We start from the raw sequence: 111471 nt of genomic DNA, 5'->3' as shown, positions 1-111471 counted from the left end.
GCACATCGGCCAGCAATACCGACAGTCGTTCGTCGGATATCAGTTCGCCCGCCACGCGGATACGTTCGTTGTAGCGCACGAGATGCGGGCTGGTGGTGACATGGACCTTGTAGCCTTCCGCCTCGAGCATCGCGCGCAGGAAGGCACAGGTGGAGCCCTTGCCGTTTGTCCCGGCGACATGGAAGGTGGGCGGCAGCTTGCGGTGCGGGTTGCCGAGCCTGTCGAGCAGGGCGCGAATGGTATCCAGCCCCAACCGCCCGTCGGGCACGCTCAGCTGCGCCAGCCGGTCGAGCTGGGCCTGCACCGCAGCGCTGTCGGAGCGGGCGAAATCCCGCATCTGGGGGGTCAGGCCGCCTCGGCGGGGGCCAGGTAGTCGAGAATCGTGGCCAGCGTGTCGCGCAGATCGTGGCGGTGGACGACCATGTCGACCATGCCGTGCTTGTGCAGGTATTCGGCGCGCTGGAAGCCGTCGGGCAACTGCTCGCGGATGGTGTCCTGGATCACGCGCTGGCCGGCGAAACCGATGAGCGCGCCGGGCTCTGCGATATGGACATCGCCCAGCATGGCATAGCTTGCGGTGACGCCGCCCGTGGTCGGGTCGGTCAGCACGACGATATAGGGCAGGCCCGCCTCTTTCAGGCGGCGCGTCATCACGGTCGCCTTGGGCATCTGCATCAGGCTGAGGATGCCTTCCTGCATGCGCGCACCGCCAGCCGCCGTCACGACGATATAGGGCGCACGCAGCGTCAGCGCACGCTCCGCGCCCTGGCAGAAGGCAGTGCCGACAGCCATGCCCATGCTGCCGCCCATGAAGGAGAAGTCCTGCACGCCGACGACGGCGGGCTTGCCCTCGATCTTCCCTGCACCGACAAGGAAAGCGTCCTTGTGCGGGCTTTTCGCGCGCGCCTGCTTGAGACGGTCGGTGTATTTCTTCGAATCGCGGAACTTGAGCGGGTCTTCCTTCACTTCCGGCACGGGAAGCGTTTCGAACCCTTCGTCGAGTAGCATGGCGAGGCGCTTGTCCGCACCGATCCGGCCATGGTGGTCGCAGCGCGGGCAGACGTCCATGTTCTCGGCATATTCCTGCCCGAAGACCATTTGCTGGCAGCCGGGGCACTTGACCCACAGATCCTTGTCGGTGGTGCGCTTGGGTAGCCAGCTGATATTGTTACGGACGCGTGTAAACCAGTTCATGCGGAGGCCTCTAGCGAAATTGAAACCGGTTGGCGAGAGGCGGCAGCGCGCCCGACGAAGCTGACGAAGTTGACACCCGTGTCACCTACAAACCTGTTTCCGCGAACGGCACAGATGCGGGGCCAGAGCCCACGGTTCCGGTTGGAAAAGGCCCGAAACTGCCCACTTTTCCGAGGCGAAAAACATGCAGGAGTATGGAAGGCCATTGCCCCCGCATATCCGGTGAGCGCGGAGTAGGAAACGTCAGTTTCGCGCTGCGTGCACCGCTCCAGCCAACCCAGCCGTATACTCGCGCAGCTTGGCAGGGGCGTCAGTGCCGTGTTCGCCGACCAGTTCCACCAGCGCCGAGCCTACGACCACGCCGTCCGCAACCTGGGCAATAGCACCCGCCTGCTCGGGCGTGCGGACTCCGAAGCCGACTGCAATGGGCAGGTCGGTGGCGGCTTTCAGCCTGGCCACCGCTTCCTCGATCGAGGTCTGCGCGGCCTGCTGCTTGCCGGTGATCCCGGCGACCGACACGTAATAGAGGAATCCGTCCGAACCTTCGAGCACCTGCGGCAGGCGCCGCGCATCGGTAGTCGGCGTGGCGAGGCGGATGGGCGCTATTCCGGCTGCGCGAAGGTCGGGGCCGAGCGCGTCGTCTTCCTCGGGCGGTATGTCGACGCAGATCACGCCATCGACACCCGCGTCCTTGGCGGCCGAGGCGAACCACTCCGGCCCGCGCCGGATCATCGGGTTGGCATAGCCCATCAACACTAGCGGCACGTTCGGATGCCGCTGGCGGAACTCGGTGGCAATACGCAGCACATCGGCGGTGGTCGTGCCTGCGCCGAGCGAGCGCAGGTTCGCGTTCTGGATCGCGGGGCCGTCGGCCATGGGATCGGTGAAAGGCATCCCCAGCTCGATCACATCCGCGCCGCCCTCGACCAGCGCGTCGAGATTGGCCGAAGTGTCGCCATCGCCTGCGGTTATGAAGCAGACGAGCGCGGGGTGGGGCTTGGAGAAGGCGTTGGAGAGGCGGGTCACATCTCCACTCCCAGCCGTTCGGCCACGGTGAAGATGTCCTTGTCTCCGCGCCCGCATAGGTTCGCGAGGATCACGCTCTCCTTCGGCATGTCCTTCGCGCGCTTCGCGACTGCCGCGATGGCGTGGCTTGGTTCGAGCGCAGGGATGATTCCCTCAGTGCGGCAAAGGAGTTGGAAGGCCTCCAGCGCCTCCTCATCGGTGATGGCGGTGTATTCGACGCGGCCCGTGTCTTTCAGCCAAGCGTGCTCGGGGCCGATGCCCGGATAATCGAGGCCGGCGCTGATCGAGTGGCCTTCGGTGATCTGGCCGTCTTCGTCCTGAAGCAGGTAAGTCTTGTTGCCGTGGAGCACGCCGGGGAAGCCGCCGAGCAGGCTTGCCGCGTGTTCGTCACCATCGAGCCCGTGGCCTGCCGCCTCGACGCCGAGCATCTTCACGTCGGGATCGTCGAGGAAGGGGTGGAACAGGCCGAGCGCGTTCGAGCCGCCGCCGATCGCTGCCACCAGAAGGTCGGGCAAGCGACCGATGCGGTCCTGCATCTGCGCGCGCGCTTCCTTGCCGATGACGCTCTGGAAATCGCGGACGAGTTCGGGATAGGGGTGGGGGCCTGCAGCAGTACCGATGATGTAGAAAGTGTCGTGGACATTCGCGACCCAGTCGCGCAGCCCCTCGTTCATCGCGTCCTTCAGCGTGCCGCGCCCGCTGGTGACCGGCACGACTTCCGCGCCCAAGAGCTTCATGCGGAAGACGTTGGGCGACTGCCGCCGCACGTCCTCTGCGCCCATGTAGATCACGCAAGGCAGGCCGAAACGCGCGCAGACGGTGGCGGTGGCGACCCCGTGCTGCCCCGCGCCGGTTTCCGCGATGATGCGGGTCTTGCCCATGCGGATCGCGAGCAGGATCTGCCCGATGCAATTGTTGATCTTGTGCGCGCCGGTGTGATTGAGCTCGTCGCGCTTGAACCAGACCTGCGCGCCGCCGAGCGCCTCGGTCAGCCGCTCTGCAAAATAGAGCGGGGAAGGGCGGCCCACGTAGTGTTCGAGCAGGTCGTCGAACTGCGCCTGGAATGCAGGATCGGCCTGCGCAGCGCGGTATTCGCGTTCGAGGTCAAGGACCAGCGGCATCAGCGTTTCGGCGACATAGCGCCCGCCGTAATCGCCGAAGTGTCCGCGCTCGTCGGGCTGGTTCTTATAGGTGTTGGGATGGCTGGCCATGTGGCCCTATTGCCGTGGGTCTGCGGACAAGTCGAGTGAGGCTTTGGTTTGTCCTCGACAAGCGCGGTTCAACGCGCCATTCGGCGCGGCCATGAGTGACGGTTTCAAACTGCCCGAAGATTGCGAGACCATGCGCGAAGTGCGCCTTGGCGTGGACACCACCGACCGCGAACTGATGGAATTGCTCGACCGCCGCTTCGGCTACATGCGCGCCGCGGCGCGCATCAAGACCGATCGCAACGTGGTGCGCGACGAAGCGCGCAAGACCGAGGTGATCGAGAATGCGCGGGCGGATGCTGCGAAGCGCGGCATCCCTGCCGAAAGAATCGCGGAGATCTGGGACCTGCTGGTCGAAACTTCGATCACCTATGAACTCGAAGAGTGGGACGCGATCAGGGCTTAGGCTCGCGCTGCAGGCTCGACAAAACACCACGCAGGGTACGCACTTCGAGGTGGTTCCAGGCGGGCTTGGTCAGCACGCCGCGCAAGGTGCGGCGCGTCGCCTCCTCGCGGTCCTCGGGCAGGAAATAGCCTTTCGGACGCAGCATCTCCTCGAGATGGCCGATCAATCCGTCGAGTTCCTTTTGCGGTGCGGGGGGCAGTAGCTCTTCCTGCGTCGGCTGCACCAGTTGCTCGTGCTTCGACCATTCGTAGGCGCAAAGGATCACGGCCTGCGCGAGGTTGAGCGACCCGAATTCGGGATTGATCGGTACCGTCAGGATGGCCCGGGCGAGAGACACATCCTCGGTTTCCAGGCCCGAACGCTCCGGTCCGAACAGGATGGCGCTGCGCCCTTCAGCGCCAGCGATCTCCCGGCTTGCTTCCTCGGGTGTGACGACCGGCTTGGTGACGCCGCGCTTGCGCACGGTAGTGGCGTAGACATGCGCGCAGTCAGCCACCGCGTCGGCTGTGCTCTCGAATACCTGCGCCTGCTCCAGCACGATGTCGGCACCGGCTGCTGCCGGACCCGCGTCGGGATTGGGCCAGCCATCGCGGGGAGTGACCATGCGCAATTCGGTCAGGCCGAAATTGAGCATGGCGCGCGCGGCCTTGCCGATATTCTCGCCCAGCTGCGGCCGGACGAGCACGATTACGGGCTTGCGACTGTCAGCCACGCTCGTTTGCCGCTTCCTGCACCGTGCTGGCGAATTCCTCGAAGTCACGCGCCTCGCTGAAATCGCGATAGACGCTGGCGAAGCGGATATAGGCCACGCTGTCGAGCTGGCGCAGGCCGTCCATCACCAGTTCGCCGATCCGCTGCGAGGGGATTTCCGCCTCGCCAGCGGTTTCGACCTGCCGCTGGATGCCGCTGACGAGCTGGTCGATCTGCTCCTGCGCCACTTCGCGCTTGCGACAGGCAAGGCTGATCGACTGCTCGAGCTTGCCGCGATCAAAAGCCTGGCGACGGTCGCCCGATTTGACGACGGTGACCTCGCGCAATTGCACGCGTTCGAAGGTGGTGAAGCGGGCACCGCACTTGGAACACTGGCGGCGGCGGCGGATCGAGGTGGAATCCTCGGTCGGCCGGGAATCCTTCACCTGGCTGTCGTCATGGGCGCAAAATGGGCAGCGCATTATGTATCCGTAAAATTAGGGGCGCAGGCGCTTGTAAAGCATGAACCCCGCACCGGCGACGCCGCCGATGATGGGACCGACGACCGGGAGAACCCAGCCCGCAAAAGCGCCGACCGCCGCACCGGTCAGGACCGGCTTGGTAGAGGGATGGTCCATGCCTTCCGCAGCCATCGCCTTGATCTCGGCCGTGGCGTCGGGGACGAGGTCGTGGTCCTGGAAGGAATTGCGCCTGCGCTCTCCCTCCTGCCGGGCATCCCGATAATCTTCGCGGGAATGCTCGTCCTTGCGCGCCTTTTTCTGCCAGTCGGAGTTACGGTCGTCGGGGATGTTGGCCATGGGGGTGCTCCTTAGCGTCCGGGATATACCGGATAAGCTTCGCACAGTTCGGCCACGCGGTCACGCACGCTTTGCTCGACCTGTCCGTCACCTTCGGGGCCGTTCTTCGAAAGGCCCTCGACCACTTCGCAGATGAGCTTGCCGATGGTCTCAAACTCCGCTTCGCCGAAGCCGCGCGTGGTGCCCGCAGGCGTGCCGAGGCGGATGCCGCTGGTCACGAAGGGGCTGCGCGTGTCGTAGGGAATGCCGTTCTTGTTGCAGGTGAGCCATGCGCGGTCGAGACCGGCTTCGGCTGCCTTGCCGGTCACGTCCTTGGCCGTGAGGTCGACCAGCATGGAGTGGTTGTCCGTCCCGCCCGAAACCACGCGCAGGCCGTTGGCCTCGATCCCGCGTGCCAGCGCGCGCGCATTGGCGACGACATTGGCGGCATAGGTCTTGAATTCGGGGCGCAGCGCCTCGCGGAAAGCCACCGCCTTGGCGGCGATCACATGCATCAGCGGGCCGCCCTGAAGGCCGGGGAAGACCGCCATGTTGAAGGGTTTGGTCAGTTCCTCGTCGTTCCACAGGATCACGCCCGAACGCGGACCGCGCAGGCTCTTGTGCGTGGTGGTGGTCACGACATGCGCGTGCGGGAAGGGGTTGGGGTGCGCGCCGCCAGCAACGAGGCCGGAAATGTGGCTCATGTCGACCATGAGGTAGGCGCCGACCTCGTCCGCCACCTTGCGGAAGGCTTCCCAGTCCCAGACGCGGCTATAAGCCGTGCCGCCAGCGATGATGAGCTTGGGCTTGTGCTCCTTCGCGATGGCCATGACATCGTCCATGTCGATCAACTCGTCGTCCTTGCGCACGCCGTAGCTGACCGGATTGAACCATTTGCCACTCATGTTGACCGGCGAGCCATGGGTCAGGTGCCCGCCCGAGTTGAGGTCGAGGCCCATGAAGGTATCGCCCGGCTGCAGCAGAGCCAAGAACACCGCCTGGTTCATCTGGCTGCCCGAGTTGGGCTGCACATTCGCAAAGTTGCAGCCGAACAGCTCCTTCGCGCGCTCGATCGCCAGAGTTTCGACCACGTCGGCATAGTCGCAGCCGCCGTAATAGCGCTTGCCCGGATACCCTTCGGCATATTTGTTGGTGAAGACGCTGCCCGTGGCTTCGAGCACTGCGGTCGAGGCGATGTTCTCGCTCGCGATCAGCTCGATCTTGTCCTGCTGGCGCTTCAGCTCGCTGCGGACAGCGGCATAGACCTCCGGGTCGGCCTGTTCGAGCGTGTCGTTCCAGAAACGGTTATCGGTCATGCTTGTCCTGTCAGCAAGGATTGGAGAGCTTGTCGACGCGGCGCTGGTGGCGCCCGCCGGCGAATTCGGTGTCGAGGAAGGCGGTGACGCAGGCCTTGGCCATGTCCACGCCGGTCAGCCGCGCGCCCATGGCGATGCAGTTGGCATCGTTGTGTTCGCGGGCGAGGGCGGCGGAGAGCGGTTCGGAGACCAGCGCGCAGCGAACAGCGGGATTGCGGTTCACGCTGATCGAGATGCCGATGCCGCTGCCGCAAAGCGCAATGCCGCGCTCCGCAGTGCCGTCGGCGACCACGCCCGCCAGCTTGTAGCCGAAGTCGGGATAATCGACGCTGTCGGTGGTCTCCGGCCCGAGGTCGGCGACCTCGTGACCCTGTTCGATAAGCCAGTCGCGCAAGGTAGCCTTGAGCTCGATTGCGGCATGGTCTGAAGCAAGGGCGATACGCATGGCCGCCGACATAGGGACGCAAGGCGATTCTCTCCACCCCGAAGGCGGCGCTCTGCACACGAATTCGCGGAGAATGGCTTTGGTTATGCCAAATAATTAATGAATCCGCCCTATTCGCGGGGCTATGGATATGTCGCAGCATAGAACGCTTGTGCCCGCCGTCGCGTCGAAACTGGCCGCAGAGCCTGTGCAGACGGCTTCGATTGATCGCATCCTGCGTGCGGTCCGCGAGCATCTCGGCACCGAGATCGCCTTCGTCTCGCGCTATGTCGAGAACAACGAGAAGGAACTGACGCATGTCGATTCCGATCTCGACCTGCCGATGGGGCCCGGCTTCCGCGATCCGCGCGAAAACAGCTATTGCTGGCATATCGCCGAAGGGCGGCTGCCCGAACTGATCCAGGATCCGGCGGACCATCCGTTCACCGCGACGATGGCGATTACCGATTTCCTTCCGGTCGGCTGCCACCTGAATACGCCGCTACGCCTGTCCGACGGCACGCTATACGGCAGCTTCTGCTGCCTCAGCCGCAATCCCGACCGCACCATGACCGAGCGCGACGTGGGCGTGTTGCGCGCCTTTGCGGCTCTGGCGGTGGAGCAAATCGAGAGCAATCTCGACCACGACTATCGTTTCCAGCGGATCGACAAGCGAATTACCAAGCTGATCGGCGACCGCGCAATGCAGATCCACCAGCAGCCGATCCATTCGATCAAGACTGGCAAGCCTGTCGGTGTGGAATGCCTCGCGCGCTTTCCTGACGCGATGATGCGCGGGCCCGACAAGTGGTTCGAAGAAGCCGCCGAGATCGGACGCGGGCTGGAGCTGGAATTGCTGGCGGTCGAATGCGCGCTCGATAGCCTGAAGCACGTGCCTTCCGGCTTCTACGTGTCGGTCAATGCCTCGCCCGAAACGATCATCTCCGGCGCGCTGCATCAGGTCCTCGAACGGGCGGGCAAGAAGAACCTCGTAGTCGAAGTGACCGAACACCAGCAGGTGGACGATTATCCCGCGCTCAAGAAAGCGCTCAAGCCGATCTCGAAATATGCGCGGATCGCCATTGACGACGTAGGGTCAGGCTATGCCGGACTGCGCCATCTGGTCGATCTTGCGCCCGATATGCTCAAGCTCGACATGGCCCTGACCCGGGACATCCACCAGGACCTCGCGCGCTGTGCACTGGTCGGCGCGATGGTGCGCTTTGCCGAGGCGATCGGGTCGAAGCTCATCGCCGAGGGCGTGGAGCATGCGGAGGAGGCCGAGGTTTTGAAAAAGCTCGGCGTCGAATACGGGCAGGGGTTCTATTATGCGAAACCCATGCCCGTCGCCGATGCGGTGAAGTACCTCAAGAAGGGATAGCTTCAACCGGACAAGGAAAAGCCCCGGCATCCGAAGATGTCGGGGCTCCTGATGATGACTCCATAAAGAAGCTCATCATAACCAGATGATTTTTACGCCATCTGATATCTTTCCAATGATCGGGCGCCGAATAGGTTCCCGAAAAGCCTACTGATCCAGGAACGAGCGCATCTTGCGGCTGCGGCTCGGGTGCTTGAGCTTCCTCAGCGCCTTTGCTTCGATCTGGCGGATACGTTCGCGGGTCACCGAGAACTGCTGGCCGACTTCTTCCAGCGTGTGATCGGTGTTCATGCCGATGCCGAAGCGCATGCGCAGCACGCGTTCCTCGCGCGGGGTGAGGCTGGCAAGGACGCGGGTGACCGTTTCCTTGAGGTTCGCCTGGATCGCCGCATCGACCGGGATGATCGCGTTCTCGTCCTTGATGAAATCGCCGAGGTGCGAATCCTCCTCGTCGCCGATCGGCGTTTCGAGGCTGATCGGTTCCTTGGCGATCTTCATCACCTTTCGCACCTTTTCGAGCGGCATGGAGAGCTTCTCCGCCATCTCTTCGGGCGTCGGCTCGCGGCCCTGGTCGTGCAGGAACTGGCGGCTGCAGCGCACCAGCTTGTTGATCGTCTCGATCATGTGGACCGGGATACGGATCGTGCGCGCCTGGTCGGCGATCGAGCGGGTGATCGCCTGCCGGATCCACCAGGTGGCGTAGGTGGAGAACTTGTAGCCGCGGCGGTATTCGAATTTGTCGACCGCCTTCATCAGGCCGATGTTGCCTTCCTGGATCAGGTCGAGGAACTGCAGGCCGCGGTTGGTATACTTCTTCGCGATCGAGATAACGAGGCGCAGGTTCGCCTCGACCATTTCCTTCTTCGCGATACGCGCCTCGCGCTCGCCCTTCTGGACCATGTTCACGATGCGGCGGAATTCGGGCAGCGCCATGCCGGTTGCGCTGGCGATGTCGCTGATTTCGGTGCGGATGCGGTCGATCGCATCGGCTTCCTTGTCGGCGAAGGCGGCCCACTTCTTGTCCTTCAGGCGGCCGTCCATCCAGTTGTCGTCAAGCTCGTTGCCGATGTAGGCTTCGAGGAAGTCGACGCGCTTGACCTTGTGGCGTTCGGCAAGGCGCAGCATCTGGCCGCCGAGCGCGGTCAGGCGGCGGTTGAAGGCGTAGAGGTTGTCGACCAGGAATTCGATCTTGGTCGCGTGGAACTGGACGCTTTCGACTTCGGCGGTGAGCTGGTCGGAAAGTTCTTCGTATTTCTTTTCCTTGGCGGGCGGGAAGTTCTCGCCGCGGCCGAGAACTTCCACGCGCTCTGCCTGAAGTTTTTCGAACTTGCCGAAGAGGTCCTTGATGCGCGCGAAACGCTCGATGGCATCGGGCTTGAGCGCCGCTTCCATCTGCGCGAGCGACATGGTGTTGTCCTCGTCGTCGTCATCGTCGGACTTGGACGAACCTTCTTCGCCGTCTTCGTCGTCGGAATCGGAATCGTCGTCGTCATCCTCGTCATCGTCGCGGATGGTCGGGCCGGCGGTTTCTTCCGAGATTTCGCCGTCGTCGTCATCGTCTTCGGCATCGTCGGTCAGCTTGTCTGCCGGCGGTTCCTTCGAAAGCATGGCATCGAGATCGAGGATCTCGCGCAGCTGCATTTCCTCGTTGTTGAGCGCTTCGGACCACTGGATGATGGCGTGGAAGGTGATCGGGCTCTGGCAAAGGCCCATGATCATCATGTCGCGGCCGGCCTCGATACGCTTGGCGATAGCGATTTCGCCTTCGCGGCTGAGCAATTCGACCGCGCCCATTTCGCGCAGGTACATGCGCACCGGGTCGTCGGTGCGCTCGCCCGTGGCGGCCTTCTTGGCAGGAGCCTTCTTGGCGCCGGCAGTTTCCTTGGCCGAAGGGGCGGGTGCGATTTCCTCGACCTCGTCCTCTGCCTCGGCGTCTTCGTCCGTCTCGACGATCTGCACGCCCATTTCGGACAGGGCGGACTGGATATCCTCGATCTGGTCGCTGCTCATCTCGCCTTGCGGCAGCGCGTCGTTGAGCTCGTCATAGGTGACGTAGCCCTTCTTTTTCGCCTTGGTGATGAGCTTCTTGATCGATGCCTCGTTGAGGTCGATCAGGGGTGCGTCGTCGTCCTTGCCGTTGCCGCCGCCGCCTTTTTTACCAGCCATAAATGTCCATCAATCCGTATTGCTGGCCGCGAGCAGGTCTACGATCCCTGCGCGGCATCTGAATTCTTCGTGGCCGCAATCGCGGCCTTTCGGCTTGCCATTTGTCCGAGTCGCGCCTCGAATTCCAGCTTCCGCTTCAACAAACGCTGTTGCTCTGCGAAAGCTCCCTCGGGATCAGTCTCGAAACGCGCAGTCGCTTCCGCGAGCGCGGCTTCGAGTGCCGGCCTTTCGACCAGCAACGACACGGCTTCAGCCAGATCCTCGCGCGCATCAACCGGGTCTGTGCCTTTGTCGAGAAAGGCGAAATGGGTGTTTGCCGGTGGGGCGGGTAGGCCTTCCGGGAGCGATATGGGCGATTCGGCGCGCGAATCAAGCGTAATCATTGGGGTTATGCGGCCATCATGGTCAAAAGTTCTTCCCTGAGCTGCATCGCGTACGCGAGGAGTCGCTGCTGTTCGCCCCAATTACCATCAGTCAAATCTTTTCCAGCCTCAGCGGTCGCTTTCCTCAAGGCGTCGTCAACTAGTGGCATTCGCGTGTACAAAGTCACAGCTTTCCGAAATGATTGGTGCGCCTCCTCATCATCTTGTGGCCACATCGTGAAGGGGAAATTCAGATCATCCCACTCAAAAGTTTCGGGCATCCTGCGGCCTCTCTTGACGAGAACGTCGGCCAAGTACTCTTGAGAGAAATCGCGATCATACTCTGCACTTTCGAGCAAAATATCAATTCGAGGATCGTAGGCTTTCAGTCTTTGTCCTTCAAATTCGCTCCCATAAATTCGAATATACTTGGGGTGTAAAATCATCCCCATAACAATCGCTGCACCTAATCGACGGTAGAGATGGTCGGCACGCGCTTTCCAGTGGACCTCATCAAAAGCTTTCTTTTGCTGAAAACGATCTCCACTTTCTATGACCTTTCCAAAGGAAGCGTTAGATCGATCACGCTTCCCAAAGACGAGCTCGTCAAAACGCTGATTGTATTCTCGTCGGTAAAGTGCGCGAACCAGCGAATCCTCGATTTTTGAAGTGTGTTCAAGCAATCGAGATTTAAGTCCCGCCTTCTCCTCGGGCGTATTTAGCGGTTTGGCCTGCAATTCGAATTCCCAGAGGAAGTCGATGAGTTTGGTTGGTTGCGCGAGCAGAAGTTCAAAGGCCTCGACGCCCTGATTCTTTATCAAGTCGTCAGGGTCGAGTCCCTTGGGCATTTGAACGATGGCAAAGCTTCGATTCTGACCGAGCAGTGGTAGTGCTCGAGTAATCGCTCGCATGGCTGCACGCCGCCCCGCGTTGTCGCCATCGAAACAAAGCAACGGACATTCCACTTGCCGCCAGAGCAGCTCGATCTGGTTCTCGGTCAGCGCCGTTCCGAGCGGGGCAACCGCCTCGGCAATCCCAGCATTGGCGAGTGCGATCGCGTCCATGTAACCTTCGACCACCACGATCCGCCCGCTCTGGCGCGCGGCAGGCGCGGCGCGGTGGAGATTGTAGAGCGTGCGCCCCTTGTCGAAGAGCGGCGTATCGGGACTGTTGAGATATTTCGGGCCGTGTGCATCGGCATCGAGGATGCGGCCGCCGAAAGCGATCACCCGCCCGCGCGTGTCCTGGATCGGAAGCATCAAGCGGTTACGGAACCGGTCGTAGGGGTCCTTGCCCTCGACCTCGATCCGCATGCCGGATTCGACCAGCATGGATTCTTCGAAGGGGAGGGCGGCTGCCAGTGCCTGCCTCTCCGCAGGAGCGAAGCCGAAGCCGAACTCGCGCACTACCGCATCGGAAAACCCGCGACGCTTGAGATAGCTACGCGCCTCGGCCCCTTCGGACGAAGCCAGCTTGTCGACGAACCATTGCTGCGCCGCTGCGGTCACATCGTGCAGGCTGGCTCGCTTTTCAGCCCGTTCTGCGGCGCGCGGATCGGGGGCAGGGACTTCCATCCCGGCCTCGGCAGCCAATTCCTTCACCGCATCCATGAAGGGCATGCCGCGCTGGTCGGTCAGCCAGCGGATCGCATCGCCATGCGCCTCGCAGCCGAAGCAATGGTAAAAACCCTTCTCGTCATTGACGTAGAAGCTGGGCGTCTTCTCGTTATGGAAAGGGCAGCACGCCTTGAACTCGCGCCCGGCCTTGGTCAGGCGGACCGTACGCGAGATGACTGCAGACAGAGTAGTCCGCATCCTCAATTCGTCCAACCATTGCGGTGTCAAGGCCATCGGCCTTATCTACATCGAATTAGCAAAAACGCTAGTCGCCCTGGGCGGCGTTTCGACCGTCTTCTTCTGCAGGAAACGGCCCCTTGGCCAAAGCCTGATTGCCATCGACCTCCAGCAGGTATGCATCCGCCGGTCCGGCAGGAGGAAGGGTCGATTGCCACCAGAAGGTCAGCGTCGTGCCCGGCTTCCAGCCGTCACCCTCGACCACGCGCCAGATCAGGCGGCCGTCGTCGCTGGTGATCGAGATCGCATCCTCGCCGCCCAGTGCTTCCAGCGCCTGCGCAACGGAATAGCCGACCGCGGCGTTGAAGCCGTGGGCCTTCTGCGTCATGCGGAAGAGCGTGGGAGGGCTTTCTACGACTTCGGGACCTTCGCTCGGTTCCGCTTCGGGCTCGTCCTGTTCGGCCAGCGTCACCTGGTGGACATAGGTATAAATCGTGCCTTCAGGCATCTCGCCGGGTTTGCACTCCAGCGTTTCCGCCGGACAAGCGACAAAGCTGACCATCTTGCCGATTTCACGATTTCCCGCACTCAGTACGGTCTCGACCTCGGGACCCTGCGGCCCAACGATCTTCGCGCCTAGCGATTCCAGATCGAGATTCGCCGCCGCCAGCGTGCGTGGCTGGGCAACAGTAGGCGTGGGCGTCGGCTTGGGCTCGGGCTCGCTTTGCGAACAGGCGGCGAGCGCCAGCGGAGCGATCAGCAGGAGCCGCTTCACGAAAGCGACTCCTTCACCCATCCGCTTGCCTTGCTCATGTCTAGCGTGGCGCCGTGGCGGGCTTTTAGCTCGCCCATTACCTTGCCCATGTCCTTCATGCCCTCAGCGTCGGTATCGGCCTTGATCTGTTCGATCGCCGCTCGGGTCTCTTCCTCGCTCATTTGGCGAGGCAGGAATTCCTCGATCACCGCGAGTTCCGATTTTTCCTTGTCTGCAAGTTCCTGACGGCCGCCGTCCTCGTACATCTGGATCGATTCGCGGCGCTGCTTGGCCATCTTCATCAGCACGTCGGTGACCAGTTCATCGTCTTCGGGCTTCTTGTCCGAAGTGCGCAGCTCGATATCGCGGTCCTTGATCTTGGCCCCGATCAGGCGGAGCGCGGCAGTGCGCTCCTTGTCCTTGGCCTTCATGGCGGTGACGGTTTCGGACTGGATTTTTTCGCGGAGCATTATGTCTCTTCTTGTCTAAGCTGTGGAAGTTTCACCGGTCATGTAATGGAAGGGCGCAGAAAGCCAAGGGTTCCGCCGCAAGCCGGGTTGACGGGAATCGCTGCGGTCCCTAGCGGCTGGGACTTAGCACACATCGCTGGAAACCCTTTACCCGGAGCGCCCATGGCCCTGTCCGCATTCTCGCACGCGCAACCCAAGGGAGCCACCGGAGTCATCGTCTTCGCAGATGGCACCTGCATCTGGGGCAAGGGCTTCGGCGCAAGTGGCTCGGCAGTCGGCGAAGTCTGCTTCAATACCGCGATGACCGGCTACCAGGAGGTGATGACCGATCCTTCCTACGACAGCCAGATCGTCACCTTCACCTTCCCGCATATCGGCAATGTCGGCGCGAACGAGGAAGACGTGGAGAGCCGCGGTCTTGGCGCGGTCGGTCTGGTGGTGCGGCAGGACGTTACCCGCCATTCGAATTTCCGCGCGCGAGACGAATTCGTCGAATGGTGCGTGAAGAATGGCAAGATCGGGCTTTCGGGCGTCGACACCCGCGCGCTGACGCGCCGGATCCGTGTGCAGGGCGCGCCCAATGCGGTGATCGCGCATAGCCCGCGCGGCCAGTTCGACCTGAAAGCGCTGAAGAAGCAGGCGGCCGAGTTCGGCGGGCTTGAAGGGCTCGACCTCGTCCCCGGCGTGACGCGCGATGGCCATGAGGACTGGAAGGGCGGTTTCTGGCAGCTCGGCACCGGCTATGCCGAGGTCGACAATGCCAAGCCGCACGTTGTCGCGATCGATTACGGCGCGAAGGACAACATCTTCCGCAATCTCGTGAAGGCCGGCGCGAAGGTGACGGTGGTCCCGGCGCGCACCAGCCTCGAGGACATCATGGCGCTGCAGCCCGACGGCGTGTTCCTTTCCAACGGCCCGGGCGATCCTGCGGCGACTGGCGAATACGCCGTGCCGGTAATCCAGGGCCTGCTCGATCGCGACATACCGCTGTTCGGGATCTGCCTCGGTCACCAGATGCTTGGCCTTGCGGCAGGGGCAAAGACCGCCAAGATGTTCCAGGGCCACCGCGGCGCAAACCACCCGGTCCAGCGAGTGGGCGAGGATTGGGGTGAGAGCGCCGGCCTTGTCGAGATCACCAGCATGAACCACGGTTTTGCGGTCGATGCCGACACTTTGCCCGATAATGTCGAGCAAACCCACGTCTCTTTGTTCGACGGGACCAATTGCGGCATCTCGATCAAGGGCAAGAAGGCCTTCGGCGTGCAATACCACCCCGAGGCTAGCCCCGGGCCGCAGGACAGCTTTTACCTGTTCGAGAAATTCGTGGGGATGTTGGGGTGAAGAAAGGCAGCAATTCGATGCATCGCTCGATCGCTGGAATCTGGGTTTGCCTGTCGGCTGCTGTGCTGACCAGTGCATGTGGCAGTGATGATGCTGCCGATGGCCAGCAACCGGGTGCGCGCGAAACAGTCGCCGCCAATGTTCCCCAGAAGGACACCGGATGGGAGCGCAGCACGAAGGGCGATGGATCGTTCCGCATCTCCCGACAGCTGAACCAGCTCACTGTCTTCTATGAACTGTCACCCACGGCCAGTTCCCCGGTGACCTTGGGAGCCGATGTTTTCCCGTGCCTGCGGGGCAAGGGTAACCACTCGTCGCGCGAAACTTTCACGCCGGGCGGGTCAACTGACGGAGACCAGCTCGCCTCTATCCGCAGGCGGTTTGCGACCGTGCTCAACAAGGCGAACGACCGCTGCGATATTCCCGCGGATGTTGCCGATAACATTATGAGCGGCTTCGACGGCCAGTTTTTCCAGACCAGCGGCAAACGCCGCTCGGTGCGCCCCAACTAGACGAAAGCGAACATGCCCAAACGCACCGACATCTCCTCGATCCTCGTAATCGGCGCCGGCCCGATCATCATCGGCCAGGCCTGCGAGTTCGACTATTCCGGCACCCAGGCGATCAAGGCGCTCAAGGAAGAGGGATACCGGGTGATCCTGGTCAATTCCAATCCCGCTACGATCATGACCGATCCGGAGATGGTGAAGGGCGAGAACGGAGGCCCGGACGGGGCGACCTATATCGAGCCGATCACGCCCGAAGTCGTCGCCAAGATCATCGAGAAGGAGCGCCCCGACGCAATCCTGCCGACCATGGGCGGGCAAACCGCGCTCAACTGCGCGCTGAAGCTCGACGAGATGGGCGTGCTGGAAAAGTACGGGGTCGAGATGATCGGTGCCAAGGCCGATGCCATCGACAAGGCCGAGAACCGCCAGCGGTTCCGCGAGGCGATGGACAAGATCGGACTCGAAAGCGCGCGCAGCGGCATTGCCAATACGGTCGAGGAAGCGCATGCAGTGCTCGAACGCACGGGCCTTCCCGCGATCATCCGCCCCAGCTTCACGCTTGGCGGAACGGGAGGTGGCATCGCCTACAACAAGGCCGAATTCGACAAGATCGTCCGCGAAGGGCTCGACGCTTCGCCCACCACCGAAGTCCTGATCGAGGAATCGCTCCTCGGCTGGAAGGAATTCGAGATGGAGGTGGTACGCGACCGCAAGGACAACTGCATCATCATCTGTTCGATCGAAAATGTCGATCCGATGGGCGTGCATACGGGCGATAGCATTACCGTTGCGCCAGCCCTGACGCTGACCGACAAGGAATACCAGATCATGCGCACTGCCTCGATCGAGGTCTTGCGCGAAATCGGCGTCGAAACAGGTGGTTCGAACGTACAGTTCGCAGTCAATCCGAAGGATGGCCGACTGATCGTGATCGAAATGAACCCGCGCGTTTCGCGCTCGTCCGCGCTGGCATCCAAGGCCACTGGCTTTCCGATTGCACGCGTCGCGGCGAAGCTGGCGGTGGGCTACACGCTTGATGAAATCCAGAACGAGATTACCGGCGCCACACCGGCGAGTTTCGAGCCGACCATCGACTATGTCGTCACGAAGATCCCGCGCTTCGCCTTCGAGAAGTTCAAGGGATCCAAGAACGAGCTTTCGACCGCGATGAAATCGGTCGGCGAGGTGATGGCTATCGGTCGCTGCTTCGCGGAATCGATGCAGAAGGCACTGCGCGGGCTCGAAACCGGGCTCGACGGGTTCAACCGCATGCCCGAATTCGAGAACGTCTCGAAAGAAAAGATTACCGCCTCGCTGAGCCAGCGCACGCCCGACCGCATCCTCAAGATCGCCCAGGCCTTCCGTGAGGACTTCACGGTCGAGGAGATAAACCAGATCACCGGCTTCGACCCGTGGTTCCTGCGCCAGATCGAGGCGATCATCTACGAAGAGAAGATGCTCGGCCACAACGGCCTGCCGCGCGATGCGGCGGAAATGCGCCGGCTGAAGGCCATGGGCTTCTCCGACAAGCGTCTCGCCACGCTGGCGGTGCGCTCGGTGGGTGTCGCGGGCGGTCTGGCCGAAACGCAGGCGCGCCGCTCCGGCCTGCTCCACGATGCCCTGCGCGCCATGGCAGGGGCAACCAGCGAGCGCGAAGTGCGCGCGCTGCGCCACAAGCTCGGTGTCTATCCGGTCTACAAGCGCATCGACAGCTGCGCCGCCGAATTCGAGGCGATCACGCCTTACATGTATTCGACTTACGAAGCGCCCAGCTTCGGCGAGAGCGAGGACGAGGCCGATCCCAGCGACCGCAAGAAAATCGTCATCCTCGGCGGCGGCCCGAACCGCATCGGGCAGGGCATCGAGTTCGACTATTGTTGCGTCCATGCCTGTTTCGCGCTGGCCGAAGCCGGGTTCGAGACCATCATGGTCAACTGCAACCCTGAAACCGTCTCGACCGATTACGACACCTCGGACCGGCTCTATTTCGAACCGTTGACCGAGGAAGATGTCCTCGAGATCATGCGCGTCGAGATGTCGAAGGGCGAAGTGGTGGGCGTGATCGTCCAGTTCGGCGGGCAGACCCCGCTGAAGCTTGCTGCGGCGCTCGAGCGCGAAGGCATCCCGATCCTCGGCACAGCGCCCGATGCGATCGACCTTGCCGAAGATCGCGAACGCTTTGCCAAGCTGGTCAACAAGCTCAAGCTCAAGCAGCCTGCCAACGGCATCGCGCGCAACCGCGACGAAGCTGCCGCTTGGGCCCAGCGCATCGGTTACCCCGTCCTCCTGCGCCCCAGCTACGTGCTCGGCGGCCGCGCGATGGAAATAGTCGATAGCGAGGCGCAACTCGACGACTACATCAACACCGCCGTGAATGTGTCTGGAGACAGTCCCGTGCTGGTCGACCAGTATCTGCGCGATGCGGTGGAATGCGATGTCGACGTGGTTTCGGACGGCACCGAGGTCCGCATTGCCGGCGTCATGCAGCATATCGAGGAAGCCGGTGTCCATTCGGGCGATAGTGCCTGCACGCTTCCCCCTTACAGCCTGCCCGCCGACATTATCGAGGAGATGGAACGGCAGGCCAAGGCTCTTGCCGAGGCGCTCGACGTGCGCGGACTGATGAATGTCCAGTTCGCGGTCAAGGAGGGCGAGGTCTACCTCATCGAGGTCAACCCGCGCGCCAGCCGCACCGTGCCTTTCGTCGCCAAGGCCATCGGCCAGCCGGTTGCCAAGGTCGCGGCGCGGGTAATGGCGGGCGAGCCGCTTTCCAGCTTCGAGCCTTTCGACCTCAAGCCCGACCACATGGCGGTGAAGGAAGCCGTCTTCCCCTTCGCCCGATTCCCCGGTTCGGACCCCGTGCTCTCGCCCGAAATGAAGTCGACCGGCGAAGTGATGGGCATCGATCGCAGCTTCCCGGCGGCCTTTTACAAGTCTCAGCTGGGAGCGGGCATGACGCTTCCGACCGGGGGCACGGTGTTTGTTTCGGTCAAGGACAGCGACAAGGAGGTCATTCTTCCTGCAGTGAAGACGATCCTCGACCAGGGCTTCAAGGTCATCGCCACCGGTGGCACGCAGCGCTTCCTTGCGGAGCAGGGCCTCGAGGTCCAGCGGGTCAACAAGGTCGCCGAAGGGCGGCCGCATATTGTCGATGCAATCATCGATGGCGAAGTGGCACTGATCTTCAATTCGACCGAAGGCTGGCAGTCGCTTCTCGACAGCCAGTCGATCCGCGAAGCGGCGCTCGAAAAGAAGCTTCCCTATTACACAACTGCCGCCGGAAGCCTCGCTGCCGCGCGTGCGATTGCGGAGGTTTCTACCGAGCAGCTTGAAGTGCGTTCATTGCAAGACTATTATAGCTGACAAGAACAGACTTACCCTTCCTCACATTCGCGAGCCCTGGGGCCCCGCAAATCCGCGGGCCGGGGTCGAATTGTCCGGGGAAGGGCGCTTTGACAGGAAGGACAAAGGGGTCCCATGGAAAAGGTGCCGATGCTGGCAGAGGGCTATGAAAAGCTCACCGCCGACCTGAAGGTTCTGCGTGCCGAACGCCCGAAGATCGTCGATGCGATCGAGGAAGCGCGCGCGCATGGCGATCTTTCGGAAAACGCCGAATATCACGCGGCCAAGGAACGCCAGGGCCAGGTAGAAGCCATGATCGGCGACCTGGAAGACAAGATCAGCCGCGCGCAGATCATCGATCCGACCACGCTCTCGGGCGACAAGGTGATCTTCGGCGCGACCGTGACGCTGCTCGACGAAGACGACAAACCGGTGAAGTACCAGATCGTCGGTCAGACCGAAGCCGACGCTTCGAAGGGTCGGATTAGCTACACCTCGCCGATTGCGCGCGCGCTGATCGGCAAGCAGGTCGAGGACGAGGTCGAGGTCACCGTGCCGAGCGGCGACAAGTTCTACCTCGTCGACAAGATCGAGTTCATCTGATGTGAGGAGCGGGGTGCCACGCACATCCCGCCATCGGAAAGGCTGCGCTGCAGCCCTCAGACGTTCGAAAGACGTCCGCTCTTCTTCGCGACAGGCTTGGCGAGCTCGATCTCGCGTACCATCGCCCAATTGGTGATCTCGACACCGTCGATTTCGAAGGTGCGCTTTTTCATCGCTGTATAGCCGGCACTTTCGAATGCCGGCTTCGCGACCTCGCTCGCTTCGGTGAAGAGGTGGGTGATCCCGTGATATTTCGCGTAAAGTGCTGCCGTCTCCAGCAGGCTGGAGGCGATGCCTTCGCGCGTGTGGTCGGGATGGCAATAGAGGTGGTCGAGGTGACCCGTCTGCTCCAGCATGGCGTAAGCGACGGGCACGTCATCATCGTCGGTCGCGATGAATATCTGCGTGCCGGCATCGGCCTGCGCCTGGTAGACTTCGGGCCCGGCGAAATTGTTCAGCCAGGCCTCGACCTGTTCCTCGCTATAGGCATCCGGCCCGATGGCCCCGATTGCCGCACGGCCGAGTTCGGCGAGCGCTTCGGCATCACCTTCCTCGAATGAGCGGATCGAATAGGCCATACTCGGGCAGTCCTTATGCTTCGGGATCGAGCAGCTTGTGCAGGTGCACGATCACATATTTCATTTCGGCATCGTCGACCGTGCGCTGGGCATTTCCGCGCCATGCGCTTTCGGCATCTTCGTAGCTGGAGAATACGCCGGCCACGTGGATGCTCTCCGGGTCGGAGAAGGTGACGCTGCGCGGATCGGTCACGCGGCCGCCCATCACCAGGTAAAGGGTCTGCTTGCTCTCTTTTTCTTCCATCGGGATAATCTCATGCTTGGGGAGGAATTCGGCCACGCCCATAAAGGAAGCGGCGCGACAGGCAAGCCCGTCACGCCGCTAAGCCGTTTTGGTTTAGATTCGGTTTAGTTCGAGATCTTGGCCCGCAGGCCGCGGTATGCGCGCGACGACTTGCGGCTGGCGCGGCGGCTGGACGAGCGAAGGCTGTCGCTCATTGAATCGAGCCTGTACCCCGCATCGCGCTTCATGCGGCGGGCCTGAGTTCCTGCAGCGTCGCTGAAGTCCTCGAACTTGTCGCCCGCGCCTTCGATCATCGAAAGACCGTAGGCAAGCGCGGCATCGGCGGCATAGCTTGCCAGCGATCCGCCGCGTCGACCAAGTTCGCGGCCACGGCGCGTCATTGCGCCGATGGCGAGGCCGATTGTGATGGCGCCCGCGACAGTGGCAACCGGGTGTTTCTTGGCGAATTCGATGGCACTGTCGGCCACGTCCTTTGCCTGGTCGAGATAGCTGCGCTCTTCGTTGCGACGTTCACCCGCCTCGATCCGGGCGCGGAGTTGGTCGCGCTTTTCCTGGTCGGTCAGCTTGCTGTCGGCGCTGATGGGGGTGACGTTGCTGGAGGCGTTGTCTGCCATGGTATCCTCGTGTGTCTGGTGTTCAGTGAGTCAACGGTTGGGAACCCCACACCGTTCCGTCACTTAATCGCGCTCGTCCCACTCGTCGTCGTCTGTGGGCTCACCGAAACCGAAAGCGGCAAGGATCGGGTTGCGGGCGAACCAGACGACGATGGCCGCGACCAGCGCAGCGAGCGCACCCTTGTTGTCCTCCGCCACATCGATGGCCTCTTCGTAGAGATCCATGGCGCCATGGGTGACGCGGTCGATCGCTCGCTCGCCAAGTCCCTTGGCGGCAAAATCGGCCTTGATGTGTTCGATATCGGCATCGACCAGCGCTCTTGCGGAATCGCGCAGGTACTTGTCCTCGAGCATGCGGGCCTTGCGATCAGACATCGTCACCATCCGAAAAAGCGTCGCGAATGTCGTCGATCTTGCCCTTGAGCAGGTTCAGCAGGACCACACCTGCTACGATAAGCGCCAGCGTGACGATTGCGGTGGCCGCCCAAGGGCCCACCAGCGGGACGAGGGCGATCACGACGCCCACGGTCAACGCAATTAAGGCAAGGTGAAACACGCCAAAGGCGCCAAGCCCGAAGGCAATGGCGCCCTTTAGGCGATTTGCGGTGTAGGCAGCACGGCTCTTCTGGAAAGCGACCTCGGCCTCGGCATAGGTCTTTCCATCCTCGAACAGCGCGGCGAGATCATCGGTCAGCGATGGACCATACTCCTCGCCATCCTCGTGCGGTTCATAATCGTCCGGCAAATCGAGCGGGCCTTCGTAGCCCGCCCGTTCGCTCGTTTCTTCGTCCCTCATGCTGCCCCCGTAGCCGCTAATGCTCAGCGACGGAACAGGCGCGAGAGCAGGAAGCCGGCAACGGCGGCGATGCCGATTGCGGTACCCGGGCTCTTGCGGACGAATTCGCGGCCGTCTTCGACAAGGTCATCGACCGACTTCTCGTCGAGCTTGCGGGCATAATCGTCGAGCGAGGTGGCTGCGCTACGGGCATATTCGCCGTATTTCGCGCCGAGCTTTTCGTCGACCTGGTAGGCGTTGTCACTGATCGTGCGGCTCAGCGTGCGCAGGCCTTCGCTGGTCTTCACCTTGCCTTCGGTGGCAAGTTCCCTGCTCTTGACCTTGGCGTCGGCGCCATAGGTCTTGGCTTCGGCGATCCAGTCTTCGCCCTTGCCCTTGGCCTGGCCGCGATACGCAGCAGCGCGTTCCTTGCCTTCGGCCTTGAGCGCGGCGGCGCCCGCCTTGGCTTCTTCGAGCGCGGCATTGAAGCGGCTTTTCGCCTCGGTGCGGTGCGGATTGGTGGTGGTTTCGGTTTCGATGGTGGTTGCGGTGTTGGTCACGGGGACTGTCTCCTTGGCTGCACCCTTCTTCGCCACGGTCTTGCGCGGCTTCTTCGCGGTGCTGGTTTTCTTTGCGGCTGTTTTTTTCTTCGGCGTTTCGCCTGCGGTCATCTCGGCCATGTTTCTCGTCCTTGCCCTCGGTTTCGTATTCATTATCCGGGCGCGGCGGCGACCCGGCCTTCCAATATGCAACGCGGCTTGCGCGGGTGTGTTCCGGCGCATAGAGCGCTTTGCATATACCCCATTTGGGGGTGTCCTATAGTATTACAACACCTGACGCCGGAGAGTGTTCCGAAATGACCGCAATCATCGACATCCATGCCCGCGAAATCCTCGATAGCCGGGGCAACCCGACCGTGGAGGTCGATGTCCTGCTCGAAGACGGCAGTTTCGGGCGTGCCGCGGTGCCTTCCGGAGCTTCGACCGGTGCCCACGAAGCGGTCGAGTTGCGCGACGGCGACAAGGGGCGCTATCTCGGCAAGGGCGTGACCAAGGCGGTCGACGCGGTGAATACCGAGATTCGCGACCTGCTGGTCGGCAATTTCGATGCCGAGGACCAGCGCGACATCGACCATTCGATGATCGCGCTCGACGATACGCCCAACAAGGGCCGCCTCGGCGCGAATGGCATCCTCGGCGTCAGCATGGCGGCGGCCAAGGCAGCGGCCAATGCACGCGGCCTGCCGCTCTACAGCTACATCGGCGGCGTTTCGGCACACGTCCTGCCCGTTCCCATGATGAACATCATCAACGGCGGCGAACATGCCGACAACCCGATCGACATCCAGGAATTCATGGTCATGCCAGTGGGCGCGGACAGCCTTGCAGAGGCGGTACGCTGGGGTGCGGAGATTTTCCACACGCTCAAGAAGAAGCTGAGCGAGAAGGGCCTTGCCACCGCAGTGGGCGACGAGGGCGGCTTTGCTCCCAATCTCGCCAGCACGCGCGACGCGCTCGATTTCATCATGGCTTCGGTCGAACAGGCCGGGTTCAAGCCGGGCGACGACGTGGTGCTCGCGCTCGATTGCGCCTCGACCGAGTTCTATCGCGACGGCAAGTACGAAATCTCCGGCGAGAACCTCTCGCTCGATGGCGAGGGCATGGCCGAATATCTGGATAAGCTGTGCCGCGACTATCCGATCCGTTCGATCGAAGACGGCATGGCCGAAGACGATTTCGCAGGCTGGGAAGCGCTGACGAACCGCATCGGGAAGTCCATCCAGCTGGTCGGTGACGATCTTTTCGTAACCAATCCGCAGCGCCTGCGCGAAGGGATCGACCAGGGCTTGGCCAATTCGCTGCTGGTGAAGGTCAACCAGATCGGCACGCTGTCTGAAACGCTCGATGCGGTCAGCATCGCCAATCGCGCGAGCTACACTGCAGTAATGTCGCACCGTTCTGGCGAAACCGAGGATGCGACCATTGCCGATCTCGCGGTTGCCACCAATTGCGGTCAGATCAAGACCGGCAGCCTTGCGCGCAGCGACCGGCTTGCGAAGTACAACCAGTTGATCCGTATCGAGGAAGAACTGGGCGACAGCGCGATCTACGCCGGACGCGACTGCTTCGGCGTGAAAATCTGCTGAGTTGTCAGTCGTCCGCCCGGTTTTTCGGGTGGAACCAGTATTGCCATACACCCCAGGCGTTGATGAGCAGCAGGAGGCCGTTCATCGCGGCGAGCGGCATCGCGCCTTTCGTCAGGCCGATATAGATCCACAGGATCGAGACGAGGCAGAACAGCACGAAGCCCCATGCGGTAGCGCGCCTGCCGAGATCGAAAGCGATCATGGAGGCGGCGATCACCGCCCCGATCGAGGCGATCCATTCGACTGGCCCATTCATGGCGTAAGCTTTCCCATGATTGCCACGACGTTTGCCGCGCGTTAGCGTTCCGCCAATCGCTCTTTGCGGGAGAGGGACTTGGCGGATTTTCCTGTTCATCCTGATGAGGTTACGCCCTCATGGTTGTCCGAGGTGCTCGGCGCGAGCGTCGCTGCCCTCCGCTGGGAGTCCATCGGAACGGGACAGGTTGGCGACAGTGTGCGCTTCCAGCTCGAGGGCGAGAATGTGCCGGCGACGCTGGCAGGAAAATTCCCCGCTGCGGACGAAACCAGCCGCGCGACGGCGGCGATGTTCGGTCTCTATCGCAAGGAGGTGGAATTCTATCGGCAAGCCGCGCCATTGCTGAAGGTGCGCGCACCAAAGACCTACTTTGCGCAAGGCAGCGATGACGGCACACAGTTCTGCCTGATTTTCGAGGACCTGGGGCCGGCACGGCAAGGCGACCAGATTGCCGGATGCACTATCGAGGATGCCAGGGCCGCCATGAAGCAGGCTGCCGCAATCCATGCGCCGAGCTGGGGCAGGGCGGACATTATCGAGGCTCCATGGCTTCAGCCCGCGGCGAACCAGGGAGATACGGTCGCTGCCATGTACCCAAAGGCGCAGGTCGTGTTCCGCGAGCGTTACGGGGAATTGCTCGAGCCGGAATACATGTCCGTATGCGAAGCGCTTGCCGAACTGGCCGCGCCCTATTTCCGGCGCGACCCCGAGCTGCAGTGCCTCGTCCATGGCGATTTCCGGCTGGACAACATGCTGTTCGACATTCGCGGTGGCGCAGAGCCCATCGCTGTGCTCGATTGGCAGACGGCGGCGGTAGGCAAGCCCAGCCACGACATCGCCTATTTCATCGGAACGGGGATCGGTCAGCTCGGGCTCGATCATGAGGATGAGCTGCTGGAACTCTATCTCGCCGAAATGGGCAGGTTGGGAGTGGGGCTGACGCGCGAGGGAATTCGGGAGAGTTACCGCCTCGGCATCCTCCACGGAGTTTCGACCGCTGTGTTCAGCGCTGCCTTCGTCGAGCGGACCGAGCGCGGGGACGCGAATTTCCTGTCTATGGCACGCGGTGGTTGTGCATTGGCGCTGCGGCATGACAGTATCGGTGCGCTGAGGGAGAAGGACTGATGGCGCTTTCGAAGGGTGACGAGTATCCCATCCACCAGACGCCCGAGCCGGTCGCCTATGCCGGGACCGATCGCAACTTCTACGACCGCTATTTCTTCAACGGCTATGCGCCCGACGGCAGCGGCTTCTTCGCGCTGGCCTTCGGCGTCTACCCGCATCTCGACGTGGCAGACGCGCATTTCAGTTTCATCCGCGGCGGCACGCAATATTGCCTTCACGCCAGTGCCGAGATGTCGATGGAGCGGATGGCCATGCGCGTCGGCCCTATCCAAATCGAGGTGGTCGAGCCGCTCCATGCGCTGAAGGTCACGATCGACGAGACCGACGGGATTGCCGGCGAGTTCACCTTCACTGGCCGCGCCTTCCCGATCGAGGAGCCGCGTTTCACCCACCGCATCGGTCCCCGCGCCTTCATGGACTACACGCGGATGACCCAGAACGGGCATTACACGGGCTGGATTTCGCTCGATGGCGAACGGCAGGACATGACCGAGGGCACGGCGGGGACCCGCGACCGTAGCTGGGGCGTGAGGCCCATCGGTGCGCGCGATTCGCAGCCCATGCCGGGCGCTTCGGTGCCGAGCTTCTTCTGGCAATGGACGCCGATCAATTTCCCGGGCGGCAGCCTGTTCTTCCACGTCAACAATGACGCGCATGGCGAGCCGTGGAACACGAGGGCAGCTTGGGCACCCGATGGTGCCGACGCCCGCGACATCGCGGAGGGACATGGCAGTATGCGTACACGGCTCCAGCCCGAAACCCGCTGGCCATCGGGCGGCACGCTATCGCTGGCCGTTCACGGCGCGCCCGAGCAGGTCACCTTCGAACCGCTCGGCCGCTTCCAGATGCGCGGGCTGGGATACACCCATCCCGAATGGGGCCACGGGATGCACCACGGGCCGCTGCGGGTGGAGCGCGAAGACATCGACCTGAATGGCCTTGATCCGCTCGCGCCCGAGAACCTGCACGTCCAGAGCCTCGTGCGCGTCACTGGGAGCGACGGACGCGACGGGTTGGGCGTGTTCGAGCAGCTGATTCTCGGGCCCTTCGCCCCGCTGGGCCTGACCGGAATGTTCGACGGCGCGGCCTAGCCGGCGTAGCGCTGCTGCAGGTCGAAGAGGGCCAGCGCTGCCTTGGCAGCCTCGCCGCCCTTGTCCTTCTTGGACGGATCGGCACGGACCAGTGCCTGTTCCTCGTTTTCGGTCGTGATGATACCGTTGCCGATAGCGATGCCGTCCATCGTCAGCGCCATGATCCCGCGCGCGCTTTCGCCTGCGACGATTTCGAAGTGATAGGTTTCGCCGCGAATGACAACGCCAATGGCGACGAAGCCGTCATAGCGCCCGCTCTCGGCGGCCATGGCGATGGCGCCCGGTACTTCGAGTGCGCCAGGAACTGTCAGCACTTCTACAGAATGCCCCTCGGCCTCAAGCGCAGCCTTGGCGCCGGCCACCAGCATGTCGTTGAGGTGGTCGTAGAAACGCGCTTCGACGATCAGGAAATTGGCCATGGTGTCACTCCGGGATGGGCATGTGGTCGACGATGTTGAGGCCATAGCCTTCGATCGCGACGACATTGGGTTGCGAATTGCTGAGCAGGATCATGTCTTCCACGCCCATATCGGCAAGGATTTGCGAACCGATACCCACGTTGCGCTGCTCGGCGCTCTCGCCATAGCCGCTTGCGGGACGACCGGTGATGATGACGATCACGCCCGAGCCATGCTTGCCCATCACCTCCATCGAACGCTGCAAGGTGCGCTTTCGCGGTCCGGGCTTGCCGAGCACGTCGTCGAAGATCGAGATCGGGTGCACGCGGGTGAGGGTGGGTTCGCCGGGTTTCACTTCGCCCTTCTGCAGGACGTAGCTCTCGCTGCCGTCGACGGTATTGCGATAGGTGAGCATCTGCCACTTGCCGCCATAGTCGGAATCGAAACTGTCTTCCGCGATACGCTCGACGAGGTGGTCGTGGCGCATGCGGTATTCGATGAGGTCGCGGATCGTCCCGATCTTGAGATCGTGCTTGCGGGCAAAGCCGACCAGATCGTCGAGCCGCGCCATCGTGCCGTCGTCCTTCATGATCTCGCAGATCACGCCCGAAGGGTTGAGGCCGGCAAGGCGCGAGATATCGACTGCGGCTTCGGTATGGCCCGCTCGCACCAGCACGCCGCCATCGCGCGCGGTGAGGGGGAAGACATGGCCGGGAGTGACGATATCGTCGGGGCCCTTGGTGGGATCGATTGCGACTGAAACGGTGCGCGAGCGGTCGGCGGCGCTGATGCCGGTGGTGACGCCCGTCTTCGCTTCGATCGAGGTGGTGAAGGCGGTCTGCATGCTCTCGCGATTGTCGCGGCTCATCGGTTCGAGGCCGAGCGCCTTCACCCGCTTGCTGTCGAGGGTGAGGCAGATCAGCCCGCGGCCATGCGTAGCCATGAAATTGATCGCGTTGGGGGTGGCCATCTGGGCCGGGATCACGAGGTCGCCCTCGTTCTCGCGGTCCTCGTCGTCGACCAGGATGAACATGCGGCCATTGCGGGCTTCGTCGATGATTTCCTCGGCGCCGACGATTACCGGGGTCTCGTCGTTTTCCTCGAGGAAAGAGGCCAGCTTGTTCAGAGTCTCGGTCGTCGGGTTCCAGCTATCCTCCGTGCAATCGCGCAGGGTATTGGCGTGGAGGCCGGCGGCACGGGCGAGGCCGGCGCGGGTCATGAGGCCGTTGCCGATCAGGGTCCGGACTTTGTCGATCGTATTCATGGCGCGGCGGCTATCACATCGAAATGTGATACGCAACGCAATATCACATTAGCGGTAAGTTGCCTGCGCAGCCATTGCGGGCACGCCGTCGCAGCGAATGGCCTCGAACGCGTGTTCTGACGTGCCTTTCAGAACGATCGGCTGGCCGACGAACAGTGGAGCCATCGCGCGGAACGAGAAGCTGGCCAAGCTTCCCTTCGCCATCGCGAGGCCTGCGAGTTTGGCGGCGATGAAGGGACCGTGGACGATTAGCGCGGGATAGCCTTCGACTTCGGTGGCGTAGGGTTGGTCGTAATGGATTCGATGCCCGTTCGCGGTCGCCGCAGAAAAGCGGAACAGGTTTACCTCGTCGGGCTCCCACACCACGCCCTCGGGTAGCTCCGGTGCTGGCTGCGGCATGGCAATCGGGGCGCCCTCGTCGCGGTAGACATAGGTCTGCACCTCGCGCACCCGCAGGGTACCCTCCTGCTCGAGGTGCTTCTCGACCTTGGCGAAGACGAGATCGCCGCTTTTGCCAGCCTTGTGCGTGAGCTCTGCGACGCGGCTCGTTTGCGTCGCAGGCGCGCCAATTTCGAGATCGCCCGGAACCTCGATCGAAGAACCGGCAAACATCCTCCGCGGGAGCGAGACATCGGGAAGGAAATCGCCCCGACGCGGATGCCCGTCGGGACCGATCTCGCTATCGAGCGGGGAGGGCAGGAAATAGGCCCAATGCGCCAGCGGGACACCGGCAGACTCGTCCGCCAGCCCCAGGGCCTGCGCAAACCGGCGAAGGGGGCGCGGATCGAGAACGTCTTCCTCGACTTTCTCGCGCCCGACGGCCTCCTGCCATTCCTCCACCTGCGCTTGCGTGACCGCGGCCATGGTTCAGGCCCCCGTGAATTCCGCCTTGCGCTTCTGCAGGAAGGCGAGGGCGCCCTCGACCGCATCCTTGGTGTCGCCCGCCTGCTTTTGCGCCAGCGCCTCGGACGCGAGCGTCGAACCGAGGTCCGCCTGCAAGCCGTCGCGGAGGGTTTTCTTCATCAGGCCGAGTGCCGTGGTCGGTCCATCTGCGAGCCGCTGGACAAGTGCGGTGGCTTCTGCCTCCAGCGTATCGTCCTCGACGCATTTGTAGATAAGCCCGATCCGCTCGGCCTCCTCGCCGTGGATCTTCTCGCCCAGCATCATCATCCGCGTCGCCTGCGCGGTACCGACAAGGCGCGGGAGCATCCAGCTCGATCCGCCATCGGGCACGAGGCCGATATTGACGAAGGCCTGCAGGAAATACCCGCTCTTGCCGGCAAGCACGAAGTCGGCGGCGAGAGCCATCGAACACCCTATGCCGGCGGCAGGCCCCTGGACCATCGAGACGACCGGCACCGGCACGCTCGCCAGCGCCTGGATCATCGGGTTGTAGCTCTTGCTGAGTGACGAGAACGCGCGGTCGCCGCCGGAGATACGCATCTCAGCATTGCCAGCGAGGTCCGCGCCCGAGCAGAACGCGCGCCCTTCGCCCTTGAGCAGGATGGCGCGGGCATCGCCGCGATCGCGCAGGGCCGTGAAGATTTCGTCTGCCATCTGCGGCGGGCAGGCGTTCAGGCGCTCGGGGCGATTTAGGGTTATGGTCAGGACCGAACCGTCGGTCTCGGTCAGGATGGTCTCGAAATCGCTCACGCGTATTCTCCCGCAAAACTTGTCTGCCAATTCCTTGTGCGGACGAGTGCGCAATTGCAACCTTTCGCAGGCGGCAGACCGTCTGTTGCGGGTCACGGCGAATTCTTCCATCACGATCCGAAGGGACGAATCGCGACCCAAAGCCGCTTAATGCACGTCCGGGGGAGGGACGATGACAGTCAGGACCCTCGAACGAATTGCCGGCGAACTGGACCGCACAGTCGCTGTGTTGGCGGCTCGATGCACGGTCGATGGGCGTCTCGATAGCGCGATCGCCGACGAGCATCAGCTCGCTTGCTATGAAATTGCGGTCACTCACGCCGATTTGCTCGCAGCTCAAGCTTGCCGGGACGCCCTGAGCGGCATGTCCGCGCTAGACCACGACCTGGCGATGGCATTTCTGGCAGAGAGCTGCGTAGCCGCCCTGGGGCGTCTCGAAGCAGTGCAGCTTGGTCTCGATATGGATGATACGGGCCTCGCCGCGATCCGCGCGAGCGAGGATGTTGCCGACCTGCGAAAGCGCTGGGCATCACCAGGCTTTCTTGGCGAACTCGGCGCGCGCGTGGTGGCTCACGATGGAACGTTCGGGCAAGTCGAACTCGATGAGGCCAGCGAGATGGCTGCGGAAGCCTTCGGGAGGTTCGCCAGCGATGTAGTTGCGCCGCTGGCCGAAGAGATCCACCGCAAGGACCTGACCGTTCCCGAAACGCTCCTCCAGCCGATGCGCGAAATGGGCGTATTCGGCCTGTCCATTCCCGAAGAATATGGCGGCAGCGCGGGCGAGCGGGAAAACACCCCGATGATGATCGCAGTGACCGAGGCGCTGTCCGAGGCCTCGCTTGCCGCGGCGGGCAGCCTGATCACGCGCCCGGAAATCCTCGCCCGGGCCTTGCTGGCCGGAGGAACTGAGGCTCAGAAGCGGCATTGGCTGCCCCGTATCGCCGCAGGCGATCCGCTCTGCGCGATCTCGATTACCGAGCCGGACTATGGCTCCGACGTTGCCTCGCTTTCACTTAAAGGCACCAAGGTGGAAGGCGGGTGGTTGCTCAATGGCGCCAAGACCTGGTGCACCTTTGCCGGGAAAGCGGGTGTGTTGATGGTCGTCACGCGCACCGACCCTGACCGGAGCAAGGGACACCGTGGGCTCAGCGTGCTGCTGGTCGAAAAGCCCGCTTTCGAGGGCCACGAGTTCGTCGTCGATCAGGACGCGGGCGGAAACCTGAAGGGCAAGGCGATCCCGACCATCGGCTATCGCGGTATGCACAGTTTCGACCTCGCATTCGAGGAATTCTTCGTGCCCGATGCCAATGTGATTGGGGAAGAGGAGGGTCTCGGCAAAGGCTTCTACCTCACCATGGCAGGCATGACTGGCGGACGCATCCAGACAGCGGGCCGGGCATTGGGTCTCATGCGCGCCAGCCTCAACTCGGCAATCGTCTATGCCCGCGAACGAAAGGTGTTCGGCCAGCCCCTGGCGCAATACCAGCTCACACAGGTCAAGCTGGCCCAAATGGCGGCACGTTATGTAGCCTGCCGAAACCTGGCTTTCTCGGTTGGCAGGCGGCTCGATGAAGGCGGTGGCAGCGGTGAGGCCAGCGTCGCCAAGCTGATTGCCTGTCGTTCGGCCGAGACGATTTCGCGCGAGGCGCTGCAGATCCACGGCGGGATGGGCTACGCCGAGGAGATGCCCGTCAGCCGATACTGGATCGATGCGCGCGTGCTTTCGATTTTCGAAGGGGCAGAGGAAACGCTCGCGCTGAAAGTCATCGCCCGCGGCCTGATGGAGGCGCGGCTTCGAAAGCGATGATGGAAGGAAATGGTGGACGCACTAGGGCTCGAACCTAGGACCCGCTGATTAAGAGTCAGCTGCTCTACCAACTGAGCTATGCGTCCACTCTCACGGCTTTGCTTTCCGTGTCCGGCCCGGTGGTGCGGGCGGCCCCCGACTCGGGGGAGGCGCTCATATAGCGGCTGTTTCGCCGAAGAAAAGCGCTAATCTCAAAAATCAGGCCGCAGCGCGGCGGCGCAGGTTCTCGAGACCTCCTTCGCGCAGGCGAATGGTCGCACCGAAGGGATCGCTCGGGTTGTCGACGATGTCGACAATCTTGCCGTATTCCAGGGTGCGCAGGGCGGCGAAAGCTTCGTGAAGCGCCAGGCCGGTCTGGCGATGGATGTCCCAGACGGTCGATTCTATTCCGTTGCGCTGGCGTTCACAGAGGCCGAGAAGGACCTCGCGGCAGGCGCCGTCTCCTGCATATTTCGCCAGTTCCTTACACTCCAGGAGTGTTTCGGCATCACCTTTTGCGCCCGGTGAGAGGCGTGTCGGCTCGACCACTTTTGCGTCCCTTTAGTCATCACAAGCGCCTCTCAATTCGTCTTGTGTGCTTTTTTGCAGGCTTCCCCTTAGCGCAAGATCGTGGTTAAGATAGTCACGCGGCTGGGGGACAGCCGGAGTGGGTCTGAAAAAATGCAAAGTTTTTCGGCGCATATCGAGCGTATGGAGGATTGTGAGGCGATCCTTGAATACGTATACGAAGCCTGTCGCGAAGAAGCCGCCTTGTGGTTCAGTTACCATTTTACGCCGATCTTCGAATCGCCGACATCCAAAAACACTTTTATCTGGGCTCGAGACTATCCGTTCGAACTACAGAAAAAATACTTCGCGGAAGGCTATCGCGAGCTTGATCCGGTGCCCCAGCTTACGCTCGATCACGGGTATGTCCTGACCTGGCGCCGGGCCATGGAACTGGGCGCTTCAGATTCCGATGCCCGCAAGTATTTCGAAGTTTTCCGCGAGTACGAGATCGAGAACTGGGCGGGCTTCGCTCTTTATGGTCCGCGAAATCGCGATGCGTTTGCGGGGCTTACCTTTCGCGATGATCCGGAATGCTTCGACGAGGGACGACTGACGCATCTTCACACGATGCTTCAGACCGCGCATCTGCGCATTTGCCAGATTATCGAAGGCGCACAGCCCGACGTGTCGCTGTCCGAAAGAGAACGACAGGTGCTTGTCTGGATGGGACGAGGAAAGTCGGCGGGCGAAATCGGGAAAATCCTCGATATTTCGTCCGAAACGGTAAAGACCTATACGAAGCGTTTGTACGACAAGCTGGACACCAATGACCGCGTCACGGCCACAGTGCGCGCCCTGAAGCTGGGTCTGGTCGAACTCTGAGATTTAGTTGACAATTAGACCGGTGCGCGGAGCTTTCATATTCCAACGATTGACCATCATCAGCACGCCGATGCAGATCATGTTGGTCATCATTGAACTGCCGCCGTGGCTGATGAAAGGCAGGGGAATGCCAACCACGGGCGCAAAGCCCATGACCATCAGCAGATTGATCGCGATGTAGAAAAAGATGGTGGCGGTCATCCCGGCGGCGAGCAGCTTGGAGAATCTGTCGGGCGCAGCTTTCGCCACGCGCAGCCCCCAATATAGGATCAGGCCAAAACAGCCGATGATGAACACGCCGCCGGCAAAGCCCCATTCTTCGGCCATGGTGGCGAAAACGAAATCGGTGTGCGGTTCGGGCAGGTAATTGAGGTGGCTCTGCGAGCCTTCGTTGAAGCCCTTGCCGAACAGGCCGCCCGACCCGATCGCGATCTTCGACTGGGTGATCTGGTATCCATCGCCGAGCGGATCGTTTTCGGGATCGAGGAAAGTGAGCACGCGCTTCTGCTGGTAATCCTGTAGCCCGACGAAGAACGCCACGGGCGCAAGAGCGATCGCGGCCACCCCAGCCATGACGAACCAGCGCAGCGGCAGGCCGGCGAGAAACATGACCACGAAGCCACCGAAGGCGATGGCGAGCGAGGTTCCGAGGTCCGGCTGTAACAGGACGAAAGCGATGGGCAGGGCGATGATCAGTCCTGCAGGCATCAGCGCCCGCCAATTCGGGACCATCCCGACAGGCAGGCCACCATAATAATTTGCGAGCGCGAGCACAGCTGCGGGCTTCATAAGCTCGGAAGGCTGGATGCGGATCGGGCCGACCTCGAGCCAGCGCTGGCTGCCTCCGCCGACCTGGCCGACGATTTCCACGGCCATCAGCAGGAGCAGGATCGCAATGTATCCAGGGTACGTAAGCCACTGGACGGTGGGCTTGTTGAAGCGTGAAATCACGATTGCCATCGCAAAGAAGATGGCGAAGCGCATGAGGTGCGATTTGGCGTAAGTGTCGAAATTCCCCGCCGCCGCAGATGTCAGCACCAGCGCACCGAAGATGATGAGGCCGAACAAAGGGAACAGCATCATCCATGGCTGGCGCGCGACCGGCGCGGGTACGATGCCGCTCACTCGCCGCCTCCGGCCTGAGGCGTCGCCGAGGGTGAGGGCGCCCTCGAACCTTCGTTGCGCGAAGGCGTGGCCTGCTGGGCCATTTCTTCCGATTGGCGCTGGGCAAGGCGTGCTTCGGCCTCGACCTGGTCGAAGATCTGCTCAGTGCGCTGGGGAACCGGTTCGACGACCTCGCCCGCTGCCTGTGCGTAGGCGCGATATTTGGCGTCGAGCCGCTGCTGGGCCGTGCCGCCCCACTGCTCTTCGAGTGGACGAAGGGCTTCCATGCCTTTGGCGGGATCGAACATGAAGGTCATGACATCGCGCGCAATGGGATAGGCCGCGCCGGACCCGCCGCCGTGCTCGATGACGACTGCTCCGGCATATTTGGGCTTGTCGAAGGGGGCGAAGAACACGAACAGGCCGTGATCGCGATACTTCCACGGGCCGGTCTTGCCATCGGAAACGCTGAGCGAGACCACCTGTGCGGTACCAGTCTTGCCTGCCATCTTGATGTCTTCGAATGGCAGCCGTGCTCTCCCCGCCGTGCCAGGGCCGTTGACCGTGTCGCTCATCGCCTGTCGCACGTAGGCGATCTCTTCGGGCGTGAAATTGAAGTGTTCGAATTCCCGGACCGGCTCGTCCATTCTGAGCCTCGGGACGACCTTGTCCCCGGTGGCCAGACGCGCGGCCATTACGGCCAGTTGCAGCGGATTGGTGAGGTAATATCCTTGACCGATGGAGCTGTTGACCGTGTCATAGGACTGCCATTCGCTCTCGTATTTCCGCATTTTCCAGGCAGGGTCCGGCACGGTCCCGTAGAACTGGCTGATGACAGGGAGGTCGAATTCTTCGCCCAGGCCCATCTTGTGAGCCCATTCGGCGACTTTTTCGAATCCGACCTGCTGGGCGAAATGGTAGAAATAGCTGTCGCAAGACTGGTAGATTGCCTTGGCCATGTCGACACGGCCGTGGTTGCTCCAGCAATTGAAGAAGCGGTTGCCCACGCGCCGGCCGCCATTGCACATGATGGCCTCTTCGGGTTTCACGCCCGCGTCGAGGAAGGCCATGCAGTGCATTGGTTTTACAGTCGAACCGGGCGGGTAAAGTCCCTTCAGCACCTTGTTGCGAAGCGGCACGCGTTCGTCGTCGCGCAGCATCGAATATTCGACGCGGCCGATGCCGGCTGAAAAGCTGTTGGGGTCGAAACTGGGCATGGAGGACATGCACAGGATGTCGCCATTCTCCACATCCATCACCACGCAGGATCCGCTTTCAAGACCGATCCGGCGTGCAGCATAATCCTGCAGCGGCCCGTCGATCGTCAGGCGGACGGGTGCGCCCTGCTTGTCTTCACGAGTTTCCAGGTCGCGAACGATCCGGCCCGACGCGGTGACCTCGACACGACGTGCCCCCGGTGTTCCCTGTAGCTCGTCTTCGAATTGCGCCTCGAGGGCATCCTTGCCGATCTTGTAACCCGGCGTGATCAGGATCGGGTCGGGGCGCTCCTCGTACTCCTCGGCCGAGGCGGGGCCGACGTAGCCGATAAGGTGGCCCACTGCCGCGCCGGTCGGGTAGAAGCGCGAGAAACCGCGCTGCGGGACCACACCGGGCAAGTCGGGAAGGCGCACGCTTATCGCGGCGAATTGCTCATAATCGAGCCCGGTTGCAATCTCGACAGGCTGGAAGCCGCGCGCATCGTCGATCTTCTTGGTGATATCGGCGACGGTGTTTTCCGACAGCTCCAGCAATTGGGCAAGCGCACCGATCGTCTGCACCGGGTCCTGCATTCGATCGGGGATCACGTCGACGCGGAAATCGGCGCGGTTGGAGGCAAGGGGGGCGCCATGGCGGTCCAGGATCCAGCCACGGCGCGGCGGGATGAGCGAGAGATTGACGCGGTTGCTTTCGCTCTCGAGCACCCAGCGTTCGTTTTCGGCGATGGCAATATAGGCCATGCGCGCAGCCAGGATGGTACCGATGCCGCCCATTCCCGCACCGATCACGAAGGTCCGGCGGTTGAACGCGTTGTCGAGCGTCGTCTGGCTGACCAGGTCGCGCGGCTTGTTCTTTCGCAATCGCCTGCCGAACAAACCCATCAGAGCCTCTTCCAGCGCCACAGGCGCCACAGGTCGAGCCGCGCGACGATGCGCGAGACGATCGGGAAGATAAGGATGGTAAGCACCAGCTGGGGGACGAGGGCCGCCAAGGCATGGCTTGTCGGCGGAGCACCTGAAAGTAGCCAACCTGCGCCCAGGTAGAGGGTGCCCAATAAGGACGCGACCAGCCAGTCCTGCCAGAACACACGCCAGGGTATTCGCAACTCGACCGCCTCTATCGCCAGCATGGTCAGCGACCAGGTCAGGATGGCGAATCCGAACGGCTGCCCGTTGTAGAGATCGTCGAACAGCCCGAGGGGGATACCGGCCCAAACCGGCAGGAGACCGGGACGCACCAGGCGCCATCCGACCAGCATGAGATAGCCGATTGGTGGGACCATCGGCAGCGCAGCAGCGATGAAAAAGATCGGCAGGATGCTGCCGAGCATGATCGATGCCCAGGGCACCACATTGGCAATTAGTGGGGAGTGCGAGCGGTTGAGCCGGCTTCCGTAAGCGTCGCTGCGCGCGCGCGGGTCGATCCGCTCCATCAGTCGCCCAGCTCCTCTTCGATGGGAGTGGTTGCGCCGACGGCTGCATCGGGCTCGAAAATCTGTTCCACCGAAACATAGTCGGTCGCGGCAGGATCGCTGACGATCCGGGCAAGGCCTCCATCGTCGTTGAGTTCGGTCACAATGGCGACTGCGATACCCGGCGGGTAATATCCGCCTGCGCCGCTCGTCACGAACATATCGCCGACCTTGAGCGGGTTGATGCCGAGATTGATCAGCTTGATCCGCAACAGGCTGTCACCGCGCCCCTCGGCAAAGGCAACGGTCTCGTCGCCGGCCCGGCGAACCGGGAGCACGCTTTCACTGTCGGTGAGAAGGAGGACGCGCGAGGAGGTACGCCCCGTCTCGAGGATGCGTCCCACCACACCGCGCGCGCTGCGGACGGGCATACCGACGGTGACGCCGTCTTCCGATCCTGCGCCAAGATAGGCAAAGCGCCGTGTACTCGAAGAGGAGGAACCCACGAGGCGTGCCACGGCGACCGGTTTGCGGTCTTCGTCCTGCAGATCGAGCAAGCCCCTTAGGCGGACGTTTTCCTGCCGCAGGGCCTCGGCTTCCCCGAGCCGGATACGCGCCAGTTCGACCTCGCGCTTCAGCTCTGCATTTTTCGAGCCTGCGCGATAATAGCCGCTGATCGAATCCCACAGCGACTTCGAACCCGTGCGCGCGGCCGCGACCGTTTCCGTTGCAGGAGTGGCTGCATCCTGAGCCACACTGCGCGGGCCTCCGAAAAACTGGGGCTGGAAGAAAGACAGCACAAGCAGCACCGCGCCGATAAGCGCGCCGATCCCGGCCACGATGTAGCCGGTAAACAGATTGTACTGCGCCCGCTTGGAATAGCTGGAGCGCCGCTGGCTGCTCGGCGCCATGCGTCCCCCTTATGCGGTCATCAACACGCCGCGATAGACCGGATCTTCCATAGCACGTCCGGTGCCGATCGCCACGCAGCTGAGCGGGTCTTCCGCGATCGTGACGGGCAGGCCGGTCTCGTCGCGCAAATATTCGTCCAGTCCGCCGATCAGCGCGCCGCCGCCGGTCAGCACGATACCCTGGTCGACAATGTCCGCTGCGAGTTCGGGAGCGGTGTTTTCCAGAGCGATACGAACGCCTTCGACGATGGCGCCGATCGGTTCGGACAGCGCTTCGGCGATGTGGCCCTGGTTGATGGTGATTTCCTTGGGTACGCCGTTGACGAGGTCGCGGCCCTTGATGGTGATCTGCTCGCCCGTGCCGTCTTCGGGCTGGCGAGCGACGCCGTAATCCTTCTTGATCCGCTCCGCAGTTGCATCACCGATCAGCAGGTTGTGGTGTCGTCGGACGTAGGAGACGATCGCTTCGTCCATCTTGTCGCCGCCGGTGCGCACCGAGGTGGTGTAGGCAAGGCCACGGAGCGAGAGGACTGCAACTTCGGTCGTGCCGCCGCCGATGTCGACGACCATGCTGCCGACCGGTTCGGTTACCGGCATGTCTGCGCCGATCGCGGCAGCCATGGGCTCGAGGATCAGGTAGACCTGCGAAGCGCCAGCATTCGATGCCGCATCGCGGATCGCGCGGCGCTCGACCGAGGTCGAACCCGAGGGCACGCAGATCGTGATTTCGGGATAGCGCATCAGGCTGCGGCGACCGTTCACCTTCTTGATGAAGTGCTTGATCATCTCCTCGGCCACGTCGAGATCGGCGATCACGCCGTCGCGCAGCGGTCGGATGGCTTCGATGGAATCGGGCGTCTTGCCCATCATCATCTTCGCATCGTCGCCCACGGCCTTCACGCGCTTCTGGCCGTTGATGAACTCGAGCGCGACCACGCTCGGCTCGTTGAGGACGATGCCCTGATCCTGCACATAGACCAGCGTGTTGGCGGTACCGAGGTCGATCGCCATGTTCTGCACGCCGAATTTGAAGATGTTGTTCCAGAAGCCCATTTTACTGTCGAATTCCGTGTGATGCTGAGGGTTTGCGAGCGGGTGCGAGTCGCCGGTCGCATTCCTTGGGGGGAAACGGTGGCGGTCCTTTAGCGATATTACGCACGGAAAGCCAAAAATTTCCTTAGGGTTCGCGGGGGATAGGCAATCCTCTTGTCTCGGATTCGCAGCGCTTCGTCGCTATGGTTGCCGGTCCATGCCCGAAATACGCCGCCTGCCCGATACTCTGGTCAACCGCATCGCCGCTGGCGAGGTGGTCGAACGCCCGTCTTCCGCGCTCAAGGAACTGGTCGAAAATGCCATCGACGCAGGCGCTTCGCGGATTGCAGTGAAGCTGGTCGAAGGCGGACTGACGAGCCTCGAAGTCACCGATGACGGATGTGGAATGTCGCCCGATGAAATGGCGCTGGCGCTGGAGCGTCATGCTACCTCGAAATTGCCCGACGAAGCGATCGAGCAAGTGGCGACACTGGGCTTCCGTGGCGAGGCGCTGCCAAGCATCGCCAGCGTCGCGCGCTTTACGCTCGAAAGCCGCCCACACGGTGCGGAGCAGGGCTGGAAGCGCGTTGTCGACCATGGCGAGCTGGTGGCAGAGGGACCTGCGGCATTGCCGCCCGGAACGCGGGTGCGGGTCGAGAACCTGTTCGCCAAGATCCCCGCACGCCGCAAATTCCTCCGCACGCCGCGCAGCGAATATGCCGCATGTCTCGACGTGGTGAAGCGGCTTGCCATGGCGCGGCCCGATGTTGCGATCACGCTCGATCATGCCGACCGCCGCATCCTCGGCCTGCAGGGCGGGGAAGGGCTCGCCAATCGCGTGGCGCAGGTCGTAGCGCGCGAACTCAAGGACAACGGCGTTGCCATCGACCTCGAGCGCGGTGCCATGAGGCTGACGGGGATCGCGGGCCTGCCGACCTACAACCGCGGGATCGCCGATCACCAATATCTTTTCGTCAACGGCCGCCCGGTGAAGGACCGGTTGCTGACGGGCGCAGTGCGCGGTGCCTATTCGGACATGCTCGCACGCGACCGGCACGCGGTACTCGCGCTGTTCCTCGAATTGCCGCCCGAGGAAGTGGACGTGAACGTCCATCCGGCCAAGACCGAAGTGCGCTTCCGCGATGCGCAGGCAGTGCGCGGCTTCATCGTGTCTGGGCTGCGGAATGCGCTCGCCACCGGCGACAAGCGCAGCGCGCAATCGCCCGATGCGGGAGCCATGTCTCGCTGGCAGCAGGAGCCGGCGCGCGAGGAGCCTTCACCTGCGCTGCGCTCGATCTTCGAAGGCCGCGACTGGTCCGCGCCGCAAACGCGCGTGTCAGAAGCAGGCGCGGCATGGCGCGGATACGAAGCCGAAGTCATGGCTGCCCCGCGTGGCCGTGCCGAAGAGGCGGCTCCGGTCGCGGCAGAGGACCAGGACTTCCCGCTGGGTGTCGCGCGCGGGCAAGTGGCCAACACCTATATCGTTGCCGAAGCGAAAGACGGACTGGTGCTAGTCGACCAGCATGCCGCGCATGAACGCCTCGTTCTCGAACGGCTCAAGGCGGCGGGTGCGGAAGAGGCGGTCAAGCGCAGCCAGGCGCTGCTAATTCCCGAAGTGGTCGAGCTGGAGGAGACCAGCTGCGACCGGCTCGAGGAAGCCGCCGATACGCTTGCGCAGCACGGCCTTGCCATCGAGCGCTTCGGTCCGTCCGCCATGCTGGTGCGCAGCCTGCCGCACGCCATTGCGCGTACCGATCCCGAAAAGCTCCTGCGCGATATCGACGACGATCTCGCCTTGAACGGCGAGGCCTTGCACCTCGGCGAAAAGCTCGACCTCGTGCTCGCCACCATGGCCTGCCACGGCTCGGTCAGGGCAGGGCGAACCCTCCGCGTCGACGAGATGAACGCCCTCCTGCGCGAAATGGAGCGCACTCCGCGATCGGGGCAGTGCAACCATGGGCGGCCCACGTGGGTTAAGCTCTCGATGGAAGATGTCGAGAAGCTGTTCGGGAGACATTGATGCGCTGGATATTGCTTGCTGCACCGCTGGTTCTGGTAGCCTGCGGTCCTACTGCCGAGGAAGAGGAAGTCGCCCGCCAGCGCGACATTGCCGAGGTCGAAGCAAACCAGGAGCCGCCGCCCGAGCAGCTTGCGCTCGAACCGATCCGTTATCGCGAAATCGAGAAATACGATCTCTACGGTGCCGGCTGCAGCTTCACCCCCGACGGTGCTGGTCTTGGCACAGTGGCACTCGCGATGGCGGACAAAGGCTATCTCATCCGCAAGGGTGAGCTGCTCATCCATGCAGCCGACATGGGCAGCGCCGAATTGCCCTACCTCGCCCGCCAAAAATACGACGGGCGCGAATATTCCTTCACGCTCGATCTCGACGAAGCAGGCGGGAAACAGAGCGGTTACGAGACCACGGATTATCGCGGTGAGCTTACCGTCCGGGACGGCAACGACAATGTGGTTTATCAGGCGAAGGGCCCGGTACAGTGCGGCGCCTGAGTTAGTCCGTCCCTTGCGGATCGCGCGTCCGGATCAGCGCGTTCGAAACCATTTCCAGCACCATCTCGTCGTTCTGGTTGAACGTGCGGATCAGGCTTTTGAAGATGCCCATTTCTGGCCGTGAGGCGCTGCGGCGTTTCTCGATGATCTCGGTTTCGCAGCGCAGCGTATCGCCGGGATAAACGGGTTTTTTCCAGCGCAACTGGTCCACACCGGGAGAACCGAGTCCGGCGGACTTTTCGTTCATCATGTTGTCGACCATCATCCGCATGGTCATCGAGCAGGTATGCCAGCCGCTGGCCGAGATGCGCCCGAAATGGGTTTGCGCGGCGGCCTCATCGTCGAGATGGAAAGGTTGCGGATCGTATTTTGAGGCGAACTCGATGACTTCTTCCCGCGTGACCTCGTAGCCGCCGAAGCTGCGGGTCATGCCGACTTCCATGTCTTCGTAGAAAATCATCTCGGTTGCTTGGCCTAGACCATCGGGCGAAGCAACATCCAAACCGCCATGCCGATCATCGCCAGGTTCTCGGTCAGCGAGACGAAACCAAGCGGGACATTGCCGCTGCCACCGACGCAGGCGCATTTGATCGAACGCTTCTGGATATAGACCGCGTAGAAGACGCTCACCGCACCGATCGTGCCGATGACCAGGGCGATCGGGATCGAGAGCCATGGCAGGATGCGTCCGGCCATCAGCACCGCGGCCGTGGCTTCGAGGAAGGGGTAGGCATAGGCATAGGGCACGAACCTGCGCCCCAAGAGATCGTAGCCGACGAACATGGTCGAGAACTGTTCGACATCCTGCAGTTTCAGCATCGCGAGCATGGCCATGGAAAAGGCGACGAACCATTCGCCGGTGCGGATGGTGAAGGGCGCGCTGTATACGAACAGGCTGAGTGCGACGGCCAGCGCAGCCCCCACAGCGAAAACGGCAGTCACAGGCGTGTAGCTGGTGTCGCTGTCGGTTTCCTTGTCATAGCCGAAATGCTTGCGGAGGTCGGTGTAACCGCCGATCCGCTGATCGCCGAGGAAGCTCTGCGGCGTGGTCTGCACGCCGTGCTCGGCCTTGAAGGCATCGACCTGTTCGCGGGTCGTGAGCGGATGATCCTCCACCGCAAAGCCTTCGCGTTCCAACAGCCATTTCGACTTGATACCGTAGGGACAGACATGCTTGTCCATCTTCATCCGATAGAGGCAGGCGATCTTTTGCGGCTTGCTCATGCGGTCAATGTCAGGCGCGGAAATGCGGTTTCAACCCCTCGGGGCCGAAATCCGGAATGATCCGGTAGCGCGCGGTGAAGAGGCTGAAGATGCCGAACATGATCAGCCCGATTGCCACGATATTGAAGATATAGCCCGTGTCGCGCAGCGAGATGATGGCTGCCCCAAGACCCTGCACGCGCTCCTCGCTTTCGGCCCAGGCCCCGCGCACCATCGACCAGCCGATCAGGAGAAAGACGACGGCGCGGGCGGCATGGCCGGCCCGTCCGATCGGCTTGGTGATGGCGGGAGCACTCGAACTGATGCGGTTCATGAAATGCGCAGTAACGGCGGTCTTGGCCTGCATGAAAGAGCCGACCAGAAAGCCGAGACCGACCACGATTATCAGGACCCAGCCGATCTCCATTTGCAGGATCGATCCGGCCATCTCCTGCCCGCCGCTTTCGCCCTCGCTGCTACGCTTTTCCCAAGCCGCGAACTGGTAACAGGCATAGGCGAGGAACAGGTGCGCTACCGCGCTTGCCCCATCGCCAATCCGCTTCAGGATGCCGGTAAAATCAGCACCGCGATGCTGGAGATCGCTGATCGCACACATCGCGCGAAACGCGACATAGGCCAGCAGGCCGACGGTCATTACCCACAGGATCGGTGTCCCCAGGGGCACTTCCTGCAAGTATTCGTAAACCGCGCTGCCGCCTCCTTCGATATCGCTGCGCGCATCGAGCGCAATATAGCCAAGCAGCAGGTAGGTGATGCCTCTCGCGGCGAACCCGGTCCGCACCAGCCAGCTGAACTTTTCGGATTTGTCCACCACGGCCGGTGCGTCCCTTGTCGTGGATCGCGTCAGGCGCGAAACTGCGGCACGCCGGCCTGCTCGTCGAGGTCGGGTATGATGCGGTAGCGCGCCAGCACGAGGCTGAAGAGGCCGAACAGCATCAGGCCGATCGCGGTCAGCGTGAAGATGAAGCCTTCGCCCGCGAGGCTGGCGACGGCATCGCCGAGGGTCTTCACCTGGCTCGCGCCGCTGGACATGAAGCCTGCCTTGAAGAGCGACCATCCGATCACCGTATAGACCACGCCGCGCGCGACATATCCCGCACCGCCCAGCCAGCGCGTGGCGGAAGGAGCCTGCCCGCTGATCCGGTTCATGAATTCACCGGTTATGCCCTTCTTCACCTGGAAGATGGCGGCGATGAAGAATGCTACGCCGAGGATCCCGAGGAGGGCTCCACCGAACTCCATCGACAACACGCCCGAGGCTGCTTCCTGCGCGCCTCCGCCACCGCTTCCACCAGAGCCACTTGCGGCTTCGCCCGTATCGCGGCCGGCAAACTGAAACGCCGAATAAGCGAGAGCAAGGTGGGCGATACCGCTACCGGCATGGCCAATGCGCTTGGCCCAGCCTTTGCTGTCACTACCCTGGTTCTCGATGTCGAACAGCGGCGAGCAGAAACGGAACAGGGCGTAAGCGAAAAGGCCGATGACCATGATCCAGAGAATCAGATTGCCGCCCGGAAAATCGTTGATCGCGCGAAAGATACCGTTCGTGCCTTCGGCAATCTTGCCGGCGCTGGTGAGCGCGACGAGGCCGAGCACGAAATAAAGGATTGCACGGCTGAAATAGCCGACCCTGACGAGCCAGCTGAACTTTTCGGATTTGTCTACCACCAGGAAACTCCCCTTGTTTTAATGCCTAACGGCAGGGGAGGGCGATGCGTTCCGCGTGCGGGCCTAGTAAGTTATCCGGATTGCCGGAAGCAGGGCATCGGGGTCGCCGTCGGCCTTTGCGCTCGGGGCTAATCCGATCACACGGCGTAGCAGCGGCGCGACCGCCGTGTTGTCGAAGATTGGCAGCGTCAAACCCTCGGCGAATTCCGGGCCGTTGGCAATGAAGATGGCCTGCATCTCGGGCGCGTAATTGTCGTAGCCATGGTTGCCGCCGGTCCAGTTCGTGGTCGGGGCGGAGGTCGCAATCGTCCAGCCGGTTTCCGGAAGGCAGAAATAAGGCGGGATGCGGCGGTGCGTACCGTACTTGTAGCGCTCGGGAATATCGCCCTTGGCCCAGCACGTCATGTGCTCGTGATCGGCAAGGATGGCTTCGCGGAATTCGCGGGTCTTGCCTTCGGCGGGCTCGAACGTGGCGTAAGCGCCAGCCTCGATCAGGCGATAAAGCGAGCTGTCCACCACCTCGTCGAGAGCGATTACCCGTTCCGAGCTGGTAGGAGCCATGCCGTGGTCGGATACGATCACGATATTGGCTGGCTGGCCGAGCTTCTCGAGACCGCTGACGAGATTCGCGATATGGCCATCGACATCGCGCAGCGCGGCTTCGATTTCCTCGCCGACCGGGCCGGCATCATGACCGGCGGTATCGATGGTGTCGAAATAGAGCGTCACGAATTCGGGGCGGATGTCCTCCGGCCGCCGTAGCCAGTCGAGCACCGAGTTTACTCGCTGCGTGTTCGAAACCTGCATCGAGAAGGCCTGCCAGTCGCTCGGCAGGATGCCGTCTTCCACCGGTCCCCATCGTTTTGCGGTGCCGCCCCAGGGAACCGCCGATCCCGGCCAGAACATCGCTGCGCTGCGAATGCCCGCCTGTTCGGCCTCGACCCACAGCGGTTTGGCCTCGCTCCACCAATAGGGATCGACATTGGCCTGCGTGAACACATCGCCGGGACGCGAGGCATCTTCCATCTTGTTGGCCGTGATGCCGTGATGATCGGGCACGAGCCCGGTCACCAGTGTATAGAAATTAGGGAAGGTCTTGGTGGGGAAGGACGGGCGCATCGGTGCGGAGACGCCGGTCTCTGCAAGATGCGACAGCGTCGGGGTCAGCCCGCGCTCGAGATAGCTCGGGTGGAAACCGTCGATCGCCACGAGAATGGTCACCGGCTCGCGCTGTTCCGCTTGCACTGCGGAGACGCTCTCGACCTGCGGCGCGCAAGCCGGAAGGATTGCCGCAAATCCGAGGGCGAGGGCAGCGACGAGCTTGTTCATGGCGACCTTCCGGGCAGTTTAGACGTTGAACTTGAACAGCAAGACGTCGCCGTCCTTTACGAGGTATTCCTTGCCTTCCTGGCGCAACTTGCCGGCCTCGCGCGCGCCGCTTTCGCCATTGAGCGCTATGAAATCGTCATAGGCTATGGTCTCGGCGCGGATGAAGCCGCGTTCGAAATCGGTGTGGATCTCGCCTGCGGCCTGCGGAGCCTTGGCACCTTCGGGGAAGGTCCATGCGCGCGCTTCCTTGGGGCCGGCGGTGAAGAAGGTGTTCAGGCCGAGGAGCCTGTAGCCCGCCTTGATGACGCGGCTGAGGCCGCTTTCCTCCAGCCCCAGTTCGGCAAGGTATTCGGCGCGGTCTTCGGCTTCCATCGCTACCAGTTCGCTTTCGATGGCGGCCGAAACCACGACGGCCTGTGCGCCTTCGGCCTTGGCCTTCTCGAACACGAGATCGGACAGTGCATTGCCCTTGGCCGCATCTTCCTCGCCCACATTGCAGACATAGAGAACGGGCTTGGCGGTCAGCAACTGTGCCTGGCGCAGGACGCGCGCTTCTTCTTCGTCATTGGGTTCGGTCAGGCGGGCGGGCTTTCCGTCGCGCAGCAGGCCGAGTGCCTGTCCCAGCACGCTGGCGATGATCTTTGCTTCCTTGTCGCCGCCGGTCGCGCGTTTTTCCGCTGCCGGCACGCGCTTTTCGAGGCTCTCGAGATCGGCCAGCATCAGCTCGGTTTCGACCACTTCGGCATCGGTGATCGGATCGACCTTGTTGGCGACATGCTGGATATCGTCATCCTCGAAGCAACGCAGCACATGGACGATGGCGTCGACCTCGCGGATATTGCCGAGGAACTGGTTGCCGAGGCCTTCGCCCTGGCTCGCGCCTTTCACGAGGCCGGCGATATCGACGAAGGCCAGCTGCGTCGGGATGATCTTGGCCGACCCTGCGATTGCGGCAATCTTGTCGAGCCGTTCGTCGGGCACCGAGACCTGGCCGACATTAGGCTCGATCGTGCAGAACGGATAATTCGCGGCCTGTGCAGCCTGCGTTTCGGTCAATGCATTGAAAAGGGTGGACTTGCCGACATTCGGCAGGCCGACGATCCCGCAACGGAAACCCATCGATAACTCCGGAAAATAGAATGTGGCCGCGCCCTTAGCGCCTCTGCGCCAAGAGGGGAAGCGCGCTCTGGCATTGTGGGCGGCTCGACAGCGGGCGAAGCGGTGATAGTGTGCCCGGCGCAATCAAGGGGAAGTTCAATCATGCGCCATCTCGCTTTCGCCGCGTCCTTCGCGCTGGCAACCGTGCTAGCTGCCTCGCCTGCAAAGGCGGAAGACGATCTGCTCGACGTGAACGCCGCGGTGGAAGAAGGGACCATCACCCTGACATTGCCGAGGCCGGACGCGGAGGGAGTGGCGGGACGCTATCTTTATGTCGCGCAAATCGAGACCGGTGTCGGTTCGGCTGCGACAAGCGTCGATCGCGGCGCGCCTCTGACCACCGGCATCGTGCGCTTCCGGCGGATGGGCAAGAAGATCGTCGCGGAACTCGAAAACACGCGCTTCTACGCCCCCTCGGGATCGCAGGCGCAGCAGGACTCGGTGGCAAACAGTTTTCCTACGGCGACGCTCTGGGTCGGAGATATCGTCGAAACGGGGAGGGATGGAAGCATCAGTTTCGATTTCTCGCCCTTCTTGGCGATGGATCACTTCGGTTTCGCGAAACAGCTTGGCGAAGGGTACGAACTTAACAAGGATGGCTCGCTGGCCGATCCCGCGCGGGTCAAGGTCTTTCCGGAGAATGCCGAATTCTCCGCCATGCTCAGTTTCAAGAGCAAAAGCGCGCCTGCCGAACTGCGCAATGTCTCACCCGACGGCGGCACGATTGCGCTTTGGGTTCGCCATTCGCTGGTGAAATTGCCTTCCGATCCGATGGAGCCGCGCGTCGATCCCTACAATTTCACGTTCAGCACCCATCGCTACGATTTCTCGGCACCGCTCGGTCGGTCCATGCTCAGGAAGCTGGCCGAGCGTCACAGGCTTGAGAAGGTCGATCCCTCGGCCGCGCGCTCGCCGGTGAAGGAGCCGATCGTATATTACGTCGATGGAGCTGCGCCCGAGCCGGTCAGGCAGGCTTTGATCGACGGGGTGGGCTGGTGGGCCGAGGCCTTCGACGAGGCGGGCTTCGTCGATGCATTCCGCGTGGACGTTCTGCCTCCCGATATCGACCCGCTCGACATGCGCTACAACGTGGTGAACTGGGTCAACCGGGCGACGCGGGGATGGTCCTATGGGCCGAGCATCATCGATCCGCGCACTGGGGAAATCCTGAAGGGTAGCGTCATGCTTGGCTCGCTGCGAGTGCGCCAGGATATCCTCATCTTTCAGGCACTGGTGGGGGCGGGCCTGACCGACACTGGCGATCCCGACGATCCCGTGCCCGCCGCGCTCGCTCGCATCCGGCAACTGGGCGCACATGAGGTGGGTCACACCCTGGGCCTTGCGCACAATTTCGCGGCGAGTTCGCAGGGTCGTTACTCGGTAATGGACTATCCCGCGCCGCGCGTCGAACTGGTCGATGGCCGACCGAGCATTCGGGATGCCTATGGCGTGGGCGTGGGCGAATGGGACAAATTCGCCATCCGCTATCTTTATGCGGCGAGCGACGAAGCCGAAGCCCGCGCCATGGTGCAGGAGGCGCAGGCAAGGGGGCTTCGCTTTGTGGGCGACAGCGATGCGCGCGGTACCGATGCAGCGAATCCCGAGGGCTCGCTGTGGGACGATTTCGCTGACCCGGTGACAGAGCTGGCGCGGGTCATGAGCGTGCGCAAGGCCGCGTTGGCGCGCTTCGATGTGGGCGCGATCCCCCAAGGGCAGGATTTGGCCAGCCTTCGCCGCGCCTTCGTTCCGATTTGGCTGCTACATCGGTATCAGATTGAAGCGGCCGCGAAGGCGCTGGGCGGGATGATCACGCCCAATGCCCTTCGCGGCGATACCATGCCGGTCGAGACCGTACCGGCCGACGCGCAGCAGGCGGCGCTGGAGGCTTTGCTTGGCGCGCTCTCGGTCGATGCGCTTACCGTGCCCGCTCGCCTCCAGCCGCTACTGTCATATGGCCCGGCGACCGATTACGATTATTCGACCACCATCGAAGTCATGCCGCTGGCGGGCGGGCCGGTGTTCGATAGCCTGCGCGCGACCGAGATCGGCGCGGTGCACGTGCTCGACAGCCTGCTCGATCCGCAGCGTCTGAACCGTCTCGAGATGCAGCATGCGAGCAACAGCAGCGTACCTTCGGCGCATGACGTGGCAATGCGCCTGATTGCGCGCGCCGACGGTCTGGCCGCCGAAGGGGCAGTCGGGCGCAGGATCGCCACGACCATCGCGCTCGACCTTGCCAAAACGGCACGCGAAGGCGGTCTCTCGCGCTCGATCGCGTTCCAGATCGACGGGCAGCTCTCGCGCTGGGCGGAACGCCTTTCGCGCTCTTCGGGCGGGAGTGAGGAAGCCGATTGGCGCCGCGGGCTGGGTTCTCTGCTGTCCGACAACGACAGGCTGACCGCCGCACTCGCTAGCGAGCAACTGCTTCCGGCGGTCCCGCCGGGCATGCCGATCGGCTGATATCAGGTGTTGTGAACGGCGCGCACTAGCGGGCCTAGCGCGGGCGATTGGCCCAGCCATTCGACCTGCGTTTTCGCGCAAACCTCGTTGATCGCGGTTTGCGGGATGCCGCCACCGCTGACCGGCAGCCGCACCGGACGGGTACCTTGGGGCATGCCAAGGACCTTCGCCATCGCACGGGGAATGTCCATCGGATCGGCCGTGCGCGACGAACCGTCTTCCTTGCCCATCCGTTCGACCACCTGCGGGTAACCGTCGAGATGCATCTGGAGCGAGCGTTCCTTGAGCTCGGTCGTGTAGCGGTTGCGATTGACCCAGACCTTGGTCGGATAGCCGCCGGGCTCGATCACCGTCACCCCGATACCATGCGGCACGAGTTCATAGGCCAGCTGCTCGCCCATCGCTTCAACCGCGAACTTGGTGGCGGAATAGTGCCCTGCGAAAGGGACGATAACGCGGCCGAGCTGGCTCGAAATCTGGAAGATATGCCCTTGCTTGCGCTGGCGCATATTGGGCAGGACCGCTCGCACCATGCGATGATAGCCGAACACGTTGGTGTCGAAGGCAAGCCTGGTCGCCTCCATGTCCTGGACCTCGACCGGACCGGTAATGCCGAGACCGGCATTGTTGACCAGCACGTCGAGCCCGCGGCCGATCTCGCGCTCCGCCCCGCCGACGGCATCGGCGACTTCGTTGTCGAGCAGCACGTCGAGACGCATCACGCGGATATCGAGCTTTTCGTCGCTGGCCAGTTGCTGCAGTTCTTCGGCTTCGGGACGCGGGGTGTTCCGCATGGTCGCGAAGACGGTCGCGCCGAGCCGCGCGAAATGCTCTGCGGAAAGGCGGCCGAAGCCCGATGAGCAACCGGTAATGAGGATTGCCTTGCCGGAAAGGTCGGGTGCAGCGGCCTCTACCTTGTCATCCTGTGCGGCACGGGCTGCGACGGCGATCGCGCCCGTTGCGGCAGCTCCGGCGAGCAGGGTGCGGCGGTCGAAATTGGGCATGATCGGGTCTCCTCCTGAAGGCGGCCCTAGCAAATCATTCCTGCATCCTGAGCGCAATATCGTTCATGAACCGCACGTCGTCGCCCTTGGCCAGCCATTCGGCCTCTGCACCGATCGCGCCGAGCATTCCGACGAGATCGTCCATTTCCGCCTTGGCGTAGTTGCCGAGCACATAGCCGGTCACGCGGTCCTTGCTGCCCGGATGGCCGATCCCGATGCGCACGCGGCGGAAATCGGGGCCGAGGTGCTGGTTGATCGAACGCAGGCCGTTGTGGCCCGCGAGCCCCCCGCCGCGGCGTACCTTCACCTTGAAGGGCGCGAGGTCGAGTTCGTCGTGAAAGACCGTGAGGTCTTCGACGTCGAGCTTGTAGAAGCGCATCGCCTCGCCGACCGCGCGGCCGCTCTCGTTCATATAGGTCGCAGGCTTCAGCAGAACGATCTTCTCGCCGCCAATGCGACCTTCCTGAGCCCAGCCGGAGAACTTCTTCTGCACCGGGCCGAAGCCGTGGATTTCGGCAATGGCGTCGCACACCATGAACCCGATGTTATGGCGGTGCATCGCATATTGCGGTCCGGGATTTCCGAGGCCTGTCCAGATTTGCATTTGCGCGAGTTAGGGGTGTTTGGTCTGTGCCTCAAGCGCCGCAGTCCTTGTTTTTCGCACCGACCTCCGTCGTTGCGTCCTCGCTAGATGTGCAGCAAGCTGCACCCGCTGCGGGCGGGCGGTCGCCCTTGCAGTCCGCTGGTCGCGGACCGGAGCGACGCCGTTTAGAAAATCCCATCCTTGGACGCGGCAGCCAAAGCGCGACTGCGCGTTGGCCGGTCAGGCCGAAGCCAAACCGCTCGGACGTGCGGCGCCCGGCGTTCGAGGGCGCAAACAAAAAACGCCGAGCCCCGTGAGGGACCCGGCGTTCTTGGTGATTTGCGAGGCGAAATTAGTCTTCGCTTTTCGCTTCCTGTTCGTCGGCAGCGTCGTCGTCCGGACCCTGTTCGGTCGCGGCGGTTTCGCCAGCTTCCATGTCTTCGCCGGTCTGGTCTTCGCCTTCGGCGCCTTCGCTCTTCTTGAGCGCCGACGGTGCGACGAGGGTGGCGATGGTGAAGTCGCGGTCGGTGATGGCGCTTTCGGCACCTTCAGGCAGCGTGACTTCGCTGATGTGGATCGAATCGCCGACTTCCTTGCCGGTGACGTCGATTTCGATTTCGCCCGGGATCTTGTCGTTTTCGCAGATCAGGTCGAGTTCGTGACGGACAACGTTCAGGACGCCGCCCTTCTTGAGGCCCGGCGAAGCTTCTTCGTTGATGAAGACCACCGGAACATGGACTTCGATCTTGCCGCCCTTGACCATGCGGAGGAAGTCGACGTGCTCGGGGCGGTCGTTGACGGGGTGAAGCGACACGTCCTTGGGAAGCGTCTTGATCTTCTTGCCACCCAGTTCGATCTCGACGATCGAGTTCATGAAGTGGCCGGTGCCGAGCTGGCGAACCAGTTCCTTGGCTTCGACGTGGATCAGGGTGGGTTCTTCCTTGCCGCCATAGATGACAGCGGGGACACGGCCTTCGCGACGCAGTGCACGGGAGGCTCCCTTGCCAGCCCGTTCGCGCGTCTCGGCCGGAAGTGTCAGAGCATCGCTCATGTCGCTTACCTTTCGAAATGCATTGATTTACAAGTTCGGTCCGCCACGCCTCCAGGGATGACCATGACGCCGAAGCGCGCGCCTATAGCGTGCGGGCCGCGAAATGCAAGCAAGAAGCCTCCCGCCGACTAGCGACGAGAGGCTCCCTTGAACTCGTGGCCCGTCTTACTGGACGCGAGTGACTTCGATATCGCGCGAGACGAGGTAATCCTGCACGCTCTTTTCGCCTGCCAGATGGCCTGCGCCCACCGCGATAAAGACCGCTCCGGGCTGTTCGAGGCGCTCGTCGATCCATTCCGCCCAGCGCTCGTTGCGATTGTAGAGCAGCGCTGCGGCGAGCGCGGGATCGGTCATCTCGCGGTTCATGATCGCGGCCAGCTCGTCTGCATCGCCTTCGAGCCATTCGGCGACCATCTCGTCCATCATGGCGACAAGGCCATCGATATCGCGGGCGGCAGACATCAGGAATTCGACCTGGCTTTCGGGCGGCAGGGTATCGAACAGGTCGATCTGCTCGTCCGCCGTCTCGAGCGCGCCGCGCTGGGCGGTTTCGCTGGCGGCAGCCTCGACAACCTTCTCGACCCCGCTTTCCGCGTCATAGCCTTCCTTCATCAACGGCAGGACCGAGAGGGTCATCCCGGCGAACCACGGCTCGAAACGGTCGAAGGCGCCCGGGGGCATGCCAAGCTTGCCGAGCGCTTCTTCATAAACCGCACGGTCTTCGTCCGAGAGCATCCCGCGAAGGGTATGGCCTTCGGGCAGCATGGCCTTCTGCATGACCGAGGCCTGCAGCGCCGGATCCTTCATCGCATCGGCGGGAATTTCGGTGACCAGCGTATCGGCGCTTTCCAGCGCTTCGGCGATGTCGCCGCCGAACCACTTCACGTCTTTGGGAAGGACATGGACGGTGCCGAACAGGTAGATGGTGGTGTCCTCATCGGCGACCTTCCAGAGGGCCGGACCTTCGGACGTGCTTTCGACCACGGCATCTTCGGCAAGTGCGGGCGAGAAGCTGCCGAGCGCTAGCGCGACGGAGGTGCAGGAGGCAAGCAGGAAACGTTTCATCGGAAATCTCTCTTCATCGTGAATTTCTATTGACGTGATTTGGGTTGGGTTTTCAATTCTCAGGTGCGCTTGAAGGCCCAGACGGCGCCCCAGACGGCCATGACGATCAGGAACACGACCATCGGCTGTTGCGGGGGCAGGAGATCGGCTCGCTCGCCGACCCACCACACGGGGGTGATCATCGAGTAGGCGTAGATACCGGCCAGCGCGCCGACGCTGTTGGCGGCAGCCTCGTGCTCGTCGATGGAGCGATGCCAGAGCCATCCCACAATCGGCACTAGAAGCAGGTAGATAACCGACAGGACGATTGCAGGCATGGTGGGCAACGGGCTGTTGCTGAACACGCTGGAGCTATCCCCCTCGGACATCCCCGACATGGAGAAGCCTATGCCCAGGGCTACGCCGATGGCCATCGACAGCGCCAGGTAACGCCGCGTGCGCTTTGTCCGCTCCGAAATCGGTTCGCCATTGTCCGTGAAGGGCCTGAGCTTCCAAAGCCAGAACATGGACCCTGCGATGAGCGCCACAGCGCCCGCGACAAGTCCGACATCCTTGGCCGTCACCACGGCGTCCTCCGCGATGGCCGTTATGATACCCGTCAGGAGACCCAGCGAGAAGATCAGCAGCAGGCTGGCGATGAAAACCTGGGCCCAGCGCGCAAGGTTCTGCAGCGCTGTGGGTTCGGCGGAATGTTCATGATTGGCCGTCATCGAAAATCTCCTCGATCGGCATGTCAAACAGGCGGGAAATACGAAAGGCGAGGGGGAGCGAGGGGTCGTGCTTGCCCGTCTCGATCGCGTTCACGGCTTGCCGCGAGACGTCGAGGTGGACGGCCAGCTCGGCCTGGCTCCAGTTGCGTTCGGCACGCAGGACCTTCAGGCGATTGTTCATGTGCCGCCCCTAAGATGCTTCCAGATAATCGCGAGGTAGAAAGTGGTAATTGCCACCAGTTCCATGCCCTGCGCCTCGAAATCCATCTGGCGCTCGCGTCCGGTGGCACCATCGTAGACACCCTCGATGAATGCGCCGCCGAAGTAGAACAGCACGAAGGCGCCGAACCCCATCGAAGCCCCTGCGGTCCACAGGGCGAAGGTGTATTCGTCTCGCTTGCGCCGCCAGAAGGCGATGACGAGCGTGCCGAGAACGAAGGCCGATGCCGCAAAGGGAAATGCATCTGGCAGGGGACGTATCTCGTTCCAGATCAGCACCAGCGCCGCGAAAAACCCGATGTAGGCTGTGCGGACGAAGGCGCTGCCGGCGTCTTTGTCTAAGAGAAAATTCATTGTGCAGTCCGGTCCTGGTCAAGCAAAACTAAGGGGGTGCGGGGCGGCAGAGCGGAGGTAATCCGGTCCACCGCCCTGCGGGGGCTCATGCGTTGGGGCCCAAATGGACAGTGGCGAAGCGTTCCTTGCGCGCAGCGGCGATGGCGAGCGCGATCTTCGGCGCCGCATCGGCCTCGCCAGACGCGCGGCATTCGCGTTCGAGCTTGCGCGACATCGCGTCGCGGTTGCCCGAGCGGCAGATCAGGCGGGCGGCGGTATCGACACGCTCTTCGAGGCGGAGCTGGTCGGCGCGCTTCGTCAGGTCGAGACCGCTGGTGTCCACCGTGGCGGTGGGGGTATCGGCAGCGATGGCGGGGGTGGCGATTGCGGCCAGGGCCGCGGCGGCAAATACGATGGTATTCTTCATTGTCGGTCTCCAGCTTGGATGTAGGGTCCAGTTGGTTAGGTCAACCTTCCGTTTTGTCAGGTTGTGCTGACTATATGTCGCGATTCGCTTACAATGTCAACACTACCTGACAAAATGTATGGAGAACCTTCCGATTAGCCCCTGCGGCCAACGCGCTATTGACCGGTGTATGCGCCTCCGCCATTGCCCCGCGCCATGGACCGTAATCCGCGTAAATCTTTCCAGGACATGATCCTCGCGCTGCACGATTTCTGGGCGGCGCAGGGGTGTCTCATCCTGCAGCCCTACGACATGCGTATGGGCGCGGGCACTTTCCACACCGCCACCACGCTGCGCGCGCTGGGCCCGGAACCGTGGAATGCGGCCTTCGTGCAGCCCTGCCGCCGCCCCACCGACGGGCGCTATGGCGAGAACCCGAACCGGCTGCAGCATTATTACCAGTACCAGGTGATCCTGAAGCCGAGCCCGCCCGACATCCAGGACCTTTATCACCAGAGCCTGCGCGTGATCGGTATCGATCCGCTGAAGCACGATATCCGCTTCGTGGAAGACGACTGGGAAAGCCCGACGCTGGGCGCATGGGGCCTCGGCTGGGAAGTCTGGTGCGACGGGATGGAAGTCACGCAGTTCACCTATTTCCAGCAGATGGGCGGCTTCGACTGCAAGCCGGTCGCGGGCGAGCTGACCTACGGCCTCGAACGCCTCGCCATGTATATCCAGGGCGTCGACAACGTCTACGACCTCGATTTCAACGGGCAGGGCGTCACCTACGGCGACGTGTTCCTCGAAAACGAGAAACAGATGTCGAAGTGGAACTTCGAGGTTGCCGAGACCGACGCGCTGTTCGACCTGTTCAACAAGGCCGAGGCCGAGTGCAGGAACGCGCTCGCCAATGAAGTGCCGATCGCCGCATACGAGCAGGCGGTCGAGGCCAGCCACATCTTCAACCTCCTGCAGGCGCGCGGCGTGATCAGCGTGCAGGAACGCGCCAGCTACATGGGCCGCGTCCGCGACCTCGCGCGCGGCTCTTGCGAGGCACACATGGCAAAGGAAGCCGCCGGTTGGGCCGAGAAATATCCGGAGTGGTCGAAATGAGCGGCTCCGACTTCCTCCTCGAACTTCGCAGCGAAGAAATTCCTGCCCGGATGCAGGCGGGCGCGCGCGCCGAACTCGAAAAGCTGTTCCGCCGCGAGATGGATGCGGCCGGTGTCGAAGCCGGCGAGATCACCGTCTGGTCCACCCCGCGCCGCCTTGCGCTGATCGCGCGCGGACTTCCGCAAGCGACCGAGGCCGTGAGCGAGGAGCTGAAAGGCCCGCCCGTTGGCGCACCCGACGCCGCGCTGGAGGGCTTCTGCCGCAAGGCCGGTGTCGACAAGTCCGCGCTCGAAACCCGCGACGTGAAGGGCAGGGCGACCTATTTCGCCGTCAAGAACATCCCCGGTCGCGCCACGAAGGACCTGCTGGCCGAGGCTATCCCCGCGATCGTGCGCGATTTCAGCTGGCCCAAGTCGATGCGCTGGGGCGCTGCCTCGATCAGCACCGAGAGCCTTCGCTGGGTGCGTCCGCTCTCGGGCATCGTAGCGCTGCTGGGTGACGATGTGATCGAATGCGAAGTGCATGGCGTTACTTCGGGGTCGGTCACGCTGGGCCACCGCTTCCACCATTCGGGCGATATCACCATCGGCAATGCCGCCGACTACGCGATGAAGCTGCGCGCTGGCCATGTCATAGTCGACCATGAGGAACGGCAGGACCTGATCCGTTCGGGTGCCGCCAAGGTTGCTTCCGAAGCAGCTCTCAAGCTGGTCGAGGACGAAGGGCTGGTGATCGAGAACGCGGGCCTGACCGAATGGCCCGTCCCGCTGCTCGGCCGCTTCGAGGAAGATTTCCTCGAGGTCCCGCCCGAGACGATCCAGCTCACGGCGCGCGTGAACCAGAAGTATTTCGTCTGCGAAGATGTGCAGGGCGAGCTCGCCAACGCCTTCATCTGCACCGCCAATATCGAGGCGGAAGACGGCGGCGCGCGAGTGGTCGACGGGAACCGCAAGGTCCTCGCCGCCCGCCTGTCCGACGCGCGCTTCTTCTGGGACGTCGATCGCAAGAAGACGCTAGCCGAGCACGCCAAGGGGCTGGAGCGGATTACCTTCCACGAAAAGCTGGGCACGGTCGCCGACAAGGTCGACCGCGTGGCCGAGCTTGCGCGCTGGCTGGTCGAGGAAGGCATTGTCAAACATGCCGACCCGGAATTGGCCGAGCAGGCCGCACGCCTCGCCAAGGCCGACCTTGTCACCGAGATGGTCGGCGAGTTTCCCGAACTGCAGGGCCTGATGGGCGGCTACTACGCCCGCGCCGAGGGCCTGCCCGATGCAGTCGCCGACGCGATCCGCGATCACTACAAGCCGGTCGGGCAGGGCGACGAGGTGCCGACTGCTCCGGTCACGGTGGCAGTGAGCCTGGCGGACAAGCTGGATACGCTCCGCAGTTTCTTCTCAATTGACGAGAAGCCGACCGGATCGAAAGACCCGTTCGCGCTGCGGCGTGCGGCATTGGGTATCATCCGTATTGTTCAGGACAATGCGTTGAGAATGGGGATTGCCCAAGGCGATTTGCTCGATTTCTTCGCCGACCGCCTCAAGGTCCAGCAGCGGGAAGCCGGCGTCCGCCATGACCTCATCGATGCGGTCTTCGCACTCGGCGGAGAGGACGATCTCGTCCGTCTGCTCGCCCGCGTGAAGGCGCTCCAGTCTTTCATGGACACCGAAGACGGCGCCAACCTGCTCGCCGGCTACAAGCGCGCGGCCAACATCCTCAAGAAGGAAGACTGGCACGGCGCGGAAGGCGAAATCGCCCGCACCGGCGAGGAAGACCCGCTGGCCCTTGTCGATGATCCCGACATGCGCGCCGTCATCGAAGCCAAGATGGCCGAGCGCCATGCGAAAGAGCTTTCCTACTCATTCGAACCTGCCGAAAAGGCACTCATGGATGCTCTGGACACGGCTGAACCCGCAGCGGCCAAGGCCATCGAGGCCGAGGACTTCTCTGCCGCCATGTCGGCGCTCGCCTCGCTGCGCGCGCCGATCGACCGTTTCTTTGAAGAAGTCACGGTAAATGCGGACGAAGAAAACAAGCGGGCACATCGTCTCGACCTGCTTGCACAGTTTCGTGCTGCAGTGCACAAAGTGGCCGATTTTTCCCGCATCGAGGGATAATTCTCCGGCGAGTGTCAACTTCGGCATCGCGCCGGAAAACCCCGGAAAACCGGCGGTTTGAGGCTCGAAAAACCGGGTGACAGACTGTCACCTTTGTCAAGTTTGAAGGATTTTACGTGACGGATACGGTCTTCACCTTCGGCGGCGATGCCCCGCATACGAATGCCCGGCAGAAGGACAAGACCGTCACCGGCGGCAAGGGCGCGAACCTGGCCGAGATGGCGAGCATCGGCCTGCCGGTCCCTCCCGGCTTCACCATCGCCACCGAGGAATGCTTGAAGTACCTCGCGGGCGGTTCGGATTTCTCCGAAAAGCTGCGCGCCGACGTGATGGCAGCGCTCGCCCATGTCGAGAAGACGGTCGGCAAGGGCTTCGGCGATGCGTCCGATCCGCTGCTCGTCTCGGTCCGCTCGGGTGCGGCAGTTTCGATGCCGGGGATGATGGATACGGTCCTCAACCTTGGCCTCAACGACGAGACCGTCGAGGGCCTTGCAAGGACCAGCGGCGACGAACGCTTCGCCTGGGACAGCTACCGCCGCTTCATCCAGATGTATGGCGATGTGGTGCTCGGCGTCGATCACGGGTTGTTCGAGGAAGCGCTCGAAATCGCCAAGGAAGACAACGGCTATTACGCCGATACCGAACTCAGCGCCGATGACTGGAAGGCGCTGGTCGCCGAGTTCAAGTCAATTGCCGAGCAGGAACTTGGCCACCCGTTCCCGCAAGACCCGGTCGAACAGCTCTGGGGCGCGATCAGCGCGGTTTTCGACAGCTGGGATACCGAACGCGCCAAGATCTATCGCCGCCTGAACGATATTCCGCATGACATGGGTACCGCGGTAAATGTGCAGGCGATGGTGTTCGGCAACATGGGCGACACGAGCGCCACAGGCGTTGCCTTCACCCGCGATCCCTCGACCGGCGAGAAGGCCTATTACGGCGAATGGCTGGTCAACGCGCAGGGCGAGGATGTGGTGGCGGGTATCCGCACGCCGCAATACCTCACCAAGGCGGCTCGCGAGGCGGCAGGCGCCGACAAGCCGAGCATGGAAGAAGCCATGCCCGAAGCCTTCACCGAACTCGCTCGCCTCTTCGACCTGCTCGAGAAGCATTACCGCGACATGCAGGACATCGAGTTTACCGTGCAGCAGGGCAAGCTGTGGCTGCTCCAGACGCGCAACGGTAAGCGCACGGCCAAGGCCGCGCTCAAGCTGGCGGTCGACATGGTGGGCGAGGGATTGATCGACGAGAAAACCGCGATCCTGCGCGTCGACCCGATGGCATTGGACCAGTTGCTCCACCCCACGCTCGATCCCGATGCGCCGCGCGACGTGTTGACCACCGGGCTGCCCGCTTCTCCGGGCGCGGCGAGCGGCAAGATCGTGCTCGATGCCGACACGGCGGAATTGTGGGCCGGGCGGGGCGAAAAGGTCATCCTCGTGCGCGTCGAGACCAGCCCCGAAGACATCCACGGCATGCATGCCGCGACCGGCATCCTCACCGCGCGCGGCGGGATGACGAGCCACGCTGCCGTCGTGGCACGCGGTATGGGGCGGCCCTGTGTGTCGGGCGCTTCGCAGGTGTCCATCGCAAGGGAAGGGCGCACGCTCACCATCGGCAATCGCGAGCTGAAGGAAGGCGACATTATCACGCTCGATGGCAGCAATGGCCAGGTCATGGCGGGCGAGGTCGCGACGATCGAGCCCGAGCTTGCGGGCGATTTCGGCGTACTGATGGAATGGGCCGACAGGCACCGCCGGATGCGCGTCCGCACCAATGCCGAGACTGAGGCCGACTGCCGCATGGCGCGCCAGTTCGGTGCTGAAGGCATCGGCCTGTGCCGCACCGAGCACATGTTCTTCGACGCAGACCGCATCAGCGCGGTGCGCCAGATGATCCTTGCCGACAACGAGGCGGGCCGGCGCGAGGCGCTGGCGAAGCTGCTCCCCGAGCAGCGCAGCGACTTCGTCAAGATTTTCGAAGTGATGGTCGGCCTTCCGTGCACGATCCGCCTGCTCGATCCGCCGCTCCACGAATTCCTGCCGCATGGCGACGCAGAGTTCGAGGAACTGGCGTCGGCGACGGGCAAGTCGGTCGACCAGCTCAAGCGTAGGGCGGGCGAGTTGCATGAATTCAATCCGATGCTCGGCCATCGCGGCTGCCGTCTCGGCATCACCTATCCCGAAATCTATGAAATGCAGGCCCGCGCCATTTTCGAAGCGGCGTGCGAGGTTGCGAGGACCAGCGGCGAGGCTCCGGTGCCCGAGGTGATGATCCCGCTGGTCGCGACCCGCCGCGAGCTCGAATTGCTCAAGGCCGTGGTCGACCGGGTGGCGGACGAGGTGTTCGAAGCCTCGGGCTGTAGGGTCGACTACCTCGTTGGCACGATGATCGAACTGCCGCGCGCTGCTCTGATGGCTGGAGAAATCGCCGAAGTGGGAGAGTTCTTCAGCTTCGGCACAAACGACCTTACGCAGACGACGCTCGGCGTCAGCCGCGACGATGCGGGGCGCTTCCTTACCGACTATGTCGACAAGGGCATTTTCGCACGCGATCCTTTCGTGAGCCTCGACATCGACGGGGTAGGGCAGCTGGTTGAGCTTGCCGCCGAACGCGGCCGCGCGACCCGGGACGACATCAAGCTCGGCATTTGCGGTGAACATGGCGGCGATCCGGCCAGCATCGCCTTCTGCGAAAAGACCGGTCTCGATTATGTCAGCGCCTCACCCTACCGCGTCCCGATTGCCAGGCTGGCAGCGGCGCAGGCGAGTTTACGCTAGTCCTTCCAGCCGGTTAGCGTCAGTATCTCGAAACGTTCGAGAACGCGCTCTTTGCCGTTGGCGGTCTTCATGAAAGCCTCTCGCGCCCGCTCCAACGCAGGCCTGCCTAGCGGCGGAGCGGCGCTGGCAAGGCACGACGTCAGCCCCTGGTCCCGCAGGTCCGACACCAGCCGGTCGAGCGAACGGAACGCCACTTCGAGTGTCCGGCTGTCGACCACCTGACGCTTGAACAGCGCCCGTTGCATCAGGGCGGAGGCGGCAGGCGTATCGACCAGCGGATGCATCCGCGGAGCCGGACGATCGGGCTCGGCAGCGATCATCGCCCGGCGCAGATTGGCAAGGCTCCCCGCGCCGATGATCGAGGCGATCAGCATGCCGCCTTCTGCCAGAGCCGCACGGAGATGCAGCAGGGCACCCGGCAGGTCGTTCACCCGCCCAAGCGAGGCGAGGCTGACGATCAGGTCGTAAGCTTCCTCGAGCGGCTGCTCCTCGTCGAGCGTACGCACATTGGCCTCTGCGACCTGCGACCCCCGACCGCGCAGCGACAGCGCCAAGGTCCCGGTCCAGTCACCGATGACGAGCACCCGCTTGGGCTCGAACCGCATGAATTCGAGGCGGTCGAGCACGTCCTCGACCATATCGTCGAGAATATAGCGCGCGGCATCGCGCTGCGACTGGCGCACCAGCGCCCGGCGGTAACCGGCCTTGCGGCGCTCGCGACTGAAGATGCGGGGAGGTGCCTGCGAATCCATCGAGAGCGCACCTGCCGCGCTTGCCTTCGCCATGCAAGCCGTGCAGCACGAGCCGATGGGGAGAGTAACCACGATAAGGAGGGCACTGGGGGAGGGCGCGGCACCGTTCGTCGATCTTGTCTATCCTCCGCGATGCCCCGCTTGCGGCGAGAGTGTCGGGGAGCAGGGCGGGCTTTGCGCCGACTGCTGGTCCGATCTTGCGATACCTGGCGAACCTGCTTGCAGTTTGTGCCAGCGGCCTTTCGGCGACATTGGACCATCGGAAGGCTCCGTCTGCGTCCCGTGTCTCGGCAATCCTCCTCTGCACGATGGCATAGCGGCAGGCACTCTATACACCGACACTTCGCGCAAGCTGGTTCTTGCCTTGAAACATGGTCGCCGGATCGCGCTTGCTCCCATGTTGGCAAAGCTCATCGCAGGCCGCATTCCACCGGGCGATCAAGACCGATTGATTGTGCCAGTGCCACTTCATCGCTGGCGACTGTGGACCCGGGGGTTCAATCAGGCAGCCCTGTTGGGTCGGGAACTGGAAAAGTCGGGATATGGAGAGCTGCTCGTCGATGGCCTGCTCCGCAAGAAGCGCACGCCGAGCCTTGGGGGCATGGGCGCCAAGGCCCGGGCAAGGGTGCTTTCGGGAGCAATCACCGTGGCGCAGCCCGCCGCGATCAAGGGCCGCGACATCCTGCTCGTCGATGACGTCCTGACCAGCGGCGCGACCAGTACGGCCTGCGTCAAGGCGCTCAAGCGGGCCGGAGCCAATACGGTCGTTATCGCTTGTTTCGCCCGCGTGCTCGACGAAGCGATCGCACGCACCCGATAAACGAAACGTCCGGAGTCCGAAAACTCCGGGCGCCACGTGACGAAATACACCGGACCAGTTTGGTGCAGCCCCCCAGCATGCACACGCGGTCCTATCCCTCATCGTTACCGGATGCGCCGCGTGTAAACCCCCATGCGGCTGCGGATCCGGGACCCCCTGAACCTGGCGCTCTGCTGGCACCGATGTTCCGGTGGGCAGGCCTCACAGTGCCTGCTGGAGCGATACATCACCCAAAAAAGCCGTTCGTCAAAATGCGAAGTGGCGGTAGTGTCGATTTTGGACACTCCTTGTGGCGGTCCTGCAACATCCTGTCGTAATTTTACAATTTCATGGAGCAATCGTGTCCCCCGACCAGATTACACGCGAACAAGGCAACTCATTCCTGCCAAAATTCGATGCGCAGGGTCTGCTCAGCGCGGTCGTGCAGCATGCCGAAACAGGCGAGATTCTCATGGTGGCCTTCATGGACCAGGAAGCACTGGACGCCACGATCGAGACGAGCGTCGCGCATTTCCATTCAAGGTCGAGAGCCAAGCTCTGGAAGAAGGGTGAAACCTCTGGCAACGTACTGAAAATCGAGAATATACTTGTCGATTGCGATCAGGATGCGCTCGTCCTCAAATGCCTGCCTGCGGGTCCAACCTGCCACACCGGCGCGGTGAGTTGTTTCTATCGCAGGTTGGAGGGCGGCATTCTCCAACCCGTCAAGTCTTGACGCTTACGTAAACGTTGGGGTAGGGGAGTGGAATGACCCAGCCGCTTCCCCAAGCAGACAACGATCGGCGCCACGCCGGTGCCCATCTTGACCGGCCCGACAAGCTCGAACGCGAACAGTTTTCGATCTCCGACCTCACCAGCGAGTTCGGTTGCACCGCGCGTGCCCTGCGCTTTTATGAGGACGAGGGGCTGATTGCCCCGTCGCGCGTAGGCCTCACCCGCATCTATTCCAAGCGCGATCGTGCGCGGCTTGCCTGGATCATGCGTGCCAAGAACGTCGGCTTCTCGCTAACCGAGATCCGCGAGATGATCGACCTCTACGATCTCGACGACGGCCGCGCCGAACAGCGCCGCGTGACGCTGGAAAAATGCAAGAAGCACGTTGCCAAGCTGAAAGCGCAGCGCGCCGATATCGACAGCTCGATCAAGGAACTCACCGAGTTCATTTCGCTTGTCGAAGAACAGCTCGACTAAATTTTCTCCCCGGCGAGACGCCACCGAAACGACACTCTCTCCCAAGGACAGACAATGCCCATCTATACCGCACCTACCCGCGACACGCGCTTCATCATCAACGAAGTCCTCGACCTCGCCAGCTACGGCAACCTGCCCGGCTTCGAAATGGCGACCGACGATGTGACCGACGCCGTCATCAACGAAGGCGGCAAATTCTGCGCCGAAGTACTGGCCCCGCTCAATCGCGTCGGTGACGAGCATGGCTGCGTGCGCAATGCCGATGGGTCGGTCACCACGCCTCCGGGCTTCAAGGAGGCTTTCGACCAGTTCCGCGAGGCTGGCTGGGGCACGATCTCGGCTGACGAGAATTACGGCGGGCAGGGCATGCCGCACGTGCTCGGGTTCGTGATGGAAGAGTTCATCTCGAGCGCGAACCAGTCCTTCGGCATGTATCCGGGCCTGACCAATGGCGCGATCTCGGCGATCATGGCCAAAGGTTCGCAGGAACAGAAGGATATGTACCTGCCGAAGATGATCTCGAACGAGTGGACGGGTACGATGAACCTGACCGAGCCGCATTGCGGCACCGACCTCGGGATGATCCGCACCAAGGCCGAACCGCAGGCCGACGGCAGCTATTCGATCACCGGCACCAAGATCTTCATCTCGGCCGGCGAGCATGACATGGCGGAGAACATTATCCACCTCGTCCTCGCCAAGACGCCGGGCGCGCCCGACAGCACCAAGGGTATCTCGCTCTTCGTGGTGCCCAAGTTCCTCGTCAACGAGGACGGCTCGCTGGGTGAACGCAACGGCGTAATGTGCGGCTCGATCGAAGAAAAGATGGGCATCCACGGCAACTCGACCTGCGTGCTCAACTACGATGGCGCCAAGGGCTGGATGGTCGGTGAGGAGAACAAGGGTCTCGCCGCCATGTTCATCATGATGAACGCCGCGCGTCTCGGCGTCGGCATCCAGGGCCTGAGCCAGGCCGAAGTCGCCTACCAGAATGCGGTTGCCTACGCGCTCGACCGCCGCCAGGGCCGCGCGCTGACCGGTCCCGCCGATCCCGAAGCTCAGGCCGATCCGATCTTCGTCCACCCCGACGTTCGCCGCATGCTGATGGACGCCAAGGCCTTCACTGAAGGCATGCGCGCGCTTGCCCTGTGGGGCGGGCTGCTGGTCGACCTCACCCACAAGGCGCAAACCGAGGAAGAGCGCGAGGAAGCCGACCTCCTGCTCGGCCTGATGACCCCGGTCATCAAGGGTTACGGCACCGACAAGGGCTATGAAGTCGCCACCAACATGCAGCAGGTCTTCGGCGGCCATGGCTACATCGAGGAATGGGGCATGAGCCAGTTCGTCCGCGATGCCCGTATCGCCCAGATTTACGAAGGCACCAACGGCGTTCAGGCGATGGACCTGTGCGGCCGCAAGCTCGCCCAGAAGGGCGGCGCGGGTGTCCAGGCATTCTTCAAGCATGTCGTCGAAGAAATTGCCGCGGCCAAGGAAATCGACGAGCTCAAGGACATGGCAGAGGCGCTGGAAAAGGCGCTTGGCCAGCAGCAGGCATCGACCATGTGGTTCATGCAGAACGCGATGCAGAACCCCAACCACCTCGGCGCGGGCGCGCATCACTACATGCACATCATGGGCATCGTGACGCTCGGCCTGATGTGGCTGAAGATGGCCAAGGTCGCCGCATCGAAGCTCGCCAGCGCGGGCGACGACAAGGCATTTTACGAACAGAAACTCGCCACCGCGCGCTATTACATGGACCGTTACCTGCCCGACGCCGGCGCGCTTCGTCGCAAGCTCGAAGCGGGCAGCGACAGCCTGATGGCACTGGGCGAGGACGCCTTCCAGACGGCGGCTTAATCGCGAGTCGCAGCGTCACGCTGGGGCTTTAGTTGATCAAATACATGCGCGGGGTGTCCCATTCGACGGGATATCCCGCGTTTTGTCGTGTCAGCGGGTTTCAAGGAGCCGATGCGAGGTTAGCAGCGGCGGCGCGTGTAGGAAAATGCTGATGCGCGGCGATTTGCGCGCTCCTATACAGGCGCTGCATCGTCTCCAGTACGCGTTCGGTTTCGGCCGAATCGACAGTCTCCTGGTCGATACCATACCCGTAATCGTCATTGGGGCCGGTATATTGCAGGACCACCCCGTCGCGGCGTGAGACGGCAAAGACGTCGTCGTAGAAAACGGAGTAGCGCGCATCGGGTTGCGGGACGAGCCAGCTGATCTGTCCGCGGACCGGCACAAGGCTCGCGTCCCCCCAGATCGATTTCGCTCCATAGCCCATGCAATTCACGATGACGGGTTCGGATAGGGCCAAGACTGCAGATCGGTCGGGGAAGCTGCGCCGCACCATCTTCCCGCCGCGCAAGAGGAAGAGCCGCGTAAGGCGGTCCGCATAGCTCGCGACATTGAAGACCATGCTGAGGCCCGATGACGTTCGCTTGCCCTGAAATGGCGTAGCTTCCTCGCCAAGGCGGCTCCACCGAGGCTCCATATCCCTGACGGTTCGCCCCAGATGGAGGAAGGGCCTGCTCGCACGAGGTCCTGGTGCCCGGTCGGGATCGGCGACATCGTATCCCGGAATGAACTCGACCGGATCACCGATTACCCCGACCATGCTGCGATGGATCGCATAGGAACGGCGTGCCCAGCTTTCCCAGCGCTGCGAAAAACCTTCATCGGCCTGGCCCGCGAGGCCTATCCGGCTGCTCGGCGACCAGACACCTGTCGCGCGCGCCGAGCGCGTCTCGGAGGGGAACTGATCGGCATAGATAGTGACCTGCGCACCCGTCTCGACCAGTCGGAGCGCTGTCGTGAGCCCCATGACACCCGCCCCGATCACGGCAAACTCACTCGCTCCGCCGGACCTTGCGAGGGCCACGGCATCTTCGGCACAACCCCAGCTCAGCGACCATCCCGAGCCGCCATGGCCGTAATTGTGGACGACCGTCTTGTCACCGTAGCGTTCGGCCTCGAGCCGTGGTCCTGCGGGCCGGAACGGGCGCAGGCACACGGTTACCTTCGTCAGATGGCCGGTATCGGCGTGTAGCGGCGCCAGACGTGGCCGAGCGGGCAGGGCAGTAAGGCCCAGAGGCGAAGTGCGAGCGCAGCCCGCCAAGGCGAATGCCGCGCCGCTTCCGATAAGTGCCCTGCGGCTGACGTTCATCCCGGCTCCCCTCCTCAGGCTCCCTCGAATGCCAAGAATTACATGGCAAATCCGCCGACGGAAAGCTGTCTCAGCCTCCCGGCATCGGCATGACCGGCATCACCTCGACTGCATCGCCGGGAAATATCGCGAAGTGCGGATGGTTTTCGAACAACGCAGCGGCCGCATCATGGCTGTCGGCCTCGAGGATGACATAGCCGGTAAGCGCATTGCTCGTATCGGATACGCCCGAGCCATCGATCGACTTGGTCTTGCCGAGAGGGCCGCCGGTATCGACGATCACCGGGGCATTGTCCTCCATCCACTTCTGCCAGGCATCCATGCCCTTCTGGATTACCTCCTGCGGCGGCGCTTCGCCGGAGGTGGGCGGGGTTCCCATGTAGCATGCGAGATATCTGGGCATGGCCCTTCTCCTTCTTACTCGGGCAGGAAGTCGGGCACCGACAGATACCGCTCGCCCGTGTCGTAGTTGAAACCGAGCACGCGGCTGCCTGCGTCGAGATCGGTCAGCTTCTTCGCGATCGCCGCCAGCGTCGCGCCGCTCGAGATGCCGACCAGCAGGCCCTCCATCGCCGCACATTTGCGCGCCCATTCCTTGGCATCTTCAGGCTCGACCTGGATGGCGCCGTCGATGGCCTGCGTGTGGAGGTTCTCGGGCAGGAAGCCGGCGCCGATGCCCTGGATGGGGTGGGGGCCGGGCTGTCCGCCGCTTATGACGGGGGAGAGGGTCGGCTCGACGGCATAGGCCTTCATGCCGGTCCACGTTTCCTTCAGCACCTCTGCGCAGCCGGTGAGGTGGCCGCCAGTGCCGACGCCGGTAATCATGACGTCGATCGGGCTGTCAGCGAAGTCGGCGAGGATTTCGCGCGCGGTGGTGCGCTTGTGGACTTCGAAGTTGGAGGGGTTGTCGAACTGGCTTGGCATCCATGCGCCGTCGGTCTGCTCGACCAGCTCCTCGGCGCGGGCGATGGCGGCTTTCATGCCGCCTTCCTTGGGGGTGAGATCGAAGGTCGCGCCATAGGCCAGCATCAGGCGGCGGCGCTCCATGCTCATGCTTTCGGGCATGACGAGCACCAGCTTGTAGCCCTTGACCGCCGCAGCCATGGCGAGGCCGATGCCGGTATTGCCGCTGGTCGGCTCGATGATCGTGCCGCCGGGCTTGAGCTTGCCCGCCTTTTCCGCGTCCTCGACCATGGCGAGGCCGATGCGGTCCTTGATCGATCCCCCGGGGTTCGCGCGCTCGCTCTTCACCCAGACTTCGTGGTCGGGAAACAGGCGGGCGAGGCGGATATGCGGCGTTCCGCCGATGGTTTCGAGGACGGACTGGGCTTTCATGACACCTGCTCCTGGAGTTTTTCTTCTGGGGTCGGGGTTTGTAATTCTTCCGGCGGATCGAAGGTCTTCGTCGTCCGCAGGACGGGGAATATGCGGCTCCACATGGCCACGGTGATGATGGCTCCGGTGCCGCCCGTCACCACGGCCGCAACGGGACCTATCGCATATGCAAGGCTGCCCGAAAAGAAGTCGCCGAATTCATTGGAGGCGCTGATCGTCAAAAGGCTGACCGAGGATACGCGGCCGCGCTTCTCGTCGGGCGTGTGGAGCTGGATCAGCGATTGGCGGATATAGACGCTGAACATGTCCGCCGCTCCGACGATGAAGAGCATCGCGAGGCTCAGCGGCATGGAGGTCGAGAAGCCGAAGATGATGGTGGCGAGGCCGAAGATGGCGACCGCCCAGAGCATCTTGGGGCCGACCTGCGTCCTGAGCGGGCGAAAGCTGAAATAGAGCGCGGTGATGGCTGCGCCGACCGCGGGCGCCATCGCGAGCTGCGCAAGGCCGGTTTCGCCGACCTCGAGGATATCGCGGGCATAGACAGGGAACAGCGCTGTCGCTCCGGCAAGGAAGACGGCGAAGAGGTCGAGCGTGATGGCGCCAAGCACCATCTTGTTCTTCACGACGTAGCGAAGCCCTTCGACCATGGCGTGGATCGGTCGCTGGTTCTGCGGGCGGGGCGGCTGCGGGACCTTGCCGATGAAGGACAGCGCGGTAATCGAGATAAGGAACAGCGCGCCTGAAACCAGGTAGGGCAGCGTTGGGAATATCGCATAAGTGTAGCCGCCGACGGCCGGTCCGACGATCATGCCCACCTGCCAGCTGATGCTCGACAGCGCGATGGCGTTGGGCAGGATCGCCTTGGGTACAAGATTGGGGGCGAGTGCGGATAGGGCGGGGCCGGCAAAGGCGCGCGCTACGCCGAGCAGGACGGCGACACCGAATATCCACGGCAGGGTAATCGCTTCATGCCAGGTCAGCCATGCGAGGATGGCCGCGCATGCGAGCTGCAGCATCACTGTGAGCCGTCCGAGGTTGCGGCGGTCGAAATGGTCCGCCGCCCACCCGCTGAACGGTGTGAGGATGAACAGCGGCACGAACTGTAAAAGGCCGATCAGGGCCAGCTGGCCCGACGATTCGGCCACGCCCATGCCGCTGTCGCGCGCGATATTGTAGGTCTGCCACCCGATGATCAGCATCATCGCATATTGCGCCAGCGTCATCGACAGGCGCGACAGCCAGTAGGCGCGAAAGTTCGCTATGCGTAAGGGCGATGTTTCGGGCGAGGGCGCGGTGTCGGACGTCACGCCAGACGCATGACAGGCCCGCCTTCGGTTGTGAAGACGGGCCTGCTTTGTTTGCTAGAAGTAGGTTTTAACTGATCAGCGAAGGCGGCGCAGGCGCGGGTTCGGCTGGAGCGTGTCGATCAGCGCGAGGAAATCGTCGACGCGGATGATCCGTTCGAACTGGAAGCCGGCGCGGTTGTCGCGGCACCAGATGCAATAGGCCTCGATCCGGCCGATGACTGGCAGGCGCACCACGACGCGTTCGCCCCGTGCGATGTTCTCCGCATCGTCGATCATGAAACCGTTGGCCGAGATATTCGCGATATGCATGCGCATGTCGCCCTTGCCGTAATGTTCGGCAATGACCGGGTGGTCTACCGGGTGCCGCGCCATGCGGCGCTGGTCGGTAACGCTGAGTTGTGCTCCGGCGCTCATTCGGTGTGAACCCTCTATATTCGTTTTCTTGACCCACCCCCTGATGGACCAGAAAGGCGAATATTTGGTAAACCGGAACGCGGATTTCCTAAAGGATTGCCCGCCTAACCCCGTGTCAGCGGGAGATAATCGCGTGTTTCTTCTTGCCGAGCGAGAGCTTGCGTTCCGCGCCGTCGGCCACCTCGACGAGGAAGCCGGGATCGGATACGACATCGCCGTCCAGCTTGACCGCGTTCTCCGCCAGCTTGCGCTTCGCTTCGCCGCCCGATGCGGTGAAGCCGAGGCCGGTCAGTACTGCACCGATGCGCATGCCTTCGGGGCCGACCGCGATCTTGGGAAGGTCTTCGCCAGCGCCACCTCCGGCGAATGTGTCGGCTGCGGTTTTCTCGGCGGTTTCGGCGGCTTCGCGGCCACGGACGAGCGCGGTGACTTCGTTTGCCAGCACGGTCTTGGCCTGGTTGATGTCCGCACCTTCGAGCGCTTCCAGACGCGCGATTTCATCCAGCGGGAGGTCGGTGAAGAGGCGCAGGAAGCGGCCCACGTCGCGATCGTCGACATTGCGCCAGTATTGCCAGAAATCGTAATTGGGCAGCTGCGCTTCGTTGAGCCACACGGCACCCGCTGCCGTCTTGCCCATCTTCGCGCCATCGGCGGTGGTAAGCAGCGGCGTGGTGAGGCCGAAGAGTTCGCGCCCGTCCATCCGGCGCGCCAGTTCCATGCCGTTCACGATATTGCCCCACTGGTCGCTTCCGCCCAGCTGCAGGCGGCAGTCGTAACGCTGCGCCAGCTCGCGGAAATCGTAGGCCTGCAGGATCATGTAGTTGAATTCGAGGAAGGTCAGTGGCTGTTCGCGCTCGAGCCGCAGCTTCACCGAATCGAAGGTCAGCATGCGGTTGACGGTGAAATGCGGGCCGACATCGCGCAGCAGTTCGATATAGCCGAGCTGGCTCAGCCATTCGTCATTGTTGACCATCACCGCATCGGTCGGACCATCGCCGAAGGTCAGCAGGCGCTCGAACACGGTGCGGATGCCCGCGATATTGTCCTCGATGCCCTCGTTTGTGAGCATCTTGCGGCTCTCGTCCTTGCCCGAAGGATCGCCGACCTTGGTCGTGCCGCCGCCCATCACCACGATCGGCTTGTGGCCAGCCTGCTGGAGGCGGCGCAGCATCATGATCTGCACCAGGCTCCCGATGTGCAGGCTAGGCGCGGTGGCATCGAATCCGATATAGCCCGGCACCACTTGCCGCGCCGCAAGGGCGTCCAGTCCCTCGGCATCGGTAATCTGGTGGATATAGCCGCGCTCTTCGAGCAGACGCAGGAGATCGGATTGGTAGGTGCTCATGGTGGAGCGCCCGCTAGCATGGGGATTCGAAATTGGAAACGCATGAACTCGAAGCGCACAAGGCATATCCGCCGCTGGAGGTGAGCTCGGTCGCGGCGCGGATTGTTTCGCAGGACGAATATTGGCTGCGGTTGCGCTGGCGGGTGGAGGGCTCGGGCAAGCTGGTCGTGCCTCCGTTTGCAGGCAAGGGCAGGGCGGACGAGCTGTGGCGCACGACCTGTTTCGAGCTGTTCCTGAAACCGGACGGCGGCGATGCCTATTGCGAATTCAACCTGTCGCCTTCGGAGCGCTGGGCCGCTTACGACTTTTCCGCGCAGCGCGACGGGATGGAAGAGCGTTCCATGCCGCGCGAGCCCGAATGCACCATGCGGCAGGGAAGCAGCTTCGCCATCTTCGACGCAGCCATTCCGGCGGCAGGCCTGCCCGATGCCAATTGCGCGGCCGGCCTGACCTGCGTTCTGGAGGAAGAAGGCGGTATCAAGAGCTTCTGGGCGCTGTGCCATCCAAAAGACGAGCCCGATTTCCATGATCCCGCTTGCTTCACCGCGCGGCTTGCGGCACGCACAACTGCATGAAATTCGGCATTGATCGCCTCATCACCGACAGCGAGCTGCGCGCTCCCCTCGAAGGCAAACGCGTCTCGCTCGTCGCCCACCCGGCCTCCGTCACCGCCCAGCTGGAACACTCGCTCGACGCGCTGATCGAGCGCGGGGTCAACGTGACCAGCGCTTTCGGCCCGCAGCATGGACTGAAGGGCGACAAGCAGGACAATATGGTCGAGACCGCGGACGAAACCGATCCGCGCTACGATATCCCCGTGTTCAGCCTTTATGGCGAGGTGCGCCGCCCGACCGGCCAGTCCATGTCGACTGCCGATGTCTTCCTGTTCGACTTGCAGGACCTTGGCTGCCGTATCTACACCTTCGTTACCACGTTGCTCTACCTCCTCGAAGAGGCTGCGACGGCGGGCAAGACCGTGTGGGTGCTCGATCGCCCGAACCCTGCAGGCGGACCTGTCGAAGGCACCTTGCTCCTGCCCGGCCAGGAGAGCTTCGTCGGCGCGGCACCGATGGTGATGCGTCACGGCATGACCATGGGCGAGATGGGCCACTGGTTCGTCGATCACTTCAACCTCGACGTCGATTACCGCGTGATCGAGATGGAGGGGTGGAAGCCCGGCAAGGCGCCCGGATACGGCTGGCCGCAGGACCGCGTGTGGATCAATCCGAGCCCCAATGCCGCGAGCCTCAACATGGCACGTGCCTATGCGGGCACGGTCATGCTCGAAGGAACGACACTCAGCGAAGGCAGGGGGACCACCCGCCCGCTCGAAGTGCTGTTCGGCGCGCCCGATATCGATGCCCTTGCCGTGCTGGCAGAGATGGAGCGCATCGCCCCCATGTGGCTGCGTGGCTGCCATTTGCGCGAATGCTGGTTCGAACCGACCTTCCACAAACACGCAGGAACGCTGTGTAACGGATTGATGATCCACGCAGAAGGACCGTTCTACGATCACCATGACTTCAAGCCGTGGCGATTGCAGGCGCTGACCTTCAAGGCAATCCGCAACCTCTATCCCGATTACGAGATCTGGCGCGATTTCCCTTACGAATACGAGTTCGACCGGCTGGCGATCGACGTCATCAACGGCGGTCCGGCACTACGCGAGTGGGTCGATGACAGCGAAGCGGAAGCCGGCGACCTCGAAGAGCTCGCAGGCAAGGATGAAGAATCCTGGCGCGAGACTATCGCTCCGCACCTGATCTATACCTGACCGTCACTTTATCAGGATTACGCGCACGTCGTCCGATGGTTGGGGAAGCGGGCGGATGTCATTTGTATCTTGCCGCATGACCATCACCGCACAGCCGTCGATGCGTTGGTCCACTGCGGCGATGAAAAGCGCGTCGCTTCCGTCGGATGTGCCGCGATCGAGCTGCGGCTGACCGCTTGCCTCACGGACCTCCCGGATACTGTCTTCGCAGTTACGCTCGGCTTGCTCCGGCACTTTGGCAGCAGGCGGATGGTCCGAGGGATTGTCCTGCTCGACCGTCTGGGCAAACGCAGCGCTAGCCGCCAACGCGGCAATCGGAAGGGCAAAGCGGATCATGGCATCTCTCCTTCTCCCGCAAGCCTAACCCCTTGACCATGTTAGATCAATGGCGCCGGTCGAGCCCCTTGATCGGTTGGACGAGGCTGACGAGCACGAAGCTGATCAGCATCAGCAGATACCAGCTGCCCAGCTTGGCGAACCCGACCATTTGCCAACCGTCCTCCTGAGCCGGGTAATTCCACGCATTGGCGAAAGTGGCGATATTCTCGGCGAACCAGATGAACAGGGCGACGAGGCCGAAGCCGATGAGCAGCGGCATCCAGCGATGCTCGCGCCAGTTGCGGAAGTGGATTTTCGTGCGGCGGAACAACCAGAAGGTGGCGATGAACAAGAGGATGCGAATATCGGGCAGCCAGTGATGTGCGAAGAAATTGACGTAGATCGCAGCGGCCAGCGCATAGGTCGCCCAACGCTCCGGATAGGCGGTGTAGCGAAAGTCGAAGATGCGCCAGACGCGGGCGATATAGCTGCCGACACTGGCGTACATGAAGCCGGAAAACAGCGGCACCGCGCCGATATGGAGGACGCTAGCTTCCGGATATACCCATGATCCGGCAGCGGTCTTGAACAATTCCATGATCGTTCCCACGACGTGGAAGATCAGGATAACCTTTGCTTCGTCCCAGGTTTCCAGCCGGAACAGCAGCATCCCCGCCTGTATCGCGAGGGCGGCGAGGGTGAGGAAATCGTAGCGATGGAGCGCAGCATCGTCCGGGTAGAAGAGGTGCGTCACCAATAGCAGCGCGAGCAGGAGCGCTCCGAACAGGCACGCCCAGGCCTGCTTGAAGCCGAACAACAGGAATTCGTAGAGCCACAGCCGCCAGCCTGTGCCGGGATCGAAACTCTCGAGGCTTTGGCGGACCGCGGCAAAGCGGGAATGCGCAGTTTTCCCCGTATCAGCTTTCTTCATTGTATTCGCGTGGAAGGTGCTTTTTCGTGTGTCGCTCGTATTTCCGATCTTCGCGTTCCGCATAGGCCCGGAAACCCGTCCAAATCACGAAAATCCCATAAGCAAGGCCTGGGATACCGATCAGGACCATCAGTAGCCAAGCTATCGTCACATGTCCCAGCGATGCGGCCAAGATGACCGGAAACAAGGGTAGCAACCCTAAGGCTGCGTCTTGTTCGATACCGTGCAGACCGGCCAACCTGCGATTGGAAAAGATTTTCCGCCGGATGGCTTTGCGCCGGGAAGTCAGGAATTCACCGACCATCACCCCTGCTTGCGGCTCAATTCGCGCATCGCATCGTCCAGCCCGTCGAGCGTGAGCGGGTACATCCGGTCGTTGACGATATGCTTCATCACTTTGGTCGACTGCGAATAGCCCCACTGCTTTTCGGGCACGGGGTTCAGCCACACGGTCGCAGGGTAGGTGTTGACCACGCGCTGCATCCAGGTGGCGCCGGCTTCTTCGTTCATATGCTCCACGCTGCCGCCCGGATGGGTGATCTCGTAGGGGCTCATCGCCGCATCGCCGACGAAGACGACCTTGTAGTCGTGCCCGTACTTGTGGAGCACGTCCCAGGTCTTGGTCCGCTCTTGCCAGCGGCGGCGGTTGTCTTTCCACACGCCTTCGTAAAGGCAGTTGTGGAAGTAGAAGAACTCGAGGTTCTTGAATTCGCTGGTGGCGGCGCTGAACAGCTCTTCGGTGATCTTGATGAAGGGGTCCATCGACCCGCCGACATCGAGGAACAGCAGCAGCTTCACGGCATTGCGCCGTTCGGGCCGCATATGGATGTCGAGCCAGCCCTGCTTTGCCGTGCCGTCGATCGTGGCATCGAGATCGAGCTGGTCGGCAGCGCCTTCGCGGGCGAAGCGGCGCAAGCGGCGCAGCGCCATCTTGATATTGCGCGTGCCGAGCTCTTTCGTGTTGTCGAGGTTCTTGAACTCGCGCTTGTCCCACACCTTGATCGCGCGCTTGTGCCTGCTCTCGCCGCCAATGCGCACACCTTCGGGGTTGTAGCCCGAATTGCCGAAGGGACTGGTGCCGCCCGTGCCGATCCACTTGTTGCCGCCCTCATGGCGCTTTTCCTGTTCCTCGAGCCGCTTCTTGAGCGTCTCCATGATTTCGTCCCAGTCGCCCAGGCTCTTGATCTTCTCCATCTCCTCTTCGGAGAGGAATTTCTCGGCCACCGCCTTGAGCCAGTCTTCCGGAATATCGACCGGGTTCTGGCCGTAATCGGTCATGATGCCCTTGAAGACCTTGGAGAAGACCTGGTCGAAGCGGTCGAGCAGGCCCTCGTCTTTCACGAAAGTGGCGCGCGAGAGATAATAGAAGCTCTCGGGCGACTGGTTGATCACTTCCTTGTCGAGCGCCTCCAGCAGAGTGAGGTGCTCCTTGAAGCTGGCGGGGATACCCGCGGCGCGTAGCTCGTCGACGAAGTTGAAGAACATGCGTCCAGCCCTAACCGTTCGGCCCAGCTCGCGCCAGAGGCGAGATCGTCACAGATTTGTAAAAAGGCGACAGGATTGACGCCTCGTTAACCATTAATCCCTAAAGGGGCAGGTCAAGGTGTCGCGTTAAAGACCAATCAAAGGGGTCCGACTGCATGGAAATGAGCGCTATCGATGCACGGGGAGCATCGGCTCTGGATCGCATTCCCGAGGCTTGCGGCAAGGTAACTGTAGGCTGCTCGGACGTCGCCGGGATCGTACAGGCCGTGCTGGACAGTTCGGGCGTATTGCGCGCCGAGCATATCGAACTCCAGGGTACCGTCCGCGAACTCGAAGCCGACCAGCGCAAGGTCGCCGAGGCCAGCGACGAGGCACGAATCCTCTCGGCCCGCGCGATCGAACGGCTCAATATGGGCACGAGCCAGATCCAGTCGTCGCTCTCGCAGATCACCAACCTTCTCGACCTCGTCGAAACGCTCGCCACCCACGTCACCGGCTTTGCCGCCGCGATGGACCAGGTGAAGCGCTGCTCGCAGGACATCGAGCAGATTGCCGAGACGACCAATATCCTCGCGCTCAACGCCACCATCGAAGCGATGCGCGCCGGCGATGCCGGCCGGACCTTCGCGGTTGTCGCCAACGAGGTGAAGACGCTCGCCGGGGAAACCCGCAAGGCGACTGACGAGATCAGTGACGTGATCGAAACGCTCGGCAGCGAAGCGGCGACCGTGATCGAACGGATCGAGGCGGGTGCCAAGGCGTCGAACGAGGCCAAATCCTCGGTCGCCAGCATCGATGCGACGATCGCGGGCGTGAGCCAGCTGGTCGAGGAAGTCGACCAGCAGAACGACCAGATCACCCGGGCCACCGGCATGATGACCGAACACGTCGACCGTGTGTCGGCCGTGATCGACAGCTTCGACAAGGCAGCCAACGAGAACGAGCAGCGCCTCGAAACCGCCCACGAGCGAATCGAGGAACTCGAACTCACTGCCAGCGAAATGTTCGACCGCATCGTGCAGGCCGGCCTCTCGCCCAACGACAGCCACATGGTCGAAGCCGCGCAGAGGCGTGCACGCGAAGTCGAACAGCTCGCGGAGGAGGCGATTGCCGAGGGCAAGCTCTCGCTCGACCAGCTGTTCGACCAGAACTATGTCGAAATTCCGGGCAGCAACCCGACGCGGTATCGCACCGGCCTGATGGACTGGGCGCATGACAACTGGCGCCATGTCCTCGACAGCACTGCCGAGGGTGACAATCGCGTAATGGCAGCCGCCTGCACCGACATGGCCGGTTACCTGCCGACGCACCTCACGCGTCATTCGCAGAAGCCGACCGGCGATTACGACCACGACCTCAAGAATTGCCGCAACGGCCGCAAGATCCTCGATACGATCGACCAGCGCGCCAAGGACAGCACCGCGCCGTACATGATGGCGGTCTACCGCCAGGAGAACGACGGCAAGAATTACCGCGTGGTTCGCAACGTCTATGTGCCGGTGATGATCGGCGGACGTCGCTGGGGCGATTTCGAGCTGGCTTACAGCTTTAATTAACCATTCTTCCCTAGGTCAGTCCTAGTTCGAGACTTGGGCGGACCTGGGGCTAATGACCGCGATCACCAACATTGCTGCAAACAGCACGACCGGCGTGTCGGCCCTATCGCAGCGCGTGGCGAAAGGCTGCAGCGAGGTCGCCGAGACCTTCGCTGAGGTCGAAGCATCCTTTTCCCATATCCGCGACGATCACGCGGCGCTGAAATCGGCGCTCGAGGAACTGCAGCAGATGCAGGAACTGATCGACCGTGCGGGCGCACAGGGGCACGAGCTTTCGGAAAACGCGCTGGAAGAGCTGGGCAGCTCCTCGACGCAGATTTCACAGGCGCTTGGCCGGATCGAAGGCCTGATCGCGATGGTCGAGCAGATGGCGGCCCATATCGAAGGCTTCGCATCGGCCATGACCCGCGTTTCGGCGGCCGCGCATGACATCGAGCGCATTGTCGCAACGAGCAACATCCTCGCGCTCAATGCCAATATCGAGGCCAAGCGCGCGGGCGAAGCGGGAGAAACCTTCTCCAAGGTCGCCGAAGAAGTGCGCACTCTGGCCGAGGACGCTTCGGGCATAACCGAGGAAATCCAGCGCGTGATCGGTACTCTGGAGGCCGAAAGCTCCTCGATCCTCGAAAAGGTTCGCGAGGGGGCCGCGGTTGGCAGGGCGGCTCGCCAGTCTGTCGAGCAGATCCAGCACGCGATCCAGGAAACCTGCGTGCTGCTGATCGAGGTCGATGGTCAGCAGGAAAGCATCTCTTCGCTCAACGCAGGCATCGGCGAAAGGATTGCCGGCGTGGTCGAAAGCAACGAGCGCCTGCAGCAGCCGTTCGAAGACAATTGCGCCAGCGTCTCGAAGGCGCGCGAACGCACTGCGGACCTGCGCAAGACTGCCGCCGAAACCAGCGAGACGCTAGCGCATCTCGGCTGACCGGTTCAGGTCTGGCGGCGGGCCATGAAGGCGAGCCGTTCGAACATCATCACGTCCTGCTCGTTCTTCAGCAATGCGCCGTGGAGTGGCGGGATGGCGCTGTTGGGATTGCTGTCCTGCAGCACTTCGAGCGGCATGTCCTCGTTCAGCAGCAGCTTGAGCCAGTCGAGCAGTTCGCTGGTGCTGGGCTTCTTCTTGAGGCCGGGCACGTCGCGCAGCTCGTAGAAGATTTCCATCGCCTTGGTGACGAGGTTCTTCTGGATGTCGGGGAAGTGGACTTCGATGATGTCGCGCATCGTGTCGCGGTCGGGGAACTTGATGTAGTGGAAGAAGCAGCGGCGCAGGAAAGCGTCGGGCAGTTCCTTCTCGTTGTTCGAGGTGATGACCACGATCGGGCGCTCCTTCGCCTCGATCCGCTCGTGCGTTTCGTAGACATCGAAGCTCATCCGGTCCAGTTCCTGCAACAGGTCGTTCGGGAATTCGATGTCGGCCTTGTCGATCTCGTCGATCAGGAGGACGGGCAGTTCGGGGCTGGTAAAGGCCTCCCACAATTTGCCCTTCTTGATGTAGTTCGAAATGTCGTGGACGCGCTCGTCGCCCAGCTGGCCGTCGCGCAGGCGGGCGACCGCGTCATATTCGTAAAGACCCTGCTGCGCCTTGGTGGTGGACTTGACGTTCCACTCGATCAGCGGCGCGTCGATAGCCTTGGCAATCTCATGCGCCAAGACCGTCTTGCCGGTTCCCGGTTCGCCCTTGACCAGCAGCGGGCGACGAAGCGTGACCGCCGCATTCACCGCGACCTTGAGGTCTTCGGTGGCGATATAGGATTGCGTACCTTCGAAACGGGTGGGTTCTGCCATGAGTTTTCCCTTGAAACTTGTCCCACGGCGTTAGGGGGAAGCGCCGGAGGGTGCAAGACCGCTCCGGCGCAAGGGATCAACTCGCCGCGTCTACCGCTGCGATCTCGCGATCTAGCTTTCGTGCGGTGCGCAGATTCAGCCAGCCGACGAAGATGATGAAGGCGACCGTACCGAACAGCGGAACCCAGACATCGCCGACAGCAGCAATCCAGCCTGCCTTGTCCGAAGCTCGCGAGATTCCGGCGAGGTAGACCCCGAGAATGCCCGGAACCAGCGGCGCGAGGTACCAGCGCGGCACATCGCGCAAGAGATCGCGCTGCCGGACCAGCTGCGCGCGGTGATGGAGCCGGCAAGGCTCCTCCGGATGCCGCGCAAGGTTCGAACCGTTGCTGTGCAGTTTCCAGAGAATGAAGAAAGTGCCGATCACCACGGCCGCCTGCGCCGCAGCGAAATCCCACAATCCGGCACTCGCGGTGCCGACGGCACCGGCGCCGAATACCACGATGACGAATACCCCTGCTGCATATTCGAGGACGTTGCGGCGGCGGATAGTCTTCTCGAACGCAGTCGAGCGGGTGGCACAGGCTTCGGGATCGCTGAAGTTCGCAGCGCTCTCACGCTCGGTCCAGAAGTTGAAGTCGAAATCTTTCATGACGGGGTCTCCGGGTTGAACTTGTCGGCCAACAAGGCCTTCAATCGATGGATACGGGTGGCGACGTTTGCGGCCCCAAGGCCGGTGACTTCGGCGATCTCCTTGCCGCTTTCGCCTTCCAGCCAGAGCAGCATGACCTGCGCATCGAGGGTCGGGAGGCGGCGGATCATCGCCTGCGCCCGGGCGATCGCGAGGGATTCGGCGGCGGCGAGTTCGGTATCGGTGGGCTCGGGCGGATCGTCGATTTCGTCGAGCGGAATGCCTGGTGTCCTGCGGCTTTCCCGCAGGCGGTGTTCGGCCGCGACATTGTGCGAGACGCGGTACACCCATGTCTTGAGCGAACAGCGTCCGTCGAAGCGGGCGAAGCTGCGGAACAGCTCGCAATGGATGTCCTGTTCGAGATCGCGCGCCTTGTCCGGATCGCGCTCCATCGCGCGGGCCAGACGGGCGATAGCAGGGGCGAACTGTTCGCCCGCTTCGCGATAGAGATCGTGTTGTTTCGCTCCGGTCATGTATCCTTAGTCCGGCCTCGTGCGTATTTCTTACAGAGGGACGCTAAAAAATTGTCTCGATCAAGCGGGAGCGGGCATGCCGACTGAAAATATCAAGATCGCCACCGACGCCGGACACGACCTTACCGGCTCATTGGAATTGCCGACGGGACTGGTGCGTGGAGCGGCGCTGTTCGCGCATTGCTTTACCTGTACGAAGAACTCGAAAGCAGCCGTGACCGTATCGCGCGCGCTGGCAAGAGAGGGCATCGCGTGCCTGCGGTTCGACTTCACCGGACTAGGCGGAAGCGATGGCGAATTTGGCCGCTCCGGCTTTGCCACAGACGTGTCCGATCTCGTCGCAGCGGCGGAGGATCTGCTCGAACGCTTTGCGCAGCCGATCCTGCTGGTGGGGCACAGCCTCGGCGGGGCAGCGGTGCTGGCGGCGGCGGACGACCTCGGTTTCGACAAGGTCGCCGCCATCGCCACCATCGGCGCTCCATCCGATATCCCGCATGTACTCCAGCGGATCGAAGGCGATATCGAGGCCATCCGCCGGGAAGGCGAGGGCGAGGTCACGATCGGCGGACGCGATTTCCTGCTCAGTCGCGACTTTCTCGAAAAGGTCGAGAACATCGACCTGCTGGAAGAGGTGGGCAGGATACGCCGCCCGCTCCTGTTCCTCCACTCGCCGACCGATGCCATCGTGGGTATCGCAAATGCGAGCGCATTGTTCGGTGCGGCCAAGCATCCCAAGAGCTTCGTCAGCCTGGAAGGTGCGGACCACCTGTTGCTGGCGGAGGCCGACGCAAGCTTCGCGGCCGGCATCATCGCATCATGGGCGAGCCGCTATATGCCGATGCGCGAGGACTGGCCCATGCCCGAAGAAGGGGTTGTCACTCGCATGGGCCATGGCAAGTTCGGCACCGAGGTCCACACGAAGAACCACCGTTTCGTGGCCGACGAGCCCAAGTCCTATGGCGGCGATGATACCGGGCCGACGCCTTATGACCTGCTGCTAGGAGCGCTCGGAACCTGCACTTCGATGACCATGGGCATGTATGCCGAGCGCAAGAGATGGCCTCTCGAAGGTGTCGAAATCCATCTCACGCACGCGCGTGACCATGCAGAGGATTGCGAGGATTGCGTTGCCGAAGAAGTGGGGATGGAGCACCAGTCCCTCACGCGGGAGATCACCATCATCGGCGATGCGCTTGACGAGGAGCAGCGAGCGCGCCTGCTTGAAATTGCGGACAAGTGCCCCGTTCACAAGACGCTTGAAGGACGGATTTCGGTAAAGACCCGGCTCGCCGAGTAACCGGCGGTCAGTCCTGTTTTACCACGAAGCGATGGCTTGTACCGGTCTCGGTTTCGAGCAATTCTATATCGGTCCCGAGGCTTCGGGTGATGGCCTTGATGATACGCATGCCAAGGCCGGTGCCCTCGGGCGCAGCATTCTCGGTGATACCTGCGCCATTGTCGCTGACGGTCACCTGATAGCCATTGTCGAGCTTTGCGAGTTCCACCGAAACCTGGCCGCTTCCGCAGTCCGGGAAGGCATATTTTGCCGCATTGGTGACGAGCTCGTTGACCACCACACCGACGTTTACCGCATCGTCGGGCGAGACTTCGACGTGATCGGAACTGAAGGATAGTTCGACGGTGTTGTCGCTCTCGGACATGTTCTCGCGCAGTTCGCCCACGAGCGTTTCCAAGTATTCGTCGAGGTCGATCGTTGTGAGGTCGTCGCGCGTGTAGAGGTTCTGATGGACCTTGCCGATGGCCTTGATGCGGTTCTGTGTCGCTTCGAGAGCGTCCTTCGCAGCGACTTCGGATGTCTGGTTGGCTTGCATCGAAACGAAGCTCTGCACCATCTGGAGCGAGTTGGAGACGCGGTGATGGACCTCGCGCACGAGCATTTCGAGCCGTTCGTTGGCCTCGCGCAGGTCCTCTTCTGCCTGGCGCTTCTCGCGTTCCAGCCGTGAGCGGAGAAACGCCTGCCGGAAACGACTATCCAAGACATCGAAGAAGCTGTCGCCGACGGTTTTCACGACGAAATCGGCGGCACCGGCATGGATTGCCTCGACTGCCAGTGCGGTATTGTCGTTGCCCGTCACGAACACGACTGGCGGATGTGTTTCCCTCGCCACGATCTCGTCGAGCATCTCGCGACCGCTCTTGACCGGCATGTTGTTGTCGATCGCAATGAGGTCGTATTCCTTGGCCTCGATGCACGCCAGGCCTTCGTCGGCGCTTTCAGCGGTGTCGACATCGAAGCCGCGTTTATTGAGCGCGCGCTGGATCAGTCGCCGGAGACCGGCGTCATCATCGACGTAAAGGATCTTCTTCGGTTCTATGCGTCGTCTGCCGAGGGGACTTGGATCACCGACAGGAACAGCCCCAGTTGGCGGATCGCGTCGGCGAAGCTTTCGTAATTCACCGGCTTGGTGATGTAGACATTGCAACCGAGGTCGTAGCAGCGCTGGATCTCGACCTTGTCGTCGGTGGTCGTGAGGACCACGACCGGCGTACGGTGCAGCTTTTCGTCCTGCTTGATCTTTTCCAGGATCGACGTTCCGCTCATGTCGGGCAGGTTGAGGTCGAGCAGCACCAGCGCCGGGCCGTTATGTGCCGGACCGGTTACATCGTTGAACAGGTAGTCCAGCGCAGTAGTGCCATCGGCGAAATGCTTGATGTCGTTGGAAATACCCGCCCGGCGGATATTTTTCTCGATCAGGCGGGCGTGGCCTGCGTCGTCCTCGATCATGACGATGCCGACGGTTTGCTGCGAATTCATGTAACTGCCTCCTGGGCAACGAATTTTGCCGGTAGCGAAAGTCTAAACCGTGAACCTTGGCCGAGTTCCGAATCGACCTCGATAGTGCCGCCGAGGCGATAGGCCAGTGCGCGGACATTGGCGAGGCCGAGGCCTTCGCCTTCTTGGTCCTGCGGGCCCGCCCGGCGGAAAAGCTCGAAAATGCGCTCTTGATCGGCCTCGGCAATGCCGCGGCCATTGTCGATCACGTCGATGCGTACCGTGCCGACGGCCTTGCTGCCTTCGACGATCACCTCGCACGGACGGTCGGGGCTCGCATATTTGATCGCATTTTCAATGAGGTTCTGGAGGATCTGCTCGACCGCTATGCGGTCGCTTTCGAGATCGGGAATTGCCTTCACCTCGACCGTGGCCCCCGCCTCCTCGGCGCGCTGGTGGAGCGAGACAGCGATATTGCCGACCAGTTCCTCCATATCGAGGTGTTCGGGTTCGAGCTTGCGACGGCCCTGTCGCGACAGCTCCAGGATCGAGTTGATCAGCCGGTCCATCTTCTCGGTCGATGTACGGATGAAGCCGAGAGCCTCGGGCAGGTCCTCGTCGACTGCCAGCCAGGCTTCCTCGTCACGAAGTTTCGGATCGGCTTCGTAAAGCTCTTCTAGATGCGCGCGAATGAGTTTGCGCGCCTCGTCGAGTTCGGAGGTGAAGCCGAGGACATTGACCAGCGGAGAGCGCAAATCATGGCTCACGATATAAGCGAACCGCTGGATTTCCTCATTCGCTCGCACGAGTTCGGCCGTTCGGTCGCTGACGGCCGTTTCGAGACCGAGATTGGCTTCGCGCAGGCTCACCTGTGCAGCTGCAAGATCGCGATTGTACCGCAAGACGACAAGCACCGCCGTCCCCATCACGCCGAGCAGCAACAGAAGAGCTACACCGCCCACGACATACAGCTGCACCAGCGACTCCAGCTGCGCGCGGTTGCGACGTACCAGTTGTTCCGACTCGAAGGCGGCCATTTCCTCGGCGATTTCGCGGATATCCTGAGTGATCAGGACGCCCGCATCCTCGTTGAAGTCGAGATCGCGCGCTTCGGCAAAAGCGGTATCGGGATCGGCGAACATGGCGTCGATCAAAACGGTGCGTTCAGCGTTGAGCGCCTTGATCTCCTCGAGCCGGTCGAATTCCTCGCGCGCATTGAGAAGGTCTTCAAGGCGAGCCTGTTCGGCCTCGAAATCGCTGCTTGCCTCGCGGACCGTGCGGGTAAAGGCCGGATCGGGCTGGAGGAGGTAACCGCGTCGTCCGGCAGCAATCTGTTCGTTATAAGTTGCAAGGCTGTCGATGCTGGCTTGCCGTTCCAGCACCCTTTCCACCGCGTCCGTATCCTCGGTGATCGAACCCAGGGTCACGACGGCGGCCGCGATCGCGATGACGAGAAGCGTCAGGCCCACGCCCAGCAGGGCAAGGACGCGGCGACGACCGATTTTCTCGTAACGTTGGCGGACCGTATCGGGCATCGAACTCGCTATTGCGGCTTTTTATGCCAAAGCCGTTAACGCGGTAATCGCAAAGAAGAAAGCCAGCATGATGCCGGTCGCCATCCGCCATCCCAGCGACGAACCGGCAAGGCCGCGCTCCATTGCAAGGTGCCAGATGATACCGCTGGCCAGCATCAGGACGCCGATCGTGACCCAAGGCGAAGTCCCGATCCAGACCGCGAAAACCATGAACAGCACCGGTTGAGCGATGACCTGCATGATAAGCGCACCGGCAAACCACACGATCGGGACGGGGCGGTAGGCCGTATCCGAGGCATACCAGTCCGGCAGTGCGGTATCGGTGCGGGCGATCCGGCGATCTCCCGCCATCACGTCGCCTTCTTCGGGCTCGTCGAGCGGATCGATGTCCTCAGGCATCGATCATGTCGCGGTCCATGTCGCCCGCATTGTTCTGGATGAAGTTGAACCGGTGTTCGGGGTTGCGGCCCATCAGCTGGTCGACCAGTTCCTTCACCACCGCGCGCTGTTCGAATTCCTGCGGCAGCGTGATGCGCACCAGGCTGCGGGTTTCGGGGTCCATCGTCGTTTCGCGAAGCTGCGCCGGGTTCATTTCGCCGAGGCCCTTGAAGCGGCCGACATCGACCTTCTTGCCCTTGAAGACCGTTTCTTCGAGTTCCTTGCGGTGCTCGTCGTCGCGGGCGTAGCGGCTCTCCTTGCCGGCAGTGAGGCGATAGAGCGGGGGCTGGGCGAGATAGAGATGCCCGCCGCGGACCACTTCCGGCATTTCCTGGAAGAAGAAGGTCATCAGCAGCGTGGCGATATGCGCGCCGTCGACATCGGCATCGGTCATGATGATGATGCGGTCGTAGCGCAGGTTTTCCGGATCGCATTCCTTGCGGGTGCCGCAGCCCATGGCGAGGCTGAGGTCGGCGATTTCGCTGTTTGCGCGGATCTTGTCCGCGGTCGCGCTGGCGACGTTGAGGATCTTGCCGCGGATCGGCAGGATCGCCTGCGTCTTACGGTTGCGGGCCTGCTTGGCGCTGCCGCCTGCCGAATCGCCTTCGACGATGAAGAGTTCGGTTTCCCCTTCGCCATCGCCCGAACAATCGGTGAGCTTGCCCGGCAGGCGCAGCTTCTTGGCATTGGTCGCGGTCTTGCGCTTGATCTCGCGTTCCTGCTTGCGGCGCAGGCGCTCGTCCATCCGTTCCATGACCTGGCCAAGCAGCGCCTTGCCGCGATCCATGTTGTCGGAGAGGAAATGGTCGAAATGGTCGCGCACCGCGTTCTCCACGAGGCGGGCGGCCTCGGGCGAGGTAAGGCGGTCCTTGGTCTGGCTCTGGAACTGCGGGTCGCGGATGAAGACGCTGAGCATGACATCGGCGCCGACCATGATGTCGTCCGCAGTAAGGTCCTTGGCTTTCTTGGTGCCGGTCAGCTCCCCGAAAGCGCGCAGGCCTTTGGTGAGTGCGGCGCGCAGCCCCTGCTCGTGCGTCCCGCCATCGGGGGTCGGCACGGTGTTACAATACCAGCTGGTCGACCCGTCCGAATAGAGCGGCCAGGCAATCGCCCATTCGACGCTACCCTGTTCGAGCCCGTCGACCTCGGGAAAGGCCTGCTTGCCCGCGAAGGGTTGCGCGGTGACGCATTCGCGCCCGCCGATCTGTTCGGCGAGATGGTCGGCAAGGCCGCCCGGGAATTTGAACACCGCCTCTGCGGGTACGTCTTCCGAGGAAAGGCTCTCGTCGCATTTCCAGCGTATCTCGACGCCCGCGAAAAGGTAGGCCTTCGAGCGCGCGAGCTTGAACAATCGCTTGGGGCTGAACTTGCGGTCGCCGAAAATCTCGGTGTCGGGGACGAAGGTGACCGTGGTCCCGCGCCGGTTGGGGGTAGGCCCAAGTTCCTCGATCCCGCCCTTGGGCGCGCCCTTGGAGAATTCCTGCGCATAGAGCGTCTTGTCGCGCGCCACTTCGACGCGGGTGTAATCGGACAGCGCATTGACCACGCTGACGCCCACGCCGTGAAGGCCGCCGCTGGTGGCATAGGCCTTTCCGGAAAACTTGCCGCCCGAGTGGAGCGTGGTGAGGATCACTTCGAGCGTCGATTTGCCCGGATACTTCGGGTGTTCGGCCACCGGCATACCGCGCCCGTTATCGGCAATGGTGATGCGGTTTCCTTCCTCGAGGCGCACCTCGATCCGGCTCGCATGGCCCGCGACCGCCTCGTCCATCGAGTTGTCGAGCACTTCGGCGACGAGGTGATGCAGCGCGCGGTCGTCGGTCCCGCCGATATACATGCCGGGCCGGCGGCGCACCGGCTCAAGGCCCTCGAGGACCTCGATGGAGGAAGCGTCATAGTCGCCGGAAGAAGTCGGCGTGTTTTCGAACAGATCGTCGGACATCGCGTCAGGCTATATCGCGCGCCGCCCACCCGGCAAGCGGCGCGGCAAGGTTATCCGCCTGTCAGAAGCCGCTCGGCGCTGCCGAGACGGTCTCGACTGCTCCATTACCGACCTTGCGCACCTCAAGCGCGCGTTCGACCACGCCGTTGCGCTGGAAGCGGAACGGTCCGTCCACCCCGTCGAAACCGCCCGACTGGAACAGCACGTTGGTGGGGAAGGGGCGACCGTATTTCCATTCGCGCGCGGCGCGCAGGGTCAGGAGCACCGCATCATAGCCGAGCGTGGCAACGCGGTAGGGCTGGCTGCCGAAGCGTTCCTCGTAACTGCGCACGAAGCCGCCGTAACGCTTGTCGGTGACGGCCGAGAAAAGCGCGCCGCGCAGCGAACTCGCGCGCAGCACGTCGCTGTCGCCGCTCCAGCGCTCGGTGCCGAGGATACGGATGCTGGTGGAGGCGAGTTCATTCGCACCGCGGATCGAATTGCTGCCGCCATCGGCGATCAGCACGGTGTCGAACCCGCCCTGCGTCCTCAGCCTGCCCGCCGCGCTGACGACCGAGGTGTTGGTTCGCGAGTAGCGTTCGCTTGCGACGTAACTCCCGCCGTGGCTCGAAAGCGCCGAGCGCAGCGCTGCATCGGCGCGGTTGCCGTAATCGCCATCGGGGGCGAGCAGGGCGAAGGTATTCGCTCCGGTATCGCGGGCATATTCGACGGTGCGGGCGATCGATTGCTCGGGAATGTGGCCCATCACGAAAACGCCCGGGCCTGCCACCGATGTATCGTTCGAGAAGCTGATGATCGGGACGTTGGCAGGCGCGGCTTCGGCACGGACCGAGACGACATTGGTGCCGAGCAGCGGGCCGAGGATCAGCTTGTTGCCATCGGCGATCGCCTGCCGTGCGGCAGATTGCGGACCCTGCGCGGTGTCATAGGTGGTGATCCGCAGGTTATTCGCTTCGGTGTCGAGAATGGCCATCGTCGTTGCATTGGCAATCGACTGGCCGACCTCGCCGTTCTGGCCCGACAGCGGCACGAGTAGTGCGATGCGATGCAGGTTTTCGTCCTGCGGCAGACCGGTCGCGCTGGGTTCGGGCGAAGGCGTGCCTCCGGTGGGGACATTCGCGCCTTTCGGGATGACCGCACAGCCCGACAACAAGGCGGCGCCCGCTGCCATCATGATGTTTCGACGGGTGAAAAAAGCGCGTTTCATTCTTGCCGCGTCCCTTGCGATTAGTTCATGGGGGTGAGGTGAGCGACGCCGCCCAACCTCTTGAAGACCGCCTTACACCCGGTCTTTACCTCGTTGCCACCCCTATCGGGAATCTGGGCGATATCACTCTGCGGGCCGTGGACATTCTGTCACGCTGCGACGGGGTCGCCTGCGAGGACACGCGGGTGACCGGCAAGCTGCTGAAGCATCTCGGCATTTCGAAGCCCTTGTGGCGATACGACGATCATAGCGAGCACCGCGACCGGGGCAGGCTGGTCGAATCGATGCGCAGCCGTGCGGTGGCACTGGTAAGTGATGCCGGGACACCGATGATTTCGGACCCTGGCTATCGCCTCGTGAACGATTGCCGCGCCGAGGGTATACCGGTGACGAGCCTTCCGGGAGCCTGCGCAGCGGTGGTCGGGCTGACGCTGTCTGGCCTGCCGAACGACCGGTTCCTGTTCGCTGGCTTCCTGCCTTCGAAGGAAAAGGCGCGGCGCGAGACGCTGGAAGAACTCGCAGCGACCGATGCGACGCTGGTGTTTTACGAAACGGGTCCGCGCCTCGTGAAATCCTTGAAGGCACTGGGCGAAGTGATGCCCGAGCGCGAGATCGCCGTGGCGCGCGAACTGACCAAACTGCACGAGGAATGCCGTCGCGGCCTCTCCGACGGGTTGAGGGCCTATTACGACGCCCATCCCCCTAAGGGCGAGATCGTCCTGCTGGTCGGCCCGCCCGAAGATCATGCGCCCAGCGATGCCGATGCCGACGCCATGCTGCGCGAGGCGATGGTGACGATGAAGGCCAGCCAGGCCGCCGCGCAGGTGTCCAAGGCGACCGGCCTCGATCGCAAGACACTTTATGCCCGCGCCATAGAGATCAAGGCCGAATGAAACGCCAGCTGGCCGAACGCAGCGGCCGCGACGGGGAGGCGCGCGCCGCTTTCTGGCTTCGCGCCAAGGGCTGGCAGGTTCTCGACACCCGCGTGAAGACCCCCGCAGGCGAGATCGATCTGGTCGCGAAGCGCGGCAAACTGGTCGCCTTCGTCGAAGTGAAATGGCGAAAGAAGCGCGAGGAACTGGCCCATGCCATCGACGAGCATCGCCTCTCGCGCGTCGCCGCGGCCGCCGAGGCAGTGGCACATCGCTATGCAGGCGAGGGCGAGGATATCCGCGTGGACGTGATCCTCCTTGCGCCCGGCGCGTTCCCTCGCCACATCGCCAATGCCTGGCAACCTTGAGGAATTAGCATGGCCCTGCGTGTAGCCGTCCAGATGGACCCGATGGAAAGCATCAATATCGCGGGCGACAGCAGCTTTGCCCTGATGCTCTCGGCGCAGGAGCGCGGGCACGAGGTATGGCATTACGACGTCGCCAGCCTGGCCTATGAAAGCGATGGCACGCCTGCGGGGAAGATCACCGCTCACGCCGCTCCCGTTACGGTTCAAAGAGTGGAGGGCGACCATTTCACGGCAGGCGAGCGCCGCCGGATCGACCTTGCCAAGGACATCGACGTCGTCCTGATGCGGCAGGACCCTCCGTTCCATCTGGGCTATATCAGCGCCGCCTTCCTGCTCGACCGGCTCAAGGGGACTACGCTGGTCATCAATGATCCGCGCGAAGTCGTGAACGCGCCGGAAAAGATGTTCGTGCTCGACTACGCCCGGTTCATGCCGCCGACGATGGTCGCTCGGCACCTTGACGACCTCAAGGCCTTCCAGCGCGAGCACGGATCAGTGGTCGTGAAGCCGCTCCACGGCAATGGCGGCAAGGCGATCTTCCGGCTCGATCCGGACGGCACGAATTTGTCGGCGCTGAGCGAGGTCTTCAACCAGACCTGGCCGGAACCGCATATGCTCCAGCCATTCCTTCCCGAAGTCAGCGAAGGCGACAAGCGCATCGTGCTGGTCGACGGGGAATATGCAGGCGCAATCAACCGCTTCCCCGGCGAAGGTGAGTTTCGGTCTAACCTTGCGCAGGGCGGGCATGCCGAGGCTGCCACACTGACGCCACGCGAGGAAGAGATCTGTGCCGCCATGGGTCCCGAGCTCAAAAAACGCGGCCTCGTTTTCGTCGGCATCGACGTGATCGGCGGCCAGTGGCTGACCGAAATCAACGTCACTTCGCCGACCGGCATAGTCGCGATCGACAAGTTCAATGGGACGGATACCCCCGGCAAGATCTGGGACGCGATCGAGAGCCGCCACGCGGTCATGTGATCAGTCGTCCTGCTCGCGCGGGTGGGCGCTGCGATAGGTTTCGAGCAGGCTTGCAGCATCGACCTTGGTGTAGATCTGCGTCGAACCGAGGCTCGCATGGCCTAGCAATTCCTGCAGGCTCCTGAGATCGGCCCCTGCGCCCAGCAAATGCGTGGCAAAGCTGTGCCTCAGCGCATGCGGCGTTGCCGTATCGGGCAGGCCCAGCGCCTTGCGAGCCCGCGCAGTCGCCTTTTGCACCACGCCTTGTGACAACGGGCCGCCCTTGATGCCGCGAAACAGCGGCTCGGTCGGCATGACGGGCCAGGGAGACTGCCGCACATAGGCATCGACAGCCTCGCGGATCAGCGGGACCAGCGGCACGATGCGCTGCTTGTTGCCCTTGCCGGTCACGGTGAGCGTTTCTCCGAGCGGGTACACCGACCCCGGGAGTGACAGCGCTTCGGAGATACGCATTCCGGCCCCGTAGAGCAGCAGCAGCACCGCCCGGTCTCGCGCACCCACCCAGCCATCGGCAGCCAGAGCCTCGACAGTCTCGGCGAGGCCGATCGCATCGTCGGGCGAGACGGGACGGGGCAGGCCCTTCTTGAGGCGCGGACCGCGCAGTCGCGGGGCATCGGTGATTTCGTGCCCGGCCTGTGCGCGGGCGAACCCGATGAAGGACTTGAGCGCCGACAGTTCGCGCGCTGCGGAGGCATTCGAAAGGCCGTCCGCGCGCCGCGACGCCAGATGCGTGCGCAGCTTGCCCGAAGAGAGATTGGCTACCTTGTCGAAACTCTCGATTTCAAGCCGGGTCAACAGGCGCTCGGCCGCCTTGTGGTAGGCGCGCACCGTATGCGGCGATCGGCGCAGGCCCAGCGCGAGATGATCGTGCCACGCGCCGAGAATGTCCTGACGGCTCACTGGCTCACCAGTTCCGCAGGCACGAGCTCACCCAGAAGCGCATCGAGCAGGGGCATGCCCGCTCCGGTGACGCCGATCCGTTCACCGTCAGCCCAAGCAAGGCCAAGGTCGCGGTAGAGCGCCAGTTTCGACGAATCGACCAGCCCAACTTGGGGCACGCCGAACCGCTGGGCCATCGCTCCCAGGTCGACGCCCTCTTCGAGGCGCAAACCCATCAACAGCGCTTCCGAGGCCTGCTCGCGCAAGCCGAGGACGCGATGCTCGGCAATGCCGTCGCCCTGCGCCTCGACAGCGGCGAGGAAGTTTTCGGGCTTCTTGTGCCGCGTGGTCGCGACGCCGCCACGCCGCCCGTGCGCGCCCGGCCCGATGCCGTGGTAGTCTCGGTAACGCCAATAGGTGAGGTTGTGACGGCTCTCTTCACCCGGCCTTGCGTGATTGCTGATCTCGTAAGCGGGCAGGCCGGCGGCGGCGGTCATCTCGCGGGTGAGGGCGAACAGGTCTGCCGCAGGATCGTCTGCCAGCGGGTCGAACACACCGCGCCGGACGTCTGTGGCAAAGCGCGTCGTGGGTTCGATGGTCAACTGGTAGAGCGACATGTGCGAAGTGCCGAGCGCGAGCGCTTGCGCCAATTCCTGCCGCCATTCGTCCTCGGTCTGGTCGGGGCGCGCGTAGATGAGATCGATCGAGACGCGGTCGAACAGGTCCTGCGCCAATTCGACCGCTCGCAGCGCCTCATCCACCCCGTGCAGCCTGCCGAGAAAGCGCAAGGCTTCATCGCGCAGGCTCTGCACGCCGAGCGAGACCCGGTTGATTCCGGCACTTGCGAGGTCGGCGAAATTGGCGGCCTCGACCGAGGAGGGATTGCCTTCCAGCGTGATCTCGATGTCGTCGGAAAAACCCCAGAGCCTTTCGGCCTCGCTCAGCAGTGACGCCACGAGGGCGGGCGGCATCAGCGAGGGGGTTCCCCCACCAAAAAAGATACTTACGAGGTTTTCTTCGCCTTTGTTCGCAGCATGCTCGGCGCGCATGTCGGCGAGCAGCGCGGCTTCCCAAGCACCCATGTCGGTCCGCTCCCGGACATGGCTGTTGAAGTCGCAATAGGGGCATTTTGCGAGGCAGAAAGGCCAGTGGATGTAGAGCGAACGGGCCAAGCCAGAGCCTTCACCTGAAATTAAGCGGGAATGCGGTTATAACAGCGCCATGGACGGGTCAAAAATCATCATCGCGGCAGGCGCCGCATTCGCAGTGCTGTGTGGCACGGGGGTAACCGTGGCCGCAAGCGCAAGGGACGCAGTCGGCACCGGGCAATACCAGTCGCGCGCCAATTTCGACAACCGCATGAGCGACAGGATGGCGGTGCGCATCCTCGATTCGCACAATCGGGAGCGTGTCAGCCTCGGCCTGCCGAAACTCAAATGGAACCGTGCGCTTGAGCGCGAAGCCAAGCAGTGGGGCCATGAACTGGCCCGGCGCGGGCGCCTCGAACATGCCGACCAGCGGACCCGCAATTCCACCGGAGAGAACCTCTGGATGGGCGCGCAGGGCCAGTGGGACGCGATCGTCGGCATCGACATGATGATCGACGAGAAGAAGCACTACCGTCACGGCAACTTCCCCGAAATCTCGCGCACCGGCAAGTGGGCCGACGTGGCGCATTACACGCAAATCGTCTGGCGCGACACGAAGGAAGTCGGCTGCTCTGTAGTGAACGACCGCGGGTGGGATGTGCTGGTGTGCCGTTACTGGCCGGCCGGGAACGTCTGGGGCCAGAAGGCCTACTGACTACCCGAACTGCTCGGCGACGAGCTTGGCAAAGGCGTCGGCCCGGTGGCTGATCGTGTGCTTTTCGTCGGGCGCAATCTCGGCGAAAGTCTGGTCGCGGCCCCTGGGCACGAACACAGGGTCATAGCCGAAGCCCATTTCTCCGCGCGGAGGCCAGGTCAGCGTGCCGGGCGCGGTGCCTTCGTAAACCAGGTGCTCGCCATCGGGCCATGCGAGCGCGAGCACGCAATGGAAGGCGCAGGAGCGATCCACGTCCGCGCCCTTTTCCTGCAGCATCCCCTCGACCTTGCCCATGGCCATGTACCAGTCGCGGCCCGGCTCGCCCTCGAAATGCTGCCGCTCGGCCCAGTCGGCCGTGTAAACGCCGGGGCGACCATCGAGCGCATCGACCGACAAGCCGCTGTCGTCGGCAAGGGCAGGGAGGCCCGAAGCCTCCGCCGCCGCCCGCGCCTTGAGCAGCGCGTTCTGGACGAAGGTCGTTCCGGTTTCGGGCGGTTCGGGCAGGCCCAGCGAACCTGCGGAGATGCACTTCACCCCGTATGGGGCGAGCAGCGCGGAAATCTCCTTGAGCTTGCCCGCATTATGCGTGGCAATGACCAGGCTGCCCGAACCGATCCGTGGTGTCATTTGCGCGTGGCCTCGTCCTGTGCCCTGAAGATTTCCGCGCAGCCCATCTGGGCGAGGCGCAGGAGGCGCAGGAAGGCTTCCTCGTCATAGGGCGCGCCCTCGGCGGTGGCCTGCGCCTCGGCGATCTTGCCGCCTTCGATCAACACGAAATTGGCGTCGGCGTCGGCGTTGCTGTCTTCGGGATAGTCGAGATCGAGCACCGGCGTACCCTTGTAGATACCGCAGGACACGGCGGCGACCTTGGCGGTGATCGGGTCTTCGACGATGTCGCCTGACTTCATCAAGCCGTCGATCGCCAGTTTCAGCGCGACCCAAGCACCCGAAATCGAGGCCGTGCGCGTGCCGCCATCTGCCTGAATGACGTCGCAATCGAGCGTGATCTGCCGCTCGCCGAGCTTCTTGTGATCTACCACGGCACGCAAACTGCGCCCGATAAGTCGCTGGATTTCCTGAGTGCGCCCGCTTTGCTTGCCCTTGGCAGCCTCGCGCTGGCCGCGCGTGTGCGTTGCGCGCGGGAGCATCGAATACTCACCCGTGACCCAGCCTTCGCCCTTGCCGCGAAGCCACGGCGGGATGCGTTCTTCGACGCTGGCGGTGCACAGCACCTTGGTCTCGCCGAAGCTGATCAGGCAGCTGCCCTCGGCGTGCTTGGTGTATCCGGTTTCGATAGTGATGGCGCGCATTTCGTCGGGCGCGCGTCCTGAAGGTCGCATGTTTTCTCCAATGCAGTCGAATCTCCTGAGGCGGATTAGGCCCAACCCCCTTGAGGCCGCAAGGGGAGCGGCTAGATAGGGCACATGAATTCCCCGCCGCTCACCGACCTGTCCGACCGTGCCCGCGAGATTTTCCGGCTCGTGGTCGAGGGATATCTCGAAAGCGGTTCGCCCGTGGGGTCCAAGGCGCTGGCAGGCGAGGGCGGGGTGAACCTCTCTCCCGCTTCGATCCGATCTGTGCTGGCCGAACTTGAGCATCGCGGGCTCCTCGCCGCTCCGCATACCAGTGCGGGCCGCATGCCGACCGACAGCGGGCTGCGCCTCTTCGTGGACGCGATGATGCAGGTGGCCGAACCCACCGCAGAGGAACGCGCCGCGATCGAGCAGCGGATCGGTCAGCCGGGCCCCATCGAACGCGCGCTCGAGCAGACCAGCGCGCTGCTGTCCGACCTGTCGGGTGCGGCAGGCATGGTCATGGTCCCGCGCCGCGAGCCTCGCCTCGCGCAGATTTCGCTCACCGCGCTCGATGCCAACCGTGTTCTGGCCGTCTTGGTTGGAGAGGATGGCCATGTCGAGAACCGGGTCCTCGCTCTTCCGGCCGAAGCGCTCGGCACCTCGCTCGAGCAGGCGAGCAATTTCCTCACCGCCAAGGCTGCCGGACGCACGCTGGCCGAGGCGGCTCAGCTCGTCGAGCGCGAAATCACGAGCGGCCGCAGCGCGCTCGACGAGGCCAGTCGCGATCTCGTGTCGCGCGGCATCGCGACATGGACCGAGGATGCCTCCAACCGCCCCGTTCTTATCGTGCGCGGTCAGGCCAACCTGCTCGACGAGAGCGCTCTGGCTGATATCGACCGCGTCCGATCGCTGCTCGATGATCTCGAAAACAAGCAGTCGGTCGCTACGCTCCTAGAAAATGCGCGGCAGGCCGAAGCCATGCGGATTTTCATCGGCAGGGAAAACCGGCTGTTCTCGCTTTCGGGCTCTTCGGTCATCGCCGCGCCCTATCGCGACCGCGATGGAAAAGTGGTCGGCGTGCTCGGTGTCATCGGCCCGACTCGGTTGAATTACGCGCGAGTCGTCCCCATGGTGGATTTCACGGCCCGATCACTGGGCAAGAGAATAGGCTGACAGGGTTTTTCAGTGAGCAACGAGAATAGCACCGAACCGCAGGACAAGGCGGTCGACGAAGAAGTGGCGCGCGAGATGGAAGGCGTGCCGGAGCATTTGCGCGACGACGGCGGCAAGGACGAGCCGGAAACCGCCGACGAAGCGATCGAGGACGCGCTGGCCAGCCTGCGCGGCGATCTCGAAGCCGCCAAGCAGGATGCACTCTACGCCCGCGCGGAAACGCAGAACGTGCGTCGCCGCATGGAAAAGGACGTGCAGGATGCGCGGAATTATGCCGCCACCGGCTTCGCTCGCGATATCCTCAGCGTGGCCGACAACCTTGCCCGCGCGCTCGACGCTGTCCCCGCCGAATTGCGCGAGGACGAGAAGGTCAAAGGTTTCGTCGCCGGTATCGAAGCGACCCAGCGCGAGCTCGAAAAAGTGTTCAACCAGAACGGTATCACGCGCATTGCCGCCAAGGGCATGCCGCTTGACCCCAACCAGCACCAGGCGATGATGGAAATCCCTACCGACGAGGTCGAGCCGGGCACCATCGTGCAGGAAATGCAGGCCGGCTACATGATCAAGGACCGCCTGTTGCGCCCGGCCATGGTCGGCGTGGCGAAGAAGCCGGACTGATTTCACGCTGCATCGGGAGAGAGACGATGAGGACTGCCCTTTTGAAGAGTGCGGTCCTCGCCGTCTCGCTATTTGCCGCACCGCTCGCCGCGCAGGACAGCGCCGACGAGCAGGTGATGGCGCTCGCGGACGAGTATTACGACTTCCAGCTCGCCCAATGGGGCTACACCGAGAAGGCCGACGGCTCGCTGGAGGCAGGCGACACCATGCCCCGCGTGCTGCCGGCCGCGCAAACCGCTCGGTTGCGGGCTTACGAGCGTTACCTGGCCGAACTCGACGCGATCGACAGCTCGGCCCTGAGCGAGGAGGCGCGCACCAACGCGCTGGTCCTGCGCGCTTTGCTGGAAGCGGACATTGGCGATGCCCGCTTTTCCGAATGGGAGATGCCCTTCGACAGCGACAGCAACTTCTGGTCCTACCTTGCCTCGCCCTCGGGTTTCACGACGGTCGAGCAATACGAAAACTACATCGCCCGGATGCGCGATATCCCGCGCTATTTCGCCGAGCAGACCGCGAATGCCGCTGAGGGGCTGGAGCGCGGCTTTTCCGTGCCGCGAGTGACGCTGGAGGGGCGCGATGCTTCGATCGTGGCCTATGTCGTCGACTTCCCCGAGATGAGTCCCTTCTGGGCGCCTTTCGACCAGATGCCCGAGCGCATTTCCGAAACCGACCAGGCGCGGCTCAAGGCGGAAGGCAAGGCGGCCATCGCCGATGCCGTGACGCCTGCCTATGCCGAGTGGCTGGCGTTCTTCCGCTCGAGCTACCTGCCGCAGACCCGCACCACGCTTGGTGCGAGCGAGTTTCCCGATGGCGCGGCCTATTACGCGCAGCAGATACGGCAATATACGACGCTCGACCTGACTGCCGAGGAGATCCACCAGATCGGCCTTGACGAGGTGTCGCGGATTACTGCCGAGATGGAAAAGGCCAAGGAGGATGCCAAGTTCACCGGCACTCTCGCCGAGTTCATAACCTTCCTGCGCACCGATCCGCAGTTCGTCGCCGATACGCCCGACGAGCTGATGGGTGTGGCCGCCTATGCCACCAAGCGCGTCGACGACAAGCTAGGCGAGTATTTCGGTTTCCTGCCCCGCTTCCGGCATGGCCTTCGCCCGGTCGATCCGGCGATCGCCCCCTTCTACACCGCGGGCAGGGGCGGGCTGGAATATTGCCAGATCAACACCCACGACCTGCCATCTCGCCCGACCTACAATATCCCCGCGCTGACACTGCACGAATGCACACCGGGGCATTCCTTTCAAGCGGCTGTCGGGCTTGAGCAGGAGGAAGCACCGCGCTTTCGCCGCCAGACCTATTTCTCTGGCTTCGGTGAGGGCTGGGGACTCTATGTCGAATATCTCGGCAACGAGATGGGCATTTACCGCGACCCCTACGAGCGCTTCGGCCAGTTATCCTACGAGATGTGGCGCGCGGCGCGGCTCGTGATCGATACGGGCATCCACCATTATGGATGGACGCGCGAGCAGGCGGTCGAATACCTCTCCAGCCATACCGCGCTTTCGGACCGCGAGGTGGGCACGGAGATAGACCGCTACATAAGCTGGCCCGGCCAGGCGCTCGCCTACAAGCTGGGCGAAATGACCATCCGCCGCGTGCGCAAGAAGGCCGAGGATGCGCTCGGCGAGGACTTCGACATCCGCAAGTTCCACGATGTCGTGCTGTCGCTCGGTTCGGTGCCGCTGCCCGCACTCGAGGCGCGGATCGATGCCTTCATCGCCGATGGCGGGCAGGGATTGCCCGGAGTGACCTACGACTAGGCCACTCCGGGGGTAATCAGCTCAGGAAACCACCTGTTCGCGGTTTTCGTCGCGGTGCTTCTTGAGGTATTTCATGAACGGCGTGCCGCCGGTGCCGACATCGGGGTCGTTGCCTGCGATCGAACCGGCCTGCTTGTTGATGTAGCTCGCCGCATATTCGAGATGCCGGGTGCGGAAGCGTGCCGACTGTTCGAGACAGGCGTTGAACGCATCCTTCAGGTCCTGGTTGTCGCTTGCCGAAACGAAGTCGCGCAGCGTTGACTGCCTGGCGAGGTCTTCGATGAAGCGGCGGTGCTCGACCGGGCGATACTGGTGCAATTCGTCGAGGAACTGGCGCAGCGGGTCGTCGCTGTGGCCGACCTGAAACAGCGCGTCCATCGCCGGAACGATGCTCGACTGCGAGCCGGTCTGGCCGCGGAAGGCCTGCGGCTTGCCCTCGTAGCGGTCCATGCCCTCATAGACGAGGCCGCCGCCTTCCAGCGCCGGATTGTTTGCCCAGCCGTGGATATAGGGTCGCACGCGGTGGAAGTAGATATAGGGATCGCACTGTTCGGGCATGCGCGCGAAGTGGGCGTAGATACGCTCCCACGCTTCGTCCATTTCCTTCAGCAGCCGGGTGGCTTCGGCCTCGTCGCCGCTCTTCGCGATGGTGACCAGCTTGGCCGCATTGTCGAGCAACACGCCGGCTTCTGCCTCAATGGCGACATGGACCAGCACGAACCAGTTCTCGTCCGCACCGCCGAGGAAGTTCTGGTGCATCACGATGTTGTCGAGCGTGATGGGCCCGGACTTGTCGAGCCGGTACCAGTTGTCGAGCACATAGCCCGAATAGGGCAGCAGCGGTGCCTGGCCGAGCCGGTCGGCGATCGCGCACATCGGGCGGCCGAGGTTGGCGGGAAGATGCGCTGGCGGTGTCGGTTCGCCCCAGACATAGGCTTGTACCAGGAAGGAATAGTGCACCATGGCGGTGCGGACTTCTTCTTCGGGTGCCGTCTTGGCCCATTCTTCTATCTCGGGATCGGGGAGGGCTTCGAGCCAGTGCCGCACGCGGCCGGTGGTCAGCAGGTCGGACAATATGCCCGCAGCTTCCACGATGGGGGCGAACTGCTCGGGAAGGGTAATCTCGTCGATTTCGTAATGCGAAAGGTAGCCGCGCTCGCGGCTCATACCGTAGTCTTTAAGCTCCATTGTGATGACTCATCGCCGGGCGCGGGTTGGGCCGCCCGGTCAACGCGTGCATTCGTATCCAATGTAACCGTTTCGGGCAAGCGACGCTACGGAATGGCTGTGGAGTTCCGGATGCTGCAAATGCGCATGACGCGGGACCTGGTATATCGCTGCATCAGGGCAGGCAGCAGGTTCACCGCGACGTTGCTGATTGTGATCGCGGCAGCCCATATCCACCATCCCGCCGTCGCGGCACAGACTGCAGTAGCCAGACCGAACAGCAGAAACGCCAAATGCGCGCGTTCGATTTCACGGGTCATTGAAAGCCGCTCCAAGAGACCGCGTTTCGCTCCGTCCACGACATAGGCCGGGTCGAGCTGACGTGCCCGCTGGCGGACGTAATCACCATCGGTGATCCAGCGGCGCAGTCGAAGGATACCCAGTCTTTGATAGCACAGGATGGCTCGGCAAGGGTCGCGAACCGCGTACCACGATCGCGGGAGAAGGTTGACTGCGAAACCCGCCGCCACGCTCACGGCGAACAGCGGGAAGACGGGCAGCGCTAACGGCTCGCCCCCATGTTCTCGCATCGGCCCCCACGCCTGCAGCCAGAAAACCGCCGTGACACCTAGCCATGCTCCGAACAAAGCGTGAAAATAGCCGTTGAGGCGTTTTGCCAACTTTTCCGCCTCTTGGCGGTTTTCTTCGCTCATCCCGTCGCCCCTGGGAAGCGCACCAGCAGGTCGTAGGCGGACACATCGGACGCACCCGCAAGCTTCACGCCGTTCCTCAGCAGGAAGGCGTGCTTGACGATCTCCGCCTGCTGCTCGATGCCGTAGCGGGTCAGCGGCCAGCCCGGCTTGAGGCTGTAGTCGTAACGCGCCCACGGCATGCGGTGGGTGACGAGATACCAGCCGCCTTTGGTCTGCGTCTGCCAGACATGGACGAGCTCGTGGATCAGCAGCCCCTGGCGGATCACGGTGACCTTCGAAAAATCGTCGCAATAGTTTTCGGACGCGGGATGAAAATGCAAATGGCCGCGCGGGGCCATGGTGATGCGGCGGGGCTGAAACGGAAACCACTTGCGCCGTTTGATCGTGACCCGCGCGTAATCGATCGCATCGCCAAAAATGGTGCGCGCCAGCGCGACCTCGCCCGGCGTCAGCGCCCGTTCGTCTCCCGCGGCGCAACCGGGCGCGACGGGTTCCTCGTGGCTCTCGACGCCGAGCTGGTCGCGAAGATCGTTCAGCGATCATCCCCCGCAGACTGGATTTTGGCCTCGAATGTGTGGCGCCTGTTGCCTGCTGCAATCAAGGTCACGTTCGCGGTGCCGCCCTCGGCGAGGCTCCCACCGAGCCCGAACACCATCACATGGAGGCCGCCCGGCTCGAATTTCGTGCTGCCGCCCCTTTCAACCATCACGGGCGGGGCTTCGCTCATGACCATCTGGTCGCCCTGCATCATCGAGCCGTGGATGACGGCGCTTTCCGCCCCTTCGACTTCGGCGCTACGGAAAGCGATATTCCGGTCGCCCTTGTTGTCGAGATCGAAATAGATTGCTGCCGGATTACCCGAAACCGGCGGCAGGACCATCCGCGCGTTCGCGATCTCGATACCGGCGATGCCCGCTGCATCCGCAGAAGCTTCCTCTGCCGGCGCATTGTCTCCGCAAGCCGAGACCGCCAGCAAGGCCGGCGCGAGCATGCATGCTGCAAAAAAACCTGATTTCCTCATCATTTCCCCTCTCGTTTCTCGTGTGAAAAACTAGCGAGGCGCATCCCTTGTGCCAAGGAAAAGCGCACCTATATCGCCCCTGTAATACACCGTTATTTCGAGCTGCCGACGGGTTTTGCCACTTACGGGAAACCAGCTGTGCAGCGTCCAACGATTTGAAACAGATGGGGAATCCATGAGCAAGATTATCGGTATCGACCTCGGCACCACCAACTCCTGCGTCGCCGTGATGGACGGCGGCAAGCCCAAGGTCATCGAGAATTCCGAAGGCGCGCGTACCACGCCCTCGATCACCGCCTTCACCAAGGATGGCGAGCGCCTGATCGGCCAGCCGGCCAAGCGCCAGGCGGTCACCAATCCTGACAACACCCTTTTCGCGATCAAGCGCCTCATCGGCCGCCGCTTCGACGACCCCATGACCAAGAAGGACATGGAGCTGGTCCCCTATGACATCGTCAAGGGTCCGAACGGCGACGCATGGGTCGAAGCTGCCGGCGAAAAGTACAGCCCCAGCCAGGTTTCCGCCTTCATCCTCCAGAAGATGAAGGAAACGGCCGAAGAATATCTCGGCGAGAAGGTCTCGAAGGCGGTCATCACCGTCCCGGCCTACTTCAACGACGCGCAGCGCCAGGCAACCAAGGACGCGGGCAAGATCGCCGGCCTCGAAGTCGAGCGTATCATCAACGAGCCGACTGCAGCCGCGCTGGCCTATGGCCTCGAGAAGGACGACGGCAAGACCATCGCTGTCTACGACCTTGGCGGCGGCACCTTCGACGTCTCGATCCTCGAGATCGGTGACGGCGTGTTCGAAGTGAAGTCGACCAATGGCGACACCTTCCTCGGCGGTGAAGACTTCGACAGCGCGATCGTCGAATGGCTGGCCGACCAGTTCAAGAAGAAGGAAAACATGGACCTGCGGAGCGACAAGCTCGCACTGCAGCGCCTCAAGGAAGCGGCCGAAAAGGCGAAGATCGAGCTTAGCTCGGCGCAGACCACGGAAGTGAACCTGCCCTTCATCACCGCGCGCATGGAAGGTGGCTCGTCCACCCCGCTGCACCTTGTGGAAACCATCAGCCGCGCAGACCTCGAAAAGATGGTCGGCGACCTGATCAAGCGGACGCTCGAGCCCTGCAAGAAGGCTCTGGCCGATGCAGGCATCGACAAGGGCGGCGTGGACGAGGTGATCCTCGTCGGCGGCATGACCCGCATGCCCAAGGTGCGCGAAGTGGTCGAAGAGTTCTTCGGCAAGAAGCCGCACACCGGTGTGAACCCCGATGAAGTCGTGGCCATGGGCGCTGCCATCCAGGCCGGCGTCCTCCAGGGCGACGTCAAGGACGTGCTGCTGCTCGACGTGACCCCGCTTTCGCTGGGTATCGAAACGCTTGGCGGCATCATGACCAAGATGATCGATCGCAACACGACGATCCCGACAAAGAAGAGCCAGACCTACTCGACTGCCGAGGACAACCAGCAGGCGGTGACGATCCGCGTGTTCCAGGGCGAGCGCGAGATGGCGGCGGACAACAAGCTGCTCGGCCAGTTCGACCTGGTCGGTATCCCGCCCGCACCGCGCGGCGTGCCGCAGATCGAGGTCACCTTCGACATCGACGCCAACGGCATCGTCAACGTGTCGGCCAAGGACAAGGGTACCGGCAAGGAACAGCAGATCCGCATCCAGGCGTCGGGCGGCCTGTCCGACAGCGACATCGAACAGATGGTGCAGGACGCGGAGAAGTTTGCCGACGAGGACAAGAAGCGCCGCGAGGGCGCCGAAGCCCGCAACCAGGCCGACAGCCTCGTCCACGCCACCGAAAAGCAGCTCGAAGAGCATGGCGACAAGATCGACGCTTCGCTGAAGAGCGAAGTGGAAGAGAAGGTCGCAGCGCTCAAGACCGCGCTCGAGGGCGACGATGCGGCTGACATCAACGCAAAGGCCCAGGACCTGTCGCAGAGTGCGATGAAGATGGGTCAGTCGATCTACGAGCAGGAGCAGGCGAATGCCGCTTCTGATGCACCGGCAGGCGATGCCGGCGCGGAAGGTGCCCAGGAGGAAGAGGTGGTCGACGCCGAATTCTCCGAAGTCGACGAAGACGCGAAGAACTAAAGGCGCCTGATGAAAACTCCGCCCCCACCGGTGCAAGTCCGCGCCGGTGGGGGCTAGAGTTTGGGGCAGGGGACAGCATGTCAGCGACTGAAATCGATTTTTACGAACTGCTCGGCGTCAGCCGCGATGCGGATGGCGGCACGATCAAGAGCGCCTATCGCAAGCTCGCGATGAAGCATCACCCGGACAAGAATCCGGGATGCAGCGAGAGCGAGGCCAAGTTCAAGGCGATTAGCGTCGCCTATGATTGCCTCAAGGACCCGCAAAAGCGCGCGGCCTACGATCGCTATGGCCATGCCGCCTTCCAGAATGGCGGAGCGGGCGCTGGCGGGGCGCATGGCAATGCCGATTTCGGCGACATCGGCGATATTTTCGAGACCATATTCGGTTCGGCCTTTGGTGGCGGCGGCGGACGCGCGCGGCCACGGCGCGGCGCGGACTTGCGCTACGACATGCAGATCGGGCTCGAGGAAGCCTTCCACGGCAAGTCGACCGAGATCGAGATCGAAGTCAGCGCACCGTGTGACACCTGCCACGGCTCGGGCGCGCAGCCCGGCACGCATGCGCGCACCTGCAATCTATGCGGCGGGCAGGGCAATGTCCGTGCGAAACAGGGCTTCTTCGTGGTCGAACGGCCATGCCCGAACTGCCACGGCGCGGGCGAAGTCATTACCTCGCCTTGCCGCGATTGCCGCGGGGAAGGGCGGGTTGATGTCCCGCAGAAGCTCGAAGTCGATATCCCGCCGGGTGTTGACACCGGTACGCGCATCCGCCTGTCAGGCAAGGGCGAGGCCGGACCGCGAGGCGCACCTGCGGGCGATCTTTACATCTTCGTCCACGTCCAGCCGCACGAGATCTTCCAGCGCGAGGGCACCACGCTCGCCACGCGCGTCCCGATCAGCTTTACCAAGGCCGCTCTCGGCGGTTCGATCGAGATTCCAGGCATCGATGGCGAGGAACTGACACTCGAAATTCCAGCCGGCATCCAGTCGGGCAAGCAGCTGCGCCAGCGCGGCGCTGGCATGCCCGTGCTGCAGGGGCGCGGACGCGGTGACATGGTGATCGAGATCGCCGTCGAAACTCCGACCAAGCTTTCCAAGGAACAGCGCGCGGTGCTCGAACAGTTCCGCGAGCTCGAAACCGGTGACGAGTGCCCGCAGTCCAAGGGCTTCTTCGAGAAGATCAAGACCGCTTTCGGCGGGTGACCGCGAACCGCAAATCCCGACTAGGGCAGGAGCGGCGCACGGTTCATCCCATGCAACATCGCATCGACAACCGGTGCGGTATCGTAAGGCCGCTGTTCCGCGATCGCCAAGACATATTCGCGGGCAACCGGTTCGAGCATCTTGCGTGCCGCCTTCTGGCGTGACTCCATTTCGCCGCCGTCCTGCGCGGAACAGTCTACGGAAAATTGACTGGCCGCGTCGCCTTGCGGCTCGACGACGATCCCACAGTCGATAACCTTGCCAGTTGGCAGGTGGCGGATGGACACTACTGCCGCGCTGTTGTCCGAGGCTTTGCTGGAGAGATAAAGGCCACCAAGGCCTGTCCCATATACCTCATGTCCGTAGCCATCCAGGCGGTGGACAAGGTGTTCGGACGCCATCGGAACTTCGACCTCCTTGCTACCCGGGGGTAAGGATAGTGCGAAACCGGCGGCGCCGATCAGGGTAAGACCGCAGAATTTGTACAGATGCACCATTCGCAAAGCCGCCGTGCGTCTGACTAATATGAATCGTCGAAGTTACCCGATTGCATGCGGTCGTGCGCCTCCAGCGCCTCTTTTTGCATATCGGGCAAGTCCTGCATGGCCGCCTGCCGCTGCATCCGCTTTACCCGTTCCCCGTCGAAGGCCCGCTCGCGAAGCACTGCATCGACGTGTTCAAGTGCTACAGCTGCACTGATCTTTTCCATCACACGCGCCTGGGCTGACGAGGATTCAGGATCGCCACCGCAGGAAGGGATCGCCGTGATCTTGCCATCCGGCTGACTTTGGAAATCGATACTGCAGCTGCTGGTGTATTTGTCACCCAGGCTCGAGCTCTTGGTCACGGACACACCGTTGAAAGTCTGTCGGCTGACAATGGTCGTCGTAAGGCCTCGTGAAGGGGAGAAACTGCTGGTCGCATTGTCGAGCTTGGCTTTGGCATCAGCCTCGCTCATCGCGTAAGTGAATGGAACTTGCTGTTCCATCGACATTGCCATCCAGCCGAGCGCTCCCGCGCTACCCAACCCGAAAATCCACCATGCTCCCGACATCGGTTCATCCCCATAAAACCAGTAACGAACGACCGAATATTGCCGGGATGATGAAAAAATCGTTTATATACAGTGCAGAACTTCACATGATATTTGATGAAGACTGCATTTTGCAGCGGAAGCACACGCGAACAGTTTAATTCATACGATCGCAAACCTCGCTGCGGATCTGACTCAGCAATTCCGGGCTGCAACGCTCCGCCAGCTCTTCCTCGTCGAGAATGGCGAGGAAGGCACGGCGCTTGTAGTCGCGGATGAGACCTTCTTCGGGAGCCTTGCCCATCGTCGAGAACACGAGATCGATCATCCGCTCGGCCCCGTGCAGGCGGCCCCAGAGGTAATCGTTCTCGCGATAGGCGCGGCTGAAGAAGGCCCCGAAATTGTAGAATTCCACCCCGCGAAGGGTGGCGCGGGTGCCGCCTTCGCGGATGCTCCTGGCATCGTCCGGACTGATACGGTCGACCTTTACCGGGTCGAATTCGGTCAGGCCTTCATTGCGCAGGAGCGGAAGCGTCGCGACATCGTAAAAGGGGAAGCCGAGATAGGCGAACAGCATCCGCCGCTTGAGGTTGGCGGGCATGGGCTCGAGCGTTTCGGCCAGCATTTCCTCGGCGCGATTGTCGGTGTCGATGAGCAGGCGGCGGCTCTCGATATGGTCGAGCACCGCGCCCGGGTCGGCCATGACGTTTTGCGCGACCTCGGCGAAATCTTCTCCCAGAGACTGCGCGTCCTCTTTCTCGAAATAGAGCGCCATAATGCTGAAGATCGCATCGCGGCCGGTTTCGAGCGCCTCGTCGGGGATGTCGGGATCGGCTTCCCAATCGCGCGCGAGCCGGCGGGCGAGCAGTCGCAGGCGGCGGATGCGGAAGCCGATATCGTGTTCGCGAAGGAACAGGATCGCTTCCGGCGTTGCCCCGCCCGAAGGAGATGAGAGTGTCGAAAGCCCGCGTCGCGCCAGTTCGGCACGGATGATGTCCTCGATAGGGGCCGGACTTTGCATATGCAGCGCGGGCGCCGCTTCCCACACCAGCCTGGCAATGCGGGTAACGATGCCGCTGAGTTTTGCCTGGGCATAGGCATGGAAGGCATAGCCCGCCTGCTTGGCCGCTGCATCCTGTGCCTTCTGCCGCCAGTTCTTGAGCCGCTTGACGGTCGGGCTGTCGAGGAACAGCGTCAGGCCGAACAGCTTTTCGACTGCGGCTTCCACATCGGGCCGGAGGGCGGCGACGATCCGCGAAAGTCTCTCGGCCTCGCGGCTCTGCTCTTCCAATAGCTCGAGGTTGTCGCGGATCGGTTGTTCGCGCGGTATGGTCGAAAGAGAGCCGAAGATGGCGGAGAAAAAGCCGACTTCCTGCTTTGATCTCTCGCGCCGGTCGGCAAAGCGGTCGGGCTGGGGATCGACATAGACGAAGCGCCGGTCGACCTCGCGCTGGGCAGGGCGTCCGCGCAGCGCCGCCATCGCGCCGCCGAAAGGCTTGTTCACCAGCACCGATCCATCGATCAGCGACACATTGTCGATTTCCTCGCGCATGACATGGATCGGCATGATGCGTTCGAGGAATTCGTCGCGCGAAACCCATTCGCGGCCGGTTTCCTCAGCCAACTCATCGATCTCACCGATTTTCATGGGCGGGAACGCACCGGGGAAGCTCGCCGTGGCACGAGCGGCAAGGACGAGTTCGAGCGGATTGGCAAGGTCGCTTCCTCCCGCATGCGGCGTCTTCCGGCGCATCGATATCGGCATGCGGTGTTCGCTGTCCTCGACCACCGGCGGGCTGTTGAGATGCAGCAATTCCAGATAGCCGTGGAAGTCGGTCGTCGTGACGAAGAGGTCTAGAGGATGATCGGGCGGCAGGAGCGGCGGTTCTATCTCGGTTTCGGCCATCACCGAAAATGCCCGCTCGAGGAGCTTTGAAAAGCCGAGCCCCGAAAAAGGCGGTTCGAACCAGCGACCGCGGATGAGGTGTGAAACCTTGCGCCGCACCTCCTCGCGCGTTTCCGGTGCTACCTCGGTGGAGATTTCATTTCCCGGGCGGCTCAGAAGCCAGCTGGCCAGCGGCTGTGCCCAGATCTTTCCGCCCGACCATCGGAGCCGGGCATCGGGATCGGTAAGCTCATCGACATCCGCGGTCTCCAGCCACAGATCGGTAAGCGGTTCGAGGCTTTGGCCAGAAAAGATCGCCTGCGCGAGGAAAACGGCATTGATGCCCCCGGCGCTGGCCCCGCTCATGATGTCGGGGATGACGCGAAGCCTCAATTGCTCGTGCTTTTCCACGCTCTCGAGCAGGTCGCGATAGACCTCGTGCACACCGCCACGCTTGGGGCCGCCGGCATGGAAATCGCGGCTCGCGCGTGCAAGCTGCCACAGCTCGCGCGTGACCCCGTGCATGTAGACCGCAAGGCTCACCCCGCCGTAGCAGATGAGCGCGATCCTCAGTTCCTTCTGCCGCATCGCCACCTGTTGTGCACACCTGACGCCCGAAGGCAATTGCGTTCTGCAAATGTTCTGTTAGTGAATCGACCATGGCCAAGCCCAAGAAACGTTATGTCTGCCAGGCCTGCGGGTCTGTTTCGCACCGCTGGCAGGGCCAGTGCGCCGACTGCGCAGAGTGGAACACGCTGGTCGAAGACGCGCCCGCGACGGTGTTTTCATTGAAGCACGATCTGTCGAGCGGGGGCAGGGCGGTGGAGTTCGTCGATCTGGACAAGCCGGGCGAAATGCCAGTGCGCCAGAAAACCGGCCTTGCAGAATTCGACCGCGCGCTGGGGGGCGGGCTGGTGCCGGGAAGCGCGATCCTGATGGGCGGCGATCCGGGGATCGGGAAGTCGACGCTGTTGCTCCAAGCCGCAGCGAAGGTCGCGCGCGAAGGACACGGCGTCGTCTATGTAAGCGGTGAGGAAGCAGCAGGGCAGGTGCGGATGCGTGCAGCGCGGCTCGGGCTGTCCGATGCTCCGGTAAAGCTGGCCGCGGCGACCGGTGTCCGAGATATCCTGACCTCGCTCGGACAGATGGAAGCGCCCAAATTGCTCGTCATCGATTCCATCCAGACGATGCATTCGGACACGATCGAGGGTGCGCCGGGGACGGTCAGCCAGGTGCGAGGCTGTGCTTTCGAACTGATCCGTTATGCCAAGGAAAACGGTGTGGCGCTGGTGCTGGTCGGCCATGTCACCAAGGACGGCAATATCGCAGGGCCGCGCGTGCTCGAACACATGGTCGACGTGGTCATGAGCTTCGAGGGCGAGCGCAGCCACCAGTACCGGATCCTGCGTGCGCTCAAGAACCGCTTCGGCGCGGTCGACGAGATCGGCGTATTCGCGATGGCTGGCGAGGGGCTGGAAGAGGTCGAGAACCCCTCGATGCTGTTCCTTTCCGGCCGCGAACAACCCATGGCGGGCAGCGCGGTGTTCCCGGCGATGGAAGGCACGCGGCCTGTCCTGGTCGAAATCCAGGCACTGATCGTGCGGCTGCAATCCGGGGCTACCCCGAGGCGCGCGGTTGTGGGGTGGGACAATGGCCGCCTTGCCATGCTGCTGGCGGTGCTGGAATCTCGATGCGGTCTCTCGTTCAGTTCCGCCGAAGTTTATCTGAATGTCGCGGGTGGATACCGGCTATCCGATCCGGCTGCCGACCTCGCGGTAGCAGCCGCGCTGGTCAGTGCCCTGGCGGACAAGCCTTTGCCGGATCGAAGCGTCTGGCTCGGCGAGGTCAGCCTATCGGGTGAGGTGCGGCCCGTCGCCCATGGAAACACCCGGTTGAAAGAATCTGCCAAGCTGGGTTTCGAGCGTGGCTTCGGCCCGTCCGATGCGAAAACCGGTTCGGCGGAGCTGAAGTACGCGGGCTTGGGACAACTCTCAAACCTCGTTGACCGGGTGATGAGCAGTTAATAAACCCACAAGCCCGAGGGGTTAGTAGGGTTTTATGACGGGTTTCGACTTCATCGTGCTGCTTATCGTGGTTGTTGCCGCGATCGGCGGCTTCATGCGCGGTTTCCTCCAGGAAGTGCTTTCGATGGTCTCCTGGGTGCTCGCGGCATTCGCCATCCGTTTCCTGCACACCCCGCTGACGCTCGTCATGCAGGACTTCATCGGCACCAATGTCACGACCAGCGTCCTCGCCTTCACTTTCCTCCTGCTCATTCCCTATGCAGCGATGAAGGTTATCGCGTCGAATGTCGGCCAGGCATCGCGAAATTCGGTACTCGGACCGATCGACAAGGTACTCGGCCTCGGCTTCGGCGCACTGAAGGGCCTGCTGATTACCGTGATCGCCTTCTCCATCCTCGTGCTCGGCTACGATGCCGTATGGGATTACCGTGGCCGTCCGGTCTGGATCACGACAGCGAAGAGCTACGAACTGGTGGACGCTGGATCACGTTCGCTGGTCGAAGTGCTGGCGCAGCGCCGTGCAAAACTGCGCGGCGAGGAAGCGGCGGAACAGGAAGCGATGAAGGCAGCAGAAGCCGAAGCACAGTGACGCGCGAGCCGCGCGCTGCGCTTTATTCGCCCGAACTGCTCGCCCTCGCGGTCGAGCTTGCCGACTACCCATACGATCCAACCGCCCCACTCCAGGGCGAAGCACGCTCGCGCAGTTGCGGGAGCACGATCCAGCTTTCTGCGGGTTCAGAGCAACTAGGCCTCAAGGTGACTGCCTGCGCTGTGGGACAGGCCGCCGCCGCGATCTTTGCGCGCGAGTTTCCGGGCAAGTCGCATGCCGAACTTGAAAAGGTTCTCCACCAGATCGAGGAATGGTTGCATGGAGCAGGGGTACGCCCCGACTGGCCGGGTATCGAAATGCTGGAGACTGCGCGGGCCTATCCGGGCCGGCACGGTGCAATCCTCCTGCCGTGGAGAGCAGCGCTGGATGCGCTTTCCAAGGGGAAACCCGCGCGCTAAGTCGCTAGGCCAATAACTCAGGAAGAGGGGAGCTTAAGGGATGGCAGGCGCAGCAGCCTTGCAGAGGGAGCCGACAGAGAAGGAAATCCGCCTTGTGATTGCGGCTTCCAGCGCAGGGACCGTATTCGAATGGTATGACTTCTTCATCTACGGGACATTGGCAGGGCTGATCGGCGCGGCTTTCTTCCCGAGCGGGAACGAGACCCTCCAGATCTTGCTCGTCTGGGCCGGCTTTGCCGTAGGCTTTGGTTTCCGACCGCTCGGCGCGATCCTGTTCGGTTTCCTCGGCGACAGGCTGGGGCGCAAATATACCTTCCTCGTCACTGTTACCCTGATGGGTATCGCGACGGCAGGTGTCGGCCTGATCCCGTCTGCTGCCAGCATCGGTATCGCGGCGCCCATCATCGTCATCTGCCTGCGCATCCTTCAGGGACTTGCGCTTGGCGGCGAATATGGCGGCGCGGCAATCTATGTTGCCGAGCATGCCCCGCCCGAAAAACGCGGTTTTTACACCAGCTTCATCCAGGCGAGCGTGGTCGGTGGTTTCGTGCTGTCGATCCTGGTGGTGCTGGTCTGCCGGGCAATCATCCCGGCAGACGATTTCGCCGAATGGGGTTGGCGCGTACCGTTCCTGCTGTCGATTGCCCTGCTGGGCATCTCGCTGTGGATGCGCCTGAAATTGTCCGAAAGCCCTGTGTTCCAGGCCATGAAGGAAGCAGGCGAGACAAGCTCCAATCCCTTCAAGGAAAGCCTCACCTATCCGGGCAATCCCAAGCGTATCTTCGTCGCGCTTTTCGGCATCACCGGCATCCTGACGACGATCTGGTACACTGCCTTCTTCTCCTCGCTCAGCTTCCTTCGGCGTGACATGCGCGTGGATGAAAGCACGGTCGAGTGGATCCTGCTGATCGCCGGTTTCATCTCGATGAGCTTCTACGTCATCGTCGGCAAATGGTCCGACCGGGTTGGCCGCAAGAAGCCGATCATCATCGGCGCGATTGCAACGCTTGCGCTGCTCTTCCCGATTTTCTGGACCATGGGCAGCCTAGCCAATCCCGGCCTTGCGCAGGCGGCACGCGACAATCCCGTGGTCGTGACTGGCCAGGACTGCACCACCGATCCATTTGCCGATCTCTTCGACCGCGAACAGAGCGGTTGCGGGAAGATCCTCGAAACGCTGACTGCCAGCGGCGTGGCCTACACAGTCGAAGATGGCGAGACGCTGGGGCTGAGCGTGGGCGGCGAGGATGTGGCGCTTGGTGCGAACTGGGCTGGCGATGCAGCGGCCCGGCGCGATGGATTGCAGCAAGCGCTGACCAATCGCGGTTTCGACTTCGCCAAGCAGACCCCGCCGCTCGCAAATATCCTCGGGATCGGGGCCTTGCTGCTGGTTTGCGGCGTGCTGTCGGCGCTGACATACGGCTCGGTAGCGGCGCTGCTGTCCGAGATGTTCCCGGCAAAAATCCGCTACAGTTCGATGTCGATCCCCTATCATATCGGCGCGGGCTATCTGGGCGGTTTCCTGCCGCTGATCGCCGGAATCATCGTGGCGCGTACTGGCGATGTCTACGCGGGGCTCTGGTACACGATGGCCGTCGTCGGTTTCGGCCTGATCGTCGCCTGGTGGGGGCTTCCGGACGGTCCGCCGACCGACTTCGAGGAATCGCGTGACATGCCGCCAGTGGGTCCTGCCACTCCGTGACCAAACTCCCGACGCCAACGCTCAAACTCGATATCGACAAGGACGCACTCGCGCATAACTGGCGCGCGCTCGACCGGATGTCGGGCGAGGCGAGGGCAGGCGCTGCGGTAAAGGCCGATTGCTACGGCCTCGGTG

116 protein-coding genes, 1 tRNA gene and 1 pseudogene (2 of these 118 only partly in view) are annotated in these 111471 nt (G+C 62.7%); 41 read left to right on the top strand and 77 right to left on the bottom strand.

Going from position 1 to position 111471, the window contains the following annotated elements; genetic code table 11:
- The 4 genes from K3178_RS07245 to trpB all read right to left on the bottom strand — a co-directional run.
- Positions 1-337, bottom strand: the beginning of a protein-coding gene (locus K3178_RS07245) for a bifunctional folylpolyglutamate synthase/dihydrofolate synthase (protein WP_221570657.1). Its footprint begins 944 nt before the window's first position; 337 of the gene's 1281 nt are visible here — the first part of the coding sequence; it begins with the start codon at positions 335-337; its stop codon lies beyond the left edge, outside the window.
- A gap of 8 nt (positions 338-345) precedes the next feature.
- The gene (gene accD / locus K3178_RS07240; protein WP_221570656.1) at positions 346-1194 is read right to left on the bottom strand and encodes an acetyl-CoA carboxylase, carboxyltransferase subunit beta; all 849 of its coding nucleotides are present in this window, start codon (positions 1192-1194) and stop codon (positions 346-348) included.
- Positions 1195-1437: 243 nt separating this feature from the next.
- Entirely contained in the window at positions 1438-2220 is a 783-nt protein-coding gene (gene trpA, locus K3178_RS07235) for a tryptophan synthase subunit alpha (protein WP_221570655.1), read from the bottom strand.
- Positions 2217-3431, bottom strand: coding sequence for a tryptophan synthase subunit beta (gene trpB, locus K3178_RS07230; protein WP_221570654.1), 1215 nt, complete (start codon positions 3429-3431; stop codon positions 2217-2219). The genes trpA and trpB overlap by 4 nt, the downstream gene beginning before the upstream one ends.
- A gap of 91 nt (positions 3432-3522) precedes the next feature.
- On the opposite strand from trpB, the gene K3178_RS07225 reads away from it, so the two are divergent.
- The gene (locus K3178_RS07225) at positions 3523-3834 is read left to right on the top strand and encodes a chorismate mutase (RefSeq protein WP_221570653.1); all 312 of its coding nucleotides are present in this window, start codon (positions 3523-3525) and stop codon (positions 3832-3834) included.
- On the opposite strand, the gene K3178_RS07220 is transcribed toward K3178_RS07225, so the two are convergent.
- Genes K3178_RS07220 through rpiB form a run of 5 tightly spaced genes read right to left on the bottom strand, consistent with a single transcriptional unit; the run spans position 3824 to position 7082 of the window.
- Positions 3824-4546 (bottom strand): RNA methyltransferase, encoded by a 723-nt coding sequence (locus K3178_RS07220; protein ID WP_221570652.1) that lies wholly within the window; start codon positions 4544-4546, stop codon positions 3824-3826. The genes K3178_RS07225 and K3178_RS07220 overlap by 11 nt on opposite strands.
- Positions 4539-5006 (bottom strand): transcriptional regulator NrdR, encoded by a 468-nt coding sequence (nrdR, locus tag K3178_RS07215; protein WP_221570651.1) that lies wholly within the window; start codon positions 5004-5006, stop codon positions 4539-4541. The genes K3178_RS07220 and nrdR overlap by 8 nt, the downstream gene beginning before the upstream one ends.
- 15 nt (positions 5007-5021) lie before the next feature.
- On the bottom strand, positions 5022-5342 hold the full coding sequence (locus K3178_RS07210; RefSeq protein ID WP_221570827.1) for a hypothetical protein: 321 nt from the start codon (positions 5340-5342) through the stop codon (positions 5022-5024).
- A gap of 11 nt (positions 5343-5353) precedes the next feature.
- Complete coding sequence (gene glyA, locus K3178_RS07205; RefSeq protein WP_221570650.1) at positions 5354-6637, bottom strand: serine hydroxymethyltransferase; 1284 nt, start codon at positions 6635-6637, stop codon at positions 5354-5356.
- A 10-nt stretch (positions 6638-6647) separates the two neighbouring features.
- The gene (gene rpiB, locus K3178_RS07200; RefSeq protein WP_221570649.1) at positions 6648-7082 is read right to left on the bottom strand and encodes a ribose 5-phosphate isomerase B; all 435 of its coding nucleotides are present in this window, start codon (positions 7080-7082) and stop codon (positions 6648-6650) included.
- A 130-nt stretch (positions 7083-7212) separates the two neighbouring features.
- Here rpiB and K3178_RS07195 point away from each other — a divergent pair, with 130 nt between their 5' ends.
- Positions 7213-8442 (top strand): sensor domain-containing phosphodiesterase, encoded by a 1230-nt coding sequence (locus K3178_RS07195; RefSeq protein WP_221570648.1) that lies wholly within the window; start codon positions 7213-7215, stop codon positions 8440-8442.
- Positions 8443-8589: 147 nt separating this feature from the next.
- Here the strand turns inward: K3178_RS07195 and rpoD are convergent, their stop codons facing one another.
- From rpoD to K3178_RS07170, 5 genes are read right to left on the bottom strand one after another with little or no spacing between them, the layout of a single operon-like run.
- Entirely contained in the window at positions 8590-10608 is a 2019-nt protein-coding gene (rpoD, locus tag K3178_RS07190) for an RNA polymerase sigma factor RpoD (protein WP_221570647.1), read from the bottom strand.
- Between the two features lie 38 nt (positions 10609-10646).
- Entirely contained in the window at positions 10647-10991 is a 345-nt protein-coding gene (locus K3178_RS14420; RefSeq protein WP_425594604.1) for a hypothetical protein, read from the bottom strand.
- 5 nt (positions 10992-10996) lie between these two features.
- The gene (gene dnaG, locus K3178_RS07180) at positions 10997-12820 is read right to left on the bottom strand and encodes a DNA primase (RefSeq protein ID WP_221570646.1); all 1824 of its coding nucleotides are present in this window, start codon (positions 12818-12820) and stop codon (positions 10997-10999) included.
- 31 nt (positions 12821-12851) lie between these two features.
- Positions 12852-13559 carry a hypothetical protein gene (locus K3178_RS07175; protein ID WP_247713531.1) on the bottom strand — a complete coding sequence of 236 codons (708 nt, stop codon included), beginning with the start codon at positions 13557-13559 and terminating at the stop codon, positions 12852-12854.
- Complete coding sequence (locus K3178_RS07170) at positions 13535-13987, bottom strand: GatB/YqeY domain-containing protein (protein WP_221570645.1); 453 nt, start codon at positions 13985-13987, stop codon at positions 13535-13537. Before K3178_RS07170 ends, K3178_RS07175 begins: the two co-directional genes overlap by 25 nt.
- A gap of 162 nt (positions 13988-14149) precedes the next feature.
- On the opposite strand from K3178_RS07170, the gene carA reads away from it, so the two are divergent.
- The 4 genes from carA (at position 14150) to greA (ending at position 19782) form a co-directional block, all read left to right on the top strand.
- Positions 14150-15328: a glutamine-hydrolyzing carbamoyl-phosphate synthase small subunit gene (gene carA, locus K3178_RS07165; protein WP_221570644.1), complete on the top strand. Its 1179-nt coding sequence runs from the start codon at positions 14150-14152 to the stop codon at positions 15326-15328.
- Positions 15325-15840 (top strand): hypothetical protein, encoded by a 516-nt coding sequence (locus K3178_RS07160; protein ID WP_221570643.1) that lies wholly within the window; start codon positions 15325-15327, stop codon positions 15838-15840. Before carA ends, K3178_RS07160 begins: the two co-directional genes overlap by 4 nt.
- A gap of 12 nt (positions 15841-15852) precedes the next feature.
- Complete coding sequence (gene carB, locus K3178_RS07155) at positions 15853-19200, top strand: carbamoyl-phosphate synthase large subunit (protein WP_221570642.1); 3348 nt, start codon at positions 15853-15855, stop codon at positions 19198-19200.
- 114 nt (positions 19201-19314) lie between these two features.
- On the top strand, positions 19315-19782 hold the full coding sequence (gene greA, locus K3178_RS07150) for a transcription elongation factor GreA (protein ID WP_221570641.1): 468 nt from the start codon (positions 19315-19317) through the stop codon (positions 19780-19782).
- 56 nt (positions 19783-19838) lie between these two features.
- Here the strand turns inward: greA and K3178_RS07145 are convergent, their stop codons facing one another.
- The 6 genes from K3178_RS07145 to K3178_RS07120 all read right to left on the bottom strand — a co-directional run bounded on the left by K3178_RS07145 (position 19839) and on the right by K3178_RS07120 (position 22673).
- On the bottom strand, positions 19839-20360 hold the full coding sequence (locus tag K3178_RS07145) for a GNAT family N-acetyltransferase (RefSeq protein WP_221570640.1): 522 nt from the start codon (positions 20358-20360) through the stop codon (positions 19839-19841).
- A gap of 13 nt (positions 20361-20373) precedes the next feature.
- Positions 20374-20604 (bottom strand): DUF4170 domain-containing protein, encoded by a 231-nt coding sequence (locus K3178_RS07140; RefSeq protein WP_221570818.1) that lies wholly within the window; start codon positions 20602-20604, stop codon positions 20374-20376.
- Positions 20605-20708: 104 nt separating this feature from the next.
- A complete protein-coding gene (locus K3178_RS07135; protein ID WP_221570639.1) occupies positions 20709-21218 on the bottom strand; it encodes a hypothetical protein in 510 nt (169 codons plus the stop codon).
- A 63-nt stretch (positions 21219-21281) separates the two neighbouring features.
- Positions 21282-21593, bottom strand: a complete 312-nt coding sequence (locus K3178_RS07130) for a hypothetical protein (protein WP_221570638.1) — start codon at positions 21591-21593, stop codon at positions 21282-21284.
- Complete coding sequence (locus K3178_RS07125; RefSeq protein ID WP_221570637.1) at positions 21586-22014, bottom strand: phage holin family protein; 429 nt, start codon at positions 22012-22014, stop codon at positions 21586-21588. Before K3178_RS07125 ends, K3178_RS07130 begins: the two co-directional genes overlap by 8 nt.
- Positions 22015-22037: 23 nt before the next feature.
- The gene (locus K3178_RS07120) at positions 22038-22673 is read right to left on the bottom strand and encodes a phospholipid-translocating P-type ATPase (RefSeq protein ID WP_221570636.1); all 636 of its coding nucleotides are present in this window, start codon (positions 22671-22673) and stop codon (positions 22038-22040) included.
- A gap of 176 nt (positions 22674-22849) precedes the next feature.
- On the opposite strand from K3178_RS07120, the gene eno reads away from it, so the two are divergent.
- Positions 22850-24139, top strand: coding sequence for a phosphopyruvate hydratase (eno, locus tag K3178_RS07115; RefSeq protein ID WP_221570635.1), 1290 nt, complete (start codon positions 22850-22852; stop codon positions 24137-24139).
- A gap of 4 nt (positions 24140-24143) precedes the next feature.
- On the opposite strand, the gene K3178_RS07110 is transcribed toward eno, so the two are convergent.
- Entirely contained in the window at positions 24144-24395 is a 252-nt protein-coding gene (locus tag K3178_RS07110) for a hypothetical protein (protein ID WP_221570634.1), read from the bottom strand.
- Positions 24396-24473: 78 nt separating this feature from the next.
- Here K3178_RS07110 and K3178_RS07105 point away from each other — a divergent pair, with 78 nt between their 5' ends.
- Positions 24474-25520: a phosphotransferase gene (locus tag K3178_RS07105; protein WP_221570633.1), complete on the top strand. Its 1047-nt coding sequence runs from the start codon at positions 24474-24476 to the stop codon at positions 25518-25520.
- On the top strand, positions 25520-26611 hold the full coding sequence (locus K3178_RS07100; RefSeq protein ID WP_221570632.1) for an Rv3169 family protein: 1092 nt from the start codon (positions 25520-25522) through the stop codon (positions 26609-26611). The genes K3178_RS07105 and K3178_RS07100 overlap by 1 nt, the downstream gene beginning before the upstream one ends.
- On the opposite strand, the gene ribH is transcribed toward K3178_RS07100, so the two are convergent.
- The 4 genes from ribH to K3178_RS07080 are packed head-to-tail and all read right to left on the bottom strand — an operon-like array spanning position 26608 to position 29926.
- The gene (ribH, locus tag K3178_RS07095; RefSeq protein WP_221570631.1) at positions 26608-27030 is read right to left on the bottom strand and encodes a 6,7-dimethyl-8-ribityllumazine synthase; all 423 of its coding nucleotides are present in this window, start codon (positions 27028-27030) and stop codon (positions 26608-26610) included. The genes K3178_RS07100 and ribH overlap by 4 nt on opposite strands.
- Positions 27031-27034: 4 nt before the next feature.
- Positions 27035-28273 (bottom strand): 3,4-dihydroxy-2-butanone-4-phosphate synthase, encoded by a 1239-nt coding sequence (gene ribB, locus K3178_RS07090; protein ID WP_247713530.1) that lies wholly within the window; start codon positions 28271-28273, stop codon positions 27035-27037.
- Between the two features lie 48 nt (positions 28274-28321).
- A complete protein-coding gene (locus tag K3178_RS07085; protein ID WP_221570630.1) occupies positions 28322-29137 on the bottom strand; it encodes an HTD2 family dehydratase in 816 nt (271 codons plus the stop codon).
- Between the two features lie 3 nt (positions 29138-29140).
- Positions 29141-29926, bottom strand: coding sequence for an enoyl-CoA hydratase-related protein (locus K3178_RS07080; protein WP_345719860.1), 786 nt, complete (start codon positions 29924-29926; stop codon positions 29141-29143).
- A gap of 172 nt (positions 29927-30098) precedes the next feature.
- On the opposite strand from K3178_RS07080, the gene K3178_RS07075 reads away from it, so the two are divergent.
- The gene (locus tag K3178_RS07075) at positions 30099-31733 is read left to right on the top strand and encodes an acyl-CoA dehydrogenase family protein (protein ID WP_221570628.1); all 1635 of its coding nucleotides are present in this window, start codon (positions 30099-30101) and stop codon (positions 31731-31733) included.
- Between the two features lie 10 nt (positions 31734-31743).
- Here K3178_RS07075 and K3178_RS07070 read toward each other — a convergent pair.
- Both K3178_RS07070 and K3178_RS07065 read right to left on the bottom strand, forming a co-directional pair.
- Positions 31744-31819: transfer RNA gene (locus K3178_RS07070), tRNA-Lys, on the bottom strand.
- Positions 31820-31931: 112 nt separating this feature from the next.
- The gene (locus K3178_RS07065; protein WP_221570627.1) at positions 31932-32261 is read right to left on the bottom strand and encodes a hypothetical protein; all 330 of its coding nucleotides are present in this window, start codon (positions 32259-32261) and stop codon (positions 31932-31934) included.
- Between the two features lie 81 nt (positions 32262-32342).
- Between K3178_RS07065 and K3178_RS07060 the strand changes: the two genes are divergently transcribed.
- A complete protein-coding gene (locus K3178_RS07060; RefSeq protein ID WP_221570626.1) occupies positions 32343-33104 on the top strand; it encodes a helix-turn-helix transcriptional regulator in 762 nt (253 codons plus the stop codon).
- A gap of 3 nt (positions 33105-33107) precedes the next feature.
- Here the strand turns inward: K3178_RS07060 and rodA are convergent, their stop codons facing one another.
- From rodA to K3178_RS07035, 5 genes are read right to left on the bottom strand one after another with little or no spacing between them, the layout of a single operon-like run.
- The gene (gene rodA / locus K3178_RS07055; protein WP_345719859.1) at positions 33108-34229 is read right to left on the bottom strand and encodes a rod shape-determining protein RodA; all 1122 of its coding nucleotides are present in this window, start codon (positions 34227-34229) and stop codon (positions 33108-33110) included.
- On the bottom strand, positions 34226-36307 hold the full coding sequence (gene mrdA / locus K3178_RS07050; RefSeq protein ID WP_221570625.1) for a penicillin-binding protein 2: 2082 nt from the start codon (positions 36305-36307) through the stop codon (positions 34226-34228). Before mrdA ends, rodA begins: the two co-directional genes overlap by 4 nt.
- The gene (locus K3178_RS07045; protein ID WP_221570624.1) at positions 36307-36858 is read right to left on the bottom strand and encodes a rod shape-determining protein MreD; all 552 of its coding nucleotides are present in this window, start codon (positions 36856-36858) and stop codon (positions 36307-36309) included. Before K3178_RS07045 ends, mrdA begins: the two co-directional genes overlap by 1 nt.
- Positions 36858-37748 carry a rod shape-determining protein MreC gene (mreC, locus tag K3178_RS07040; RefSeq protein WP_221570623.1) on the bottom strand — a complete coding sequence of 297 codons (891 nt, stop codon included), beginning with the start codon at positions 37746-37748 and terminating at the stop codon, positions 36858-36860. The genes K3178_RS07045 and mreC overlap by 1 nt, the downstream gene beginning before the upstream one ends.
- A 9-nt stretch (positions 37749-37757) precedes the next feature.
- Positions 37758-38801 carry a rod shape-determining protein gene (locus tag K3178_RS07035; protein ID WP_221570622.1) on the bottom strand — a complete coding sequence of 348 codons (1044 nt, stop codon included), beginning with the start codon at positions 38799-38801 and terminating at the stop codon, positions 37758-37760.
- Between the two features lie 196 nt (positions 38802-38997).
- Here K3178_RS07035 and mutL point away from each other — a divergent pair, with 196 nt between their 5' ends.
- Both mutL and K3178_RS07025 read left to right on the top strand, forming a co-directional pair.
- A complete protein-coding gene (gene mutL, locus K3178_RS07030; protein WP_221570621.1) occupies positions 38998-40800 on the top strand; it encodes a DNA mismatch repair endonuclease MutL in 1803 nt (600 codons plus the stop codon).
- Complete coding sequence (locus K3178_RS07025; RefSeq protein WP_221570620.1) at positions 40800-41291, top strand: hypothetical protein; 492 nt, start codon at positions 40800-40802, stop codon at positions 41289-41291. The genes mutL and K3178_RS07025 overlap by 1 nt, the downstream gene beginning before the upstream one ends.
- A 1-nt stretch (position 41292) precedes the next feature.
- On the opposite strand, the gene K3178_RS07020 is transcribed toward K3178_RS07025, so the two are convergent.
- The 6 genes from K3178_RS07020 to ychF all read right to left on the bottom strand — a co-directional run bounded on the left by K3178_RS07020 (position 41293) and on the right by ychF (position 46631).
- On the bottom strand, positions 41293-41751 hold the full coding sequence (locus K3178_RS07020; RefSeq protein WP_221570619.1) for a MaoC family dehydratase: 459 nt from the start codon (positions 41749-41751) through the stop codon (positions 41293-41295).
- A gap of 14 nt (positions 41752-41765) precedes the next feature.
- Positions 41766-42515, bottom strand: a complete 750-nt coding sequence (locus tag K3178_RS07015) for a MauE/DoxX family redox-associated membrane protein (protein WP_221570618.1) — start codon at positions 42513-42515, stop codon at positions 41766-41768.
- A 10-nt stretch (positions 42516-42525) separates the two neighbouring features.
- The gene (locus tag K3178_RS07010; RefSeq protein ID WP_221570617.1) at positions 42526-43329 is read right to left on the bottom strand and encodes a DUF1206 domain-containing protein; all 804 of its coding nucleotides are present in this window, start codon (positions 43327-43329) and stop codon (positions 42526-42528) included.
- A 29-nt stretch (positions 43330-43358) separates the two neighbouring features.
- Positions 43359-44183 (bottom strand): DUF1206 domain-containing protein, encoded by an 825-nt coding sequence (locus K3178_RS07005; protein WP_221570616.1) that lies wholly within the window; start codon positions 44181-44183, stop codon positions 43359-43361.
- 63 nt (positions 44184-44246) lie between these two features.
- Positions 44247-45512 carry an alkaline phosphatase family protein gene (locus tag K3178_RS07000; protein ID WP_221570615.1) on the bottom strand — a complete coding sequence of 422 codons (1266 nt, stop codon included), beginning with the start codon at positions 45510-45512 and terminating at the stop codon, positions 44247-44249.
- An 18-nt stretch (positions 45513-45530) separates the two neighbouring features.
- Positions 45531-46631, bottom strand: coding sequence for a redox-regulated ATPase YchF (gene ychF, locus K3178_RS06995; RefSeq protein WP_221570614.1), 1101 nt, complete (start codon positions 46629-46631; stop codon positions 45531-45533).
- Positions 46632-46772: 141 nt separating this feature from the next.
- On the opposite strand from ychF, the gene K3178_RS06990 reads away from it, so the two are divergent.
- Entirely contained in the window at positions 46773-49130 is a 2358-nt protein-coding gene (locus K3178_RS06990; protein ID WP_221570613.1) for a zinc-dependent metalloprotease, read from the top strand.
- 2 nt (positions 49131-49132) lie between these two features.
- Here the strand turns inward: K3178_RS06990 and K3178_RS06985 are convergent, their stop codons facing one another.
- From K3178_RS06985 to K3178_RS06950, 8 genes are all read right to left on the bottom strand, one after another.
- Positions 49133-50134, bottom strand: a complete 1002-nt coding sequence (locus K3178_RS06985; RefSeq protein WP_221570612.1) for an SDR family oxidoreductase — start codon at positions 50132-50134, stop codon at positions 49133-49135.
- A 34-nt stretch (positions 50135-50168) separates the two neighbouring features.
- Entirely contained in the window at positions 50169-50738 is a 570-nt protein-coding gene (gene pth / locus K3178_RS06980) for an aminoacyl-tRNA hydrolase (protein WP_221570611.1), read from the bottom strand.
- 331 nt (positions 50739-51069) lie between these two features.
- The gene (locus K3178_RS06975) at positions 51070-51768 is read right to left on the bottom strand and encodes a 50S ribosomal protein L25/general stress protein Ctc (protein WP_221570610.1); all 699 of its coding nucleotides are present in this window, start codon (positions 51766-51768) and stop codon (positions 51070-51072) included.
- Positions 51769-51933: 165 nt separating this feature from the next.
- A complete protein-coding gene (locus tag K3178_RS06970) occupies positions 51934-52833 on the bottom strand; it encodes a TraB/GumN family protein (RefSeq protein ID WP_221570609.1) in 900 nt (299 codons plus the stop codon).
- A gap of 59 nt (positions 52834-52892) precedes the next feature.
- On the bottom strand, positions 52893-53543 hold the full coding sequence (locus K3178_RS06965) for a hypothetical protein (protein ID WP_221570608.1): 651 nt from the start codon (positions 53541-53543) through the stop codon (positions 52893-52895).
- On the bottom strand, positions 53527-53724 hold the full coding sequence (locus K3178_RS06960; protein ID WP_221570607.1) for a helix-turn-helix transcriptional regulator: 198 nt from the start codon (positions 53722-53724) through the stop codon (positions 53527-53529). Before K3178_RS06960 ends, K3178_RS06965 begins: the two co-directional genes overlap by 17 nt.
- Positions 53721-54116, bottom strand: a complete 396-nt coding sequence (locus tag K3178_RS06955; RefSeq protein ID WP_221570606.1) for a hypothetical protein — start codon at positions 54114-54116, stop codon at positions 53721-53723. The genes K3178_RS06960 and K3178_RS06955 overlap by 4 nt, the downstream gene beginning before the upstream one ends.
- 85 nt (positions 54117-54201) lie before the next feature.
- Entirely contained in the window at positions 54202-54522 is a 321-nt protein-coding gene (locus tag K3178_RS06950) for a UrcA family protein (RefSeq protein WP_221570605.1), read from the bottom strand.
- Positions 54523-54717: 195 nt separating this feature from the next.
- On the opposite strand from K3178_RS06950, the gene K3178_RS06945 reads away from it, so the two are divergent.
- The 3 genes from K3178_RS06945 to ppdK all read left to right on the top strand — a co-directional run bounded on the left by K3178_RS06945 (position 54718) and on the right by ppdK (position 60511).
- A complete protein-coding gene (locus K3178_RS06945) occupies positions 54718-55617 on the top strand; it encodes a glycine--tRNA ligase subunit alpha (protein ID WP_221570604.1) in 900 nt (299 codons plus the stop codon).
- Positions 55614-57731: a glycine--tRNA ligase subunit beta gene (gene glyS, locus K3178_RS06940; protein WP_221570603.1), complete on the top strand. Its 2118-nt coding sequence runs from the start codon at positions 55614-55616 to the stop codon at positions 57729-57731. The genes K3178_RS06945 and glyS overlap by 4 nt, the downstream gene beginning before the upstream one ends.
- Positions 57732-57847: 116 nt before the next feature.
- Positions 57848-60511, top strand: coding sequence for a pyruvate, phosphate dikinase (gene ppdK / locus K3178_RS06935; RefSeq protein ID WP_221570602.1), 2664 nt, complete (start codon positions 57848-57850; stop codon positions 60509-60511).
- Here ppdK and K3178_RS06930 read toward each other — a convergent pair.
- Positions 60508-61296, bottom strand: a complete 789-nt coding sequence (locus K3178_RS06930) for a methyltransferase domain-containing protein (RefSeq protein WP_345719858.1) — start codon at positions 61294-61296, stop codon at positions 60508-60510. The two genes, ppdK and K3178_RS06930, sit on opposite strands and share 4 nt — an antisense overlap.
- Here K3178_RS06930 and K3178_RS14380 point away from each other — a divergent pair.
- The 5 genes and pseudogenes from K3178_RS14380 to K3178_RS06910 form a co-directional block, all read left to right on the top strand.
- Positions 61238-61540 (top strand): annotated as a pseudogene (locus K3178_RS14380) (double zinc ribbon domain-containing protein); the annotation flags it as partial. The gene K3178_RS06930 and the pseudogene K3178_RS14380 sit on opposite strands and share 59 nt — an antisense overlap.
- 237 nt (positions 61541-61777) lie before the next feature.
- Positions 61778-62083, top strand: a complete 306-nt coding sequence (locus K3178_RS14375) for a ComF family protein (protein WP_345719870.1) — start codon at positions 61778-61780, stop codon at positions 62081-62083.
- A gap of 340 nt (positions 62084-62423) precedes the next feature.
- Positions 62424-62798: a phosphoribosyl-AMP cyclohydrolase gene (gene hisI, locus K3178_RS06920; RefSeq protein WP_221570600.1), complete on the top strand. Its 375-nt coding sequence runs from the start codon at positions 62424-62426 to the stop codon at positions 62796-62798.
- 32 nt (positions 62799-62830) lie between these two features.
- Positions 62831-63274 (top strand): MerR family transcriptional regulator, encoded by a 444-nt coding sequence (locus K3178_RS06915; protein ID WP_221570599.1) that lies wholly within the window; start codon positions 62831-62833, stop codon positions 63272-63274.
- A gap of 54 nt (positions 63275-63328) precedes the next feature.
- Entirely contained in the window at positions 63329-65134 is a 1806-nt protein-coding gene (locus K3178_RS06910) for an acyl-CoA dehydrogenase C-terminal domain-containing protein (RefSeq protein ID WP_221570598.1), read from the top strand.
- A 100-nt stretch (positions 65135-65234) separates the two neighbouring features.
- Here K3178_RS06910 and K3178_RS06905 read toward each other — a convergent pair whose 3' ends face one another.
- From K3178_RS06905 to tyrS, 6 genes are all read right to left on the bottom strand, one after another.
- Positions 65235-66443, bottom strand: coding sequence for an FAD-dependent oxidoreductase (locus K3178_RS06905; RefSeq protein ID WP_221570597.1), 1209 nt, complete (start codon positions 66441-66443; stop codon positions 65235-65237).
- Positions 66444-66513: 70 nt separating this feature from the next.
- Complete coding sequence (locus K3178_RS06900) at positions 66514-66846, bottom strand: YciI family protein (protein ID WP_221570596.1); 333 nt, start codon at positions 66844-66846, stop codon at positions 66514-66516.
- Positions 66847-66860: 14 nt separating this feature from the next.
- A complete protein-coding gene (gene cysK, locus K3178_RS06895) occupies positions 66861-67778 on the bottom strand; it encodes a cysteine synthase A (RefSeq protein ID WP_221570595.1) in 918 nt (305 codons plus the stop codon).
- Positions 67775-69085, bottom strand: a complete 1311-nt coding sequence (locus K3178_RS06890; protein ID WP_345719857.1) for an MFS transporter — start codon at positions 69083-69085, stop codon at positions 67775-67777. Before K3178_RS06890 ends, cysK begins: the two co-directional genes overlap by 4 nt.
- 75 nt (positions 69086-69160) lie before the next feature.
- Entirely contained in the window at positions 69161-69499 is a 339-nt protein-coding gene (locus K3178_RS06885) for a PilZ domain-containing protein (RefSeq protein ID WP_221570594.1), read from the bottom strand.
- Between the two features lie 115 nt (positions 69500-69614).
- Positions 69615-70844, bottom strand: coding sequence for a tyrosine--tRNA ligase (gene tyrS / locus K3178_RS06880; protein ID WP_221570593.1), 1230 nt, complete (start codon positions 70842-70844; stop codon positions 69615-69617).
- A gap of 32 nt (positions 70845-70876) precedes the next feature.
- Between tyrS and K3178_RS06875 the strand changes: the two genes are divergently transcribed.
- Positions 70877-71419 carry a DOMON-like domain-containing protein gene (locus K3178_RS06875; RefSeq protein ID WP_221570592.1) on the top strand — a complete coding sequence of 181 codons (543 nt, stop codon included), beginning with the start codon at positions 70877-70879 and terminating at the stop codon, positions 71417-71419.
- On the top strand, positions 71416-72618 hold the full coding sequence (locus K3178_RS06870) for an exo-beta-N-acetylmuramidase NamZ family protein (RefSeq protein ID WP_221570591.1): 1203 nt from the start codon (positions 71416-71418) through the stop codon (positions 72616-72618). The genes K3178_RS06875 and K3178_RS06870 overlap by 4 nt, the downstream gene beginning before the upstream one ends.
- 3 nt (positions 72619-72621) lie before the next feature.
- Here the strand turns inward: K3178_RS06870 and K3178_RS06865 are convergent, their stop codons facing one another.
- From K3178_RS06865 to K3178_RS06850, 4 genes are read right to left on the bottom strand one after another with little or no spacing between them, the layout of a single operon-like run.
- A complete protein-coding gene (locus K3178_RS06865) occupies positions 72622-72954 on the bottom strand; it encodes a hypothetical protein (RefSeq protein ID WP_221570590.1) in 333 nt (110 codons plus the stop codon).
- Between the two features lie 46 nt (positions 72955-73000).
- The gene (locus K3178_RS06860) at positions 73001-73867 is read right to left on the bottom strand and encodes a DUF817 domain-containing protein (protein WP_221570589.1); all 867 of its coding nucleotides are present in this window, start codon (positions 73865-73867) and stop codon (positions 73001-73003) included.
- Positions 73854-74171: a hypothetical protein gene (locus K3178_RS06855; RefSeq protein WP_221570588.1), complete on the bottom strand. Its 318-nt coding sequence runs from the start codon at positions 74169-74171 to the stop codon at positions 73854-73856. The genes K3178_RS06860 and K3178_RS06855 overlap by 14 nt, the downstream gene beginning before the upstream one ends.
- A complete protein-coding gene (locus K3178_RS06850) occupies positions 74171-75352 on the bottom strand; it encodes a vWA domain-containing protein (RefSeq protein ID WP_221570587.1) in 1182 nt (393 codons plus the stop codon). Before K3178_RS06850 ends, K3178_RS06855 begins: the two co-directional genes overlap by 1 nt.
- 155 nt (positions 75353-75507) lie before the next feature.
- On the opposite strand from K3178_RS06850, the gene K3178_RS06845 reads away from it, so the two are divergent.
- Positions 75508-76908 carry a methyl-accepting chemotaxis protein gene (locus K3178_RS06845; protein WP_221570586.1) on the top strand — a complete coding sequence of 467 codons (1401 nt, stop codon included), beginning with the start codon at positions 75508-75510 and terminating at the stop codon, positions 76906-76908.
- 52 nt (positions 76909-76960) lie between these two features.
- Complete coding sequence (locus K3178_RS06840; RefSeq protein WP_221570585.1) at positions 76961-77830, top strand: methyl-accepting chemotaxis protein; 870 nt, start codon at positions 76961-76963, stop codon at positions 77828-77830.
- A gap of 5 nt (positions 77831-77835) precedes the next feature.
- On the opposite strand, the gene K3178_RS06835 is transcribed toward K3178_RS06840, so the two are convergent.
- From K3178_RS06835 to K3178_RS06825, 3 genes are all read right to left on the bottom strand, one after another.
- Positions 77836-78690 carry an AAA family ATPase gene (locus K3178_RS06835; RefSeq protein ID WP_221570584.1) on the bottom strand — a complete coding sequence of 285 codons (855 nt, stop codon included), beginning with the start codon at positions 78688-78690 and terminating at the stop codon, positions 77836-77838.
- Between the two features lie 76 nt (positions 78691-78766).
- The gene (locus K3178_RS06830; protein WP_221570583.1) at positions 78767-79342 is read right to left on the bottom strand and encodes a hypothetical protein; all 576 of its coding nucleotides are present in this window, start codon (positions 79340-79342) and stop codon (positions 78767-78769) included.
- Positions 79339-79854 (bottom strand): RNA polymerase sigma factor, encoded by a 516-nt coding sequence (locus K3178_RS06825; protein ID WP_221570582.1) that lies wholly within the window; start codon positions 79852-79854, stop codon positions 79339-79341. The genes K3178_RS06830 and K3178_RS06825 overlap by 4 nt, the downstream gene beginning before the upstream one ends.
- A 76-nt stretch (positions 79855-79930) precedes the next feature.
- On the opposite strand from K3178_RS06825, the gene K3178_RS06820 reads away from it, so the two are divergent.
- Positions 79931-81151: a bifunctional alpha/beta hydrolase/OsmC family protein gene (locus K3178_RS06820; RefSeq protein WP_221570581.1), complete on the top strand. Its 1221-nt coding sequence runs from the start codon at positions 79931-79933 to the stop codon at positions 81149-81151.
- Between the two features lie 7 nt (positions 81152-81158).
- On the opposite strand, the gene K3178_RS06815 is transcribed toward K3178_RS06820, so the two are convergent.
- The 6 genes from K3178_RS06815 to K3178_RS06790 all read right to left on the bottom strand — a co-directional run bounded on the left by K3178_RS06815 (position 81159) and on the right by K3178_RS06790 (position 87710).
- Complete coding sequence (locus K3178_RS06815; RefSeq protein WP_221570580.1) at positions 81159-82298, bottom strand: sensor histidine kinase; 1140 nt, start codon at positions 82296-82298, stop codon at positions 81159-81161.
- The gene (locus tag K3178_RS06810) at positions 82187-82630 is read right to left on the bottom strand and encodes a response regulator (protein ID WP_221570579.1); all 444 of its coding nucleotides are present in this window, start codon (positions 82628-82630) and stop codon (positions 82187-82189) included. Before K3178_RS06810 ends, K3178_RS06815 begins: the two co-directional genes overlap by 112 nt.
- A complete protein-coding gene (locus tag K3178_RS06805; protein ID WP_221570578.1) occupies positions 82627-84123 on the bottom strand; it encodes a sensor histidine kinase in 1497 nt (498 codons plus the stop codon). The genes K3178_RS06810 and K3178_RS06805 overlap by 4 nt, the downstream gene beginning before the upstream one ends.
- A 21-nt stretch (positions 84124-84144) precedes the next feature.
- Positions 84145-84522 carry a hypothetical protein gene (locus tag K3178_RS06800; protein WP_221570577.1) on the bottom strand — a complete coding sequence of 126 codons (378 nt, stop codon included), beginning with the start codon at positions 84520-84522 and terminating at the stop codon, positions 84145-84147.
- Complete coding sequence (gene parE / locus K3178_RS06795) at positions 84515-86503, bottom strand: DNA topoisomerase IV subunit B (protein WP_221570576.1); 1989 nt, start codon at positions 86501-86503, stop codon at positions 84515-84517. The genes K3178_RS06800 and parE overlap by 8 nt, the downstream gene beginning before the upstream one ends.
- Before the next feature lie 61 nt (positions 86504-86564).
- Positions 86565-87710: a penicillin-binding protein activator gene (locus tag K3178_RS06790; protein ID WP_221570575.1), complete on the bottom strand. Its 1146-nt coding sequence runs from the start codon at positions 87708-87710 to the stop codon at positions 86565-86567.
- Between the two features lie 38 nt (positions 87711-87748).
- Between K3178_RS06790 and rsmI the strand changes: the two genes are divergently transcribed.
- From rsmI to gshB, 3 genes are read left to right on the top strand one after another with little or no spacing between them, the layout of a single operon-like run.
- Positions 87749-88603 carry a 16S rRNA (cytidine(1402)-2'-O)-methyltransferase gene (gene rsmI, locus K3178_RS06785; RefSeq protein ID WP_221570574.1) on the top strand — a complete coding sequence of 285 codons (855 nt, stop codon included), beginning with the start codon at positions 87749-87751 and terminating at the stop codon, positions 88601-88603.
- Positions 88600-88950, top strand: coding sequence for a YraN family protein (locus K3178_RS06780; protein ID WP_221570573.1), 351 nt, complete (start codon positions 88600-88602; stop codon positions 88948-88950). Before rsmI ends, K3178_RS06780 begins: the two co-directional genes overlap by 4 nt.
- A gap of 9 nt (positions 88951-88959) precedes the next feature.
- Positions 88960-89928: a glutathione synthase gene (gene gshB, locus K3178_RS06775; RefSeq protein WP_221570572.1), complete on the top strand. Its 969-nt coding sequence runs from the start codon at positions 88960-88962 to the stop codon at positions 89926-89928.
- On the opposite strand, the gene K3178_RS06770 is transcribed toward gshB, so the two are convergent.
- Positions 89929-90828, bottom strand: coding sequence for a tyrosine recombinase XerC (locus K3178_RS06770; protein ID WP_221570571.1), 900 nt, complete (start codon positions 90826-90828; stop codon positions 89929-89931).
- Positions 90825-91979: a radical SAM family heme chaperone HemW gene (hemW, locus tag K3178_RS06765; protein ID WP_221570570.1), complete on the bottom strand. Its 1155-nt coding sequence runs from the start codon at positions 91977-91979 to the stop codon at positions 90825-90827. Before hemW ends, K3178_RS06770 begins: the two co-directional genes overlap by 4 nt.
- A 49-nt stretch (positions 91980-92028) precedes the next feature.
- Between hemW and K3178_RS06760 the strand changes: the two genes are divergently transcribed.
- Positions 92029-92610, top strand: coding sequence for a CAP domain-containing protein (locus tag K3178_RS06760; RefSeq protein ID WP_221570569.1), 582 nt, complete (start codon positions 92029-92031; stop codon positions 92608-92610).
- Here the strand turns inward: K3178_RS06760 and rdgB are convergent, their stop codons facing one another.
- Both rdgB and rph read right to left on the bottom strand, forming a co-directional pair.
- Complete coding sequence (gene rdgB / locus K3178_RS06755) at positions 92611-93237, bottom strand: RdgB/HAM1 family non-canonical purine NTP pyrophosphatase (RefSeq protein WP_221570568.1); 627 nt, start codon at positions 93235-93237, stop codon at positions 92611-92613.
- On the bottom strand, positions 93234-93950 hold the full coding sequence (gene rph / locus K3178_RS06750; RefSeq protein WP_221570567.1) for a ribonuclease PH: 717 nt from the start codon (positions 93948-93950) through the stop codon (positions 93234-93236). Before rph ends, rdgB begins: the two co-directional genes overlap by 4 nt.
- 84 nt (positions 93951-94034) lie before the next feature.
- Between rph and hrcA the strand changes: the two genes are divergently transcribed.
- Genes hrcA through K3178_RS06735 form a run of 3 tightly spaced genes read left to right on the top strand, consistent with a single transcriptional unit; the run spans position 94035 to position 97474 of the window.
- A complete protein-coding gene (gene hrcA / locus K3178_RS06745; RefSeq protein ID WP_221570566.1) occupies positions 94035-95078 on the top strand; it encodes a heat-inducible transcriptional repressor HrcA in 1044 nt (347 codons plus the stop codon).
- Positions 95079-95090: 12 nt separating this feature from the next.
- On the top strand, positions 95091-95696 hold the full coding sequence (grpE, locus tag K3178_RS06740) for a nucleotide exchange factor GrpE (RefSeq protein WP_221570565.1): 606 nt from the start codon (positions 95091-95093) through the stop codon (positions 95694-95696).
- 26 nt (positions 95697-95722) lie between these two features.
- Positions 95723-97474, top strand: coding sequence for a DUF885 domain-containing protein (locus K3178_RS06735; RefSeq protein ID WP_221570564.1), 1752 nt, complete (start codon positions 95723-95725; stop codon positions 97472-97474).
- Positions 97475-97495: 21 nt separating this feature from the next.
- On the opposite strand, the gene K3178_RS06730 is transcribed toward K3178_RS06735, so the two are convergent.
- From K3178_RS06730 to K3178_RS06715, 4 genes are all read right to left on the bottom strand, one after another.
- Positions 97496-98662: an indoleamine 2,3-dioxygenase gene (locus K3178_RS06730; protein WP_221570563.1), complete on the bottom strand. Its 1167-nt coding sequence runs from the start codon at positions 98660-98662 to the stop codon at positions 97496-97498.
- A gap of 86 nt (positions 98663-98748) precedes the next feature.
- Positions 98749-99354, bottom strand: a complete 606-nt coding sequence (locus tag K3178_RS06725) for a glycosyl-4,4'-diaponeurosporenoate acyltransferase CrtO family protein (protein WP_221570562.1) — start codon at positions 99352-99354, stop codon at positions 98749-98751.
- Positions 99351-99806, bottom strand: a complete 456-nt coding sequence (locus K3178_RS06720; protein WP_221570813.1) for a vgr related protein — start codon at positions 99804-99806, stop codon at positions 99351-99353. Before K3178_RS06720 ends, K3178_RS06725 begins: the two co-directional genes overlap by 4 nt.
- An 80-nt stretch (positions 99807-99886) precedes the next feature.
- A complete protein-coding gene (locus tag K3178_RS06715; protein ID WP_221570561.1) occupies positions 99887-100378 on the bottom strand; it encodes a copper chaperone PCu(A)C in 492 nt (163 codons plus the stop codon).
- 172 nt (positions 100379-100550) lie between these two features.
- On the opposite strand from K3178_RS06715, the gene dnaK reads away from it, so the two are divergent.
- Positions 100551-102479 (top strand): molecular chaperone DnaK, encoded by a 1929-nt coding sequence (dnaK, locus tag K3178_RS06710; protein ID WP_221570560.1) that lies wholly within the window; start codon positions 100551-100553, stop codon positions 102477-102479.
- A 77-nt stretch (positions 102480-102556) separates the two neighbouring features.
- Positions 102557-103684 (top strand): molecular chaperone DnaJ, encoded by a 1128-nt coding sequence (dnaJ, locus tag K3178_RS06705; RefSeq protein ID WP_221570559.1) that lies wholly within the window; start codon positions 102557-102559, stop codon positions 103682-103684.
- A 20-nt stretch (positions 103685-103704) separates the two neighbouring features.
- On the opposite strand, the gene K3178_RS06700 is transcribed toward dnaJ, so the two are convergent.
- The 3 genes from K3178_RS06700 to K3178_RS06690 all read right to left on the bottom strand — a co-directional run bounded on the left by K3178_RS06700 (position 103705) and on the right by K3178_RS06690 (position 107190).
- Positions 103705-104181, bottom strand: a complete 477-nt coding sequence (locus K3178_RS06700; protein WP_221570558.1) for a hypothetical protein — start codon at positions 104179-104181, stop codon at positions 103705-103707.
- Between the two features lie 23 nt (positions 104182-104204).
- Positions 104205-104738, bottom strand: a complete 534-nt coding sequence (locus K3178_RS06695; protein ID WP_221570557.1) for a hypothetical protein — start codon at positions 104736-104738, stop codon at positions 104205-104207.
- Positions 104739-104874: 136 nt separating this feature from the next.
- Positions 104875-107190: a patatin-like protein gene (locus K3178_RS06690; protein ID WP_221570556.1), complete on the bottom strand. Its 2316-nt coding sequence runs from the start codon at positions 107188-107190 to the stop codon at positions 104875-104877.
- 71 nt (positions 107191-107261) lie between these two features.
- Between K3178_RS06690 and radA the strand changes: the two genes are divergently transcribed.
- The 5 genes in view from radA to alr are tightly spaced (at most 40 nt apart) and all read left to right on the top strand, a layout consistent with a single transcriptional unit that may run on beyond the window.
- Positions 107262-108626 (top strand): DNA repair protein RadA, encoded by a 1365-nt coding sequence (gene radA, locus K3178_RS06685; RefSeq protein WP_221570555.1) that lies wholly within the window; start codon positions 107262-107264, stop codon positions 108624-108626.
- A gap of 34 nt (positions 108627-108660) precedes the next feature.
- On the top strand, positions 108661-109215 hold the full coding sequence (locus K3178_RS06680; protein WP_221570554.1) for a CvpA family protein: 555 nt from the start codon (positions 108661-108663) through the stop codon (positions 109213-109215).
- The gene (locus K3178_RS06675) at positions 109212-109634 is read left to right on the top strand and encodes an iron-sulfur cluster assembly scaffold protein (protein ID WP_221570553.1); all 423 of its coding nucleotides are present in this window, start codon (positions 109212-109214) and stop codon (positions 109632-109634) included. Before K3178_RS06680 ends, K3178_RS06675 begins: the two co-directional genes overlap by 4 nt.
- 40 nt (positions 109635-109674) lie before the next feature.
- Positions 109675-111336 (top strand): MFS transporter, encoded by a 1662-nt coding sequence (locus K3178_RS06670; RefSeq protein ID WP_221570552.1) that lies wholly within the window; start codon positions 109675-109677, stop codon positions 111334-111336.
- Positions 111333-111471, top strand: the 5' portion of a protein-coding gene (gene alr, locus K3178_RS06665) for an alanine racemase (protein ID WP_221570551.1). 899 nt of this gene lie beyond the right edge of the window; 139 of the gene's 1038 nt are visible here — the first part of the coding sequence; it begins with the start codon at positions 111333-111335; its stop codon lies beyond the right edge, outside the window. Before K3178_RS06670 ends, alr begins: the two co-directional genes overlap by 4 nt.

Origin of the sequence: Qipengyuania sphaerica (genome assembly GCF_019711595.1) — a bacterium.
Taxonomy (GTDB): domain Bacteria; phylum Pseudomonadota; class Alphaproteobacteria; order Sphingomonadales; family Sphingomonadaceae; genus Qipengyuania; species Qipengyuania sphaerica.
Note: the sequence above shows the minus strand (reverse complement) of the source record. Positions and strands in the feature narration are given on the sequence as shown.

Excerpts from the sequence above, each read along its gene's own strand:
- K3178_RS06805 (WP_221570578.1), bottom strand. The coding sequence starts at position 84,123 with ATGCCCGATACGGTCCGCCAACGTTACGAGAAAATCGGTCGTCGCCGC.
- K3178_RS07110 (WP_221570634.1), bottom strand. The coding sequence starts at position 24,395 with ATGAATGGGCCAGTCGAATGGATCGCCTCGATCGGGGCGGTGATCGCC.
- hrcA (WP_221570566.1), top strand. The coding sequence starts at position 94,035 with ATGAATTCCCCGCCGCTCACCGACCTGTCCGACCGTGCCCGCGAGATT.
- rph (WP_221570567.1), bottom strand. The coding sequence starts at position 93,950 with ATGCGACCTTCAGGACGCGCGCCCGACGAAATGCGCGCCATCACTATC.
- parE (WP_221570576.1), bottom strand. The coding sequence starts at position 86,503 with ATGTCCGACGATCTGTTCGAAAACACGCCGACTTCTTCCGGCGACTAT.
- K3178_RS07195 (WP_221570648.1), top strand. The coding sequence starts at position 7,213 with ATGTCGCAGCATAGAACGCTTGTGCCCGCCGTCGCGTCGAAACTGGCC.
- K3178_RS14420 (WP_425594604.1), bottom strand. The coding sequence starts at position 10,991 with ATGATTACGCTTGATTCGCGCGCCGAATCGCCCATATCGCTCCCGGAA.
- rdgB (WP_221570568.1), bottom strand. The coding sequence starts at position 93,237 with ATGACACCACGGATCGGTTCGGGCAGCCTGGTCATTGCCACGCATAAT.
- K3178_RS06910 (WP_221570598.1), top strand. The coding sequence starts at position 63,329 with ATGCCCATCTATACCGCACCTACCCGCGACACGCGCTTCATCATCAAC.
- K3178_RS06855 (WP_221570588.1), bottom strand. The coding sequence starts at position 74,171 with ATGGTCGGTGAATTCCTGACTTCCCGGCGCAAAGCCATCCGGCGGAAA.
- K3178_RS07020 (WP_221570619.1), bottom strand. The coding sequence starts at position 41,751 with ATGATTTTCTACGAAGACATGGAAGTCGGCATGACCCGCAGCTTCGGC.
- ribB (WP_247713530.1), bottom strand. The coding sequence starts at position 28,273 with ATGAATACGATCGACAAAGTCCGGACCCTGATCGGCAACGGCCTCATG.
- K3178_RS07035 (WP_221570622.1), bottom strand. The coding sequence starts at position 38,801 with ATGGGCTTCTGGAACAACATCTTCAAATTCGGCGTGCAGAACATGGCG.
- mutL (WP_221570621.1), top strand. The coding sequence starts at position 38,998 with ATGCCCGAAATACGCCGCCTGCCCGATACTCTGGTCAACCGCATCGCC.
- K3178_RS07000 (WP_221570615.1), bottom strand. The coding sequence starts at position 45,512 with ATGAACAAGCTCGTCGCTGCCCTCGCCCTCGGATTTGCGGCAATCCTT.
- K3178_RS06820 (WP_221570581.1), top strand. The coding sequence starts at position 79,931 with ATGCCGACTGAAAATATCAAGATCGCCACCGACGCCGGACACGACCTT.
- K3178_RS06900 (WP_221570596.1), bottom strand. The coding sequence starts at position 66,846 with ATGCCCAGATATCTCGCATGCTACATGGGAACCCCGCCCACCTCCGGC.
- K3178_RS06800 (WP_221570577.1), bottom strand. The coding sequence starts at position 84,522 with ATGCCTGAGGACATCGATCCGCTCGACGAGCCCGAAGAAGGCGACGTG.
- nrdR (WP_221570651.1), bottom strand. The coding sequence starts at position 5,006 with ATGCGCTGCCCATTTTGCGCCCATGACGACAGCCAGGTGAAGGATTCC.
- K3178_RS06870 (WP_221570591.1), top strand. The coding sequence starts at position 71,416 with ATGAAATTCGGCATTGATCGCCTCATCACCGACAGCGAGCTGCGCGCT.
- K3178_RS06930 (WP_345719858.1), bottom strand. The coding sequence starts at position 61,296 with ATGGCGAAGGCAAGCGCGGCAGGTGCGCTCTCGATGGATTCGCAGGCA.
- K3178_RS07045 (WP_221570624.1), bottom strand. The coding sequence starts at position 36,858 with ATGGAGCGGATCGACCCGCGCGCGCGCAGCGACGCTTACGGAAGCCGG.
- K3178_RS06670 (WP_221570552.1), top strand. The coding sequence starts at position 109,675 with ATGGCAGGCGCAGCAGCCTTGCAGAGGGAGCCGACAGAGAAGGAAATC.
- K3178_RS06845 (WP_221570586.1), top strand. The coding sequence starts at position 75,508 with ATGGAAATGAGCGCTATCGATGCACGGGGAGCATCGGCTCTGGATCGC.
- dnaK (WP_221570560.1), top strand. The coding sequence starts at position 100,551 with ATGAGCAAGATTATCGGTATCGACCTCGGCACCACCAACTCCTGCGTC.
- K3178_RS06680 (WP_221570554.1), top strand. The coding sequence starts at position 108,661 with ATGACGGGTTTCGACTTCATCGTGCTGCTTATCGTGGTTGTTGCCGCG.
- K3178_RS06780 (WP_221570573.1), top strand. The coding sequence starts at position 88,600 with ATGAAACGCCAGCTGGCCGAACGCAGCGGCCGCGACGGGGAGGCGCGC.
- K3178_RS06915 (WP_221570599.1), top strand. The coding sequence starts at position 62,831 with ATGACCCAGCCGCTTCCCCAAGCAGACAACGATCGGCGCCACGCCGGT.
- K3178_RS07170 (WP_221570645.1), bottom strand. The coding sequence starts at position 13,987 with ATGCTCCGCGAAAAAATCCAGTCCGAAACCGTCACCGCCATGAAGGCC.
- K3178_RS07135 (WP_221570639.1), bottom strand. The coding sequence starts at position 21,218 with ATGGCAGACAACGCCTCCAGCAACGTCACCCCCATCAGCGCCGACAGC.
- K3178_RS06885 (WP_221570594.1), bottom strand. The coding sequence starts at position 69,499 with ATGAGCGCCGGAGCACAACTCAGCGTTACCGACCAGCGCCGCATGGCG.
- K3178_RS06860 (WP_221570589.1), bottom strand. The coding sequence starts at position 73,867 with ATGAAGAAAGCTGATACGGGGAAAACTGCGCATTCCCGCTTTGCCGCG.
- accD (WP_221570656.1), bottom strand. The coding sequence starts at position 1,194 with ATGAACTGGTTTACACGCGTCCGTAACAATATCAGCTGGCTACCCAAG.
- K3178_RS06715 (WP_221570561.1), bottom strand. The coding sequence starts at position 100,378 with ATGATGAGGAAATCAGGTTTTTTTGCAGCATGCATGCTCGCGCCGGCC.
- K3178_RS06840 (WP_221570585.1), top strand. The coding sequence starts at position 76,961 with ATGACCGCGATCACCAACATTGCTGCAAACAGCACGACCGGCGTGTCG.
- K3178_RS07120 (WP_221570636.1), bottom strand. The coding sequence starts at position 22,673 with ATGGCCGAGATGACCGCAGGCGAAACGCCGAAGAAAAAAACAGCCGCA.
- K3178_RS07130 (WP_221570638.1), bottom strand. The coding sequence starts at position 21,593 with ATGTCTGATCGCAAGGCCCGCATGCTCGAGGACAAGTACCTGCGCGAT.
- K3178_RS07075 (WP_221570628.1), top strand. The coding sequence starts at position 30,099 with ATGACAGTCAGGACCCTCGAACGAATTGCCGGCGAACTGGACCGCACA.
- rpiB (WP_221570649.1), bottom strand. The coding sequence starts at position 7,082 with ATGCGTATCGCCCTTGCTTCAGACCATGCCGCAATCGAGCTCAAGGCT.
- K3178_RS06695 (WP_221570557.1), bottom strand. The coding sequence starts at position 104,738 with ATGTCGGGAGCATGGTGGATTTTCGGGTTGGGTAGCGCGGGAGCGCTC.
- K3178_RS06735 (WP_221570564.1), top strand. The coding sequence starts at position 95,723 with ATGAGGACTGCCCTTTTGAAGAGTGCGGTCCTCGCCGTCTCGCTATTT.
- tyrS (WP_221570593.1), bottom strand. The coding sequence starts at position 70,844 with ATGAGCACCTACCAATCCGATCTCCTGCGTCTGCTCGAAGAGCGCGGC.
- K3178_RS06965 (WP_221570608.1), bottom strand. The coding sequence starts at position 53,543 with ATGACGGCCAATCATGAACATTCCGCCGAACCCACAGCGCTGCAGAAC.
- K3178_RS06865 (WP_221570590.1), bottom strand. The coding sequence starts at position 72,954 with ATGATCCGCTTTGCCCTTCCGATTGCCGCGTTGGCGGCTAGCGCTGCG.
- K3178_RS06835 (WP_221570584.1), bottom strand. The coding sequence starts at position 78,690 with ATGGCAGAACCCACCCGTTTCGAAGGTACGCAATCCTATATCGCCACC.
- K3178_RS06960 (WP_221570607.1), bottom strand. The coding sequence starts at position 53,724 with ATGAACAATCGCCTGAAGGTCCTGCGTGCCGAACGCAACTGGAGCCAG.
- K3178_RS06790 (WP_221570575.1), bottom strand. The coding sequence starts at position 87,710 with ATGAAACGCGCTTTTTTCACCCGTCGAAACATCATGATGGCAGCGGGC.
- K3178_RS07140 (WP_221570818.1), bottom strand. The coding sequence starts at position 20,604 with ATGGAAGAAAAAGAGAGCAAGCAGACCCTTTACCTGGTGATGGGCGGC.
- K3178_RS06810 (WP_221570579.1), bottom strand. The coding sequence starts at position 82,630 with ATGAATTCGCAGCAAACCGTCGGCATCGTCATGATCGAGGACGACGCA.
- K3178_RS06690 (WP_221570556.1), bottom strand. The coding sequence starts at position 107,190 with ATGCGGCAGAAGGAACTGAGGATCGCGCTCATCTGCTACGGCGGGGTG.
- K3178_RS06990 (WP_221570613.1), top strand. The coding sequence starts at position 46,773 with ATGCGCCATCTCGCTTTCGCCGCGTCCTTCGCGCTGGCAACCGTGCTA.
- K3178_RS06730 (WP_221570563.1), bottom strand. The coding sequence starts at position 98,662 with ATGGAGCTTAAAGACTACGGTATGAGCCGCGAGCGCGGCTACCTTTCG.
- dnaG (WP_221570646.1), bottom strand. The coding sequence starts at position 12,820 with ATGGCCTTGACACCGCAATGGTTGGACGAATTGAGGATGCGGACTACT.
- cysK (WP_221570595.1), bottom strand. The coding sequence starts at position 67,778 with ATGAAAGCCCAGTCCGTCCTCGAAACCATCGGCGGAACGCCGCATATC.
- radA (WP_221570555.1), top strand. The coding sequence starts at position 107,262 with ATGGCCAAGCCCAAGAAACGTTATGTCTGCCAGGCCTGCGGGTCTGTT.
- K3178_RS06825 (WP_221570582.1), bottom strand. The coding sequence starts at position 79,854 with ATGACCGGAGCGAAACAACACGATCTCTATCGCGAAGCGGGCGAACAG.
- carB (WP_221570642.1), top strand. The coding sequence starts at position 15,853 with ATGCCCAAACGCACCGACATCTCCTCGATCCTCGTAATCGGCGCCGGC.
- K3178_RS07225 (WP_221570653.1), top strand. The coding sequence starts at position 3,523 with ATGAGTGACGGTTTCAAACTGCCCGAAGATTGCGAGACCATGCGCGAA.
- eno (WP_221570635.1), top strand. The coding sequence starts at position 22,850 with ATGACCGCAATCATCGACATCCATGCCCGCGAAATCCTCGATAGCCGG.
- pth (WP_221570611.1), bottom strand. The coding sequence starts at position 50,738 with ATGCAAATCTGGACAGGCCTCGGAAATCCCGGACCGCAATATGCGATG.
- mrdA (WP_221570625.1), bottom strand. The coding sequence starts at position 36,307 with ATGGGTTTGTTCGGCAGGCGATTGCGAAAGAACAAGCCGCGCGACCTG.
- K3178_RS07175 (WP_247713531.1), bottom strand. The coding sequence starts at position 13,559 with ATGGGTGAAGGAGTCGCTTTCGTGAAGCGGCTCCTGCTGATCGCTCCG.
- mreC (WP_221570623.1), bottom strand. The coding sequence starts at position 37,748 with ATGGCGCCGAGCAGCCAGCGGCGCTCCAGCTATTCCAAGCGGGCGCAG.
- K3178_RS06700 (WP_221570558.1), bottom strand. The coding sequence starts at position 104,181 with ATGGTGCATCTGTACAAATTCTGCGGTCTTACCCTGATCGGCGCCGCC.
- K3178_RS07085 (WP_221570630.1), bottom strand. The coding sequence starts at position 29,137 with ATGGCCGCGGTCACGCAAGCGCAGGTGGAGGAATGGCAGGAGGCCGTC.
- K3178_RS06905 (WP_221570597.1), bottom strand. The coding sequence starts at position 66,443 with ATGAACGTCAGCCGCAGGGCACTTATCGGAAGCGGCGCGGCATTCGCC.
- K3178_RS06945 (WP_221570604.1), top strand. The coding sequence starts at position 54,718 with ATGGACCGTAATCCGCGTAAATCTTTCCAGGACATGATCCTCGCGCTG.
- rpoD (WP_221570647.1), bottom strand. The coding sequence starts at position 10,608 with ATGGCTGGTAAAAAAGGCGGCGGCGGCAACGGCAAGGACGACGACGCA.
- K3178_RS07015 (WP_221570618.1), bottom strand. The coding sequence starts at position 42,515 with ATGAGCAAGCCGCAAAAGATCGCCTGCCTCTATCGGATGAAGATGGAC.
- K3178_RS07145 (WP_221570640.1), bottom strand. The coding sequence starts at position 20,360 with ATGGCCTATTCGATCCGCTCATTCGAGGAAGGTGATGCCGAAGCGCTC.
- dnaJ (WP_221570559.1), top strand. The coding sequence starts at position 102,557 with ATGTCAGCGACTGAAATCGATTTTTACGAACTGCTCGGCGTCAGCCGC.
- K3178_RS06830 (WP_221570583.1), bottom strand. The coding sequence starts at position 79,342 with ATGAAAGATTTCGACTTCAACTTCTGGACCGAGCGTGAGAGCGCTGCG.
- K3178_RS07210 (WP_221570827.1), bottom strand. The coding sequence starts at position 5,342 with ATGGCCAACATCCCCGACGACCGTAACTCCGACTGGCAGAAAAAGGCG.
- glyA (WP_221570650.1), bottom strand. The coding sequence starts at position 6,637 with ATGACCGATAACCGTTTCTGGAACGACACGCTCGAACAGGCCGACCCG.
- K3178_RS06950 (WP_221570605.1), bottom strand. The coding sequence starts at position 54,522 with ATGAAGAATACCATCGTATTTGCCGCCGCGGCCCTGGCCGCAATCGCC.
- gshB (WP_221570572.1), top strand. The coding sequence starts at position 88,960 with ATGGCCCTGCGTGTAGCCGTCCAGATGGACCCGATGGAAAGCATCAAT.
- K3178_RS06985 (WP_221570612.1), bottom strand. The coding sequence starts at position 50,134 with ATGCCCAATTTCGACCGCCGCACCCTGCTCGCCGGAGCTGCCGCAACG.
- trpB (WP_221570654.1), bottom strand. The coding sequence starts at position 3,431 with ATGGCCAGCCATCCCAACACCTATAAGAACCAGCCCGACGAGCGCGGA.
- K3178_RS06955 (WP_221570606.1), bottom strand. The coding sequence starts at position 54,116 with ATGAATTTTCTCTTAGACAAAGACGCCGGCAGCGCCTTCGTCCGCACA.
- ychF (WP_221570614.1), bottom strand. The coding sequence starts at position 46,631 with ATGGGTTTCCGTTGCGGGATCGTCGGCCTGCCGAATGTCGGCAAGTCC.
- carA (WP_221570644.1), top strand. The coding sequence starts at position 14,150 with ATGGCCCTGTCCGCATTCTCGCACGCGCAACCCAAGGGAGCCACCGGA.
- greA (WP_221570641.1), top strand. The coding sequence starts at position 19,315 with ATGGAAAAGGTGCCGATGCTGGCAGAGGGCTATGAAAAGCTCACCGCC.
- K3178_RS06970 (WP_221570609.1), bottom strand. The coding sequence starts at position 52,833 with ATGAAACGTTTCCTGCTTGCCTCCTGCACCTCCGTCGCGCTAGCGCTC.
- K3178_RS06760 (WP_221570569.1), top strand. The coding sequence starts at position 92,029 with ATGGACGGGTCAAAAATCATCATCGCGGCAGGCGCCGCATTCGCAGTG.
- ribH (WP_221570631.1), bottom strand. The coding sequence starts at position 27,030 with ATGGCCAATTTCCTGATCGTCGAAGCGCGTTTCTACGACCACCTCAAC.
- K3178_RS06725 (WP_221570562.1), bottom strand. The coding sequence starts at position 99,354 with ATGAGCGAAGAAAACCGCCAAGAGGCGGAAAAGTTGGCAAAACGCCTC.
- K3178_RS06975 (WP_221570610.1), bottom strand. The coding sequence starts at position 51,768 with ATGAGCGATGCTCTGACACTTCCGGCCGAGACGCGCGAACGGGCTGGC.
- glyS (WP_221570603.1), top strand. The coding sequence starts at position 55,614 with ATGAGCGGCTCCGACTTCCTCCTCGAACTTCGCAGCGAAGAAATTCCT.
- K3178_RS07100 (WP_221570632.1), top strand. The coding sequence starts at position 25,520 with ATGGCGCTTTCGAAGGGTGACGAGTATCCCATCCACCAGACGCCCGAG.
- K3178_RS07125 (WP_221570637.1), bottom strand. The coding sequence starts at position 22,014 with ATGAGGGACGAAGAAACGAGCGAACGGGCGGGCTACGAAGGCCCGCTC.
- K3178_RS06850 (WP_221570587.1), bottom strand. The coding sequence starts at position 75,352 with ATGTTCTTCAACTTCGTCGACGAGCTACGCGCCGCGGGTATCCCCGCC.
- K3178_RS07025 (WP_221570620.1), top strand. The coding sequence starts at position 40,800 with ATGCGCTGGATATTGCTTGCTGCACCGCTGGTTCTGGTAGCCTGCGGT.